This window comes from Mycolicibacterium wolinskyi str. Jessa 2025, assembly GCF_049241375.1.
Lineage (GTDB): Bacteria > Actinomycetota > Actinomycetes > Mycobacteriales > Mycobacteriaceae > Mycobacterium > Mycobacterium wolinskyi.
The window spans coordinates 6175680-6286412 of the sequence record NZ_CP185960.1 but is presented as its reverse complement, the minus strand read 5'-3'; the positions used below and the strand labels follow the sequence as shown (position 1 = coordinate 6286412).

Sequence of the window (110733 nt, the reverse complement as noted above, 5' to 3'; positions counted from 1 at the left end):
GGTGATCTCGACGGCATCGTGGTCGCCCGGGCGGGTTTGGCCCGCATCGGACGGTTGAACGTTGTCACCGAGACGCTCGAGCCGGTGCAGATGTTGCCAGCGCCGGCTCAAGGTGCGCTCGCGGTGGAATGCCGCTCCGGCGACACCGAGTTGGTCGCGGTGCTGTCGGAGCTGGATGACGCCGACACGCGTGCCGCGGTCATCGCCGAACGGGTCCTGCTCGCCGAACTGGAGGCGGGCTGTTCCGCACCGGTGGGCGCGATCGCCGAAGTGGTCGAGTCTATCGATGAGGACGGCAACGTCTTCGAAGAGCTGTCGTTGCGCGGCTGCGCAGCGACGCTGGACGGATCCGACGTGATCCGTGCGTCCGGCATCGGAACTCCGGAGCGGGCCGCTGACCTTGGTGTCTCGGTGGCCGCGGAGCTTTTCGAACTGGGCGCACGCGAGCTGTTGGAAGAGCGTGGGAGTGAGAAATGACCCGGCAGGACACCGTCGGTAGTGCCGACAACGCAGCCCGCGTCGGCGGTGCCGACAACGTAGTGCACGGCGGCGCCGACCATCCGGTCCGGGCGCGAGGCCGCAAGGTGAAGCCCGGTCGCATCACCTTCGTGGGTTCAGGCCCGGGAGACCCGGGACTGCTGACCGCGCGGGCGCAAGCTGTGCTGGCGCACGCCGAGTTGGTGTTCACCGATCCCGACGTCCCCGAAGCGGTGCTGGCCCTCGTCGGCACCGATCTGCCCCCGGCTTCCGGTCCAGCCCCCGCGGCCAAGCCCGCGGGCGGGGCCGACGCCGCCACGCCGGAGGCCGAGCAGCCGGCCGTGATCCCGGGCGGACCCGAGGTGCGGCCCGCCCTCGGCGATCCTGCCGAGGTGGCCAAGACGCTGGCCGGCGAGGCCCGCCACGGTTACGACGTCGTGCGGTTGGTCGCCGGTGACCCGCTGTCGGTCGACGCGGTGATCACCGAGATCGGCGCGCTGGCCAAGACACACCTGAACTTCGAGATCGTGCCCGGTTTGCCCGACACGACGGCGGTGCCGACGTACGCCGGCCTGCCGCTGGGTTCGTCGCACACCGTCGCCGACGTCCGCGGTGACGTCGACTGGGCGGCGCTGGCCGCCGCGCCGGGCCCGCTGATCCTGCACGCGACGGCCTCGCACCTGCCGGACGCCGCGCGCACCCTCATCGAGCACGGTCTGGTGGAAAGCACCCCCGCGGTGGTGACCGCCAACGGCACCACGTGCCAGCAGCGTTCGGTCGAGACCACGCTGAGCGGCCTGATCGACAAGGCCACCCTGGCCGGCAGCGAGCCCGCCGGACCGCTGGCCGGGCCCCTGGTCGTCACGATCGGCAAGACCGTGGCCAACCGCGCCAAGCTCAACTGGTGGGAGAGCCGCGCGCTGTACGGCTGGACCGTCCTGGTGCCGCGCACCAAGGACCAGGCCGGCGAGATGAGCGATCGACTGGTGGGCCACGGCGCACTGCCGATCGAGGTGCCGACCATCGCCGTCGAGCCGCCGCGCAGCCCCGCGCAGATGGAGCGCGCGGTCAAGGGTCTGGTCGACGGCCGGTTCCAGTGGGTGGTGTTCACGTCGACCAACGCCGTTCGCGCGGTGTGGGAGAAGTTCAACGAGTTCGGCCTGGACGCACGTGCGTTCTCCGGGGTCAAGATCGCCTGCGTCGGCCAGGCCACCGCGGACAAGGTGCGCGCGTTCGGGATCAACCCCGAGCTGGTGCCGTCCGGTGAGCAGTCGTCGCTCGGTCTGCTGGACGAATTCCCGCCCTACGACGAGGTTTTCGATCCGGTCAACCGCGTGCTGCTGCCGCGTGCCGACATCGCCACCGAGACGCTGGCCGAGGGTCTACGCGAGCGCGGGTGGGAGATCGAGGATGTCACCGCGTACCGCACCGTGCGGGCGGCCCCGCCGCCGGCGCACACTCGCGAGATGATCAAGACCGGTGGGTTCGACGCGGTCTGCTTCACGTCGAGCTCGACGGTGCGCAACCTCGTCGGCATCGCCGGCAAGCCACACGCTCGTACCATCGTCGCCTGCATCGGCCCGAAAACCGCTGAGACGGCAGCCGAATTCGGGCTGCGGGTCGACGTCCAGCCGGAAACGGCCGCGGTCGGACCGTTGGTCGAGGCGCTCGCCGAGCATGCCGCCCGGCTGCGTGCCGAGGGTGCGTTGCCGCCGCCGCGTAAGAAGAGCCGTCGACGCTAACGCCGAAGATGCGGAGGCTTTACCGTGTCCTATCCGAGACACCGTCCGCGCCGGTTGCGGTCCACTCCGGCGATGCGCCGGCTGGTGGCCCAAACCTCGTTGGAGCCAAGGCATTTGGTTCTGCCGATGTTCGTGGCGGACGGTATCGACGAACCGCGGCCCATCAACTCGATGCCGGGCGTGGTTCAGCACACTCGCGATTCGCTGCGGCGGGCCGCCGCTGACGCGGTCGACTCCGGAGTCGGTGGCCTCATGCTGTTCGGCGTGCCACGCGACGAGGACAAGGACGCCACCGGGTCTGCCGGGGTGGACGCCGACGGCATCCTCAACGTGGCGCTGCGCGACCTCGCGAAAGACCTCGGCGACGCAACGGTGCTGATGGCCGACACGTGCCTGGACGAGTTCACCGATCACGGGCACTGCGGGATCGTCGACGCGCGTGGCCGCGTGGACAACGACGCCACCAATCTTCAGTACGTGAAACTCGCTGTGGCGCAGGCGGAATCGGGCGCGCACGTGGTCGGCCCGAGCGGGATGATGGACGGTCAGGTGGCTGCCATCCGCGACGGACTCGATGCCGCCGGGCACACCGATGTGGCCATCCTGGCCTACGCCGCGAAGTTCGCCTCCGCGTTCTACGGCCCCTTCCGGGAAGCCGTGTCGTCGAGCCTCGTCGGCGATCGTCGCACCTACCAACAGGATCCGGGCAACATCCGCGAAGCGGTCCACGAGGTCGAGCTCGATCTCGACGAGGGGGCCGACATCGTGATGGTCAAACCCGCCATGAGCTATCTGGACGTGGTCCGGGCCGCAGCCGACATATCGCCGGTTCCGGTCGCGGCCTATCAGATCTCGGGCGAGTACTCAATGATCAGTGCCGCCGCGGCCAACGGCTGGATCGACCTCCAGGCGGCCGCGCTCGAATCACTGGTCGGTATCCGGCGGGCCGGGGCCGACATCGTGCTGACGTACTGGGCCGCCGAGGTCGCCGGCTGGCTCGCGTGACCGAACCCGTGACCGAACAACGCAGGGAGCCCGGCGAGCGTCCGGGCCCCCGCCCTGAAGACGTCGACACCGGTTTCTGGTTGTGGGCCGTCGCGCTGCCGCTGCTGGTGATCGGCTATCTGCTCGACGTCGTCACCGGGGCGCGCGGAGATCAGCGGCTGCTCCTGATCGTATTCTCGGTGATGTTCATGGTGGTCCTGGCCTCGATCGTGGGGGCGTTCCTGGTGCTGCTGCGGCAGGGCTATCGGTGGGCGCGGACCTTGTTGACCAGCGGCGGTGCGGTGTCGGTCGTACATGCCGTCAGCAGCCTGCTGTCCGGGGACCGGCCGGCCGCCGTCGCGGTCGCGTATGCCGTCACGGCGATCGTCGGGTCGGTGCTGATCGTCGGTGGGATCTATCTGCTGCACCGTAAGGACGCGAACGGATACTTCACGCGCTGATTCGCTAGGCTTTGCCGACAATGCCGACCTCAACGCCGTCTTCACCGCCGCCGCCACAGCGCTCGCTCGTCACGACCGTCGGGTTCTGCTTCTGGCTGGTCGCCGCGGTGTTGTTGATGGTCGGCGGGATGATCGCGGCGTCGGTTTCGTTGCCCGGTCTCGACACGCTCGTGTTCCGCGGCACCGGTGTGCTGACCGCGCTCGCCGGCATCGGGATGGCATTCCTGGCCGGGCGCAGCCGCAGCGGCGATCCCCGCTTCCGCCGGGCCGCGATCGCGTTGTCGCTCGCGATCGTGGTGATCGTGGCGTTGACGGCACGGTTCGGCGTGGTGCACATCCTCACCCTGTTCGGGGTGATCCTGCTGATCATCGGGACGATCCTGAACGCGCTGCCGAAGCCGAGGAGAGATGTTGACTGAGGCCGAGGGACAGAGCGGAGCGCAAGCGCAGGCGCCCGAGGTGCTGTTCTACGAGCAGGGTGCGAGCTGGGCGTGGCTGCTGGCCGGGCCTGCCGCCGGCATCAGCATGGCGATCCTGCAGCGAACCGGCGGATACGGCCACGACCTGTGGATCCCGTTGGCGTTCCTCGTGCTCGTATCGGGGTTCATCGCGATCCAGATCAAGGCGGCCCGGATACACACCTCGGTCGAGCTCACTGCTCAGACGCTGCGGCAGGGCACCGAACGGATCTCGATCGACGAGATCGTGCGGATCTATCCCGAGGCCACCGGGTCGGAAGCGCTGAAGTGGCAGTCGTTCCGCGCACTCGGCGAACTGACCGGGGTGCCGAGGGGCCGCACCGGGATCGGCCTCAAGCTCACCGGCGACCGCTCGGCCCAGGCCTGGGCGCGCAAGCACCGCCGTCTGCGCGAAGCCCTCAGCGCGCTCGTCGAGGAGCGGACACCGTGAAGCGTCGCGCCGTCATCGAACTCGTGGTCGCGCTCCTGGCGGCCGTCGGCTGCGTGCTGAGCTGGCTGGCGGCCGGCTCCACGATCGAGGTCGCGCCCGTGCTGGCGGGCGAACCGGCCACCACATCGGTCACCTACTACGCGCCGCTTCTGGTGCTGTCGCTGTTGCTGGCGATCGCCGCCGGCGTGCTGGCCGTGCTGGGCATCGCCCGGCTGCGACGCTGAGGATGTTCGACTGGCTGCCCGTCACCCACGGTGAGTCCGGCGCCGGGGTGTTCCGCAGCCCAGACGGCACGCGTTACGCCAAGATGGTCGCCGCGGCCGAGGTCGCTGACCTCGCCGCCGAGCGGGACCGGGTCTCCTGGGCGAACGTGCACGGGATTCCCGCACCGGCCGTGATCGACTGGGGTGTCACCGACGGCGGTGGCGCCTACCTCGTCACCACCGCGGTGGCTGGGGTGCCCGCGGATCGGCTGACCGAAGCGGGGCTGCGCGCCGCGTGGCCGTCGATCGTCGCCGCGGTACGCGCGTTGCACGTCGTTCCGGCCCACGCCTGCCCGTACCGTCGCGGGCTCGACTCGATGCTGGCGCGGGCGCGCCGGGTCGTGGCCGCCGACGCGGTGAACCCCGACTTTCTGCCCGACGAGGACCAGGCCGTTCCCGCGACAGAGCTGCTTGCGCGGGTCGAGCGCGACGCCGCCGTGCGGCGCACGCAGGAGGCGCACGATCTGGTCGTCTGCCACGGGGACCTGTGCCTGCCCAACATCCTCGTGGACGACGCGGCGGTGACCGGCTTCATCGACCTCGGCCGCCTCGGCCGCGCCGACCGGCATGCCGATCTGGCGTTGCTGCTGGCGAACACCGCTGACACGTTCCCCGGGTTCGGTGCCGAAGCGGCCGCGCTTCTGGCCGCGGAGTACCCAGCGCCTATCGACGACGACCGGCTCACGTACTACCTCGACCTCGACCCGTTGACCTGGGGGTGAGTGTCGTCACACTCCTGTTGGTACAAAGTGCAAAATCTGTAACACTGTGTCCATGACTGAACTGGCTGAGCAGCCGCAGCAGCTCGACGCCCTGCCGTTGGGCCCCGAATCCTTGGTGTGGAAGTACTTCGGCGACAACCGCATGTACCTGATCGGGCCGCGCCCCGCGGTGCTGCAGAACATGCTCGCCGAGTTGGGCCAGGGCGTGCTCGACCACTCGACGTTCTTCTCCGACACCGCCGAGCGGCTCAAGCGCACGATCCCGCCCATCTTCCGCACGGTGTACGGCAGTGACGACGACAACGCGGGCACTCAGGTGCGCGATTTCCACCACCACGTCAAAGGCGACATGCCCGACGGCGGCCGCTACCACGCACTGGATCCCGAGACCTACTTCTGGGCCCACGCGACATTCGTCGAGCAGGTGCTCTACTTCGCCGACACCTTCGTCAAGCGCCTGACCGACGCCGAGAAGGAACAGATCTACCTGGAGTCCAAGACGTGGTACCGGCGCTACGGCGTCAGCGACCGCCCGATGCCGGCCACCTACGCCGAGTTCGTGCAGTACTGGGACCGGATGATGGACGAGGTGGCCGTGCCGCACAAGTCCGCACGCTACGGCGTCGGCTACGTGACCAAGGGCTTCCCGTGCCCGAAGGCGGTGCATCCGGCGGTCTGGCGGGTCATCGCGTTCGTGTTCAACCCGGTCGCGGCGTTCCTGACCACCGGCGGCCTGCCGCCCCGCGCCCGCGACCTGCTCGAACTACCGTGGACCGAGCGGCAGGAACGCAACTATCAACGGTTCGCTGCGTTTTGGAGGTCCCGCCCGGTGAACTGGGTGTGGGATCATCTGCCGATGAGCGTGCGCTACAACAAATTCGCGCAAAAGGGCTATGCCAGGGGCTGACACCGCCAGTGAGGCCATCCTCGACGCCGCACTCGTCGAGTTCGAACGGCACGGCTTTCGCCGGGTCGCGCTCGATGACGTCGCGCGACGCGCCGGGGTCAGCCGCACCACGATCTACCGCAGGTTCGCCAACCGCGACGAACTCGTCGGTGCGGTGATCGAGCGCGAGAATGTGGCGCTGTTCGCCGATATCGCCAACGAGCTGAAAGCCGCAGGGCCACAGTCGAACTACTACGTCGAAGCGTTCACGCTGTCGATCCTGCGGTTCCGCAGGCACCGCGTGCTCAACCAGATGATCGGCGACGAACCGGCTCTGGTGATGGAGCTGATGCACCGTCACTACGGCGCGGCGGTCGAGCGCATGGCCGCCGCGCTGCGGGTGATCTTCCCGCCCGGATTCGCCGACAAGATCGGTGAGCAGACCGTCAACGACCTCGCCGACACGATCCTGCGCTATGCGGCGATGGTCCTGCTGCTCCCGAGCGTCCAGCCACTCGACACCGCCGACGACATCCGGGCATTCGCCACCCGGCACTTCCTGCCCAGCCTGCCGGTGTCGCTGCGCGCCGTACCCGCCTGACGGTTTCAGCGCGGCGCGGTGACCACGTCCCAGTCGTCGGGCACGCCGCTGACCTTGACGTCGTGGCCGTACGCGTCGATGTTGACGACGACGTTGCCCAGTCGCAGATCGGTCAACGCCAGGCGCCCCCAGTCCTGGGGCAATGCGGGCGACACTTCGATCTGGCGCTTCGGCACATGCGGATCCAAGCCGAGGAACGCGCGGACGAGCAGCAGCGGGGCAGCGCTGGCCCACGCCTGTGGTGAGCACGACGTGGGGTAGGGCACCGGCGACGGGAATTCCGTCCGCGGGAACCCGCAATACAGCTCGGGCAGCCGACCGCCGAACGCATCGGCGGCATCGAGCAGACCGGCCGCGAGCTGTTCGGCCAATTGCACGGCCCCCGGTACGTGCCGGTAGCGCATGAGCCCGGCGATGGCGATCGCCGTATCGTGCGGCCACACCGAGCCGTTGTGGTAGCTCATCGGGTTGTAGGCGCCCATCGTGGTCGCGAGGGTGCGCAAACCGAACCCCGAATTCATCTCGGTGTCGGACAGCCGGTCGATGATCGCGGCGGCGTGTTCGTCGGTGGCGATGCCGGTCCACAAACAGTGGCCCACATTGCTGGTCAGTGCATCGACCGGCTGCTTTCGGGCATCCAGTGCGATTGCGTACCAGCCCTTGTCGTCCAGCCAGAAGGCGTCGAGGAACTGGCTGCGCAAAGTTCGAGCCCGGTCGCGGAGGCGCTGCGCGATCGCGGCGTCGTCGAAGGCTTCGGCCAGCTCGGCACGTGCCAGCAGCGCCGCGTAGTGATAACCCTGGACTTCGCACAGCGCGATCGGTGGCTCGGCGGTGCGTCCGGTCGCGTCGTTGATGCCGTCGAAGCTGTCCTTCCAGCCTTGGTTGATCAGCCCGCGGTCGGTCGCACGCTGATACTCGATGAACCCGTCGCCGTCGCGGTCGCCGAATCGCGTCGCCCACATCAGCGCCGCATCGGCCGCCGGTAGCAGGGAACGCACGGATCCCTCATCGGCGCCCCATCGCCAGCTCTCGGCCAGCAGCATCACGAACAGCGGTGTCGCGTCGACCGCCCCGTAGTACACGGTCCCACCGAGAACGTCCTCGCTGGCCGGTCCGCGCCGGATTTCGTGCAGTATCCGGCCGGGCTGTTCCTCGGTGATCGGATCGATCCGGCGGCCCTGCACCTCGGCAAGCCGCTGCAGCGTGCCCACCGAAAGCCCGCAGTCCAGCGGCAGCGCCATCCATGCCGTGAGCAGACTGTCCCGGCCGAACAGGGTCATGTACCACGGCGCGCCGGCCGCGACAAACGGTCGGCCGTCGCCGGTCTCGTCGTGGATCAACAACGCCCCGAGGTCACTTTCGGTGCGCCGCAACACCTCTGCGAGGGTGGCGTGGTCGGCTTCGACGTTGGTCGCGGTGTCGCGCCATGCCTCCATCTTCTGAGCGGGCGCACTCGACTCCAGCTGTTCGCCACTGCGGAACCGGCTCTTGACGCTCTGATTGGCCAGCGTCGGCTGCACGACCACGTCGACTTGCCAGCGCTCGTGGGGGCCGACGACGACGCGCCAGGTGAACGAACCGGGCAGCACGGCAGGGTCTCCGGTGGCCGTCACGGTCAACCCGCGGATGTAGTCGGCGCGGTCGTGCAGGACGAGTTCGTCGTTGACGACCGTGAGCTCGGCGCCGCGCACCGGTGCGCGGCCTTCCTTGACGGCGAACAGGTCGGCGAAATCCGCGTCGGCGTGCAGTTCGAGGGTCACGACGGTGCTCTCACCGTCGAGGTTGTGCAACGTGATGGTCTCGCGCATCCCGTCGGCTACCAGCCGCTCCCGGACCACGAGCAGCGTGCTGTCGGCCAGCCCGGCGCGGGGAGCGCGGCGGGAGATGAACTGGGCGGCAAACGCTTCCGGAATCTGAACCGACAGCGGTTCCGGCGGTCGGCCGTCGACACGGAGCTCCCACCGGGACAGCACGCGCGCGTCGCGGAAGAACAGTCCGTGCGAGCAGCCCGCCGTCACGTCGCCGTGCCGATCAGATAGGCAGAAGCTGGCGCCTTCCACCAGAGTCACTGTGTCGCCGTCGAACCCGATGCCGGCGGGCTCGCCGCTGTTGAGTGCGTTGGGAGCGCTCATGCGCTGGCTCGTTCCGGCATTCCGGGCTCGACGAGCTGGCGCAGGGTGATCGGCTGCGGTGCGCCCAGCACCGTGCGGTAGATGCGCTCGTACCCGGATCCGAACTGGCCGACGGCGAAGTGGGCGGCCACATGACGTCTGCAGGCCGCCGGATCCAGCGCCTGTGCCTTGTCGATGGCCGGGGCGAGCTCTTCGGGCCGGTCACACAGCACACCGGTCACGCCGTCGACCACGACCTCGGGCACCGCGCCGCCGCGCAGCGCCACCACCGGCGTGCCGCACGCCATCGCCTCGATCATCACCATGCCGAACGGCTCCTCCCATTGGATCGGGAACAGCAGGCAGCGGGCACCGGCCAGGAGCTTGCGCTTGCTGACGGCGTCGGCTTGTCCGAAGACATGATCGTTCTCGGTGAGCAGCGGCCGTACCTGCTCGTCGAAGTAAGCCTGTTCCGACGGCTCACTGCACTTGCCTGCCAGCACCAGGGGCATGCCGGCCTCATGTGCGGCCTGCAGTGCGAGGTGGGCCCCTTTGTAGGGGGCGTAGCGGCCGAGGAACAACGCGTAGTCGCCTTTGTCGGACCGGAACGGCCAGTCGTCGATCCGCAACGCATTGTGCACGCGCCCAACCCAATTTAGATCGGGAGCCAGCTCGCGTTGCCGATCGCTGATCGCGATCAGGCCGACATCGTCGCCGAGTTCGCGGTAGTAGGGGTAAAGGTCGTCGTCGATCGGGCCATGCACCGTGACGAGGGTGGGCAACCCGAGGTTCCGGTACGCGGGCGTGTTCAACGGGCCTGCGAACGTGTGGTCGTGGATCAGGTCGACGCCGTCGGTCGAAGCGATGTGTTCGATCGCGCGGCGCACTTTGAGTGCATGCATGATCTCGGGATAGGGCTGCCCGAGCCGATCGGCCATGGTCTGGCGCCACAGCGGCTTGAACGACGCCGCGGTGCCGGGCTCACCGGCACCCAGCAGGGTGACGCGGTGGCCGCGTTTGACCAGAGCGTCTGCCAGATCGGCGACGACGGCCTCGGTACCTCCGTAACCCTTGGGTGGAACGTCGAAGTAGGGGGGTGCGACGAGCACGATGCGCAGCGGTTCGATGGCTTCGTTGGAATTGGCGAAGTCGTTGCCGCTCATGGATTTACCTCCTTCACGGTTGTCGCAGCGGCGTTAGCACTCTCATCCGACGAGTGCCAATTATGGCGTGTTTGAGCCGACTGCGCCAACGAGGGGTGCGGCGTGCCTTGGACATGTGTGCGCGGTCGCGCCGCTGTGGTGACCGGCTGCCGGTGCTCTGCTCGACCGCAGGGTGCACAATCACGTCGACGGACACCGAAAGCCAAGGGGCGGAACACCGCTGACGATGCATAGCAGCAGAACGCCACGAGATCACGTGTCGGCAGTGGTTGCCGCGCACGGCGCGCTGGCGTACCAGGTTGCCCAGGCGTCAGCGTTGTTGCGCGCCAATTCCTACGACAAGTACGCCGCGCACCTTGAGGAGCACCGCGCCGAGCTCAACGTGGCGATCGGTGAACTGGCGTTGTGGTTCGACAGTTTCGGCGACTTGCTGCCGATCGACGTCGGCTCGGGTCTCCACGCCGCGACATCCGACGGCGTGGTCGCCGGCGGGTCGTTCGAAACGCAGCTGCACACGGTGCGCGAGAGTCTGAAAGCCGGGCTGCGGCGTCTGCTCGGTGAGGTGGCCGACGCCCGGTCCGGTTTGGCCGGCGCCGGTCTGCCTGCCGGCGAGATCACCGCATATCGCAGGGTGATCCGGTTGTGGGCAGGCGAGGCCATCGATGTGGTCGCCGCCGTTCACCGGCTGGCGCTGGCCGACCACTACATCCGCCGGCTCGGTCTGCTCGCCGGCGGCCGTGCCGGTCGCGAGGGGGTTGACCTACTGCGACGATGGATGCACGAATTGGAGGAAGCCGATCGCGAAGGCGAACTGGAGCTGGCCGCGACCTGCGGGTACGAGCAGTTCGTCGAGCGCTACCGCGCAGAGTCGGCAGGCTGACAGCCACCTTCACCGGGCGTTTCCGAGAAGATCGGGGCGGCCGAGAAGGGATGGCACCCAGAGCTCGGCCGCCCCGGGTTTGCGCGTGTAGCCCACCGATCTGTGCCACCGTCAGTGGCGATATGCGCAGGCTCGAGTCGGCCGATGTCGCATCATGTCGCAAAACTGGGCTCACGCGGGTCGAGATCAGCGGTCATTGCTTCAGGTGCATCACTCCTTGACTCACAGGGAAATTCGAGGTCTGACGAACACGCCGGAGGTGAGCGCTGAGTCGCCCACACCTGCTGTGCGAGTTCTCGCCACCCGGGTCCGTTGCGTGCCCGCGGCGGCCGTGTTGTAACCGGTCGAAGGATCGCGGTGCGGAGACCGGCGCGACGGCGCGGTCGGCGGCTGGCGGGCATCTCCGCGACAACCGCCGGGCCCTTCCCTGAATCCCTCTCGTGCACAAGGCGTTTCCACTCGGCCTCCACGATCGCCGCTGCCTCGTCGAGCACGGCAGAGGGCTGTCGGGTCAAGGCTGCCAACTCGCTCACCTCCTTCCCGGATGCTGTCGAATCCACATGCAGGAGTAGGCGTTTCGCCGCGATGTCGACAGATCTGTGTCTGTCGACATAGTTTTCTTATAGCACTGGATTAAGGTGTGTGCAAGGCCCAACCGAGGGTGTGGGAGAAGAAGGCGACTCAGTGTCCACTGATTCAGGCGAGCGGTCCGCCCGAGGCGTGTACGCCATCTCGGTGGTCGCCGAGTTGACCGGGCTCGACCCCCAAACCCTGCGGCTGTACGAGCGGCGCGGGCTGCTGACTCCGGCACGCACCGGCGGTGGGACCCGTCGTTACAGCGACGATGATCTTGTTCGGCTGCGACGGATCGCCGAACTCGTCGGCGAAGGCGTGAACATCGCCGGAATCGCCCAGATCTTGGTACTCGAACGACGCAACAGCGAACTGGAATCCGACAACGTCCACCTCAGGGCCGAGAACGCCCGGCTGCATGCCGGCCGCACGCGACGCTGAGGTCGGTGCACTGTTTGGTACGTCACATTTCGGGGCAGCCCGATACCCATGGACGCAGAACAGCAGGGCACCGAAGAGAACCGGAGTACCGAGGCCCCGGAAGTCACCGACGAACATCGGCAGAAGGCCAAGAAGATCATGGAAGCGTACGAGGATGACCGTCCTACGACGACGCTGCCGGGCAGTGGGGGGACCGTTTCCGGAACCATGGTCAACGATTGGGTGGACGACGACGGAAAGCCGGTCTACGGCGAAGCGAAGGGCGACGAGTAGCTCGCCCGCTATGGGGTCGGCGCGATCTCGAGAAATGTACGGGCCGGTAGCGGTCCGCCCGGGAACTCGTGGAGGGCACCGCCTCCGGCGAGCGTGCCGAGGTTTATGGGTACGTATCCGAGCGATTCGATGAGTGCGGCGACCACGACGTGCGCGTCGGGGTGGTCGCTGGAATGAAAGAGCAGTTTGCGTCCGCCGGCGAGGCCGGGCCCCTCGCCGTAGCTTTCGGGCGTCATGTGATTGAACGCCTTGATCACTTGGGCGTTGGGGGCGAGGCCGGCCACGACCTCACTTGACGTGAGATCTCCTAGATCGGCTTTCGCGAACGTGGGCGCCTCCAGCGGGTTCGTTGTGTCGACGAGGATGCGGTCGGTCAGATCACCCGCCGCGCGTAGCGCAGAAGGCACCTTGCTCCACGGCACCGACAGGAAGACGACTTCATGATCGGCGGCCTCTTCTACCGTTCCTGCCGTCAATCCGAGAGGAGCCGCGATGGCCGCGAGCGAGTCTGGGCCGCGACTGTTGCTGACCACGACCTCATGTCCTGCTTTGGCCAGCTGTGTTCCGACGGCTTTGGCGATGTCGCCTGCGCCGATGAATCCGATCTTCATGAGGTGCTCTCCTCGGTTGTGGTGTATGCGCGTTCGGTGTCAGAGCGTGTAGCCGCCGTCGACGTTCCAGGTGACCCCGGTGATGAAGCCCGACTCGGGCGAAGCGAGATATGCCACCGCACTGGCGATGTCGCGGGGCCGGCCGTACCGTCCCACCGCGGTCAAGCTGCGCATGTGGTCGGCGAACTCGCCGTCATCGTCCGGGTTCATGTCTGTCGCGGTCGGCCCGGGCTGAATGTTGTTGACGGTGATCCCGCGCGGCCCGAGTTCACGTGCCAGGCCTCGCGTCAGACCCGCGACGGCGGCCTTCGTCATCGAGTAGACCGAGAGGCCGGGGACCGGAACTCGATCAGCGTTGACGCTGCCGATCGTGATGATGCGTGCGTCGGTGGCGAAATGTGGAACCGCGGCTTGAATCGCAGCGAAGACACCGCGCACGTTGACGGCAACCAAACGGTCGAACTCGTCGAGCGGGAACTGCTCGATCGGCGCGCCGTGTGCGACCCCGGCGTTGTTGACGAGAATGTCGAGGCCGCCGAAGCGCTCGGCCGCCTGGCTCAGTGCCGAGGTAATCGCGTCGACGTCGCCGCTGTCGGCCTGCAACGCGATCACGGTCGCCCCGGACGCCGACGCCTCGGTTGCGAGTTTCTCGGCCTGCTCGGCCGAGGAATGGTAGGTGAAAGCCACTGCGGCACCATCGGCGGCGAGGCGGCGCACGATCGCGGCGCCGATACCGCGGGATCCGCCGGTCACCAGTGCCCGGCGGCCGGCCAGCGGCAGGAACTGGCTTGCGGTGGTGGTGGTGCTGGCGATCGTGTCCATCAGGGTCTCCGCTCCTGGAATCCAGTCATTTCGAACCGATTGGTTACTAAGTATGCTGTGGTAAAGCGGGTAATGCAGCGTTTGATTCCAGGATGTGTCGCGCATCACAGGAGGTGTAGGGATGGCGATCGGCCGACCGCTCGGATTCGATCCTGACCACGTGCTCGAGATCGCCATGACGTTGTTCTGGGAGCACGGCTACGACGGCGTCTCGATCAGTGATCTGACCGCGGCAACCGGTATCAACCGGCGCAGTCTGTACGCGACATTCGGCTCGAAGGAACAGTTGTTCTACCGGGCTGTGGACCGATATCTGGCCGGCCCAGGAGGGTTCGTGGCCGCGGCCATGGCCCAACCGACCGCCTGGGACGTCGCGCACGCCATGGCGCACGGTGCCGCCGACGCCTACACCGATCCGGCAAGTCCGCGCGGCTGCCTGCTCGTCCAAGGCGCGCTGGCTTCGGGCGCCGACGCCGCACCAGTGCAGGCAGACCTGGCCGACCGCCGCGCCGCCGGAGTCAAGCTGCTGGCCGAACGGTTTGCGATGGCGCAGCAGGCGGGCGAACTTGCCGGCGCCGACCCGTGGATCATCGCGCGCTGGATCAACGCGGTGTGCCAAGGCATTTCGATCCAGGCGTGCAGTGGCGCGACCCGCGAAGAACTCCATGCCGTCGCTGACCAAGCGCTCAAGGCGTGGCCGGTCGCCTAGGGTGGCAGGCGTGACTCCGTTGGACCAGGCTGCGCCCGCTTTCGTCGACGTGGCCCACGCGATCGTGTGGGCCTCGGTGGCCACCGTCGACGCCGACGGCCGGCCCCGCACCCGCATCCTGCACCCGATCTGGGAGTGGGACGGCACCGATCTGTTCGGCTGGGTCGCGACGGTGCCGAGCCCGGTCAAGCGCGCCCACCTCGCAGTGAATCCGTATGTGTCCGTGAGTTATTGGACGACGAGCCATGACACGTGCTCGGCTGACTGCCTCGTCGAGTGGTACACCGACGACGAAACCTGCACGCAGGTATGGGACAAGTTCGCCAACGGCCCGGCGCCCGTGGGCTACGACCCGCGCATCATTCCGCAGTGGAGCGAAGGGCCGACTTCGCCGGAATTCGCCGCGCTGCGGCTGACGCCGTACCGGTTACGGGTGATGCCGGGAACGGTCATGATGCAGGGTGCCGGCGAGGTGCTGAGCTGGCACAGCTAGACAGCTGATGCGTCCCGCTTCGCGGTCAGGGATGCGGTGGTTCCCCGGTCACGCGGTGGTCGGCGTGATTGAGGCCTTCCCGGACCAGGCGACTGAGGTGGCCGTCGTTGAGTCGGTAGACGATGTGCCTGCCATTGCGGCGGGTCGCGACGAGGCCGGCGAAACGTAGCTTGGCGAGATGCTGGCTGACCGAGGTGCGCGAAGCGCCGGTCGCGGCGGTCAGGGCGGCGACGTCGGCTTCCTCCTGGCTCAACAACCACAGGACGTGCAGCCGGGTGGGGTCGGCGAGCATCCGGAAGATGTCACTTGCCGTCTCCAGACGCAGCTGATCCGGCTCGACGTCATGGCGCAGGCTGGCCGGCGACGGCGGATTCCCGGGTGCCGATCGGGTCATGTGCACCACCTTCTCGCTGCCGTGACGGGGATCCGGTCGGCCGCCAGGTTGAGATCGCTGTCGCTGCGGCGAGTGTAGCCACGCCGGCCAGGACGAGGGCGGCAACGGTCTGGCCCAGCGTGGCGCCGACCCAGCCGGCAATCGGATAGGCCACCAGGAAGCAGGCATGCGACAGGGAGAACTGAGCGGTGAACACGGCTGTCCGGTCGTCGACGGTCGAGCCCCGCCGGAGCAGTCGCGCCGACGGGGTGTTGATCAGCGAGGTCGCTGCACCCAGTGTCATCCACAGCGCGCCGAGCACAATCCATCCGGCCGGCGGCGCGGGCGGCACCGCGATGAACACCGTCGTCGCGCTCAGAGTTGCGGCCGTGACCGTCGCGCCGGCGAGCATGACGGTGCGATCGCTCAACCTGCGGAGGGTTCGGGGCATCGTCAGCGCGACGAGCATGGATCCGGCGCCGTAGCAGGCCAGCATCGCCGCCATGCCGGATTGCGGGCCGTCGAGCAGATCCCCGACGTAGATGACGGTGTTGACCACCACCAGTGCGCCCGCGGCGGCCACCGACATGTTCAGCGCCAACAGTGCGCGTAACTCGGTCGCCGACACCATCACCCGGGCGCCCAGCAGGAGCCGATCGCGTAACCGCTCGGGCCGCGTCGCAGCCGGCATCGGGGGAAGCCGGCTCGCCAGAACGAGGGCCGCCGAGACCGTGAATCCGCCGACGGTTCCGAGGAACAACAAGTGATACGAGGTCACGGCCAACAGTGCGGCGGCCAGTATCGGGCTCAGCAACGCTTCGAGGTCGTACGCGAGCCGCGACATCGACAGCGCCTGGGTGTAATCGTCCTCGTCGATCAGGACCGACGGAATGGCCGACTGGAACGCCGGGGTGAACGTCGCGGAGGCGGCTTGCAGCACGAATATCAGGACATAGACCTGCCATACCGCGTCCACGAACGGCAGCATCAGCGCGACCGAGGCGCGCACGACGTCGGTGGTCACCAGCACGCTCCGGCGCGGGAACCGGTCGGTCAGTGCCGACATCAGGGGCGCCACCGCCACGTAGGCGACCATCTTGATCGCCAACGCCGTGCCGAGCACCGCGCCGGCGCGGCTACCCGCCAAGTCGTAGGCCAGTAGGCCGAGCGCCACCGTCAGCAGGCCCGTTCCGAGCAGTGCGACGACCTGCGCGGCGAACAGCCTGCGGAACACCGCATTCGCCAGCGCGCCGGAGCGAAGCGTCGGCTGGGAGCGGTCTGTCATACCGCTCATTATTGCGTCATGTGCGCACTTGCGCACTTATATGCATCCGCGTGCAGCTGGATTGCGTATGTAACCATGGTTACAATTAATAGGTGGCCAGCGAGAGCAGGCAGTGGGTGCTGCTGAACTACCGGATGCCACGGGAGCCATCGACGCCCCGGATTGCGGTGTGGCGCAAGCTGAAGAAGCTTGGCGTCGCTCAGTTGGCCGACGGATTGGTTGCGCTCCCCGCCGACGCGCGTACCCGTGAGCAGTTGGAATGGCTGGCCGATGAGGTGATCGAGGCCGGTGGACAAGCCGGGGTATGGCTGGCGCACCCGACTATCGTGCGCCAGGAACATGACTTGGCGGCCACACTGGCGGAGGCCAGGGCGGTCGAGTACCGGGCGTTGTCAGCTGCGGCGGCTGAAGCCTCCACACTCAGCCCGTCTGCCCGCGCGGCCGCGTTGCGTCGGCTGCGCACCCAATGGCGGCACGTCACCCGGCGTGACTTCTTCCCTCCGCCTGAACGCGAACAGGCGCGAATTGCTTTGCAAGAGCTGGCCGGTCGGATCGGCGATACTGCGGAGGTGCCGCAATGAGGTGGGCGACGCGTGCAGGGGTGCACATAGACCGGGCCGCGTGCGCGTGGCTGATCCGCCGATTCGTCGATCCAGCGGCCGAGTTCGTGTTCGTCGCAGGTCCAGATGATGTTCCCGACGACGCCACGCCGTTCGATATGCGCGGTGTCGATCTCACCCACCACGGCGGGGACTGCACTTTCGAAACCATCCTTCGCCGTTACGAACTCGACGACCCGGTGCTGTGGCGTATCGCTGAGATCGTGCACGAGGCCGATCTCGACGACGGCCGCTTTGACGCGCCGGAAGCACCCGGGCTGGACACGGTGATGCGCGGACTGTCGATGATCGGGTCCGATGACCAGACTCTGGCCGTAAGCGATGCGGTGTTCGCCGGGCTATATGAGTTTCACCGTCGGGCGTTGATGCTCGGACGGGAGCCGTCATGAACCTCGTCACTCGTGGACTGTCGTCGTGGTGGCGGCGCGCCGCTGGACGAGATGCCCTCGTGCGACGCAGCGATCGGGTCGAGGCATGGATGGCGGCGGTGACTGTCGTGGCGCTGATCTCCGCCGCACTCGTCGGCAGCGCAGTGGGCATCGGCTTGTACAACGCCCGTACCGCCCACCACGCCGCCGTCCAGTCCACATGGCACGTCGTGACTGCTACCGCGATGGATTCCAGCGCCGTGGCACCGGACAGTCGCAGGTTCGCCTGGTCTGCGCCCGCCTGCTGGCCCGCTCTCGGTCGCACGCGCTGTGACACCGTCGACACAGAACGCGCTGTCGCGGCTGGCCAACGGCTGTCAATCTGGACCGACCACAACGGGAATTATGTTCGGATCAGCGACCCGGCGCGTCGTGCCCTACGTGATTGTCTGGTTGCCGGGCTTGCTGTATGGGGTGTGTTGACCACGACGATCCTGGTCGCCGCGGCGATATGCCGTCGCCGACTCGTCGCCATCCGATCGCGGGCCGTCGACGTAGCCCTTATGTCACTGCTCGGCCCGAGTTCCGATATGCCCGACGACAGTCGCTGACAGCATGCTGTCGAACGAACCCACCCTGGGGGCGCCGCTGATCGGGCTGTGCGTCGGTATGGCGATCGCCGCTGCGGTCATCTACCGACTGGCCGGCCTCGGTCGCCGGCCACGGTCCCGTGGGCGACATTTCGCGCCGGGGTGCAACTGGCGGCCGTGGCCGCGATCCTCGCCGCAGCGATCACCCGGCTGTGGTCATCGGTGCTCGTGTTGGCGGTGATGTTCACGGTCGCGAGCCTCACGGCCGCCCGCCTCAGCCAGGCGGCCCGCGGATCAGCCTGGATCGCAATGGCTTTGGCTGCCGGACTGCTCTGCGTGTTGCCCGCGCTGTTGCTGTCCGGTGTGGTGCCTTCGACGGGTGTCGCCGTGGTACCGATCGTCGCGATCGTCCTCGGTGGCACCATGACCGCCGTCGCCGTCGCGGCGCGCCTGGCCCTCGACACCCTCGTCCTACGCGCCGGTGAGGTCGAGGCGGCGCTGAGTCTTGGTATGAGCAACCGGGATTCGCGCCTGGAGGTCATCCGTGGAGCGGCGACCAATGCCTTGCTGCCGAACCTCGATTCGACCCGGACGGTGGGCTTGGTGACGCTTCCCGGGGCATTCGTCGGGGTGTTGCTCAGTACCGGGTCGGCGGCTCAGGCCGGCGCGGTGCAGATCCTCGTCCTCGTGGCGCTGCTGCTTTCACAGAGTTGTGCGGTGGCGATCACCATCGAGCTCATCGCCCGCGGTCGCATTGTGCGAGCGCAGAATCCGTCGCCTCAGGCCGGCCGCCGCCGGATCTTCGGCGTCGGTTCGGTGTGGTCGCGGTGGGGCCACGGCACCAGCATGGGAACCCGCTCCCGGTAGTCGCGGTACTGGCGGCCCATGGCGCCGACCAGATCCCGCTCTTCGAGCTGAATCGCCACCAGGATGTAGGCCGTGCTCACCGCGGCGAAAAGCAGATGGCCGGCCGTCATCGTCGGCGCCGCCCAGAACGCCACGATGAAGCCGAGCATGATCGGGTGGCGAATCAGCCGGTACAGCAGCACAGTTCGGAAGCCGGGCTCACGGTACGGCTCGCCGCGCCAGGCCAGAAACACCTGACGCAACCCGAACAGATCGAAGTGATTGATCATGAACGTCGAGCTGAGCACAGTGGCCCAGCCCAACCAGAACAACGCCCACAGAAGCACCCGGCCCGCAGTGGATTCCACGTCCCACACGACGGCCGGCATCGTCCGCCACTGCCAATACAACAGGAACAGCGCGAGGCTGGCCAACAACACATAGGTGCTGCGTTCGATCGGCTGCGGCACGAACCGGGTCCACCACCGTTTGAAGCCGGGCCTGGCCATCACGCTGTGCTGCAACGCGAACACCGACAGCAACACCAGGTTGACGATCACCGCCTCGACGATCCCGGCCGTGATTCCGGAGTCGACCGTACGCGGCACGAGAAAGCCGCCGAGGAAACCGATCGCATACAGAAACGCAACCAGGAACACCAGGTAGCTCGCGACCCCGTAACCGATGGCGAACAAGCGGTTCATGGCGACCTCCCGGTGGCTCGGCCCATATTCACTCTATGCCTGAAATACGCAGGTGAACAGGGGTTTGTTGACTAGCCAAAATTGCACATGAGCAACGCGTTCGCAGCGCTGAGCCGGCCTACCGCCGAAGCGCCATGCCGCACCGGTCGGCGAACCGCGTCACACGCGCCGCAACAGCACGGCCTGCTCGAACGGCAGGCGGGCAAAGACCTTCTGCGCCTGGCCTTTCACGTGGGCCGCCGCTTCTTCTCTGGTCACCACCCGCGGCTCGGCCAGCCGGATCGTCCTGCCGTGCCTGCGCATCTCGGCTCCGCCGGCAGCGGTGATGTTCTTGAGCCAGTCACGGTTCGGCCCGTAGGTCAACAGGATCGCGACGCCCTCATCGGTGCCGAAGACCGAGAGCGGGGTGCGGTAGCGCGTACCGGATCTGCGCCCGACGTGTTCGAGGATCCCGAACGTGGGGGCCCAGCCCGCCCAGAGCCGCTGGATCGGGTTGGTGACGTGACGGTTGAACCGGGCCAGCCATTGCGGTAGTTGCATGGCCCCCATCATGCGCGAATGAGGGCTGCCCCACCCAGATCCTGCTGAGCTGGCGCTCAGCGCGAAGTTTGTCGACACTATGGCGTATGGGCGATCTCAAGCCGCCGCGGGTCGTGCGTGCGGTGTTCAACCGGACTGCGCTGGTCAGCAAACCGCCGCAGCCAATCCGCGTCCTCGCGCAGACGCCGGTGGCCGAGTGAGACCGGCGACCGACGGCGGTAATGCCGTGGCTCCGGTACCCGACGTCAGCACATTGCCGCTCGCGCCGCGCAACCCGCTGTCGATCCGGCAGCTGGCGAATGCGGTGCGGGACCTCGACACCGGGCAGGAGTTGATCCGTGCCGCGGGCGGGCCCGTCACGCGGGTACAACTCGGGCCCAAGTGGCTCGTGCCGCCGTTGGTGGCGGTGTTCTCGCCTGAGGGCATCCGCGACGTGCTGGGCCGTAACGACGCGTTCGCCGAGCGGTGCATCGTGCACGACGAGGTGCGCCACGCCGCAGGGGACAGCCTCTTCGTGCTGCCCAACGAACAGTGGCGGCCCCGCAAACGTGCGCTGCAGCCGGTGTTCACCAAGCAGAACGTGCGGGCCTTCGGCGGCCACATGTCCGGGGCGGCGCAGACCGCCGTCGACAGCTGGGCGGACGGCGGCGACATCGACCTGGACGCCGAATGTCGCCGGGTGACCATGCAGTCGCTGGGCCGTTCGGTGCTCGGCATCGACCTCAACGAACGCGCCGGCGTCATCGTCGAACATATGCATGTCGCCTCTTCGTATGCCACGGACCGTGCATTGCGCCCGGTCCGGGCGCCGCGGTGGCTGCCCACGCCCGCACGCAAGCGGGCCAGGGCCGCCGTGGCGGCCATGCGAGGTGTCGCGGCGGAGATCCTGCACGCTTGCCGTGTCGATGAGACCCATGACGCGCCGCTGGTGCGGGCGCTGATGGCCGCGACGGACCCGGAGACCGGGCTGGCGATCTCCGACGAGGACATCTGCAACGACCTGTTGATCTTCATGCTGGCCGGTCACGACACGACCGCGACGGCACTCACGTACGCGCTGTGGGCGCTGGGACACCATCAGGAGATCCAGGACCGCGTGGCCGCCGAGGCCGCTGTGCTGGGCGACCGTGAGCTGACCCCGGCCGACGTGCCGAGCCTGCGCTACACCGTGCAGGTGCTCGACGAGGCGTTACGGATGTGCCCGCCGGCTGCCGGTGTGGGCCGGCTGGCGCTTCAGGACATGGCGGTCGGCGGGTACCGCATCGAGGCGGGCAGCCTCGTGGCGCTGGGCATCTACGCGGTGCACCACGACCCCGAGGTGTGGCCGAACCCGCAGGTCTTCGACCCGGACCGGTTCAGCCCGGAGAACTCGCTGGGGCGTGACCGCTGGCATTTCATCCCGTTCGCGGGTGGTTCGCGGTCGTGCATCGGTGAGCATTTCGCCAGGCTGGAGACGACGCTTGCGCTGGCCACCATCATCCGGTCGGTCGAGGTCGTGTCGATAGACGCGGACTTTCCCGTCGACGTGCCGTTCACGACCGTCGCACGGGGTCCGATCAGGGCCCGCGTACGCGCCCGCAAGCCGAACCACTACACCCTGTAGTTGACGAGGTTGCGGCGACTGGGACACTGGTGGCCATGCGTGCACATTCTGCGCAGACCCAGCGCTCGGCCCAACTGTTCGCCGACGCCTGCGCCGTCATTCCCGGTGGAGTGAACTCGCCGGTCCGTGCCTTCAACTCGGTGGGCGGCACTCCGAGGTTCATCACGTCGGCCAACGGCTACTGGCTGACCGATGCCGACGGCAACCGCTACGTCGACCTCGTGTGTTCGTGGGGGCCGATGCTGCTCGGCCACGCCCACCCGGCCGTGGTCGAGGCGGTGCAGAAGGTGGCCGTCGACGGGCTGAGCTTCGGTGCCCCGACGCCGTCGGAGACCGAACTCGCCGCCGAGATCATCGACCGCGTGGCCCCCGTGGAGATGCTGCGACTGGTCAACTCGGGCACCGAGGCCACGATGAGCGCGATCCGGCTGGCCCGCGGCTACACCGGGCGAGCCAAGATCATCAAGTTCTCCGGCTGCTACCACGGCCACAGTGACGCGCTGCTGGCCGACGCCGGCTCGGGTGTTGCGACCCTCGGTCTGCCGTCGTCGCCGGGCGTCACGGGCGCGGCCGCGGCGGACACGATCGTGCTGCCGTACAACAACGTGGCCGCCGTCGAAGAGGTCTTCGGCCGGTTCGGCGACGAAATCGCCTGTGTCATCAGCGAAGCCAGCCCCGGCAACATGGGCACGGTGCCTCCGCTGCCCGGTTTCAACGCCGCGCTGCGCCGCATCACCGCCGAGCACGGGGCGCTGTTGATCCTCGACGAGGTGATGACGGGCTTCCGGGTCAGCCGATCAGGTTGGTACGGGCTCGATCCCGTCGAAGCCGATCTGCTGACGTTCGGCAAGGTCATGAGCGGCGGCCTGCCCGCGGCGGCGTTCGGCGGCAGCGCCGAGGTCATGGGCCGCCTGGCGCCGCTGGGTCCCGTCTACCAGGCGGGCACCCTGTCGGGTAACCCGGTGGCGATGGCCGCCGGGCTCGCGACGTTGCGCAACGCCGACGACGCGGCCTACGCACGGGTCGACACCAATGCCGACCGGTTGGCCGATCTGCTCACCGGCGCGTTGACCGAGGCGAGTGTGGCCCACCGCGTCCAGCGCGCCGGGAACATGCTCAGCGTGTTCTTCACCGACGAGCCGGTCAACGACTTCGCCGCGGCCAAGGCCACCGAAACCTGGCGGTTCCCGGCGTTCTTCCACGCGCTGCTGGAAGCCGGGGTCTACCCGCCGTGCAGCGCCTTCGAAACCTGGTTCGTCTCAGCGGCTTTGGACGACGACGCGTTCTCACGTATCGCCGACGCGCTGCCCGCGGCCGCGCGTGCCGCAGCGGAGGCCACGGCGTGACCGAGAGCGCGGTGCCTGTCAGAACGACAGTGCACGTGATGCGGCACGGCGAGGTGCACAACCCCGAGAAGGTGCTCTACGGCCGGCTGCCCGATTACCACTTGTCCGAGCGCGGGCGTGCGCAGGCGCAGGCCACCGCGGACTGGCTGGCCGACCACGACATCGTCTACGTGGTGGCCTCTCCGCTGGAGCGGGCGCAGGAGACGGCAGCGCCGATCGCCGAAGCCCACGGTCTGTCGATCGACACCGACGACGACCTCATCGAGTCGTGGAACACGTTCGAGGGCAAGCGCGTATCGCCTGGTGACGGTGCCCTGCGTGACCCCCGGAACTGGCCGCTGCTGCGTAATCCGAGCAAGCCGTCGTGGGGTGAGCCGTACGCCGAGATCGCCCCGCGCATGATGGCCGCGCTGCACCGGGCGCGGCTCAAGGCGGCCGGCCACGAAGCCGTGTGTGTGAGCCATCAGCTTCCGGTCGAGACACTGCGGCGCGCGATGATCGGGCGCAAGCTGGCTCATCTGCCGTTGCCGCACAGCCGGTTGTGCAATCTGGCATCCGTCACGTCGTTCACGTTCGACGGCGACCGCCTGATCCGGTGGGGTTACACGGAGCCCTGGGGAATTTGATGCGTGGGTTTGTCGCCCGGGCGTGCATCGGGGTGTTGGCAGCGCTGCTGGCGCTGCTGACCGGATGCTCGACGGGTGACGACGCGGTCGCCCAGGGCGGCACGTTCGAGTTCGTCGCGCCGGGCGGTAAGACCGACATCTTCTACGATCCGCCCGAAAAGCGCGGTCGCCCAGGGGCATTGACGGGCCCGGATCTGCTGGACCCGACGAAGACCATCTCGCTCGACGATTTTGCGGGCAAGGTGGTCGTGATCAATGTGTGGGGACAATGGTGTGGTCCGTGCCGCACCGAGATCACCGAGCTGCAACAGGTCTATGAGGCAACCCGGTCGGCCGGCGTCGCATTCCTGGGAATCGATGTCCGCGACAACAACCGCGAGGCCGCCGTCGATTTCGTCACCGACCGCAAGGTGACATTCCCGTCGATCTACGACCCGCCGATGCGCACCATGATCGCGTTCGGCGGCAAGTACCCGACGACGGTGATCCCGTCGACCGTCGTGCTGGATCGTCAGCACCGCGTCGCGGCGGTGTTCCTGCGCGAGCTGCTGGCCGAGGATCTGCAACCGTTGGTTCTGCGGCTCGCCGCCGAGCCGGCCGAGGCGCCTGCCCCGCAGGAGTCGCAGCCATGACCGGATTCGCCGAGATCGCCGCGGCCGGGCCGGTATTGCTGGCCCTCGCCGTGAGCGTGCTGGCCGGCCTGGTGTCCTTCGCGTCGCCGTGTGTGGTGCCGCTCGTCCCCGGCTACCTGTCGTATCTCGCGGCAGTCGTCGGTGTCGCCGAGGACCAACCCGGCCAGGTGGCCGTCAAGACCGCCCGGCTGCGGGTGGCCGGGGCGGCTGCCCTGTTCGTCGCGGGGTTCACGGTCGTCTTCCTGCTCGGCGCCGTCGCGGTGCTCGGGATGACCACCACGCTGATCGCCAATCAGCTTCTGCTGCAACGCATCGGCGGCATCGTCACGATCGTCATGGGGCTCGTCTTCGTCGGCTTCATCCCGGCGCTGCAACGCCAGGCCCGGTTCACGCCACGGCAATTGTCGACCGTCGCGGGCGCCCCGCTGCTCGGTGCGGTGTTCGCGCTCGGCTGGACGCCGTGCCTCGGCCCCACGCTGACGGGCGTGATCGCGGTCGCCTCGGCGACCGACGGTTCCACCGTCGCGCGTGGTGTGGCGCTGGTGCTGGCCTACTGCCTCGGGCTGGGCATACCGTTCGTGCTGCTGGCGCTGGGCTCGGCCCGCGCCGTGCAGGGGCTGGGCTGGCTGCGCCGCCACACCAGGAACATCCAGATCTTCGGCGGCGTCCTGCTGATCCTCGTCGGCACGGCGCTGGTGACCGGCCTGTGGAACGAGTTCGTGTCCTGGGTGCGCGACGCGTTCGTGTCCGACGTCAGGTTGCCGATATGACCGACGTCTCCCAGCGAACAGACACGCAGGTACCCGAAAAACGGCGCCCCGGGGTACACAAGCGTCTGTTCGCGTTGATCCGGAACACCTGGCGCACGCTCACGTCGATGGGCACCGCGTTGGTGCTGCTGTTCCTGCTCGCCCTCGCGGCCATCCCGGGTGCGCTGCTGCCGCAGCGCAGCCTCAACGAATCCAAGGTCGACGAGTATCTCGCCGCGCATCCGACCATGGGCCCATGGCTGGACCGGCTGCAGGCCTTCGACGTGTTCTCGAGCTTCTGGTTCACCGCGATCTATGTGCTGCTGTTCATCTCGCTCGTCGGCTGCCTGACGCCGCGGCTCATCGAGCACGTCCGCAGCCTGCGGGCCGTTCCGGTCGCGGCGCCGCGCAACCTGCGCCGCCTGCCCAAACACCACGCCGAGCAGGTCGACGGCGACCCGGCAGAGCTCGCGCAGACCATGACACGGCGGCTCAAAGGCTGGCGCACCGTCACCCGCCGACAAGACGAGGTCACCGAAATCTCGGCGGAGAAGGGCTACCTGCGCGAGTTCGGCAACATCGTCTTCCACTTCTCGCTCCTCGGTCTGCTGGTCGCGGTCGCCGCGGGCAAGCTGTTCGGCTACGAGGGCAACGTCATCGTGATCGCCGACGGCGGCCCGGGTTTCTGTACGGCATCGCCGGCCGCGTTCGACTCGTTCCGGGCGGGCAACACCGTCGACGGCACCTCGCTGAACCCGATGTGTTTGCGCGTCAACAACTTCGAAGCGGACTATCTGCCATCCGGCCAGGCGCTGTCGTTCGCCGCCGACATCGACTACCAGGCCGGCGACGATCTGACCAACAACACGTGGCGGCCCTACCGGCTCGAGGTCAACCACCCCCTCCGCATCGGCGGTGACCGGGTCTACCTGCAGGGCCGCGGCTATGCGCCGTCGTTCACCGTCACCTTCCCGGACGGCCAGACCCGCAGCCAGACGATCCAGTGGCGGCCCGAGGAACAGATCACGTTCCTGTCGTCGGGCGTCGTGCGCATCGACCCGCCCGCAGGCACCTACCCCGACCCCGACGAGCGTCGCAGGAACCAGATCGCGATCCAGGGCCTGTTCGCGCCCACCAAGCAACTCGACGGCACCCTGCTGTCGTCTAGCTTCCCGGCCCTCAACGACCCCGCCGTCGCGGTCGACATCTACCGCGGCGACACCGGCCTGGACACCGGCCGCCCGCAGTCCCTGTTCTCCCTCGACCCCCGGCTGATCGGCCAGAACCGGCTCACCAAAGTGGCCCGGGTCAACCTCGAGGAAGGCCAGGAAACCCGGCTCGACGACGGCACGACCGTCCGCTTCGACGAGGCCAAGCCCTTCGTGAACCTGCAGGTGTCCCACGACCCCGCACAGATCTGGGTGCTGGTGTTCGCGCTGTCGATGATGGCCGGGCTGTTGGTGTCGTTGGTGGTGCGCAGACGCCGAGTCTGGGTTCGGATCGAGCCCGGCGGGGCGGGTACCGTGAGCGTCGAGTTCGGCGGGCTGGCCCGCACCGACAACTCCGGATGGGGTGACGAGTTCGAGCGGTTGACCGAGCGGCTCTTGGAGGGCTGTGAGGTGCCGGCCAAGGAGAAGGCGGATCAGTGAATACCGAGCACATCGACATAGGGCTGGCCAGATACTCCGACTGGGCGTTCACCTCGTCGGTTCTGGTTCTGGTGGGCGGCCTGCTACTGCTGGCGGTCGAGTTGGCCTACAGCCGCAGCCGTCGCGTGGAAACGCGTGAACTCGTCGGCGCGACCGTCGGAGCCGACAGTGCCACCCCCGGCGTCGTTCTCGACGAGCCCAAGCGGTCATTCGACGAGCGCATCGGCAAAACCGGCTTGGCGCTGACCTATGTCGGGATCGGCCTGCTGCTCGTGTGCATCGTGTTGCGCGGCCTGGCGACCTCACGCGTGCCGTGGGGCAACATGTACGAGTTCATCAACCTCACGTGCTTCTGCGGGCTGGTCGCGGCCGCCGTGGTGCTGCGCCGCCCGCAGTACCGCACTCTGTGGGTGTTCGTCCTTCTGCCGGTGCTGATCCTGCTGACCGTGTCGGGCCGCTGGCTCTATACGCACGCCGCTCCGGTGATGCCCGCGCTGCAGTCCTACTGGCTGCCGATCCACGTGTCGGTGGTCAGCCTCGGGTCGGGGGTGTTCCTGGTCGCCGGTGTCGCGAGCATCCTGTTCCTCGTCAAGATGTCGCCGCTGGCCGAGCGCGACAACGGCTTCGGCCGGGTCATCCAACGGTTGCCCGACGCCCAGACGCTGGACCGCATCGCGTACCGCACCACGATCTTCGCGTTCCCGGTGTTCGGCTTCGGCGTGATCTTCGGCGCCATCTGGGCCGAGGAAGCGTGGGGACGCTATTGGGGCTGGGACCCCAAGGAGACGGTGTCGTTCATCGCGTGGGTGGTCTACGCCGCCTATCTGCACGCCCGCTCGACCGCGGGCTGGCGTGATCGCAAGGCTGCCTGGATCAATGTCGTGGGCTTCGTCGCGATGGTCTTCAACCTGTTCTTCATCAACCTGGTCACCGTCGGCCTTCATTCGTACGCCGGGGTCGGTTAGGGCTCGGTCCGCGAGGCGTCTGGGCAGGTGCCCCTGTGCCCGCCTGCTAGCGACATAGTCGCGGAAACCGCCTCACCGGCCCCCTGGGCATCGGCAGCCTCACACGTCAAATCCCGTGGCCCCCTTCAGCCTCTGCTGTCGCAGGGACCTCGGCAGTTACGTGCCCGGCTGCGCGCGACATTGTCGCTGTGAAGACCGCGCAACGATTCGTTGCCTCAACTGCGGATGCCCGGATGTTCGAACACGTTTGCGTTCGTAGCGTGATGGCGGTTTCAACACCGGTTGTCCGCCATCGCGCTTCCCAAGGGCGGCGTCGTCACGTTGATCCGGCAGCTATGCAGCGGAACGCGAGCCGCGTTGCCCTGGAAGAATCTGATTCAGCGACATTGTCGCTGCAAGCCGGGCACGCCGAATCGCGTGACCCAAGTGGCCAGAGGGCCGTGAGTGTCCGCTGTTACTCGCGGCGTGATGCCTGAGTGAATTATGTTGCCCAGGAGGCGCTTTCAGCGACTTTGTCGCTGTTAGGCGGGCCGCACGGCACCTGCTTCCTCGTCCGCGCAGGCCTCGCGCACCTGTCGGTACCACGTGGCATCGTGGCCCCATGCCGGACAAATACCTGCTCAGAGGTACCGAATTGCGGTACGTGCTGACCATCCAACTGCTTCAGCATGGGCCTCAATCGGTGGCCGATCTGGTCGAGGCGCTCCGCGAGCAAGGCTTCACCACCAAGGGCAGGCCGTCGAAGACGGTCTCTGACGCTTTGCGGTGGGAGATCGAGCACGGCCGCGTCTACCGGATTCGGTATGGCAAGTACCGGTCGGCGTCGATGCCGCGCTCCACCGAGTACCGGATCGGCAAGCGGGTTCTGGCGCTGCGCGAGTCCGCAGCCCAGCTCAGCGCCAGCAATGCCGATCCGTTCTGGGACGCGCTGGGCGCGTGATGCGGACCGCCCGGAAGTACGTCGGGTGACTGCGCGCCCCGACACGGTGGCGCGCTATGGTCAGGCCCGAGGGTTGTCCGAGCAGAGGGGATTTCGTGTCCGAGTCATCCGAGCACCCGGTGGACGAGTCGACGACCGGACCGGAAACCTCGCCCGCCGAGCCGGCCATCGACGACCAGCCCGTCGCCGAAGCGCCTGCAATCGAACAGCCCGCCGTCCCGTCGGTGTTCGCCCCGGTACCGGGCTTCCGTGGTCAGCAGCGGTTCAGCGATCCCGCCAAGGCCGGTGTCTCGACGCCGTTGCCCGCGGAGTGGACAGCTCCGACACCGCCGCAGGGTATCCCGGTGATCACCCCGCCGCCCGCGCCAACCGCATCACCCGCGCCAACCGCACCACCGGCGTCGCCGATGCCCGCCGCTGGTGACTTCGCCACGCCCTATCGCGACCTCTCCACCACCGCACTGCTGGGTCCGCGCAAGGCTCCGCCGTCGGCCGGCTGGCGGAAATGGCTGTATCTCGCGTCGTTCAAGCAAATCAACGTCGGGGAGAGCCCGAAGGTCACTCACCGCAACAGCCTGATCGCGGAGGTCAGTCAGCCGCTGCAGGGTTGCTACCGAATCGCGCTGCTGTCACTCAAGGGTGGCGTCGGCAAGACGACCATCACCGCGACGCTCGGTGCGACGTTCGCGTCGATTCGCGGCGACCGCGTCGTCGCGGTGGACGCCAACCCGGACCGCGGCACGCTGAGCCAGAAGGTGCCGTTGGAGACCGCCGCCACCGTGCGGCACCTGCTGCGCGACGCCGAAGGTATCGAGCGGTACAGCGACGTCCGCGCATACACGTCGCAGGGGCCGAGCCGTCTGGAGGTACTTGCCTCCGAGAGCGACCCGGCGGTGTCGGAGGCGTTCAGCTCCGAGGATTATCTGCACGCCCTTGAGGTACTGGAGCGGTTCTACAGCCTGGTGCTCACCGACTGTGGCACCGGCTTGATGCATTCGGCGATGTCGGCGGTGCTGTCCAAGGCCGATGTGTTGGTGGTGATCAGCTCGGGGTCGGTCGACGGAGCACGCAGCGCCTCAGCAACTCTCGACTGGCTCGACGCGCACGGACATCAGGACCTCGTGCGTAACTCGATCGCGGTGATCAACGCGGTGCGGCCACGGTCGGGCAAGGTCGATTTGGCGAAGGTCGTGGATCACTTCTCGAGGCGTTGCCGCGCGGTCCGTCTGGTGCCTTTCGACCCGCACCTCGAAGAAGGCGCGGAAATCAGCCTGGATCGGCTCGAGCCCAAGACACGTGAAGCGCTCATCGAGTTGGCCGCCGTTGTGGCCAGCGACTTCGGCGGGGCGCGCCGGTCCGCCGGCCCGCGCGGTTAGGCCGCGCTAGGGCCGCGGGTTGTTGTCGCCGTGCCCGAGCCGCCGCAAGAAGTCGGGGTCGTCGTCGGGACCGATGACGCGCGTGCGCGGCTGGTTGCCCGCAACGCGTGCCAGCCGCCAGCCGACGTAGACCAGGCAGGCCACCGCAAGAATAAGGAGCAGGTACGCCACTCGAAACCTCCTTGCTCCGAATATACGCGTCGTCGGTAGGCTCGGGTGGGTGTCAGCAAGTCGTCCCGCTTCCCGCATGATTGCCGATGTGCTGGCCTACCTGGTGGCCAGGCTCGTACTCGTGGCGGTGCTGGCCGCAGTGATTTTCGGGGTAGGGCAGCTGTTCATCGAGGACTTCCCGCTCGTGGTGGCGTTGTTGTTCGCTCTGGTGATCGCTCTGCCGTTGGGCATCTGGTTGTTCCGGCCGCTGCGCGAGCGGGCCACCGCCTCGATCGCGGTGTTCGACGAACGCAGGCGCAAGGATCGTGAACAACTGCAGGCCCGGTTGCGCGGCGACGAGCCGCCCGCGCAGCAGTGAGAGAGGCGTTCGGCGCGGAATTCGCGGGCGCCGAAGGTTTTCTGAATTCACCGACCTATGGGCTGCCGCCGCAGTTTCTCGTCGACGCGCTCCACCGGTGCATCGCCGACTGGCAAGCCGGAACGATGGACGCCGCGTCGTTCGATGAACCGGTTCGACGCGGGCGGGCCGGCTACGCGGCGCTGGCCGGAGTTCCTGTCGAGTCGGTGACGTTCGCAGGCAACGTGTCGGCCGCGCTGGGACTGGTGGCCGCAGCGGTGCCCGACGGCAGTCGCGTCGCGGTACTCAAAGGGGAATTCACCAGCACCACTTTCCCGTTCGCCGCGCAATCGGCTCGCGGCGTGACCGTCACCGAGCTCGCGCCCGACGAACTCGTCGGCAGCGCCGCCGAATACGACGTGATCGCGGTCAGTCTCGTGCAGTCGGCCACCGGGGCCGTGCTGGATTCGGCGGCATTGCGCGCCGCGGTCACGGGCACCGACACCCTCACTGTGGTCGATGTCACGCAGGCGGTCGGCTGGAAAAACTTGGACATGGCGTGGGCCGACGTCACGGTCGCGGGCGTGTACAAATGGCTGCTCGCCCCGCGCGGTGCGGCATGGATGTCGTTGAGCGACAGAGTCGCGACCCGCATGACTCCGCATGCCGCAAACTGGTACGCGGGTGAAGATCCATGGCAATCCATCTACGGTCTGCCGTTGCGGCTGGCGCCCGACGCCCGCCGGTTCGACGCGTCGCCGGCGTGGTTCCCGATGCTCGGCGCGGGCCTGACGCTGCCGTGGCTGGCTTCGCTGGACCCGGCGGTGCTCGAGTCGCACACAGTGGGCCTGGCGAACCGGCTGCGGGCCGAGATCGGCTTGCCGCAGCATGATTCGGCGATCGTGTCCCTACCTGTGACGGATGCCGCAGAACGCTTGCAGCGCGCCGGTATTCGGGCCGCCGTACGAGCGGGCGCGGTCCGCGTGGGCTTTCACCTGTACAACACCGAAGACGATCTCGAGCGGCTGCTCGACGCGTTGGGGGATAACCGGTAATCGGCATTGGGTGCCAGCGTTGAGGCTTTTGGCCGCGTGGAGCGCGAGGCTGGAGTTGCTCGAATTGAGCTGGCCGACAAAGGAGTAGTGCTGATCATGAGTAACCGGACACGTATTTCGACGGTGCTGGCCCTCGGCGCGGGTGCGCTGGCCATCGCCGTCGCCCCCGCCGCGCAAGCCGCACCGAGCGGGCCGACCTGTACCTCGGCGGTCACCTCGACGCTGTGCCAGTCCAACGGCAACGCGCAGTTCACCGCGACCCCACCGGCCGTCGATTATCAGGCTCAATACCCGTTCTTCGGCGAATACGGTCTGATCTTCCACCACGGTGGCGATCACCGCTGACACCGTGGGGCTAACCACAATTGAGCGGGATCCGGGCGGTGAGCGTGGTGCCGGAGCCGGACGGGCTGGAGATCGTCAGCTGCCCGGACAGCGCTTCGACGCGGTCCTTGAGGCCGATGAGCCCCGATCCGGATCCCGCGGTGGCGCCGCCGATTCCGTCATCGCGGATCGCCAGGTGCAAGGCGTCATCGGTGACGCGGGCAGTGACATCGATGACGGTGGCGCGGGCATGTTTGGCGGCGTTGGTGAGTGCCTCGGCCACGACGTAATAGGCTGCCACACCCACGAACTCGGGTACCGGAGCGCCGAGGTCGAGATGAACGTCGACCGCGACGGGGCAGCGCCGGGCCAGGGATCGGATCGCGGGTCCCAGACCGCCCTTCGACAAGATCGCCGGGTGAATCCCGCGGGAGAACTCCTGCAGTTCGTCGGATAGCGCAGACAGCCCGGCGGCGAGGCGATTGAGTTGTGCCCGCAGTTCGACCTGCTCCGCCGGCACCGATGCCTCGACCGCGCGCAGCGCAAGGCCCAGCGAGATCACCCGCTGTTGGGCCCCGTCGTGCAGGTCGCGCTCGAACCGACGCCGCGCCGCATCGGCGGCATTGACGATCCTGGCGCGCGACGCGGTCAAGGCGGCACGCGTCCGGGCATTTGTCATGGCGGTGCCGACCAGATCGGCGAAGTCACCGACGCGGACCTCGGTGTCGGGTCCGAACGCGGCGGGTTCGGCTGCTCCGACACACAATGCCCCGCCCACCAGCCCGTCGACCATGATCGGGGCGCCTACCGCGGACCGGATGCCGATGTCGCGGATTCGAGCCGCGGTTGCTCCAGTTTGCTTGGCGTAGTCGTCGACGCGGGCCGGCAGCCCGGTCGCGGCGATGACAGCGGGGATGCTGTCGCCGTCGAGCGGCAAGCGTTCTCCGATGGTCAGTTTCGGCACACCGTGGGGATCGCGCGAAGCCAGAACCAGTGCGGACCCGTCACCGGGGTACAGCAGCAGCGAAACGTGATCCATGCGCAGCCCGGCGGCGAGCTCGTCGACCGCGGCCGGGTACACCTCGTCGGGCGCCGCCCCTAGCGCCACCAGGGTCGCGACTCGGCGGAGCGCGGCCTGCTGTTCGGCCAGCGCACTCACTTCGGCGTGGCTGACGGCGATGAGGTGCTGTGCCTCACGGGCGGTGGCTGCCGCGAGGTCGGCTTCGCGTCTGCGCTCCTCGGCCTCGGCGGCACGCAGCCGCGCCTGCCCGACGAGCACGTTCGTCAGCAGCGCCACCGGCACAAAGATCGCGATGGCCGCGATATCGCGCGGGTGCGTCGGAAGCAGCCCTCCGTGGGTCTCCATGTGGAACCGCACGTACACCAGCGCGCTGGCCACCGACGTCGCCAGGGCCAGGCGCAGGCCCCACCCCGCGGACACCACGAGCACGGCGAGCAGGAACACCGCGCCGAACGTGCTTTCGGGCGCCACCCGGCGCAAGAGGTAGACCAGTACCGTCTCGGCCGCGATCAACACCACCGCGACGACAATGCCGACGCTCACCGGCGGAGCCGTCGGACGCAGCACCAGGCCGAGCAGGCGCGTGCCCACAGACCGCCGGCGCGGGCCGGGCGGTGGCGGAACAGCACGGGTGTCACTCATCTGACCTCTATGAACGATTCACACCGGCCGATCATGCCCACTGTCCCGGCAAATTCCGGCTAGCGGTAATGAAACGGCGTCCTGTCACTGACACCCTGGAGACATGAGTGGCTTCCGGAGGCGACGTGCGCTGCCTCATCGTCGATGACAGCGCCAATTTCCGGACCGCCGCAAGCGCCATGCTCGGGCGCGGCGGCGTCGATGTCGTCGGCGCCGCCTCCAACAGCGACGAGGCGTTGCGTATGTGTCGCGAGCTTCAACCCGACGTCGTTCTGGTCGATGTCGCACTCGGCCCGGAGAGCGGATTCGACTTGGCCGACGAGCTCGACGGCAGCGCGCTGCCGACGCCGCCTGCGGTGATCCTGATCTCGACATACGCCGAACAGGATCTGCACGAGATGATCGCGTGCAGCCCGGCCGTCGGATTCGTTCCGAAGTTCGCGCTGTCGGTCGCGGCGATCGAGTACCTGTTGGCGCGGTGTTGACCTGAAGCCCTGCCAGGTTTGTGAATCCTGCTAGGAAACAACGGGTTCGGAGTTGAAGTCGTCTCGAACCCGGCCGGCGTGGTCCGCCGAGACACGTGTTTGTGCGAGAAATGTCGGCCCAAGGCGCCCATTTTGTTCCGCGACGACGTCGATCGGGGCCATGATCGGCACACGACCGGCAGGCGGCGACGGCGCCGCTGATCTGAAGGGGAGCAGAATGGGAAACAACGCCAGCGCATCATTCACCACGCCGACGGCCGCCAAGCTGGGCGTCGCACTTGGCGCAATGGTGTTGGTACTGGCCGGTTGTGGTGGTCAGCGCAGCGACGACAACGGGGCCGCCGCGTCGGAGCCGACATCGTGTGAGGTCACCACGGATGCCCGGCTCAGTATCGCGACCGGCAACACCACGGGCGTCTACTACACCCTCGGCGGCGCCTATGCCGAAGCGATCAGTCAGCAGACCGACGGCAAACTCAAGGCGACCGCAGCCGAGACGTCGGCTTCGCTGCAGAACATTCAGCAACTCGTCGCGGGCACGCATCAGATCGCGTTCTCGCTCGCCGACACTGCCGCCGATGCCGTCAACGGCACGGCGTCCTTCACCGAGAAGCAGCCGATCGCCGCGCTCACCCGCTTGTATCCCAACTACACCCAGGTCATCGCCCGCACCGACGCCGGCATCAACACGATCGCCGACATGCGCGGCAAGCGTGTCTCCACCGGGGCGCCCAACTCGGGCACCGAGGTGATCGCCAATCGCATGCTCGAGGCGGCCGGTCTCAACCCGGCCGGCGACGTCGCCGCGCAGCGCACCGAACTCGGCAAGACCGTCGAGGGCATGAAAGACGGCTCCATCGACGCGATGTTCTGGTCCGGCGGCCTGCCCACCAGTGGCATCACCGACCTGTTCGTCAGCCGCCGCGACCAGGTGAAGTTCATCGACGTCACCGACACGCTGCCCAAGCTTCAGGAGATCAACTCGATCTACGAGCAGGGCGTGATCCCGGCCAGCACCTATCAGACTCCGGCGGACGTGTCGACCGTCGTGGTGCCCAATGTGCTTCTGGTCAAAGACGATATGGACGGCAACACCGCGTGTGTGCTGACCAAGGCGCTGTTCGAGCACAAGGACGATCTGGTCAAGGCCAACAAGGCCGCCGACAACATCGCGCTCGACACCGCTCGTGAGACCAGCCCGGTGCCGTTGCATCCGGGAGCCCAGAAGGCGCTCGACGAGCTCGGTGCGACAAATTGACCGTGGCAGAACGGGATACGCGGGAACCTGACGTCACGGCGTCGGCGGCATACGAGGACGAGAAGCCGGCCCGGCGGTTGACCGGTTGGGTCGGGCACGCCGTGGCCGCGGGCTGCGTGCTGCTCGGACTGTTCGCGGCCGTGCAGGTGTTCTTCCCACTCGCGCAGGGCAACCAGTTCTCGCTGATCGTGTTCCTGGCGGCGGTGCTGCCACTGACGTTGCTGTGTTACCGCTCGGGGGTGCGGCTGCGTCGGCGGTCGCGCGATGACGCGGCACCGCAGGACCAGTCCGACAACCCGACGCCGGTGGACTGGTTGCTTGCCGCGGTGGCGTTGGTGGCCTGCCTGTATCCGGTGTTGCCGTTCGAGATCGCCGGTGCCGGCGGGGGTTTCGATGAGTTCCTGAGCAGGCAGGGCACCCCCGCCGCGCTCGACGTGATTGTCGGGTCGATCGTGTTGCTGCTCGTGCTGGAGGCGTGCCGGCGCACCACCGGGGCCGCACTGCCGATCGTGTGTCTGCTCGCGCTCGCCTACGCCTACTACGGGGGATATCTGCCGCAGGGCGCGGCGATCGCCCACGCAGGCGTCGACTGGGACCAGATCATCAGTGCGTCGTTCATCCAGGCAACCGGCATCTATGGGGTGCCGCTGGACGTCGCGGCCACCTACATCGTGCTGTTCACCATCTACGGTGCGGTGCTCGACGCGTCGGGGGCCAGCAAGTTCTTCATCGACCTGTCGTTCGCCGCGTTCCGCCGATCGCGAGCCGCCCCGGGCCGCACCGTCACGCTGGCCGGGTTTCTCCTGGGCAGTGTGTCCGGGTCGGGCACCGCGACCACCGTCAGCCTCGGCTCGGTGTGCTGGCCGGTGCTGCAGAAGGCCGGCTACCCGAAGGAGAACGCGGGCGGCATGCTGGCCGCCGCGGGCATCGGCGCAATCCTGTCGCCGCCGACCCTCGGCGCGGCGGCGTTCATCATCGCCGAGTACCTCGGGGTGTCCTACCTGACCGTGCTGCTGTGGGCCGTGGTGCCGACGATCCTCTACTACCTCGGCATCCTGCTCGCCGTCGAGATCGACGCGCGGCGCTACGGTACGCGCGATGTCGAGGTCAGTGCCGCATCGAGCCTGCGTCTACTCGGCAGATTCGGTTACCACCTGATCTCGCTCGTGCTGATCGTGGTGTTCCTCGCGATGGACATCTCGGCGGTCCGTGCCGTCGTGTACGCGACGCTGATCCAGATCGTGTTGTCGTATCTGGATCGCGAACACCGGCTCACCCCGGCCCGGCTGTACACGGCGCTGGCGACGGGGGTGCGGGGCGTGCTCTCGGTCGCGGCCGTGTGCGCTGCCGCCGGCGTCATCGCGGCGATGATCACGCGCACCGGCCTCGGCCTGCAGCTGAACTCGATCCTCGTCAACACCGCCCGATTCATCAGTGAAAACCCAACGACGGTACTGATTTTCACGGCCCTGTTCGCCGCCGTTGCGGTGTCGATCCTCGGTCTGGCCGTGCCGGTGACGGCGTCGTTCGTCATCAGCTGGGTCATCGTCGGCCCGGCGCTGCAGGATCTCGGTGTCGCCGCGCCCGCCGCGGCGATGTTCGTCTTCTATTTCGCGGTGCTGTCCGAGGTGACGCCGCCGACCGCGCTCGCCGCCGTCGCGGCATCGGCGATCACCGGCGGCCGGGTGATCGCCACGATGATGCAGACCTGGAAGTACACGCTGCCCGCGTTCTTGGTGCCGTTCGCGTTCGTGCTGACCGACAACGGTGAGGGGCTACTCGGGTTGCGGTCGTTCGGTGACATGGTGTGGACCGGGGCGGTCGCCGCGCTGGCCGTTGCCGCGCTCGCGGTGTTGACGGGCGGGTGGATGATCCGGCAGGCCGGGTGGCCCGAGCGGATCCTGTGTGCGCCGGCGGCGGCGCTGCTGCTCTACCTGCATCCGGTGACGATCGCAGTGGGAGCGGGGCTCCTGGTCGTGGCGCTGATCCTGCACCTCGTGTTGCGGCGTGCTAGCGCGCTTCCAGATACGTGATCACCGCGCGCACCCGGCGGTGATCGTCGGCCTCTTCGTTCAGATTCAGCTTGGTCAGGATGCTGCGGACATGCTTTTCCACGGTGCCCTCGGTGACCCACAGGCGGCGCGCGATGCCGGCGTTCGACCGGCCCTCGGCCATCAGCACCAGCACTTCGTGCTCGCGGGCGCTCAGCGCGGCCAACGGGTCGTCGCGGCGCCGGGCCGACACGAGCTCGGACACCAGGGCCGGGTCCACCACCGACGCGCCCTTGGCGATCCGCTCGAGGGTCTCCACGAAATCGCCGACGTCGGTGACGCGTGTCTTGAGCAGGTAGCCGATGCCGTGGCCGCTGGCGAGCAGTTCGGTCGCGTGCTCGACTTCGACGTGGGCCGAGAGCACCAGGATTCCGGTGTCGGGCGACTCGGTGCGGATGACCTTGGCCGCGTCGAGGCCCTCAGTGGTGTGCGTGGGGGGCATCCGGATGTCCACGACCGCGAGTTGCGGTGCATGATCACGCACCAGCGCAAGCAGTTCCGTCGCGTCGGCCGCCTGCCCGACGACCTCGAACCCAGATCGGTCGAGCAGGCTGGCAAGCCCTTCACGCAGAAGTACGTCGTCGTCGGCAACGACGACTCGCAGCGCACTCATCACGGTCCTTCCCGCGCCGGTTCGCCCGGTTTATCCCAGGCCGACCCATCATTCCGCATCTGCGTAAAAAACGGCGAGTGAGGGCGGTTGGGTCGGTGCAGCAGGCTCCGTTCCCTCGCGAGCAGACGCGTGGGTACCCGAAAAACGTCGTCTGCGGGTACCCACGCGTCTGCTCGGCAGGGCGACTGATCATCCGCTGTCAAGGTTTCTTGACACGCGAGGTACGTTGACAACGTGAGTGAAATCGATGCACTGATCACCGACGGGGTCAGCAGCTCGGATCCCGCCGTCGGATTACGCGCGGTGCGGGCGCTGCAGCGGTTGCAGGAGCGGTTGGAGGCCATCCACGTCGCGAATGCCCGCGAACAGGGCTGGAGCTGGCAGGCGATCGCCGATGCGCTCGAGGTCAGCCGCCAGGCCGTGCATCAGAAACACAACCGGAGGAAGTGACATGTTCGAACGGTTCAGCCGGCACGCCCGTGTCGCCGTGGTGCTGGCGCAAGAGGAGGCCCGCGAGCTCGCGGCCAACGACATCCGGCCCGAGCACATCCTGGTCGGCGTGCTGCAGAGCTCAGGTCGCGAATTGTCGGCATTGCTGGCCGGATTCGGGCTCACGGCCGATGTCGTGCGCGGGAAGTTGGTCGCCGCCGACGCACCCGGTGACGAGTCCTTCGATGCCGACGCGGAGGCGCTGCGCTCGATCGGGATCGACCTGCGGGCGGTGCGCGACAACATCAATCAGACGTTCGGGGCCGATGCGTTCGACAATGCGCTGCGCCGGTCCGGGCGCCGCAGTCGCCGTCGCGGGCACATCCCGTTCACCAAGCCCGCCAAGAAAGTTCTTGAGCTCGCGCTCCGGGAAGCGTTGGTGCACAAGGACAATGTCATCGGATGCGAGCACATCCTGCTCGGCATTCTCCGCGGCGGAGACGATTACACCGTCAGCCTGGTGACCGAACACGTCAGCGCGGAGGATTTGCGTGCCGGCATCGTCGATCTGCTCGACAAGGCTGCCTAGTTACTTTCCCGGCGAGCAGACGCGTGGGTACCCCGAAACCTTGTATTTCGGGTACCCACGCGTCTGCTCGCGAGGTGTTAACTTGCTCGTGCCCGGTCCAGCTGTTGCATGACGCCTCGTACCAGCTCTTCTGGATGTCGGCGAATGTCGTCGACCACGGCTGGAATAGTGGTCCAGCCACATTCCTGTAGCCGCGCGGTCTTGAGCCGGTCATGTTTGAATGCGAGCGGGTCGGCGTGCCATTCCACGCTGTCGTACTCCGCCGCGACTTTCGCGTCCGGCCAAGCGAAATCGACCCGCCAACGTCTGCCGCCGCGATCGATGATCTCGTACTGCAGTTCCGGCATCGGCACGCTCCAGTCGATGAACACCAGGCGCATTTCACTCTCCATCGGGGACTCCGCCCTGCCATCAGCATGAGGCAGCAGATCACGCGCTGCGACAATGCCTCTGCGCCCTTTCTGCTCACGGATCGCGTCATCCAATTCAGCGGCGGTGCAGGCGCCGACGCGCAATGCTGCGTCCAACGTTGCCAGTGCGCGCGGCCTCGGCAGCGCACGTGCGACCTCTACAGCTGTCCACGCCGGTGAGGTCGCGAGCCGGCCTGCCACGCGTTGCAACGGTGCTTCGACGCGCTGATGCACCATCAGGCGCTCGTCCGGTCGGATCCGGACGCCCGGGTCGAGGATGTGAAGGCGCTCGTCTCGCTCGGTGTCGAAACCATAGAGTGCTGCCGCCGTGCCCATGCAGGCCACGATCGAAGTCGACGTCAGCAGGTCCAATGCCGCGAGTCGCTCGAACGAGCCGGGCGGCTGCTGTGCATAGACGCCGCGGCAGACCTTGAACAAGGTTGCTGACCGTACCCGCGACGCGAGGACCTTGCGGGTCATGACCGCCCTCAACTGCGCCGTGGTCGCCACCCCGCCGTTGGCGGCGAATATCTCGTCGAGCAACACGAGTTCGATGGTGGCGTGCCGACCCGCCGGAAAATAAGTAGGCAATCGCAATCTGTGGATAACTGCTGAAACTCACTCCGCCAGCAGACGCGTCAGTACCCCAAAACGGTGGATTTCGGGTACCCGCGCGTCTGCTCGCGCTAGAAGCCGCCAGCCACCCCGAGTGCCACACCCACCGCAACGGCCCACACCAACATCGTCAGCCCGGTGTCGCGCAGCACGGGAATCAGCGCCGCGCCGCCGAGGCCCGTGCGCACCGGCCGGATCGCCCGCAGCGCAAGAGGCAGAGCCAGCAGGCCGACTGCACACCACGGGGTCGCGGCGATCAGCACCAACGTCAGCACGAAGGCAATTGCCATCAGCACCTGGAACAACACCCTGGTGCGGGCGTCGCCGAGGCGTACCGCGAGCGTGATCTTGCCGGATTGCGCGTCGGTGGGGATGTCGCGCAGGTTGTTGGCCACGAGGACCGCCGACGACAGCGAACCCATGACCACCGCGGCCACCACGCCGACCCAGTCGATGCGCAGCGCCTGCGTGTACTGCGTACCCAGTACCGCGACCAGGCCGAAGAAGATGAACACCGCGACCTCGCCGAGACCCAGATACCCGTAGGGCTTCTTGCCTCCGGTGTACAACCAGGCTCCCGCGATGCACACCGCCCCGACGACGATCAGCCATGGCGCGCTCACCGCGGCCAGCACGAGGCCGGCCACGGCGCCGACGCCCAGGCTCAGTAGCGCGGCGGTCAACACCGCGCGCGGTGACGCCAACCGCGAGCCGACCAGCCGCAACGGCCCCGACCGCACGTCGTCGGTGCCGCGGATGCCGTCGGAGTAGTCGTTGGCGTAGTTGACGCCGACGATCAATGCCAGCGCGACCACCAGTGCCAGCAACGCCTTCCACCACACCGCCGCGCCCAGCCAGGCGGCCGCGCCGGTCCCGGCTATCACCGGCGATATCGCGTTGGGCAATGTGCGTGGACGGGCTCCCTCGATCCACTGCGCGAAACTGGCCACGCCGCCATCGTATGAGCCGGGGTATGAGCCGACCTACACTGAGCCTCATGAAGGACCAGCTCAGCAAGACCGAGATCGGTAAAGATGTGCTGCAGGAGTCCGTCGAGGCGGTGGCCTCGACGGTGGGGGAGGTCGCCACGATCATCACCACCGCGGTGAAGGACGTGGCGTCGGCAATCGGTGGTCTGGCGACGGATGTCTTCGAAATCCGGGACAGCGCCCGAAAAGCCCGTGAGGCGCAACTCGAGGACGAGACCGAATAACGCTGCATGCTCGGAGTCATCGGCGGTAGCGGTTTCTATTCGTTCTTCGGGTCCGACGCCAGGACCATCAACCTCGACACCCCCTACGGCGTACCGAGCGCACCGGTCACCGTCGGCACGGTGGGCGAGCACGAGGTGGCGTTTCTGCCTCGACACGGGGTGAAGCACGAGTACTCACCGCACACCGTGCCTTACCGCGCCAACATGTGGGCGTTGCGTGCGCTCGGGGTGCGGCGGATCTTCGGCCCGTGCGCGGTCGGCAGTCTGACCGCCGAGCTCGGCCCGGGCGCGATGGTGGTGCCCGACCAACTCGTCGACCGCACCAGGGGCCGCAGCGACACGTATTTCGACTCCGGGGGCATCCACGTCGGGTTCGCCGATCCGTACTGCCCGTCGTTGCGCGCTGCCGCGGCCGGGCTGCCCGATGTCGTCGACGGCGGCACGATGGTGGTGATCCAGGGGCCGCGGTTCTCCACCCGCGCGGAGAGCCGCTGGTTCGCGAGCCAGGGCTTCACGTTGGTGAACATGACCGGATATCCCGAGGCTGTTCTCGCTCGCGAACTCGAGATGTGTTATGCATCAATCGCTTTGGTCACCGATCTGGATGCGGGTATCGAGGCCGGTTCGGGTGTGACGACTGTCGATGTGTTCGCCGAGTTCGAACGCAACATGGTGCCGTTCAAGAAGCTCGTGCACGAGGCGCTGGAGGCGGTCGAGGTCGAGCGCACGTGCACGCACTGCCTGGCCCACGACGGTGTGAAGCTGCCGTTCGAGTTGCCGTGAGAGTTCTGCTGACGGGTGCGGCCGGGTTCATCGGAACCCGTATCGCCGCCGCGCTGCGGACCGCCGGGCATGAGGTGATCGCGGTCGACGCGATGCTGGCCGCGGCTCATCGTGCCGGCACCGAGCCGCCCGACGATTGTCAGGTGGTCGACATCCGCGACGCCACCGCGCTGGCCCCGCTGCTGGAGGGCGTCGATGTCGTGTGCCACCAGGCCGCGGTGGTGGGCGCCGGGGTGAATGCGGCCGACGCGCCGTCCTACGCCAGCCACAATGACTTCGGCACCGCAGTGCTGCTCGCCGAGATGTTCGAAACCGGTTGCGCGCGACTGGTGTTGGCGTCGTCGATGGTCGTCTACGGGCAGGGCGGCTACGACTGCCCCGAGCACGGCCCGGTCGAACCACTGCCGCGGTCACGCACGGATCTGGACAACGGCGTGTTCGAACATCGTTGCCCCGTCGGCGGGGAACCGTTGCGGTGGCGGCTGGTCGGCGAGGACGCCCCGCTGCGCCCGCGCAGTCTCTACGCGGCGAGCAAGACCGCGCAGGAACACTACGCGCTGGCCTGGTCGGATGCCGCCCGCGCATCGGTCGTCGCGTTGCGTTACCACAACGTGTACGGCCCGGGGATGCCGCGCGACACGCCGTATTCGGGGGTGGCCGCGATCTTCCGATCGGAGCTGGAATCCGGCGACGTGCCAAGGGTTTTCGAAGACGGCGGGCAGATGCGTGATTTCGTCCACGTCGACGACGTCGCGGCGGCGAACGTTGCCGCGGTCGAGGCCACCATGGACGGGTTCAACGCGTTCAACGTGTGCTCGGGCCGGCCGATCTCGATCATGGAGGTGGCCACACAACTGTGTGAGGTGCGTGGCGCGCCCGCACCCGTCGTCACCGGCCAGTACCGCACCGGCGACGTCCGCCACATCGTGGCCGATCCGGCACGCGCCGCCGAAGTCCTCGGCTTCCGGGCCGCAGTGGATCCCCGTGACGGGCTGACGGAGTTCGCGTTCGCCCCGCTGCGCGGTTAGCGCCGAGTGAACAGCACGCCGCGGGTGGAGGAATGTTTCTCCACCGCTCCGTTCTCGCGCACTCGAGTGACGACGGCGCGGGTAGGCAATGAGTATGGACCTCAAGCGATTCAGCGTCGCGACCTTCAACCTGTTCAATCTGCAGGATGCGGGCAAGGAGATGCACCACGGCGCCGTATGGACCGACGAGCAGTTCAAGAAGAAGGCGTGGTGGACGGCGTGGCAGCTGGAAACGCTGGACCCCGACATCGTCGGCTTGCAGGAACTCTGGAGCAAAACGGCGCTGGAGAAGGTGCTGGCCGCCGGTAGCGGCGTGTTGAAAGACCGCTACGACGTGCTGGCCAAACCGGCGACCGGCAAGAAGATCGTCTGTGCCGCGCTGGTGCGCAAGGGATTGCTCAAGGGCGAACCCCGTTGGGAGGACAAGTTTCCCGACGCGGTGAAGCTACAGTCCTCCGACGACGCGAACGATCCGCAGGCCCCACGCATCAACGTGACCATCAACCGGTTCTCCCGGCCGGTGCTGAACTTTCAGGTCCAGCTGCGCGACGACGAACCGGCCACCGAAATCTATGTCGTGCATCTGAAGTCCAAGTTGCCGACGGCGATCAGCGGTGAAGCCTGGTTCGATGCCGACCCGGACGTCTACCGCCCTCACCAGACCGTATTGGGGCAGGCGATCTCGACCATTCGCCGGACGGCGGAAGCCACCGCGGTGCGGGTGATGCTCACGTCTGTCATGAAGGACTCCACGACTCCGGTGATCGTGCTGGGCGACATCAATGACGGCCAGCACAGCAATACCGCGAACATCCTGACCGAACAGCCCCGGTATCTCGTGGGCGAGGCAGTCGGCGGCGCGGACGTCGGCCTCTACACCGCCCAGACGTTGCAGGAGTACCGCGACACCCGCGACGTCTACTACACGCACGTGCACCAGGATCTGCGTGAATCGCTCGACCACGTCCTCGTCAGCGAGCAGTTCTACGACAACAGCCGCAAGCGCCGCTGGTTGTTCGACGGTCTGGTGATCAACAACGATCACCTCAACTTCGACAATCAGAAGGATGTCGGCACCGGAGATCACGGCGTGGTGAAGGTAAGTTTCAAGCATGACCCCGCCTGAGGTGCGGCCGCGGGGCTGATGCGCCGGTGGCTCGCGGTCGTCGCTATCGTCGCGCTCGTGACGACTGGCCTGCTCGCCGTGCTGTTTTCCGCGCAGCGGTGGTTCATCTACTTCCCGTCGCCCGGCCCGGTCCCGTCCGCCGCGACGGTGTTGCCGGGCGGCCAGGATGTCGAGCTGACCACCGCCGACGGAAAACGATTGGGAGCCTGGTACCTCCCGGGCCCGGCGCGGTCGGCGGTGCTGGTGTTCAACGGCAATGGCGGCGACCGGTCGATGCGCGCGCCATTGGCCGTCGCCCTCAACCGGATGGGGCTTTCGGTGCTGCTGTTCGACTATCGCGGCTACGGCGGCAACCCGGGCCGCCCGACCGAGGACGGGCTGGCCGCCGACGCGCGGGCCGCGCACGAATGGTTGACGGCCCAGCCGGGTGTCGACCGAGTCGCCTACTTCGGTGAATCTCTGGGCGCGGCGGTGGCGCTCGGGCTTGCGGTCGAAAAGCCGCCGACCGCGTTGGTGTTGCGATCGCCGTTCACCTCGCTCGGCGATGTCGCAGCAGTCCACTACCGATGGCTGCCGGTGCGGCGCCTTCTGCTGGACCGCTATCCGTCGATCGAGCGGATCCCGTCACTGGCGGCACCGCTGCTGGTCATCGCCGGCGATCACGATGACATCGTGCCGACCGCGCTGAGCAGGCAGCTGTACGAGGCTGCGCCCCAACCCAAGCGTTGGGTCCTGGTGCCGGGAGCCGGTCACAACGACCCCGAGTTGCTCGACGGGCACCGGATGGTAGGTGAGATCGAGCGGTTCTTGTCGGCGTCGGGTTTGAACTAGATCCGCCGACGCCGAAGGCGTATCCGCACCTATCGGTCCAGGCGGATCTCAGTCTGGTACTTCCGGCCTGTATGCGGCTCGTCAGGGTGCCACATTGCCGTCGACTTCGTTCAGTGACTCGTCGCGAGTCTCCGGTGCCCATGCCCAGCAGGTGAATCCACCGATCGCCAGGACGACGACACATCCGATGAGCGCGACATTGACGTTGTACTGCGCGACGACGATCGGCAACAGGAAGGTGCTGACTGCTGACCCGATCCGACTGGCCGCAACGGCGATCCCGACCCCGGACGCCCGCAGATCGGTGGGAAACAGCTCTGGCGGATAGACGAACTCCAGGTTCACTGCGGCGGCGAGTACGAGTGCGAAAAGGGCGAACAGGGCGACCTTCACCGCGGAGTTGGTGTCAGAAAAAATGACGAGCGCGGCCAGTAGACCGGCACCCACGAAGAATGTTCCGATCAAGAACGAACGCCGTGTGATCCGATCGATCACCAGAAGTCCAAGAACCGCGCCGACGAGCAGGAAGATGTTGTAGGCGGCGCCTGCACCCAGTTTGCTCGTAACCCCGAGCGACTCCATCACCTGAGGCGAGAACGTCCCGAGTGCGAAGAATGGGATGACTTGGCAGATATAGAACAAGGCTCCCACCATGGTGCGCTTGCGGTACTTCGGCGTGAACAGGGCGCTGATATTTCGTCGCGGTGGATTCGGCTCGATCGCGGGTGGGCGAACATTGGCACCGAGATGGCGCGAGACGACGGCGGCGGCCTCCGCGGTGCGCCCGTGCTGGGTGAGCCACAGGGGAGATTCGGGGACGCCGAGTCGGAAGCCGAGGATAAGCAGTGCGGGCACTGCGCTTGCGGCGAGCATGTATCGCCAGGATTCGCCTTCGATATTCGTCAGCAGGAAGCCGACGAGGTAAGCGGCGACGTAACCGCCGGCCCAGGCGACTGCGAGCAGGCTCATCAGTCTGCCGCGAAAACGGCGGGGGGCGTGCTCGGTGACGAGGGACTTGCTGACCACGTAGTCGGCGCCGAGCACCACGCCGATCAGCAAGCGCAGAGCCAACAGTTGGGACGGTGACTCGATGAAGAACTGGACTGCCGACAATGCCGCGAAGACGAGCATGTCCCAGGCAAAGATATGCCGGCGCCCGAGGCGGTCCGCGATCGGACCGGTGACAACGGCGCCGAGAAACAGGCCGGCCAGGGTCGCGGCGCCGAGGAGGCCGATCCACAAGGGCGTCAATCCCAGGGCGCCGGTGGCCGAAGTGATGACGATCCCGATGATGCCGAGGATGAAACCGTCGCTGAATTGTCCGCCGGTGCCTGCGATCGTCACGCGGATCTGGAAACGGGTGAGTGGCGCATCCTCGTAGTCGACAAGCCGAACCGTTTGTGCCGCAACGTCAGACATGTCGATCTCCATTCAGTCCGCTGGTGGAGAGGTCGTTGTTGCGGTACCGGAGCGTCGCGGCGTCATACCCCCTGGCTGCGGCGAGTGTCACCCAACTGTCGAGGGCGGCGGATAGGTTTTCTTCTCGGCGTTGGCCGTCCCAACTGATTCCGCTGATGCAGCGGCGAGCGAAAGTTGTTGCCGCGGCTGCAAGGTCATCGAAGATGGTGATGAGAGCGTCGATGATCACCGGCTCCATCACGTTGAGCTCGAGTTCACCTGCAGCGACGGCGAATTCCACCGTGTGGGCCGCACCGCGGATGCGATAACTGAGTTGCATCACGTACTCCGGGATCGCCGGGTTGACTTTCGCCGGCATGATCGACGAACCAGCCTGCACCGCAGGGATGTTCAGATCGCCCAGTCCACCCGCCGGGCCGGACGAGAGCAACCGGATGTCGGCGGCTACCTTGGCCATCGTCAGCCCGGCACGGGCCCCGGCGGCGGCCACCGCTGCATACGGGTCCAGGTGCGCGAGGGCGTCGAAGGGATCCACGGCCGGCTCCAGCTGCCGGCCGGTGAGGGAGACGAGTTCGCCGATGGCGAGTTCCCGATAGCCGTCGGGCGCGCCCACGCCCGTTCCGATCGCGGTCGCCCCCAGCGGTACGGAACTCATGGCTGCGGTTGCCGAGCGAAGGTCCTCGCAGGTGCGGCGGATCGCCGCGGCTTGTGCCCGGTGTGATTGGCCGGCGGTCAGGGTGACCGCGTCTCGCAGGCATGTGCGTCCCAGGTGGGGGGTGACATCGAATTCGGCGGCCTTGTCATCCAGGGCGCGCGCCAGCTCGTCGAGCGCCTGCACAGGGTGCTCGACCAGGTCGAGCACCGTCAAAGCCATCGCTGTGGGATATGTGTCGTTGGTGGATTGGGATGCGTTGACGTGGTCGTTCGGATGCACTTCCGTACCGGCCAGCTGGCTGGCACGGGCTGCGATGACCTCGTTGACGTTCATATTTGTCGTCGTGCCACCGCCGCCGAGAAGCAGCGCCGACGGGAACTGGTCCGCATGATGCCCGGCGGCGACTTCCTCGCAGGCTGCGACGATGCCGTCACGTTGCGCGGAGGCCAGTACGCCGAGGGAGTGGTTCGCCTGTGCGGCGGCGAGTTTCACCAGGGCATAGTTGCGCACGAACGCCAGCACGTCGCCGAACGTGCGGCCCGGCGCAGTGAAATTCGCCAGTGCCAGAATCGTCTGCTGCCCGTACAGCGGTTGATCCGCCTTCGGTGTCTGGTCGGTTGACGGCATTGAGTTCGACTCCTCCCGAGTGACGCGGCCCACAATCGCTGTGGCCTGTGCGGGACGACGTTATGCAGCCAAGGCACTGCTGCATACAATCCGTGCTATGGCAGCAACACTGAGACTTGGTTATCTGCGGTATTTCACGCTTGGGGTCAGAATGGTGTTGTTGTGAGAGCAACAGGTGTTTACTCGTATGAGTGACTCGGGCCCGGAGAGAGTGGCGGCCCTGATACGCGCGTTCGGTCACGGTGACGGACCCAACGTCGAGCACACCGTCAGTGACCTCGCCCGCGCTGTCGGACGTGAACGCAGTCAGGTCTCGCGGATGCTCAAAGCACTCGAAAGGGGCGGGCTTGTCGAGCAGAACGCAGAGTCGAAGGCCTACCGACTGGGCTGGGCGCTGCTGGTCCTCGCCGCGGGCGCGGGAGACACGCCTCTGCTGCGGGCCGCCCGGCCAGTCCTGCAGACGCTGGTCGCACGGACCAGCGAAGTGGCGCTGCTATCCGTGCAGCAAGGCAACAGATCGCTGACGGTCTTGCGGGAAGAGTCGCACCAGTCGCTCCGGGCAGGGGGATGGGTCGGACGCAGTTCGCCGATGCACTGCTCTGCTTCAGGACGGGCGTTGTTGTTCGACAGCGACGACGCCTTGGTGGCCGACCTCACCGCCGACGATCTCACGAGTCCGATCTCCACGCGCGAAGCGCCGAAGGATCTCGACGAGCTGCTCGAAAGGCTGCGCATCGAGCGTGGCCGGGGCTATGCGGTCGCCAGCGAAGAGCTTGAGATCGGGCTCACCTCGGTGAGCACCCCGGTCCGCGACCCCAACGACACACTGGTTGCCGTCATCAATGTTTCTGGCCCGACCTCCCGGCTCATTCACCGGGTGGACGACATCGCCAAGCTCCTGCTCACGGCGAGTGTGGCGATCAAGCGAAACCTTGAATCCACGCGGCCGCCGGTTCCGCGACGACGTCGATAAAAAACCGAATACGTACTCGCGTCTCGATGAACGAATACGGTCGATACTGACGGGGTGAAACCCGCGATCTGTGAGCAGTTCGGTATCGACTTTCCGCTCTTCGCCTTCAGCCATTGCCGTGATGTGGTGGCCGCGGTGACGAATGCCGGTGGCTTCGGTGTCCTCGGCGCCACCGCCTACACCCCCGAACAACTCGACCGGGAGTTGTCCTGGATCGACGAGCAGGTCGGTGGCAAGCCGTACGGCGCCGACATCATCGTGCCGGCGAAGTTCGAAGGCAAAGGGGAGAACCTGTCTCGCGGTGAGCTCGTCGACCGGATTCCCGCCGAGTACCGCGAGTTCGTCACCCAACTGCTCGTCGACCACGGCATCGAACCGGAGGCCAAGCAGCGGACGGGTGGGTCGATGCTGTCCGGTGACACCGGCGCCGAACTGTTGCAGGTGGCGATGAGCCATCCGATCAAGCTGATCGCCAACGCACTCGGGGTGCCGCCGGATTACATGATCGAAGCCGGTCGTGAGCACGGGGTTCCGGTCGCGGCCCTCGTGGGTGCGCGTGAGCACGCCGTCAAACAGGTGCAGGCCGGTGTCGACCTCATCATCGCGCAGGGCACCGAGGCCGGTGGGCACTGCGGCGAGGTGACGACGATTGTGCTGATCCCCGAAGTGATCGAGGCCATCGACGGCGCGGTGCCGGTCCTGGCTGCGGGCGGCATCGTCACCGGCAGGCAGATGGCGGCAGCGGTGGCGCTGGGCGCTGCCGGGGCGTGGACCGGATCGGTGTGGCTGACCACCGAGGAGGCCGAAACCGCGCCGCACACCGTGCAGAAGATGCTGGCCGCCACGTCCCGCGACACCGTGCGTTCGGCCGGGCGCACCGGAAAACCTGCGCGCCAGCTCGTTTCGGAATGGACCGACGCCTGGCTGCCGAATCAGGGCGGGCGTCAACCGTTGCCGCTGCCGCTGCAGAACATGTTGGCCGAACCGGTGATCCGGCGCGTCGACGTGCTTGCCGCACAAGGGCATCCGGGAGCTCAGGCGCTGGCCACCTACTTCGTCGGCCAGGGCGTGGGTCTGATGAACAAGGTCAAGCCGGCTCGTGAGGTCGTGCGCGAGTTCATCGAGGACTACCTGGCCGCGACCGAACGGCTGAGCAACTCGCTGCCGGACTGACGCGCGCGGTCTGTGAGCGCGACGCGCACGCTAGGCCGCCAAGGGCAGCCGCACCTCGAACCGCGCACCGGTGTCGAGATTGCGGGCCGACAGTGATCCGCCGTGTGCGTGTACCAGGCCCGCGGCGATCGCCAGACCCAGGCCCGACCCGCTGGGCAGCGATGAATCCGCGCGTGGCACACGGCCGTTCGACCCGCGGTAGGCCACATCGAAAACCCGTGGCAGGTCGGCCTCGTCGATGCCGACACCGGTGTCGTCGACCCGGGCCCATGCCGTGCCGTCATCGGATCCCACGGTCAGGGTGACACTGCCGCCCTCCGGAGTGTGTGCGATGGCATTGGCCACGAGATTCGACAGCACGCGAACCAGGGCGCGGTCGCTGCCGAAGACGTGGACCGCGCTGTCGGGCAGCCCGGCGGTCAACTGAACGCCCGCGCGCTGTGCCGGTATCCGGTGGGCGGCCAACACATCGTCGACCACCTCGTCGAGGGCCACTTGCTCGCGTGTGGGCTGGACCGCGCCGGCGTTGATCTTCGACATCTCGAACAGGTCGTCGACCATTTCGGACAGCCGGATCGATTCCTGTTCAATGTGTTTCGCTTGGACGCGGACCTCGTCGTCGGTGACGACGCCGTCGGCGATGGCCTCGGACACCGCACGGATGCCGGCGAGCGGCGTGCGCAGATCATGGCTGACGAACGCGACCAGTCGGCGCCGCGACTGTTCGGCGGCTCGTTCCGAATCGCGGATCTCCTGCTCCCACACCGTGCGCCGGGCCTGATAGCGGGCCAGCATGACGGCCGCGGGGATCGTCACCACCGACACGATCACGAGCACTACGGCGATCCGCTCGAAGTTCTCGGTGATCATGAAGCCGCTGGCGCCGATGACACCGGCGAACGTCGCCAGCGTCGGGATCAACACGAGCGCCACCATGCTGACGGCAAGCGACCAGGTCCGCGCCAGCCGGATGATGATCGCCCCGGCCACGACCACCGGAACCGAACACGCCAGCGCCCACCCGACGATCTCCCAGAAGTCGGTCACGAGCTGCTCCACAGATAGCCCCGGCCCCACACCGTCTGCACCCGGTGGTGGTCGCCGAGCTTGGCGCGCAGCCGTTTGACGTGGACGGTGACGGTGGACAGATCGCCGAAGTCCCACCGCCACACGCGCTTGAGCAGGTCTTCGCGGGTGAACACGGTGTCGGTGTGCGTCAGGAAGAACACCAGCAGATCGAACTCGCGGTTGGTCAGGTTGATCGCTTGCCCGCCCACGGTGACCGAGCGGGCCGCCGTCGACACGTTGAGCTCGCCCACCGCGAGTTCCATTGGCACAGGCGCGGTCGAACCCGTCGTCCGGCGCAGCACCGACCGAACCCGCAACGCCAGCTCACGCGGGCTGAACGGTTTGGTCAGATAGTCGTCGGCACCGGCTTCGAGGCCGGCGATGCGGTCGTCCTCCTCGCCGAGTGCGGTCAGCAGGATCACCGGCATGCTGTAGTCGCCGTGCCTGCGGAGTTCGCGGCACAGCGACAGCCCGTCCGACCCGGGCATCATCACGTCGAGCACTGCGACGTCGATGCGCTCGCTACCGAGTAACCGCAACGCCTCGGTCCCGTCCTCGGCGATCGAGACGTCCAGGCCGTCACGCTCCAGGTACCGGCGCACGACATCGCGCACGACGGTGTCGTCGTCGGCGATCAGCACGCGGGTCATAACCATCGAGGCTAGCCGCGCGGGGCCGCTACCAGCGCCGGTGTCACGGTTTCGTCACCGCTTGCCCATGGTGCCCGACGCCGGTTGCGGCTTACGGTCGCTGACATGGCCCGCCAACCGGCCCAGGTGACCGTCGTGCTGCCCTGCCTCGACGAGGAGCAGTCCCTTCCCGGGGTGTTGGCCGCCATACCCAGCGGGTATCAGGCTCTCGTGGTCGACAACAACAGCATCGACGACACCGCGGCCGTGGCCCGGCGACACGGTGCTGCAGTGGTGTCCGAACCCCGGCCCGGCTACGGATCGGCGGTGCACGCCGGCGTGGTCGCGGCGACGACGCCGATCGTGGCGGTCCTCGACGCCGACGGATCGCTCGACCCGGGTGAGTTGCCCGCGTTGGTCGCCGAACTCGACCGCGGTGCGGACCTGGTGATCGGCCGCCGCCGGGCGGTGCGTGGCCTGCGCTGGCCCTGGCATGCCCGGCTCGGAACGGCCGCGGTCTGCTGGCGCCTGCGGCAGCGGTACCACCTGCCGGTCCACGACATCGCGCCGATGCGGGTGGCCCGCCGCGATGCGCTGCTGAGCCTCGGCGTGACCGATCGTAGGTCGGGGTATCCGCTGGAGTTGCTGGTGCGAGCAGCGCAAGCGCGGTGGCGGGTGGTCGAACGGGATGTCGCATACGGTCCCCGCACCGGCGGCAAGTCGAAGGTGAGCGGTTCGATACGCGGCAGTCTCATTGCCGCGCTGGATTTTTGGCGGGCGATATGACTCTGCCGGTCACCATTCTGGTCGTCGCGAAGGCCCCGGTTCCCGGGGTGGCCAAGACCAGGTTGGCGGCGGGCGTCGGTGCCGAGGCGGCCGCCGACATCGCGGCGGCCGCGCTGCTCGACACGCTCGACGCGGTGGCGCGTGCCCCGGTATCGCGGCGCGTGGTGGCGTTGACCGGAGATCTGGGACAGGCTCGCCGGGAAGACGAGATCAAAAGGCGGTTGGACGATTTCATCGTCGTGGCGCAACGCGGCGACGGCTTCGCCGAGCGGTTGGTCCATGCCCATGAGGACGCCGCATGCCACGGAGTCCCCGTGCTGCAGATCGGTATGGACACCCCGCAGATCAGCGCCGGGCTGCTCGCCGACTGTGCCCAGGCGTTGATGGATACCGATGCGGTACTCGGTATGGCGTTCGACGGCGGGTGGTGGGTCCTGGGTGTGCACGAGGCGACGACGGCGGCGTGCCTCGGGACGGTGCCGATGTCGCGTCCGGATACCGGCGCTGTAACGCTCGCCGCGTTACGCGGCACTGGGATAGCCGTGAACCTTGTCACCGAACTCGCAGACGTCGACACGCTCGCGGATATCGACGTGGTGCGTAACGCCTGCGCGCCGGACAGCCGATTCTCCTGCGCCACCCGTGCGGCAGGGGTGTGACGTGCACGGCCACCTCTACGACCAGGCGCTCGACGGCGAGCAGTGCTGGATACGCCACGACGACGGCCGGGTGCAACGGTTGCCCGTACACCGCTGGCTGGGCGGGGCACACACCGATCTCCACTTCGACCGCGTCATCGTTAACCTGTGCACCGGCCCGACCATCGACTTGGGTTGCGGCCCAGGGCGTCTGGTCGCCGATCTGGTGCGGCGCGGAGTACCTGCCCTGGGCGTCGACCAGTCGGCCGCCGCCGTCGCGATGGCCCGCAGCAGCGGCGCTCCGGTGCTGTGCCGCGACCTGTTCGGGCCGCTGCCGGGAACCGGGCGCTGGCACACCGCGCTGCTCGCGGACGGCAATATCGGGTTGGGCGGCGATCCGTGGCGCGTACTGCAACGGGCGGGTGAGCTGCTGCGCCGCGGCGGCGAATGCCTGGCCGAATTCGACCCGGCGACAACCGGAATCGAGTCCTGCTGGGTGCGGTTGGAGACCGTCCGGTCCGTCGGGCCGTGGTTCCGGTGGGCTTCGGTGGGGCTGGACTGTGCGGCCCGCATCGCGGCCGACGTGGGCCTGGTGCTCGGAGCCGTCCACCCGATCGGCGACCGTGTCATCGCGAGCCTGGTGGCGCGGTGACCACGCTGCGTGGCACCGCGGTCACCGCCCGGGTCGGCGTCGCATTGGGTGTCGCGGTGGCCGTGTGTTTCGTGACCGGGCTCATCAGCCACTTCATCCAACATCCACAACCATGGTTCTACTGGCCAACCCGCCCGGTCGGGCTGTACCGCTTCACACAAGGCCTGCATGTCATCTCGGGCATCGCGGCCATCCCGCTCATCGTGGTCAAGCTGTGGTCGGTGTGGCCCAAGCTGTTCGAACGCCCACTGATCGGCGGACCGGTTCGGCAACTCGAGCGGGCATCCATCCTCGTGCTGGTGGGTTCGATGCTGTTTCAGCTGTCGACCGGCCTGCTGAACACCGCGCAGTGGTACGCGTTCGAATTCTTCTTCACCACCAGTCATTACGCGATGGCCTACGTGGCCGCAGGTGCCGTCCTGGTACACATCGCGGTCAAACTTCCGGTGATCCGACGCGCCCTCGGGGAACCGCTCGACGAGGGACCCACCGCTCAACTCACCGGCCCCACGAGGCGCACCGTGCTGCGTGGCACCTGGCTGGCGGTGACGCTCGCGACCGTGGTGACCGCCGGCCAGACGATTCCGCTGCTGCGCCGCGTTTCCGTACTCGCGCCGCGTTCCGGCCAAGGGCCCCAGGGTGTCCCGGTGAACCGTTCGGCAGCCGCCGCCGGCGTCGTACGCAGCGCCCGCTCAGCGCAGTACCGGCTGACCGTCACCAACGGTCCGGTGAAACGCGAGTTCACCGTCGATGACCTCCGCGCGATGCCGCAGGCCACACATCGGTTGCCGATCGCGTGCGTGGAAGGGTGGAGTGCGGACGCCGAATGGACCGGCGTCGCGCTGGCCGATCTCGTCGCCGCGGTAGGGGGTTCATCCGACAGCGACGTCCGGATGATCTCCCTCGAGCCACCGGGACCGTACTCCCGCACGACGCTTCCTGCCCGTCATGCCCGCGATGCGCAGACGCTGATTGCGTTGCGGCTCAACGGTGAGACCCTCGACCTCGACCACGGCTACCCGTGCCGGCTCATCGCCCCGACCCGGCCCGGCGTGTTACAGACCAAATGGCTGTCGCGAATCGAGGTGGTGGGGTGATCGTGACGCGGATTGTGCTGGGCCTGGCCGGCATCGCCGTCGCCGGTTACGGTGCAGTGCTGCTGTGGGACAACCCGCCCGTGATCATCACGCGGATCCTGGTGTGGGCGGTGGTCGGCGTGGCGGTGCACGATCTGGTGTTCGCTCCGGTATGTGCTGCGCTCGGACTGGCCGGCCGACGCCTACTGCCGGTCGGTTGGCAGTCCCCGGTCGCGGTGGCCGGATTGTGCAGTGTGGTGCTTGTGCTCTTGGCCATCCCCGTGTACGGCAAGCCTGGTCTGCGCCCGGACAATCCGACGGTGCTCGATCGTGACTACCCACTCGGGCTGTGGATCTCGCTGGCAGTGGTCTGGCTGTGCGTGCCCGCTTACTACGCGGCGACGCGCCGGTTACCAGTTCGTCAGGATAACGTGGTTGAGCACGAGCGCGCCGATGACGTTGAGCGACAACCACCCGCGGTGTGACCGCGGTGGCAGCAGCGCCCCCGCGGCGGTGAGCCACACGGTGAAGGGAAGCCAAATCCGTTCGGTTTCCGCCTTGCTGAGCATGCTGAGATCGGCGAACGCAATGGCCAGCAACGCGCCGATCAGCAACACCACCAGACCCGACCGCCGGCGGATCGCTGTGACGTCGAAAACCCGGCCGATACCGGCCACACTGCCAAGGCCGACGGCACACACCACCGAGGCCAGGTTCGCCCACGACCAGTATTGGAATGGCCGGTCGTTGGCGATGCCCTGCCAGTAGCGTTCCTGGACCAGGGTGTAGCCGTCGTACCACCAGAAGCCTGCGACGACGAACACGGCCACGACCGCGAGTGCGGCGAGGACGGCCGGGATGAGTACGCGGAGCGCTGCCCGCAAATTGGCGGCGGTCACGAGCACTGCGAGCGCGGGCAGTGCCATGAGCACCAGGCCGTAATTGAGGAATATGCCCCAGCCGAGCAGCAGCCCGGATCCGACGGCGGTCAGCGTCGTCCACCGCGTCGAACCACTGACGGCGAGCGCCAACAGGGCAATACCCCAGGCGGCCACCCCGGCGAAGTAGCCGTCGGCCGACACCGCGATCCAGATCGCCGTCGGTGCCACCGCGACGAACGGCGCGGCCAGTCTCGCGGTGTGTTCGTCGGCCAGCGCGCGGACGGCCACGATGATCGCCGCCGCCGCGCTGGAACCGACCAGCAGACACAACAATCCGGCCCAGGCCCCACCGCCCAGCCCGATCCGGTCGAGCCAGACGAACGTCAGCAGCGCGCCCGGAGGGTGACCCGATACATGGGTTATCCACGAATCCGGCTGGAAATCCAGGATTCTGCTGGAGAACGTCCGTACCGCCTCGGGTATGTCGGTGACCGTCGGCACCTGCCGCAGGTACTCGTGCCGAGCCGTCAGCCGGCGAATCCCCGCTGCCAGCCGTCGATCATCGCGAGCGAGAACGCCCAGGCACACGATGTCGCCCACGTCGCCAATGTCAAAGTCCGCCATGGCAACCGCTGTGCCACCGTCTGTCCCCACCACACCGTTGCCGCGCCGATGAGGACGGCCGGGACGGTACCCCAGCCGACATGTGTGTTCCACCATCCGAAGATGGGTGCGGTGTCGGCGAAACTGTAGATCTGGCCGGGTGTGCTGTTGATCAACGGCGTGACGATGCCGAGATCGAGGTGGGGCACCACGAACGCCGCGACCACCAGCGTCCCCCCGACGGCTACCGCCACCGTCTCCCGGCGCCCGATCTGCATGGGTTCCACCATATGGGTCGGGCGTGTGGGTGACCCTGACGTTTCGGTGACGGTTGTGGTGGGCACAATGTCGGGCGTGGATGCCGAGCAACTGTTCTGCGGTACGACCCTGGCCCGTCGTATCGAACGTGCTGAGGCACAACTCATCGTCGCAGCCACGGAGGCCGCCAAAGGCCGTGGCGGGGAGGGCCTGGTGCTGCCGGTGGCCGGCGGCTTCGCGTGTTTCGCCGACGCCGGATCGCCGATGAACAAGGTGGTCGGGCTCGGGTTCGACGGGGTGCCGGACGAAGCGGTGCTCGGCGAGATCGAGCGCGCACTGGCCGGCCGGGGCGCGGCAACCCAGGTCGAGCTGTCCAACCTCGCGGACCCGGAAGTCGCCGGACTGCTGACCGGGCGCGGCTATCGGCTCGCCGGTTTCGAAAACGTACTCGGCCGGCCGGTCGGTGCGGAGGACCTTCCGGCCCCCGCCGGCGTCGAGGTCCGGCGCGCCGCCGATGTCGCGGCCTGGGTCGACGTGGTGGTCGACGGCTTCGCGCATCCGGACGCCGAGGGGGTGCCGAGCCATGAGGAGTTTCCCCGCGACGTCATCGAGCGGGCCGAACTCGACATGGAAAAGGCCGGAGCGGCACCGTATATCGCGGTCGTCGACGGGACGGTGGCCGGTGGCGGCGCCGTGCGGTTCACCGACGGCATCGCCCAGTTGTGCGGTGCCGCAACCGCACCGGCCTATCGTCGGCGCGGTGTGCAAACCGCCCTCCTGGCGGCGCGGCTCGCGGATGCTGCCGCCGCGGGCTGCGACATCGCCGTCGTCACCACAGCGCCCGGTTCGAAGTCACAGCAGAACGTGCAGCGGCGCGGGTTCCAATTGCTCTACACCCGAGCGATTCTGGTGAAGGCGGTATAGACAGCCGCTCAGTACAGCATTTTCCGCAAGCTGTCCTCGGTGTAGTAGGCGTCCAGTTCGGCCTGGCTCAGGTCGGGCTTGAAAGCCTTGGCCAGTTGTGCGACCGACGGGACGGCCGTTGGATTCCAGGTCTCTGGCTTCCAGGTGTCCGACCGCAGAAAAGCCTTGGCGCAGTGCCAGAACACCTCTTCGACGGCGATCTCCAACGCCAGGATCGGCCGCTTGTCGCCGACCGCCATGGCGTCGAAATAGTCTGCATCGGAGAGGATCCGCGCGGTCCCGTTGATGCGCAGCGTGTCGCCGCGGCCCGGGATGACGAACACCGTGCCGACGTGCGGACGTTGCAGCACGTTGAGATAGCCGTCGACGCGCTTGTTGCCCGGCCGTTCGGGGATGGCGATCGTGGTGTCGTCGATCACGTGGGCGAAACCGGGCGGGTCGCCCTTGGGGGAGACGTCGACGCGTCCGTGGTCGTCAGTGGTGGCGATGAAGCACAGCGGGGAAGCCGCAAGCCAGTCCTGCTGTACCGCGGAGAGTTGCTTGGTGACCTTGTTGGCAACGTACTTGTTGGGGTGCCCGACGATGGCACGCAGCTCTTCCACGGTTTTCACTTCACGGCCCATGCCTCCATGATGCCTGTCCCCGCAAGGAAATTGTCGGGTGCGGTTACCGGCTCACCGGGACGCTCAGGTCGGCCAGTAGCCGGCGGACGCGTTTCTCGATGTCGTCACGGATCGGCCGCACGGATTCGAGGCCCTGGCCGGCCGGATCGGGAAGTTCCCAGTTCTCGTAGCGCTTGCCGGGGTAGACCGGGCAGGCGTCGCCGCAACCCATCGTGACGACGACGTCGGCGGCCTGGACGATTTCGTCGGTCCACGGCTTGGGGTACTCGCCGGTGATGTCGATGCCGACCTCGTGCATGGCGGCGATCGCGGCAGGATTGATCTCGTTGCCGGGCTCGGAGCCGCCGGACCCGGCGACCGCGTTGTCGCCGGCCAGGTGAGTGAAGAATCCGAGGGCCATCTGGGAGCGGCCGGCGTTGTGCGTGCACAGGAACAGCACGGTGGGTTTGCGGCCGTCAGTCATCTTGATCACTCCGTTCTGGGGGCGGTGCGGCGTCGCCGCAACGCCAAGGACACATACACGAGGGCAACGAGGACCGGTACCTCGATGAGGGGGCCGACGACACCGGCCAGGGCTTGGCCGGAGGTGGCGCCGTAGGTCGCGATCGCCACCGCGATCGCGAGTTCGAAATTGTTCCCCGCGGCTGTGAACGCGAGCGTCGTGGTGCGTTCGTACCCCAGGTCGAGCACGGTGCCGAGCAGGTAACCCCCGCCCCACATGAGCGCGAAGTAGGCGAGCAGGGGCAGCGCGATGCGCGCCACGTCCCACGGGTGGCCGGTGATCTGATCTCCTTGCAGGGCAAAGAGAATCACGATGGTGAAAAGCAGGCCGTAGAGGGCCCACGGCCCGATCCGGGGCAGGAACCTGGACTCGTACCACTCGCGGCCCTTGGTCTTCTCCCCGATGCGGCGCGACAGGTAGCCGGCGACCAGTGGGATGCCCAGGAAGATCAGCACGGACTTGGCGATCTGCCACGGGGAGGTTTCGATGGTCGTCTGCTCGAGGTCCAGCCAGCCGGGCAGCACCGAGAGGTAGAACCAGCCGAGGACGGCGAACATGGCGACCTGAAAAATCGAGTTGAGTGCGACGAGCACGGCGGCGGCTTCGCGATCCCCGCACGCCAGGTCGTTCCAGATGATGACCATCGCGATGCAGCGGGCCAAGCCGACGATGATCAGACCCGTGCGGTACTCGGGCAGGTCGGGCAGCAGCAGCCAGGCCAGTGCGAACATCAGGGCTGGGCCCAGTACCCAGTTCAGCACCAGCGACGACAGCAGTAATCTGCGGTCACCGGTGACGGTGTCGAGGCGGTCGTACCGCACCTTCGCCAGCACCGGGTACATCATGATGAGCAGTCCCAGCGCGATCGGCAGCGAGATACCGTCGATCTCAATGCTTTCCAGCGCGGTGTTCAGTCCAGGGATCCAGCGGCCCAACAGCAGGCCGATGACCATCGCCGCGCCGATCCACACGGGCAGGAAGCGGTCGAGGGTGGACAGCTTGCCGACGACCGCGGGCGCGGCTGTGGCGGTGTCGGTCACGCCGGTACCTCGGCGGGCCCGCCGCAGCACGCCGCGCCGTCGGCTGAGTCGTCGAGCAGTGAAGGGCTCGTGCCGAAGGTCTCGGAGTCGGCGAGCACGGTGTAGACCTCCCATTTCTCGCCGGCCGGGCCCGTCACCCACACCTTGTCCTGGGTGGCGAAGCAACACGTGGTGCCGATCTCCTCGTCGGTGAACAGCCCTTCGTCGGTCAGCCGGGCGATCTCGGCGTGCACCTGCTCGCTGGACTCGACTTCGACGCCGAGGTGGTTGATCGTGCCGCCGTTGCCGGGGTTCTCGAGCAGCACCAGCTTCAACGGTGGCTCGGCGACGGCGAAGTTGGCGTAGCCCGGCTTCACCTTGTTCGGGGTCGTGTTGAACAGCTTGGAGTAGAAGGCGATTGCCTCGTCGAGGTCATCGACATTGAGGGCGAGCTGGACGCGGGACATAGCGGACCTCCGGGCTGATGAGACATATATCGAATTCGGTGCCGAGCTCAGACTGCCACCTTTTTGATATATGTCAAGACTGCTGGCAGGATGGGTTCATGCCGAAAGCGTTGCCCGTGATCGACATGTCCGCCCCGGTGTGTTGCGCGCCGGTCGCGGCGGGCCCGATCAGCGATGAGGACGCCCTTCACGTCGCGATGCGGCTGAAGGCGATCGCCGATCCGGTTCGGGTGAAGATCATGTCCTACCTGTTCAGTTCGGCCGCCGCGGAGGAGACCAGCGGCGACCTGGCGGTGGTGCTCGGCCTGAGTGAATCGACCGTCAGCCACCACCTCGGCCAGCTCCGCAAGGCCGGGCTGGTCATCTCGGATCGCCGCGGCATGAACGTCTTCCACCGGGCACGGCCCGACGCCTTGCGAGCGCTGTGCGTGGTGCTCGACCCGAATTGCTGCACTTAGCCGAATCGTGTGGTGAGCGCGCGGCGGTCGATCTTGCCGATGCCCCGGCGGGGAAGCTCGTCGACGACGTGGATCTCGCGTGGTGCGGCCGTGGCGTCCAGGGTGTGTGCGACGTGGGCTCGTAGGTCTGCGAGCTCGGGGGGTTCGGTGCCTGCGGTCAACACCAGCGCGGCGACGACGCGCTGCCCCAACCGCTCGTCGGCCACGCCGAACACCGCACATTCCGCGATCGCGGGGTGGGTGACCAGAGCCGATTCCACCAGCTGCGGAAGGACCGTGAGACCGCCCGTGCTGATTGCGTCGTCGACGCGGCCCAGTACGCGCAACACCCCTGAATCATCCACGGCACCAAGGTCATCGGTACGAAACCAGCCCGGCTCGGCGAATGGGTCGGGGGTGACGGGGTTGCGGTAACCCTTGGCGATCGTCGCACCGCCCAGCACGATCCGGGAATCCTCCAACCGCACGGCGACGCCCTCGAGCGGCACGCCGTCGTACACGCAGCCGCCCGCGGTCTCACTCATCCCGTAGGTGCGCACCACCGTCACCCCGGCGGCCGCGGCGCGCTCGGCCACACCGGCGGGCATCGGCCCTCCGCCGATCAGCACCGCATCGAGTTCGGCCAATGCCGCGCAGGCCGCCGGGTCGCGCAGGGCCTTGTCGAGCTGCACCGCGACCAATGAGGCGTACCGGCGCCCGGTTCCCAATGCCGCTACCGCCGAGGGCAATTCGGCGGGGTCGAATGCGGGGGAGACGGTGACGGGACTGCTGCCCGCGACGACGCTGCGCACCAGGACCTGAAGCCCCGCCACGTGGTAGGCGGGTAGCGCCAGCAGCCATCGGCCCGGCCCGCCGAGGCGCCGGTGGGTGGCTTCGGCGCTCGCGATCAACGCCCCGCGCGTGAGCAGCGCCCCTTTGGGCGCGCCGGTGGTACCCGACGTCGACACCACCACGGCGACATCGTCGTCGATCGGCTCATCGATGCGTAAAGCCGTTGTCAACAGCGAAGTTTGACGTTCGTCGTCGGCGGGAACCGGAAGGATCGCCGATCCGCGGCCGGCGAGCAGATCGGCGAGGTCGGGCAACAGCGAGTCGCCCGTGACGGGGACCGGGCGCAGGAGGGCTATCGCTGGCCTCCGGCCTGGCTCTCGCCCTCGTCGGGGCGCGGATCGTCCAGCGGCCAGCCTTGCGCGGCCAGGCGCTCGCGCACCCGCTCGATGTCCTCGTCGCGGGGAAGCTCATCGGTGATCTCGGTGATCAGCACACCGATGTCGATGTGGTCGAACTGCCCGCGATCGATGAGGTCCTGTGCGACGGCTTTCACTTCGTCATTGGTGAGACGCCGGGTCAGCAGGGCGAGCAACGGCACCCGGTCGGGGCCGGGTACGCCTTCCGGGTAGCCGGCATTGAGCCAGGCCGCAATTTTGGCCAGAAATGCGTTCACTCGAAAACTCCTGGTGTAGAAGCGCGGGGAGCGGTCATATCGATGTGCCTGGAGCACCGGAGACTGCATAGATCGTAATGCCCGCCGCGAGTGGGGCTCACAGCCAACTCCCAGGCTTTAGCCGTGGCCGCGCACAACTCGGGCGAACATGCGAAATCAGATGGATGAACACTGGATGAACTCATGCCCTGGTCAGCTAAAGCGCCTGGTCAGAAGCCTCATTTAGACAAGCTTCCGGCTAGTCAAAAATGCATCGATGGCCCCAAAATTAGCGCCATGAGCGCAGAGCTGATCATTCTGGTGTTGCTGATAGCAACAGCATTGGCCTTCGATTTCACCAACGGCTTTCACGACACCGGAAACGCGATGGCGACGTCGATCGCCACCGGTGCGCTGAAGCCCAAGACCGCCGTGATCCTGGCGGGCATCCTCAATCTCGTCGGCGCCTTCCTCTCGGTCGAGGTCGCGGTGACGGTGACCACGTCGGTCCTCAAGATCCAGGACAGCAAGACGGGGTCGCTCGTATCCGGCATCGATGCCTCCACGGGCCTGACGATCATCTTCGCCGGCCTGATCGGCGGCATCCTCTGGAACCTGCTGACCTGGCTCTTCGGCATCCCGTCCAGCTCGTCGCACGCGCTCTTCGGCGGGCTGATCGGCGCGGGCCTGGCCGCGATCGGTCTCGCCGGCGTCAACTGGTCGGGTGTCGTCCAGAAGGTCCTCATCCCGGCGGTCGCCGCGCCGTTCATCGCCTGCCTGGTGGCGGCGTGCGGCACCTGGCTGGTCTACCGCATCACCCGCAACGTGCTGAAGAAGCGTCGTGAGGAAGGCTTCCGCTGGGGCCAGATCGCCACCGCCTCACTGGTCGCGCTGTCGCACGGCACCAACGACGCACAGAAGACCATGGGCGTCATCGCGCTCGCGCTCATCACCACCGGCCACCTGACCGGTGACGTGAAGGAGAACGGCCTGCCGTTCTGGATCATCGCGTCCTGCGCGTTGGCCATCGGCCTCGGCACCTACATCGGCGGCTGGCGCGTCATCCGCACCCTGGGCAAGGGCCTGGTCGAGATCGAGTCCCCGCAGGGCCTCGCCGCCGAGGCCTCCTCGGCCGCGATCATCCTGAGCTCCAGCGCCGCCGGTATGGCGCTGTCGACTACCCACGTCGCCACCGGTTCGATCCTGGGCAGCGGTGTCGGGAAGCCCGGCGCCGAGGTGCGCTGGGCCGTGGCCGGGCGCATGGCGATGGCCTGGCTGATCACACTGCCCGCCGCCGGCCTCGTCGGTGCGCTGTCGTTCTGGCTGTCCCACGGCGTCGAGTCGATCACCGGTGCCGCGCTCGCCGGCGACGGTCTGATCTTCCTGATCCTGGTCGGACTCTCGTTCTACATGTGGTGGCGCGCCCAGCAGCAGAAGGTCGACCACAAGAACGTCAACGCCGATTGGGACGACACCACCAACTCGGTCGTGCCCGCAGATGTCCGCGAGGCCACCAAGGCCGACAAAGCCGCCGTCTAGATCACCCCGACATAAGGAATCACTGATGATCTATCTGGAATCCATCTTCAAGGTTCTCGTGGTCGGCCTGATCCTCGGCGCCGGGCTGCCCGCGGTGTTCGCCCTCGGGCTCGTGGCCTACTCCAACGGGGCCGGCGGCACCCATGAGGACGGCACGGTTCAGGCGGCCAACCCGGCGCTCAAGGTGCTCGGTCTGGTGCTGTTCGCGTCGGTCGCCGCAGTCATCGTGATCGCGATCCTGTGGATCACCAAGGCCACGATCATGCACCACTTCGGATTCAACCCCGTCCCGTTCCTTCCGGGTAAGTGAGCTGATGCCATGACCGAGAGCTACATGGACAACGTGCTGGCGTGGCTGCACAAGGGTTACCCCGAGGGTGTGCCGCCGAAGGACTACTTCGCGCTGTTGGCGCTGCTGAAGCGCTCGCTGTCCGAGGACGACGTCGTGCAGGCCGCCCAGGCGATCCTGCGGTCCAACGACGGTGATACCCCGGTGACCGACGGCGAGATCCGCGACGCCGTGCACAAGATCATCGAGAAAGAACCGAATCCCGAAGAGATCCACCAGGTCGCGTCGCGGCTGGCCTCGGTCGGCTGGCCGCTGGCCACCCCGGTGCGCTGACCACACTTTTCCGTTGAATCCCGGCCCGCAAGGGCCGGGATTTTTTTGTGCCGGCACGCCGCGACGCTGATCAATCCGTGGCCGCCGACCGGTGTGTGCTGGCCGACTCGGTCGCGGCGCCGTGATCCAGTTCACCAGAAGGCTAAGCATTGTCTAGCTATGTAGTCAAGATCAGTTAGCCGTTCGGCTTGTCTCAAGTGGGCCGCTTGTATAACTTGAGTGCGATTGATGGCTGACGGCGGCAGTGCGGGAGGAAGCGGCGATGCAATTGCTCAAGCGGGTGTGGTTGCCCCTGGTTGCCGTGGCGGTGATCGGCGTAGCGGGGTTTGCCGTCGATCGTGTCCGCGGCGTGTTCGCATCTGATCCGCCGTTGACCACACCGGTGGAGTTCGCGAACGATCCGGAACCGTTTGATCCAAAAGTGTTGACGTACGAGATCTTTGGTCCGGAAGGGGCTGCCGTGGATGTGAACTATGTGGATCTGGAGGGCGAGCCGCAGCGAGTCGACAGCGCCATCCTGCCGTGGTCCATCACGTTGCAGACCACCGAGCCGTCGGCTGCGGCCAACATCGTGGCACAGGGCAAGACCGACTTTCTGGGGTGCCGGGTGATCGTCGATGGTGAGGTCAAGGACGAGCGCAGCGCCACCGGTACCAATGTCCAGACCTTCTGCATCGTGAAGTCCGCATGAGCGCGCACGCGGACGCGCCCACCGGGCCCATCACCACCAACGCGCCGCACGAGGGCGCACACTTCGGACGGATCGCCCGCGTACTTCGCAGGCTTTCCATTCCGATCATCCTGATCTGGGTGGCCATCGCCGCGTTCCTGAACATCGCGGTGCCGCAGCTCGAGACGGTCGGCGAGATGCGGTCGGTGTCGATGAGCCCGAAGGAGGCGCCCGCCGTCATCGCCACCGAGCGCATCGGTCAGGTGTTCGACGAGTACAAGTCCAACAGCTCGGCGATGATCGTCCTGGAAGGGCAGGAGAAGCTGGGCGACGACGCCCGCCGCTACTACTCCGAGCTGATCGAGAAGCTGCGGGCCGACACCAAGCATGTCGAGCATGTGCAGGACCTCTGGAGCGATCCGCTGACCGCGTCCGGTGTGCAGAGTGGCGACGGCAAGGCCGTCTACGTCTCGGCCAACCTGGCGGGCAATCAGGGCGAGTCGCTGTCGCTGGAATCGGTCGAAGCCGTCAAGCACATGGTGGAGAGCATCCCCGCGCCCGCCGGTGTCGAGGTCTACGTCACCGGATCCGCGCCGATGACGGCCGAGCAGACCGAGGCCAGCCACGGCAGCATGCGGTTGGTGGAGGCGCTGACCTTCCTGGTCATCATCATCATGTTGCTCGTCATCTTCCGGTCGATCATGACGACAGTGCTGATCCTGTTGATGGTGGTGGTCAGCCTGATGACGGTCCGTGGTGCGGTGGCATTCCTGGGCTACTACAACGTCATCGGCCTCTCGACCTTCGCGACCGGGCTGTTGGTCACGTTGGCGATCGCCATCGCCGTCGACTACGCGATCTTCTTCGTCGGCCGTTACCAGGAGGCTCGCGGTAGCGGCGAGGATCGAGAGTCGGCCTACTACACCATGTTCGGTGGCACCGCCCATGTGATCGTCGGGTCCGGCCTGACCATCGCGGGCGCCACCTTCTGTCTGAGCTTCACCCGGTTGCCGTACTTCCAGACACTCGGTGTGCCGCTTGCCATCGGCATGCTGGTGCTCATCGTCACCGCGATGACGTTCGGTCCTGCCATCGTCACGATCGCAGGCCGGTTCCTCGACCCCAAGCGCTCCATGCGCGTGCGTGGTTGGCGCTCGGTGGGTACCGCGGTGGTCCGATGGCCGGGCCCGATCCTTATCACCACCATCGCGGTCTCGCTCATCGGACTGCTGGCGCTGCCCGGTTACAAGACCAGCTACAACGATCGTCTGTACCTGCCCGACGACATCAGTTCCAATCAGGGCTACGCGGCGGCCGAGCGGCACTTCTCGCCGTCGCGGTTGAACCCGGAGATGCTGATGATCGAAAGTGACCGGGATCTAAGGAATCCGGCGGACTTCCTGGTCATCGAGAAGATCGCCAAGGCCGTTTTCCAGGTCGACGGCATCGCCCGGGTGCAGACCATCACGCGGCCCGACGGTGCGCCGATCGAGAACACGACGATCCCGTACATGATCAGTCAGCAGAGCACCCTGCAGCGGCTGAACGAGAAGTACAACACGGACCGCACCGCCGATATGACCAAACAGGTCGCGGACATGCAGAAGACCATCGACAACATGGATCGGATGCAGGCGATCACCGAGCAGATGGCCGACACCACCAGCCAGATGGTGGCGTCCATGGACGGCATGGTGGCCAACATCGAGGAATTGCGCGACAACATCGCCAATTTCGACGATTTCTTCCGGCCGATCCGAAACTACCTCTACTGGGAACCGCACTGCTTCAACATCCCGATGTGTTGGTCGCTGCGGTCGGTCTTCGACGTCATCGACGGCATGGACGTGATGACCACGGACATGAACGAGATGATGCCGCAGATGCATCGGCTCAACGAGTTGATGCCGCAGATGATCGCGATCATGCCCGAGATGAAGCAGACCATGGTGAGCATGCGGGAGATGATGCTGACCATGCAGCAGACCCAGCAGGGTATGCAGGAGCAGCAGCGCATCATGGCCGAGACCTCGACCGAGATGGGCAAGGCCTTCAACGAGGCGATGAACGACGACTCGTTCTACCTTCCGGCCGAAGCGTTCGAGAACCCGGATTTCGCAAAGGGTCTGGAACAGTTCCTCTCCCCGGACGGGCACGCGGTGCGGTTCATCATCAACCATGAGGGTGATCCGATGTCCGCCGACGGCATCGATCGGATCGACGCGATCAAGACGGCCGCCAAGAACGCGATCAAAGGCACGCCGTTCGAGGGCTCGACCATCTACCTCGGTGGTACCGCGGCCACATTCAAGGACATGGCCGACGGGACGAGGTACGACCTTTTGATCGCCGGGATCGCCGCGATCTGCTTGATCTTCCTGATCATGCTGCTGTTGACCCGCGCGATCGTCGCCGCGGCGGTGATCGTCGGCACGGTGGTGCTCTCGCTCGGAGCGTCGTTCGGCGTTTCGGTGCTGCTGTGGCAGCACATACTGGGCATCGAGTTGCACTGGATGGTGCTGCCGATGGCGGTGATCATCCTGTTGGCCGTCGGTGCGGACTACAACCTGCTGGTCGTCTCGCGGCTCAAGGAGGAGATACGTGCCGGGCTGAACACCGGCATGATCCGGGCGATGGGCGGCAGCGGTTCGACGGTGACCGCCGCGGGCATGGTCTTCGCCTTCACGATGATGGTGATGGCGGTCAGCGACCTCACGATCATGGGCCAGGTCGGTACCACGATCGGTCTGGGCCTGCTGTTCGACACCCTGGTGATCCGCTCGTTCATGACGCCGTCGATCGCCGCGCTGCTCGGCAGGTGGTTCTGGTGGCCGCAGCGGGTGCGGTCCCGGCCGAAACCGCAGTCGTGGCCCCGGATTCAACGTCACCCACAGGAGTCTCTGGTCTGATGACGATCTCTTCGATGAAGCGCGGAGCAATCGCGGCGGCCGCAGCCGCGGCGGCGGTGGCCGCCGTCGCGGTGGGGCCGATGGGCGTCGCGGCCGCCGATGCCACCGACGAGTACCCGATCCCGAGCAACATGCTCAGGACCACCTGCACCGTCGACCAGTACATGGCCGCGGTACGCGACACCAATCCGGTGTACTACGAGCGCTACATGATCGACTACAAGAACAAGCCTGCCGCCGATCAGCAGGGCGCCCGCGATCGCATCTACTGGTTCTTCTCCTTGGACTACGCAGGCCGCCGCCAGTACTCGGAGAACATGGCCACCAACGCCTTTTACGAGCAGATGTCGTGGCGCTGGCCGAACTGGGCGAAGCTGTTCTTCAACAACAAGGGCGTCGTCGCGCACGGCACCAAGAACTGCGCGACCTACCCGGCCGCCGATCCGACCGTCTGGACCTGGTAGCACTCACTCGAAATACGAAGTGGTGCGCAACAATTGCTGTGCCACCTCCAGTAGCGTCCGGAGCAGGTCTTCGTCGCTGACGTCCCGGAGTCTCTTGTCGGTCACGGCGGCATAGATGCCGTTGGTGACCATGGAGATGACGACTCTGCCCGTATGCCCGTGTGCCCCGCCGAGCAGCAGGTCGATGAAGCGCTGGGTCGTCTCGGCGAGGTCCTCGCGTGACTGGATCAGGCTCTCCAGCGCCGGGTCGCCGGTGAGCACCGCGGCCAGCCTGCGGTGCCGCACGCTCAGCTCGATGAGGCCGGTGATGCTGATCTCCCGGCGGGTGGCCGGGTCGGGGACGGCGTCGGCGATCGCCACCACGCGCGCGAGGTCGTCGAACATCGGTTGCGCCGCGGCAGCCACGATGTCTTCCTTGGAATGGAATTGGTAGTAGACCGACGCTTTGCCGACGCCGATGCTGTCGGCGATCATCTGCAGCGTGGTGCCGCTGACACCGTGTTCACCGAACAGTGTCAGCGCGGCCTCCAGTACCCGCGTGCGCGCCGTGCCGCGGCCCAGTACCGATTTCGCCACGACGGTCTTCCCGTCAGTCCCTGACGTCGCGGCGCAACGGATGCGTGGCGGGCACCTGCACGAAGATCAGCGTGACGCCGTCGGGGTCGATCACGTGCATCTCGTGCAAACCCCACGGCTCTTGCGTCGCGGCCCGCGCGATCGGCACACCTCGGCTCTCGAGTTCGGCCTGTGTGGCATACACGTCACGCACCTGCAGCCACAACGCGCCCGGGAAGGAGCCGGATTTGGTGGGGCTGTGGTGGCCTGCGATCTCGATGAGCGATTGGCCGGCGTAAAACACCGTGCCCGCACCGTATTCGCGGGCGATGGCCAGGCCGATCCCGTCGCGGTAGAACTCCAGCGATTTCGGGTAGTCGACCGGCCGGATCAGCATCCGGCTGGCCAGTATCTCCATAGCTGCCTGTCTACCATCGCGCACCGTCCGGCCGGGGTCGCGACACGGATCAGTCCTGGCGGCCCGGCATCCGGCGGGCCCGGTCGCTGGCCCGGAGGCCGATGGCGAATGCGGCCTGATCGTCGAAATTGAGCGGGTTGCGTCCGGTGATCTCGTGGATGCGCGACAGCCGGTGCCGCACGGTGTTGGTATGCAGAAAAAGCTCACGGGCCGTATCGATCAGTGAGCCGTTGGTGGCGAGGAAGACCCGCAAGGTGCGGACGTGCTGAGTGCCGCGGTCGTGATCGATCTGGTCCAGCGGATCGATGAGCTGATGCTTGAACGGGGCGAGCCGATTGAGCGGCAGTCCTTCCAGCAGACTGTCGAACGTGCTCAGCTGATCGGGCCCGATGCTGCCGCCGTGTTGTTGGGCCAGATCGAGCGCGATGCGGGCCTGCGTGATGGCCGAGCCGAGGTCGGCCAGCGGCGCGGTGGCCGAATGCCCCGACGGTAGCGACAGCTCGGCGGCGATCGCGGTCAGGCCATCGGTCTCGTCGGTCAGCACCAGGCAGACCTCCGGCGCATCGCCCACGAGCGCGGTCGGAAACGCCATCGACAGCAGGGCGCCCGCACCGGCAGGCCACGCCGAGCACGCCACCTCGCGGGCCGAGAGGCCGGGCCAGTCCAGCAGTTGGCTGAGTGCGTCGGGGAGCAGCATGCGTCGCTCGACCAACGACAGCAGCTGGCCGACACGTTCGCGGGCCAGGGCCGATTCGATGTCACGTTCACCCTGTGCGGCCTGCGCGAACCGGGCGATGACCTCCAGCAGCGCCTTCTCCGGCGGCTCACCGCTACCGACCCACACCAACGTGCCGAGGCCGTCGACCGCTACCGCGGTGGCGCCGGCTTGAGGCTCACCATCGGGTTCGAGCAGGAAGTAACAGCCCAGCACCTGACCGGCCCGGTCCAGCAGCTGGCGCACCGACTCACGCCGACGTTGCGACGAAAGCAGCTCGGGCACAAGGGTGTTGGTCGCCCGCGCGACGGCGATCTCGCCGCCGACCTGGAAGTCGGCGACATACCGGCTGACGGTCGCGAACGGCACGTTCGGTGGGGCGATGAGCAGCGGCAGATGCTGGCGGGCGCACGCGGCGATCAGCGCGTCGGGAACCGTGTCGTGGACATCGCCGACGCCGAAACACAGCCCGCCGACGTCGGCCCGCCCCAGTGCCTCCACGAACGCCTGGCAGTCCTGCGGTGTCTGGAGGCTGATGCCCACCGTGCACACCAACTCGCCGCCGCGCAGATATCGCGTCGGATCGCGCAACTCGGTGGTGTGCGCCCAGCTGACCGGCCGGTCGAGGTCACCGGTGCCGGTCTCGGGGGCGAGCAATCCCAGATTCGATTCGAGCAGATCACGCAGCGTCGGCGCGACGTCGCTGCGGTCCGACATGGACCGAGCGTAACGCCGTCGTCACGTGTGTGCCCCGGTCCGTTGTTCGATCCTCCAATGGCGGGGTTCGGCGATGGTGCGTTCGCAGCGTCTTCGCTCCAAACGCTTGGCGGGCGCGCGGTGCCGGCGTGATAGTTCCTCCAACCGAATCAAGGGAGCACCCGATGTCCTCACCCGACGGCTCGCAGGTTCTGCGCCGCGAATTCTCGCTCTGGTCGGCGTTCGCGTTCGCATTTGCGTTCATCTCTCCGATCGTCGCGCTCTACGCGATCTTCGGCCTCGCACTGGCCGCCGCGGGCCCCAGCTTCTGGTGGGGCTTTGCCCTGGTGTTCGCCGGCCAGCTGCTGGTGGCGCTCGTGTTCGCGATGCTGGTGTCGCGCTGGCCGCTCGAGGGTTCGATCTATCAGTGGTCGCGGCGCCTGCTCGGCACGTCCTACGGGTGGTTCGCCGGCTGGACTTACATGTGGACCTTGGTGATCGCGATGGCGACCGTCGCGCTCGGCGCCGCGGGGTTCGTCGCCAATATCGCCGGCGTCGAGTCACCGTCGGGTGGCTTGCGGGCCGTCATCGCGCTCGTGATCCTCATCGGCGGGACGGCGATCAACCTCGTCGGGCGCGGTGCACTCAAGGCGTTCATGACCGCCAGCATCGTGGCCGAGGTCATCGGTTCGATCGGCCTGGGCACCTGGCTGCTGCTGTTCCACCGGCAGAACTCGCTGTCGGTGTTGTTCGACGGCGGCGGGCCTGATATCGACATGTGGACGTACCTGAGCGGACCGTTCCTGATCGCGGTGGCGTTCATCGGGTTCTCGTTCGTGGGCTTCGAAAGCGCGGGGGCCATCGCCGAGGAAGTTCACGAACCGCGGCGCGACCTTCCCAAGGCCGTGCTGTTCTCACTGGCGTTCATCGCGCTCGTGGTGGCGTACTCGAGCCTGGCGATCATCCTCGCCATCCCCGACCTCGACGCGGTCGTGTCCGGCTCGGTTGCCGACCCGGTGTACGAAACCCTCACTGCCGCACTGGGACACGGAATAGCCAAGCCGGTCGAGGTGCTGTTCGTGATCGGCTTCCTCGCCAGCTTCCTGGCGCTGCAGACGTCGGCCTCGCGAGTGATCTGGGCGTACGCCCGTGACGGTGCACTGCCGGCGTCGGCCGCGCTGGCCAGGCTGCGCGGCACGGCCCGCATCCCCGTCGTCGCCATCCTGGTCACCACCGTCATCGGCGGCGCGCTCTTCCTGCTCAGCATCGTCGCAGGCGACATCTACTCGCTGATGGTCAACTTCACCTCCGGTGGTTTCTACCTGGCGTTCCTGTTCCCGCTGATCGGCTTCGTCGTGGTCGTGCTGCGCCGCGGCTGGACGGACGGAGCCTTCTCGCTCGGACGGGCGACCGTTCCCGTTGCCGTCGTGGCGGCGGTGTGGGCGGTTCTGCAGATGCTCAACATCTCCTGGCCGCGTGCGGTTTACGAGCAGCGGTATCTGGACTGGTCCGTGTGGATCGCCGTGGCGGTGCTGTTCGTCGTCGGGTTGGCGATCCTGCTGACCGTGCGGCACCGGATCGTCAGTGCCGCCGTGATCGACGACATCGAGGCGGCCGACGAACACGCCGACATCACGGTGGCCGGTCGATGAGTACGGCACCGGTCGCGGTCGTCACGGGCGGCGCCAGCGGTATCGGCGCGGCCGTCGTCGGCGCGCTGCAGCGTCGTGGGTACCGGGTCGGGGCGCTCGACCTCAGCGGCCAGGCGTCCGCAGAACATGTTATCCGGGTGGATGTCTCGGATGGGGCCGCGGTCGCAGGCGCGGTGGCGGAGATCCGCCGCGAGCTCGGCCCGATCGCGGCACTCGTGACCTCGGCCGGCCATTACGAGATGGCTCCGGTCTCGGACATCACCGCACCGGCGTGGCACCGCATGCTGCGCGTGCACGTCGGCGGGCTGTTCAACACCGCCAGGGCATGTCTGCCCGACATGCTCGAACGCCGATCCGGCGCGGTGGTCGCGGTGACCAGTGAACTCGCGGTCGGCGGCGGTGACCAGGCCGCGCACTACGCCGCCGCGAAAGGCGCGATCATCGGGCTGGTCCGCAGCCTGGCCGGTGAGGTTGCCGGCCGCGGGGTCCGCGTGAACGCCGTGGCGCCCGGGCCGACCGACACACCCCTGCTGGCCGCCGATTCACCGTGGCGCGCCGACGAATATCTCGTGACGCTGCCGCTGCGACGGCTGACGTCACCGGCCGAGGTGGCGCGCTGCGTGGAGTATCTGGTGTGTGATGCCACGTTCTCGGTCGGCGACGTCGTCAATGTGAACTCGGGAGCGGTGATATGACCTCACTTCACGGCCGCGTCGCGCTCGTGACCGGCGCCGCGCAGGGGATGGGCGCCGCGCATGCCCGCCGCCTGGCCGCCGCGGGAGCGACGGTGGCGGTCAACGACATTCGCGGCGGCGCTGAGCTCGACGCACTTGCCGCCGAGATCGGCGGCATGACCGCGATCGGCGACGTGTCCGACCCGGATGCGTGCGCGCGCATCGTCGACGGTGTGGCCGCGGCAGCCGGGCGCCTGGACATCCTCGTCGCCAACCACGCCTACATGACGATGGCTCCGCTGCTCGAGCACGACGAGCGGGACTGGTGGCGGGTCATCGACACGAATCTCGGCGGCACGTTCCAGTTGATCCAGGCCGTCCTGCCCCATATGCGACGGCTGGGCCAGGGGCGCATCGTGGTGATCGCGAGCGAATGGGGTGTCACGGGCTGGCCGGAGGCAACGGCATACGCGGCGTCGAAAGCGGGGCTGATCTCGCTGGTGAAGGCGTTGGGTCGCGAGCTCGCGCCGGAACGGATCATCGTCAACGCGGTGGCTCCTGGTGTCACCGACACGCCTCAGCTTCAGGTCGATGCCGACGCCGCGGGGGTCGACCTCGCGACCGTGCAGCAGCAGTATGCGAAGTCGATCCCGCTGGGCCGCATCGGATCTCCCGATGAGATCGCCGCAGCCGTGGAGCTGCTGTCCGACTTCGACTTGGAAGCCGTTGTCGGTCAGGTCATCTCCTGCAACGGCGGCTCGACCCGGGCGCGGGCATGACGCGATGACGAAAGGGGATCAGGTGGAAAGCCAGCCGTATGCGCGGTCGGCGACGGGCAATGTCGGACAGGTCGATGCGCAAGCGGTTCCGCGGTACGCGGGGATCGCGACGTTCGCGCGGTTGCCGCAGCGCCATGAGGTCGAGCACTACGACATCGCGGTCGTGGGGGTGCCGTTCGACAGCGGCGTCACCTACCGCCCGGGTGCCCGGTTCGGCCCCGCCGCGATCCGGCAGGCGTCGCGTCTGCTCAAGCCGTACCACCCGGCGCTCGACGTCAGTCCGTTCGCCTCGGCCCAGGTTGTCGATGCCGGTGACATTGCCGCGAATCCGTTCGATATCGGTGTGGCGGTCGACGAGGTGCGGGAAGGCATCGCCGGCCTGGTGACCACACCGGAGAAGCGAGTGGTCGCGCTCGGCGGTGACCACACCATCGCGCTGCCCGCGTTGCAGGCCATGCACCGGGTGCACGGTCCGGTCGCGCTCGTGCATTTCGACGCCCATCTCGACACCTGGGGCCCCTACTTCGGAGCGCCGTGCACGCACGGCACGCCGTTTCGCCTTGCCGCAGAACAGGGTCTGCTCGTCAAAGACCACTCCGCGCACATCGGGATTCGCGGGTCGCTCTACGACCGGGCCGATCTGCTCGACGACGAGTCGCTCGGTTTCACCATCGTGCACTGCCGCGATATCGACCGTATCGGCGTCGACGGGGTCATCGACCGCATCCGGCAGCGGGTCGGTGAGCATCCGGTCTACGTGTCGATCGACATCGACGTGCTCGACCCGGCGTTCGCCCCGGGCACCGGGACTCCCGAGATCGGCGGTATGACGAGCCGCGAGCTGGTCGCGGTGCTGCGCGCCATGCGCGGCCTGCGGATCGTGGGCGCCGACGTCGTCGAGGTGGCGCCGGCCTACGACAACGCCGAAACCACCGCCGTCGCCGCGGCCAATCTGGCCTACGAGCTGATTACCCTGATGGCCGATGATGTCTGAATTCACCTGGCCTAACGGTAAAGCGGCGGCCGCCGCGTTCACCTTCGACGTGGACGCCGAGTCGGCGGTGCTGTGGGGTAACGATGCCGTCGCGGCCCGCATGAGCGTGGTGTCGCATCAGGCGTACGGACCGCTCGTGGGTGTGCCGCGCATCCTCGATCTGCTGGAGCGCCATCAGATCGCCGCGACGTTCTTCGTGCCGGGCCACACCGCACACCGCTATCCCGAGGCGGTGCGCAGCATCGTGTCCGCCGGACACGAGGTCGCCCACCACGGCTATCTTCACGAACCGCCCGCGCAGCTGACGCTCGAAGAAGAGGTCGAGGCGCTTGACCGCGGCCTTCGAGCACTGGCCGAGGTCGCGGGTGTGGTACCTACCGGATACCGCGCACCCATGTGGGAATTGTCCTGGCACACCCCGGCTTTGCTCGCCGAGCGCGGCTTTCTCTACGACTCCAGCCTCATGGACTCCGACCATCCCTACGAGCTCGCCGTCGGCGACGGCTCGTTGGTCGAGATCCCCATCCAGTGGGCCCTCGACGACTGGGAGCAGTACTGCTACCTGCCCGACATCTCCGGGTCCGGGCTGATCGAAAGCCCCCGCAAGGCACGCGAGCTCTGGCAGCTCGAGTTCGACGCGCTACGGCGGGCCGGCGCGTGCTGGGTGCTGACCAACCATCCCTTCCTGTCCGGAAGAGCCTCGCGCGCAGCTGAACTCGACAGCCTCATGCGCTATGTGCTCGACCACACCGACGTGTGGACGACCAATCTCGGCGCGATCGCCGAGCACGTCCGCACCCTCAAGCTGGCGCCGCGAACGATCACCCGCCCCTAAACAGGTTGGACGCGTTGGCGTTTCATGACCGCGTCGACGACACCCGGCAGCACGCTGTTGATGGCCTTGGCCGTCACCGCCATCCGCGGGGCGATCTGCACGGGCCGGGTGCGGGCGGCGGTCACCATCCAGTCGGCGGCCTCATCGGCCGACAGCCCGGGCAAGCCGTCGTAGGCGCGCGTGGGTGCGATCATCGGGGTCTTCACCAACGGGTAGTAGAGCGTCGTGGAGTGCACGCCCACCGCGGCCCACTCGGTTTCGATGACCCGGCTGACCGCGGACAGCGCGGCCTTCGACGCGTTGTACACCGAGAACAGCGGAGACGATTCGTTCATCACGCCCCAGGTCGAGACGTTGATGATGTGGCCGTCTCTGCGCTCGCGCATGCGGGGCGCCAGACCACGGATCAACCGCAACGGTGCGTAGTAGTTCAGCGTCATGGTGCGCTCGACGTCGTGCCAGCGTTCCAGCGATTCGGCCAGCGGGCGCCGGATCGAGCGGCCGGCATTGTTGATGAGGATGTCGACCCCGCCGAGGTCCTGCTCCACGTCGGCGACGAGCGCATCGACGGCGTCGAGGTCGGACAGGTCGACGGCGCGCGCGCGGGCATCTCCGCCCTTGGCGGTGATGCGGTCGACGAGCGCGTCGAGCAGTTCCTGACGCCGCGCGACCGCGATCACCGTGGCGCCGCGGGCGGCGAACTTCTCGGCCGCGGCCTCACCGATGCCCGACGACGCGCCGGTCAGTAGGATTCGCTTGCCTGCGAGTTGGATGTCGTCGCGGCCCTGCAGACGCTCGGTCAACGGGGGACGCATGCTGGTCAGCAACACCTGGTCGGCCAGCGCGCGCAGCGGGTTCTTGCTCATGTGGTGAGTTTAGGTTGCCTTCCTTTCCCCCGGCGAGCAGACGCGGGGGTACCGCTCACACGCCGTTTGCGGGTACCGCCGCGTCTGCTCGCGGCGATGAATTCGCCCCGTCAGGGCAGTCTCTACCGGTATGACGATCACCGGCACGCTCGACCCGCGCTTCAGCGAAGCGACCCAGCCCACCGAATGGCCCGCTGCCGCCGAGGCGCTCACCACAGCGGGCCTGTACTGGCTCACCACCGTCCGCGCCGACGGCAGGCCACACGTGACGCCACTGGTCGGGGTCTGGGTCGACGACACCTTCGTGTTCTGCACCGGGCCCGGCGAGCAGAAGGCACGCAATCTGCGCAGCGGCGCAGCCGTCGTCGTCACGACCGGGGCCAACACCTGGGACGCCGGGCTCGACGTCGTCGTCGAAGGATCGGCAGGCCGGGTCACCGGACGGGAGAAACTGACCGCGCTGGCCGACGCCTATCGCGCAAAATACGGCGACGACTGGGACTTCGACTGTGACGACGAGGTTTTCGACCCCGAGGGCGAGGCGGCCATCGTGTATCGGGTGACGCCCGACAAGGTGCTGGCGTTCGCGAAGTCACCGCACGGCCAGACCCGGTTCCGCCTCTGAGTGATTTGTGCACCTGCCGTAACGCCCGCCGTTACGGCAGGTGCACAAATCTCCTCAGAAGTAGCGCGGGAAACTGCTCCAGTCCGGATCGCGCTTTTCCAGGAACGCGTCGCGGCCTTCGACGGCCTCGTCGGTCATGTACGCCAAACGCGTTGCCTCACCGGCGAATACCTGCTGGCCCACCAGTCCGTCGTCGATGAGGTTGAACGAGAACTTCAGCATTCGAATGGCCTGCGGTGATTTGCCGTTGATCTCGTCGGCCCACTGTAGGCCGGCCTTCTCCAGGTCGGCATGGTCGACGACCTCGTTGACCGCGCCCATCTGATACATCGTCTCGGCGTCGTAGGCGCGACCGAGAAAGAAGATCTCCCGCGCGAACTTCTGGCCGGTCTGGCGCGCCAGGTACGCGCTGCCGAAGCCGCCGTCGAAACTGCCGACATCGGCGTCGGTCTGCTTGAAGCGTGCATGCTCGCGGCTGGCGAGGGTCAGGTCGCACGTCACGTGCAGGCTGTGCCCGCCGCCGGCCGCCCACCCGTTGACCAGGCAGATCACGACCTTGGGCATGAACCGGATGAGCCGTTGCACCTCGAGGATGTGCAACCGCCCGGCGCGGGCGGGGTCGACCGTTTCGGCGGTTTCCCCGGCGGCGTACTGGTAGCCGGTGCGCCCGCGGATGCGCTGATCGCCGCCCGAGCAGAACGCCCAGCCGCCGTCCTTCGGTGACGGGCCGTTACCGGTCAGCAGGACCACGCCGACATCGGGGGACATGCGGGCGTGATCGAGCACGCGGTACAGCTCGTCGACCGTGTGCGGCCGAAAAGCGTTCCGTACCTCGGGCCGGTCGAAGGCCACCCGCACCGTCGGCTTCTTCGCACCGTCGGCGATGTGGCGGTGGTAGGTGATGTCAGTCAGATCGTCGAAGCCGGGCACCGGCTCCCAAACCGTGGGGTCGAACGGGTTGCTGCTCACCTGCTCGACTGTAGAGCGGCGACGGGACGACGTTTCATCGGCACCGTTGGCGGGTATGAAACGGGCCGCGATGGTGCGTATCGCGCGCCACCAGACGAGAAGAGGGGTCACGTTGACCAGATGCGGCAAGTCAGCAGGCGTGTTGTTCTCGGGATTGGTCGCGGGCGTCCTGCTCGCCGGCTGCTCCCCTGCGGTCACGGGCGGTGACACCACCTGCGAGGACTTCCTCGGCCAAGACGAGAAGACGCAGAACGATGCGGTGGCCAAGATGCTGAAGGACGAGAAGGGCACCGACGCCGCGCAGCTCGAGATCACCGGGACGCGGCTGTCGGTGCAGACCTTCTGTCAGACGGCGGGCAAGCAGGAAAGCAAGATCAAGGAGGCGCCGCACCTATAGGCGCAGCTACACCGCATCGAGCCGGAACACCGGGCAGCGGCCGGCGAGGGCTTCGAACTCGTCCGGATGCGGCCCGGTGACCAGCCCGGCGTTCTTCATGAAGCCGACGCCGGTGGGGACCAGGATGGGGAATTCACGCAGGAGCGGCCGTGCCTGCTCAGCGGGGATTTCGACCATCCTGACCCGCTGGGCGCGGCGACCCTGGTGCACCGTCGCCTCACCGGCGGCGCGCACGTTGGCTGTCCAGTCAGCGCCCGGCAGCCCGCCGACGACATAGCGTTTTCCGTCGACGGTCATCGGCGTCACGGGGGTCGACCGTGGCTTACCCGACTTGCGGCCCGGCACCGTCAGGACCATCGGTCCCTTGTCACCGCCGACGCCGAGCTTGTTCAGTCCGATCATCACCTTGTTGACGTACTTGAGCCACCACGGTGGCCGGATACGGTCGGCAGCCATGCGGTCAGCCTAGGCCGGGATTCCTGAGGTTGTCAGGGCCGTCAGCAGTCCGTCGGGCCGCTCGGCGGTCGGCAGTGGGTCCACCAGGGCGAACCGGCAACCGACAGCCTTCGCGCCGCCGTCGGCCTCCTCGCTGTCACCGACCATGAGTGCGTTCGGTGCGGCGACCCCGAGCCGGTCAAGCGCCGTGGTGAAGATCGCGGCGTTGGGTTTGACCGCGCCGATTTCGAACGACAGGACGAACTCGTCGACATCGTCCTTGGCGCCGATCGCGGCGAACGCGGGCCGGATGTCGAATGCGATGTTGGACACAACGGCGATCTTGATGCCTTGTCGCTTAAGGGTTTTCAGCACCGTCGCGGTGTCGGGGTAGGCGGTCCAGCTGTCCGGGTCGATCACCCGTTCATACAGTTCTACGGCGTGGTGATCGGCGAGCCCGGATTCCCGCAACACGTGCAGGTAGGCCTCGCGATGCAGGTGTGGCGCCAGATCGCGGTTGACCCAGGCGTGGTATTGCTCGTCGCTCATCTGCACCGAGCGTCCGGTCGGCGCGGTGAGCCGTCGCATCAGCTCAGCCTGTACATGCCCGTCGACTTCGCGTTCGTCGACGGCGATCCCCGCGAACCAGCTCTCGTCCTCTTCAAGGCGGAACAACGTCCCCGAGAAGTCGAACAACACTGCCTTGATCATGACAACCATGTTACGAACACGCGCCAGTGTTTCCGGGTTGGCTGCGTAAAGCGCACTGTTCCAATCAGATTCGGGCGCTCGACGGTGAACCGGGCGAAAAAGCCGTGTGGGGCATGTCACGTAGGGCGTAACGGCGCGGAAACAGCCCCTGAACGTTATCGACCCTCGGTCGTAGTCGACTACGTATACGCAGGCTTTTACGTGGGAGGAGAGCGACGACATGACGATGGCGGCCATCGAGCCAAGGGACTTCGCCGCGATTGCCGCTGACATGGCTTCCACCGACACGGGTGTGCGCGTCCGCGGCGCCGTCGACTTCCTGCGGATGGAGGCGCGCTTCGACACGTTCCTGCTCGCCTACCGGACGCCCGGTTCGAAAGGGTTCAGCCTGGTCAAATCCGTCGGATATTCCGATGCCGTCGCCGGGTATCTGACCTCGGACATCCAGGCCAAACCGGAGTTCTCCCGGCAGTTCGCCGATCACACGCGAGTGTGGGACTGGGTCGACGTGCCCGAGTTCGCCGACTCGTACAGCGGCGCGAAGGTCCTGCGCCCCGAGGGCTTCAGCAACGGCTTTCTGATGGTCTTGCACGATGGGGCCGGCGACGTGGTCGGAATGTGCCAGGCCAACATGGAGCGCCCCGAGTTCACCGTGCGCAGCCGAGACCTGGTCGAGAAGGTGCGGCCGCTGTTCACCAAGTACGTGGCTCGGGTGCGGGCGAGGGCGCACGCCCGCCTGACACCCCGGGAACAGGAGATCCTCGCACTGCTGCGCGGCGGGCTGTCGAACGCGGAGATCAGCGATCGGCTCTATTTGTCGCCGCGGACGGTCAGCACCCACGTCGAGCGCGTGCTGCGCAAGCTCGGCGTGGCCAACCGCGTGGCGGCCGCCGTGCAGGCCACCGAGCTCGAGCTCGTCAGTCCCGAACGAGCCCTGACCGCGGTGCCGCCGCCCCTCGGCATGGCCGGCTTCTAGCCGGTTCCCTCAGTCCGGACGGTCCGACGGGACCGTCCGGGCCTTTGGCGTGCGTTCGTAATGCACTGCATACCTAAGGGTTTGGCGACAATTACGTCGGATGACGTATTCCGCCGAGGCCGTCGCAGTCCTTACCGTTGACATCGAACTCGTTGGGTACCACTGCTCGCCGTGGTGCAGTACGTATTCCGACGGCCTTTCTGCCCACGCCCGGAGGATCCACGGATGACGGACGAGCCGCAACGACGCATGCGGCGCTTGGCTTTACGGTTACTGGCAGTTGGTGTCAGCGCAATCGTCGGTGTCGCCGCACTGGTCGGCTGTTCACGCGGACCGGTTCACACGGGCAACGTGTTCGTGATCGCGATCGAGTCGGAGGCCGACATACTCGATCCGCAGGTGGCCGGCGGCTGGGTGACGTGGCGGATCAATCGCCAGATATTCGAACCACTGGTCGACGAGGATCTGAGCATCCCGTCCGAGCAGGCGACGGTTCCGCCGTTGCGGCCTGGTCTCGCCGAATCCTGGGATATCTCGGCTGACGGTCTCGAATACACCTTCCACATCCGCCGCGGGGTCAAGTTCCACGACGGCACACCACTCGATGCGCAAGCGGTCGAATACAACATCCGCCGGATGTGGGACAAGAACGCCCCGATGTACTCGGCCCGGGCGGCCGGCCAGACCAGCTTCGTCTGGAAGTTCGTCGAGTCGGTCAAGACAGTCGACGAGCACACCGTCAAAGTACGCCTGACGCAACCGTTCTCGGAGTTTCTCCGGATGCTCGCCCAGGGCGGCAACGGCTCGACGGCGATCATGAGCCCGACCGCACTGCAGACCTACGGTGACGATATCGCCGACCATCCGGTGGGCACCGGGCCGTTCAAGTTCAAAGAACGCATCCGCGGTGAACGAATCGACCTCGTACGCAACGACGACTACTGGGGCACCGTCCCGGCGATCGACGGCGTGGTGTTCCGGCCGTTGCCCGACCCGTCGGCGCGGACCGCGGCACTGCGGTCCGGCGACGTCGACATGATCGCGGTGCCGAACCCCGACAGCATCGACAACCTCGTCAACGAGGGCTATCAGCTCTCGGAGGGCACACCGCCGCACACGTGGTATCTGTCGTTCAACATGAAGGACCGTTACACCTCGATTCCCGAGGTGCGCGAGGCGATCAACCTCGCGGTCGATCGCGAAGGCATGGCACGAGATCTGTTGCGCGGCTCGGTGAATCCGGCATACGGCGTGCAGGCCCTGTCGGCCGGCGGCTACGTCGAGCGCAGGGACGCCTACGAACGCAATCTCGACCAGGCCCGCAAGCTGCTCGCATCGGTGGGCCTCGCCGACGGGTTCGAGACCACGCTGATCACCTCGACCGACGGTTCCGGCCAGATCATGCCGGCGCAGATGGCTGAGTTCATCCAGCAGAATCTCGCCGAGATCGGCATCAACCTGCACATCCAAACCCAGGAGTGGATCTCGTACCTGGGTGTGTGGGCGCGGGGTATGCAGGACGGGGTCGGCATGGCCCAGATGTCGTGGGGCATGACCAGCCCGTACTGGCTCTACATCGTGACGTCTTCGGAACTGCAGGCGCCCAACGGACCCAACGTCGGCTACTACGCCAACCCCGAACTCGACACGGCGATGCACAACGCGATCACCGCGCTCGATCCAGATGAAGCCGACCGGTGGTGGCGTCAGGCCAACAACATCGTGAGCGACGACGCCGCGCTGGTTCCCATCGTCAACGACAAGGCCCCGTATGTCCTCGCCCCTTACGTCTCGGGATTCGTCTCGGCGAGCGAGGAGTGGTACGACCTGACTTCCGTACGGCTGGAACAGTGAGGCGCGAACAATGACCGGAGTGATCGGAAGTCGGCTGCTGTCAACGGTTCTCGTACTGTTCGGCGTCAGCTTGATCGTATTCCTGCTGCTGCAACTGGTTCCCGGCGATCCGGCCGTGACCATCCTGGGTTCGGGTGCGACGGCAGAGGCAGTGGCGGCACTGCGAACCGAGCTCGGGCTGGACCGGTCGTTGCCGGTGCAGTTCTTCGACTACCTCGGCGGGTTGCTGCACGGCGACCTGGGCCGGTCGCTGACCGTCAACGCGCCCGTCACCGACATCATGGTGCCCCGGTTCGCGAACACGATGATCCTCACGGTGGCCGCCCTGGTGCTGTGCATCGTGGTGGCGGTGCCGCTCGGGGTGATCGCGGCGCACAAGCAGTACAGCATCTTCGACCGTGCCTCGATGGTCATCTCACTGGCCGGTGCGAGCGTGCCGGTGTACTGGTTCGGCCTGCTGCTGATCGGCGTCTTCGCGATCACCCTCGGTTGGCTGCCGACCTCGGGCATGTACAACCCGCGTTTCCCTGGGGGGCTGGGAGATCTGCTGGCCCATTTGATCCTCCCAGCGATCGCGGCCGCACTCGTGCCGCTCGCGGTGATCGCCAGGATGACGCGCAGCGTGATGATCGACATCCTGCAGCAGGACTACATCCGCACGTTGCGCGCCTCCGGCCTGTCGACCACGTCGGTGCTGTGGCGGCACGCCCTGCGTAACGCCTTGCCGCCGATCGTCAACATCATCGGCCTTCAGGTGGGCTATCTGCTCGGCGGTGTGGTGTTCGTCGAAGTCGTGTTCGGCTGGCCTGGTCTCGGTCAGCAGCTCTACACCTCGATCACCCAGCGCGACATCCCGGTGGTGCAGGCCGGTGTGCTGTTCATCGCGCTGGCCTTCGTGATCATCAACCTCATCGCCGACGGCGCGGTCGGCCTGCTCGATCCGCGTACCAGAAGAAAGGTCGGAGCATGAACGCCCTTGCCGCGGCCGCCGGTCGCCGCGCATTTCCGAGAGTCCGCCGCACCTCGGCGGGCGGCCATGCGCCGGTCGAGTCGGATACGCCGAAACCCCAGTGGCGCTTGGCCGTCCGCGCCTTCAGCCGCGACAAGATGGCCGTGGTGTCGCTGGTCGTCCTCGTGCTTGTGGCGCTCGCGTCGATCTTCGCGCCGCTGCTCACGCCGTACAGCCCCACCGCGGGAGACCCCGTCGACCGGCTCGCCGGTATCGGCACAGAGGGGCATCTGCTCGGACTCGACGGTCAGGGCCGCGACATCTGGACCCGCCTGCTCTACGGCGGTCGCAACTCGTTGATGGTGGCCGTGGTGCCCATTCTCGTGGTGTTTCCGCTGGCCCTGATGATCGGGTTGTTCGCCGGGTTCAAACGCAGCAAGGCGGGCGAGGTTCTGATGCGCGTTCTCGACGTGTTGTTCGCGTTTCCCCTCGTCCTGCTGGCGATTGCGCTGTCGGCGGTGCTTGGCGCCGGCCTGGGCAACGTGATGCTCGCGATCGGGATCACCCTCATCCCGTACATGGCCCGTGTTGCCTACACCGCAACCGTCCAGGAAGCGTCGAAGGACTACATTGAGGCGGCCCGGGCCTACGGCGCGAATCCGCTGCTGCTGATGTCCCGCGAACTGATGCCCAACGTCGTGGTGCAGCTGCTCGTGTACGCAACCACGTTGTGCGGCTTGATGATCGTCGTGGCATCCGGCCTGAGTTTTCTCGGCGTCGGTGTCATCCCGCCGACGCCCGACTGGGGCATCATGACCGCCGACGGCAAGAACGTCCTGCTCGAGGGCATCTATCACGTCGCCACCATCCCCGGCCTCGTCATCCTCGTCGTCTCGCTGGCGTTCAACCTCATCGGCGACGGCATCCGTGACGCGCTCGATCCGCGAAAGCAGACCAGCTGATGATTAATTCGCTCGACGTCAAGAAGTTGTCGGTCGACTTCCACACCGACAACGGTGTGGTGCATGCGGTGAAGAACGCTGACATCAGTGTGCGCGAAGGCGGAATCCTCGGTCTGGTAGGAGAATCGGGCTCGGGAAAGTCGGTCACCTCGCTGGCCGTGCTGAGGCTGCTGGGCACCACGCGAGCGCGGATCACCGGTGGCGAGATCCTGTTCCGCGGTGAGAACCTGCTCGACAAGACCGACAAGGAGATGCGTGCCATCCGGGGTTCGCATATCGGGATGGTGTCGCAGAACGCGTTGTCGGCGCTCGATCCGTCGTTCACGATCGGCTCGCAGCTGGTCGAGGTCATCCGGCTGCACCAGGGTGTGGACAAGGCGACCGCTCGCGCGAAAGCGCTTGAGGCGCTGGAGCTCGTGGCACTGCCGGACCCGAAACGCCGGATGAAGGCCTATCCCCATGAACTGTCGGGTGGCCAGCGTCAGCGCGTGGTGATCGCGATCGCGCTGGCATGCCGGCCCGAGCTGTTGCTGGCCGACGAACCGACGACCGCACTGGACGCGACCGTGCAGAAGCAGATTCTGGATCTGCTGGTCACGATCAACCGCGAACTGGGCACGTCGATCTTGTTGGTGACCCATGACTTCGGTGTTGTCGCCCACGTGTGCACCGACGTCACCGTGATGCGCCGCGGTGACGTGCTGGAGTCGGGGACGGCCGACCAGGTCCTCAACAACCCGCAGCATCCCTACACGCAGGGGCTCATGCGCGCGGTGCCCAGGCTGCACCTCGACGACCAGACCCGCGCGATACCGCGCGCGGACCGCCGCCTGTTCGAGTTCCACGGCGACACGACCAAGGAGACAGCAGATGTCGCATAGGGAGGCCCTGATCTCGGTCACCGACCTGAGGAAGGTGTTCGCCGTCCGCGGCGAGGACGGCAAGCGCGGTGAATTCGTCGCGGTCGATTCGGTGAGCTTCGACATCCAGCGCGGCGAGACCTTCGGCTTGATCGGCGAATCCGGCTCGGGCAAGACGACGACGGGACGGATGGTGCTCGGACTGGAGAAGCCGACGTCGGGTTCGGTCACGTTCGACGGCAACGAGCTGGTCGGACTGTCGGACCTGGACATGCGGCGCTACCGCCGCCACATCCAGATCGTGTTCCAGGATTCCGGTTCGGCCTTCAACCCGAGGCGCAGCGTGGGTTCGCAGATCGCATACCCGCTCAAGCTCTTTCGCACGTGTTCGCCATCGGAGGCACGCACGAAGGTACTCGAACTGCTCGACCGGGTCGGCATGCTGCCGTCCCACTACGACCGCTACATCCACGAGTTCTCGGGCGGACAGCGCCAACGCCTCGGCATCGCCAGGGCGCTGATCACCGATCCGGATTTCGTCGTCCTCGACGAGCCGACGGCCGCACTCGACGTGTCGGTGCAGGCGCAGATACTCAACCTGCTCAAGGATCTGCAGCGGGAACGCAAACTCACGATGCTGTTGATCACCCACAATCTCGCGCTCGTCGAGCACATGTGTGAACACGCCGGGGTGCTCGACCACGGCAAGCTGGTCGAAGTGGGGCCCGTCGATCGACTGCTCACCGCACCGGCCACCGACATCACCCGCAAGCTCGTCGACGCCGTGCTCGAGCCCGAACTCGCCGGAGCCGCCCGATGACCGAATCGCTTGTCAGCCCGACCATCCCGCAGCTGCGGGCCCTCATCGACAGCGGAGACCTCGCCCCAGTCGGGCTGGTCCGCAGCGCCCTGGCGCGGATATCGCAGGTGGAGGACAAGATCCAGGCCTTCGCCGCGATATTCGCCGACGAGGCGCTCGCGGTCGCCCAGCAGCCTCAACCCGACGGGCCACCGGGACAGGCACCGCTGTGGGGCATACCCGTCGTGGTGAAAGACATCTACGACGTCGCGGGCTACCGAACCGGCAACGGATCGCTCGGCGCACCGGACCACCTGGCGGTCCGCGATTCCGAGGCCGTCCGGCGCCTGCGCGCCGCGGGCGCCATCATCCTCGGCAAGAGCACAACGCACGAATACGCCTACGGGGTCAACACTCCGCCGACCCGCAACCCGTGGTCGCTCGACCGGATCCCCGGCGGGTCCAGCGGCGGGACCGGCGCGGCGATCGCGGCAGGTATCACCACGGCGGGGCTCGGCACCGACACCGGTGGCTCGATCCGGATCCCGGCGGCGCTGTGCGGCGTCACCGGACACAAACCGACATTCGGTCTGGTGAGCCGCAGCGGGGTCAGCGCGTTGAGCTCCACCCTGGACCACACCGGCCCGCTCGGACGGACCGTCGACGACACGGTGGCACTGCTGGAGGCGATCGCCGGCCACGACCCCGCCGATCCGTACAGCTCGACCGCGCCCGTCGGCGACCTCCGCTCCGAATACGATCGCGGGCTGGACGGTCTGACCGTGGGCGTGGCGGAGAAGTACTTCTGTGATCGGCTGGCTCCCGATGTGGCCGCGGTGTTCGACGACGCGGTGCGGACCATCGAGGGTGCCGGCGCCACCATCAAGTCGGTCGAGTTCACCGACGTCGAATTGTGCCCTGGCGTGGTCGATGTGGTGTGCGGGGTCGAGGCCGCGGCCTGGCACGCGATGCAACTGGGAATGCAGCCGGACAAGTTCGGTTCAGACGTGCGCGACGCGCTGCGGGTCGGCGCGGCGTACACCGGCGTCGAGTACGTGGAGGCACTGCGTGCCCGCGCCGCGGTGATCGCGGGCATGGACGCGCTGTTCGGCTCGGGCACGGACCTGTTGATCTCGCCGACGATCGCGATGACCGCACCGCCATACGGGTCGACTCAGGTCGAACTCGGCGGCCGGACGGTGTCGGTCCTCGCCGGCATCAACGCGCTGACCGTGCCGGCCAACGTGACGGGCATGCCCGCGCTCACCGTGCCGGCCGGCTTCGGAAGCGACGGTCTGCCCGTCGGTCTTCAGCTCATGGGACCGCGCGGCGCGGACGCGACCGTGCTCGGTGCCGGACGAGCCTTCGAGGCACTCGTCGACTGTGTGGCAAGAACCCCCGCATTGTGAAACAACCGCAAGGAGATGTCATGGCCAACAACGATTTCAGTCCGTCGCAAGAACAAGTGTCGGCGGCGTTCGAGTTCGCCGGGGTGACCGTCCCCGCTGATCGTGTCGCAGCCAACTACGAAACCTATTCATCGACACTGGCGCTGATCCGCAAGGCCTCGGCACCGGGGCTGGGTGAGACGGTCCCCGCTGTCGGCTTCAAAGCGCACTGGGACTGACCGGCCAACGCGAGAGAGGACACCGAAAACCACCATGGAACTCTACGAACTTCCGTTGATCGAGGTCGCCGAGAAGATCCGCACCAAGGAGGTCTCACCGGTCGAGGTCGCCCAGTCGGCGCTGGCCCGACTCGAAGCGGTCGAGCCGACCCTCACCGCATTCGTCACCGTCACACCCGAACTCGCGCTCGAGCAGGCCAAGCTCGCGGAGAAAGAGATCGGCGACGGTCACTATCGTGGCCCGCTGCACGGTATCCCGCTCGGGGTCAAGGATCTCTACGACACGGCCGGCGTCAAGACCACCTCGAGCTCGGCCCAGCGGGCCGATTACGTACCGGACGCCGATTCGGCGTCGGTCGCCAAGCTGTACGACGCGGGAATGGTCCTGATCGGCAAGACCCACACCCACGAATTCGCCTATGGTGCAACCACACCCACGACCGGAAACCCGTGGGCACCCGAGCGGACGCCCGGTGGATCCAGCGGTGGCTCCGGCGCGGCCGTCGGTGCGGGCGTCGTGCACGTCGCGCTCGGCAGCGACACCGGCGGCTCGATCCGGATCCCGGCGGCCCTGTGCGGCACCGTCGGGCTCAAGCCGACGTTCGGCCGCGCATCACGGGTCGGCGTCGCGTCCTTGTCGTGGTCTCTGGACCACGTCGGACCGCTGAGCCGCAACGTGATCGATTCGGCCCTCGTGATGGCCGCGATGTCGGGCTTCGACCGTCGCGATCCCGGCACGGCGAACGTGCCGGTGCCTGACATGGTGACCGGCATCGACGCGGGCGTGGCAGGCAAGAAGATCGGCATTCCCGTCAACTACTACACCGACCAGGTGGCGCCGGAGGCGGCCGAGGCCGCGCGAACGGCAGCGGCCGAATTCGAGGCGCTCGGCGCCGAGCTGATCGAGGTCGAGATCCCGATGGCCGAGCACATCGTCCCGACCGAGTGGGCCATCATGATGCCGGAGGCGACCGCCTATCACCTGGATTACCTGCGCAATTCACCCGACAAGTACACCGACGAGGTGCGCATTCTGCTGGAGACGGGGGCGGCCCAGCCCGCCACCGACTACGTCAACGCGTTGCGCCTGCGCACCCTGATCCAGGCCGCGTGGAAGGACATGTTCTCCTCGATCGACGTGTTGTTGGCGCCCACCGTCGTCGCACCTGCGACACTGCGGTCAGACCCGTTCGTCCAGTGGGCCGACGGGTCCGTCGAGGCGGCCACCGCTGCCTACGTGCGCCTATCGGCACCGGCGAACGTGACCGGCCTGCCGTCGTTGTCGGTTCCCGCCGGGTTCAATGCCGACGGGCTGCCACTGGGCGTTCAGATCCTCGGAAAGCCGTTCGCCGAGCCCGAGATCCTGCAGTTCGGCTACGCGCTGGAGCAGAGCACCGACGTCGTCGGCAAGATCGCGCCCGTGCTTGCCGAGGTGGCGTGACGGTCGTGGCCGACGGCCCACGGATTCTCGACGGCATCGTCGGTTGGGCAACCGACGATGCCGTCGCAGGCCGGTTACACGAGCTGCGGCATCATCAGGCGGTCGAGTACGTGCATCTCGATGCGCACGACCTCGACCGCAGGCGGCTGCGGGTGACCTCGGACGCCGGCACGGACTACGCCGTGATCCTTACGCGAGACAGCACACTCGGTGACGGCGCGGTCCTGCTGCTCGAGGCGGATCGGGCGGTGGTCGTGCGGGCGGGTGCGCCGCAGACCCTGACCCTGCGCGCCAACGACCTCGCAGCCGCACTCCGGCTGGGTTTTCTTGCCGGCCATCTACATTGGAAAGTCGACCAGCACGACGACACCCTGGTGGTTCATGCGGAAGGGCCCCGATCCGACTACACCGCCCGCATCGCCGAACTGCTGGCTACCGGCCGCGTCGAGGTGCTATGACCGACCTCGGCCAGCTGCTGGCCGGAATTCGGTTCGGCGACAGCGCCTTTCCGTCCGGCGGGTTCGCGTTCTCCTCCGGTCTCGAGGGCTCGCATCGCGACGGGCTCGTATGCGACGAGGGCGATGTGACGGCGTTCGCCGCCGAACAGCTCAGCGGCAGGTGGCATTCGTGCGACCGCGTGTTGATGCGGCTGGCCTGGCCGCAGCCTGATCCGCAGGGTACCGACGAACTCGCCGAGGCGCTCGCGTCGATGTCGGTGCTACGGCAAGCGTCCCGCCGGGCCGGTGCGGCCACTCTGGCGACGTTTCAGGCGGTGGTCGACCATGGTGTCACCGACTACCGCACGCGCGTGCTCGCCGGTTCCGCGCCCGGGCACCTGCCGGTCGCGCAGGCCGTGTGCTTTCGCGCCGCGGGTCTGAGCCTCGACACCGCCGAGGCGGTTTCCGCGTGGCAGGTGGTGTCGGGAATCACCAGCGCCGCCTTGCGTCTCGGCATCTGCGGGCACCTCGGCGCGCAGCGCGCGCTGACCGCGTTGAGCCCGGCGCTGCTCGACGTACTGCGCCGTGAGCCGCCCGACGAGCCCGCCGCGTTCACCGCATTCGCCGACATCGCGGCCCAGCGCCGCGGAGACGGTGTGCGGTTGTTCGCGAGCTGATCTCGAACCGAAGGAGAGTATGTGAACCTGACGCCCACCGAGCTCGAGCGCCTGACGATCTTCACCGCGGCCGAGCTCGCCAGACGTAACCTGCGCGAGGGGATTCCGCTGAGCCACCCGGAAGCGGTGGCGTTCCTGACCGACGAGGCGATGCTCGCCGCGCGCAAGAACATGGCCTACGACGAGGTGATCGATCACGTCACGGGTCTTCTGGACGCCGACCAGTGTGAGCCCGGCGTGCCGGACATGGTGCGCATCGTGATGCTGGACGCGCCGTTTGCCGACGGTACCAAGCTGGTCACCCTCATCGATCCGATCGCGGCCCGAGGGGGCGACGCCCGACCGGGCGAGATCATTGTGGGCGACGAGCCGATCGAGCTGTTCCGCGGCGCTCAGCGGGTCACGCTGACCGTCGTCAATCGCGGCGACCGCGATATCCAGGTCCGCAGCCAGTCGCATTTCTGCGAGGCCAATGCCGCTCTGGAGTTCGACCGTCGCGCGGCGTGGGGCCACAAGCTGGCCGTGGCTTCCGGAGCCGGGGTGCGGTTCGAGCCGGGTATTCCGGTCGAGGTGACGTTGGTGCCGATCGCGGGGGACCGGATCATTCATGGGTTCTCCGGCTCGGCCAACGGACCGTTGGACGCCGATGGTGCGTTGGAGGCGGCGCTGTGACGAGTATCGATCGCCACGCATACGCCCGCATGTTCGGGCCGACCAAGGGTGACCGCATCCGGCTGGCGGACTCCGAGCTGTTCGTCGAAGTCGAGCACGACCACACGGTGCCCGGGTTCGAATTGCTCAGTGGGGCAGGCAAGTCCGTACGCGACGGCGAGGGCTATCGACCGTCGTCGAAACACTCGGACGGCGCCCTCGACTACGTCATCATGAACGCGGTCGTGATCGACGCGATCACCGGAATCACCAAGTGCGACATCGGTATCCGGGACGGCAGGATCGTGGGGCTCGGCAAGGCGGGCAATCCCGACACCATGCCCGGCATCACCCCTGGCCTTGTTGTCGGTACCAGCACGACACCGATCCCGGCGGAGGGGATGATCGTCACCGCAGGCGCGATCGAGACGCACGCCCACCTGATCTCACCGCAACAGACCGAGCACGCGCTGTCCACGGGAACCACCACACTCATCGGCGGATCCCTCGGCCCTTCGTTCGAGGTGGCGACCGGTGGCCCGCGCAACCTCGGGCTGTTCCTCAAGGCCGGCGACTACACCCCGATGAACTATGTGCCGTTCGGACGCGGCTCCTCGGATCCGGCGGCGGTGCTCGAGATGGTGGCGGCCGGGGCTGGGGCGGTCAAGATCCACGAGGACTTCGGGGCATCACCGGCCATCGTCGACAAGACCTTGCAGGCAGCCGATTCCGCTGATTTCGCGGTGCACCTGCACACCGACTCGATCAACGAGTTCGGTTTCTCCGAGACGACGATGTCGACCATCGGCGAGCGGACGATTCACCTCTACCACGTCGAGGGTGCGGGCGGCGGGCATGCGCCGGACCTGATCCGCTGCGTGGGCTACGACAACGTCATCCCCGGCACGACCAATCCGACCAATCCCTACACGCTGGGCGGTCTGGATGAGGGCGTGCCGATGACGATGGTCGCGCATCTGATGAACTGGGAAGCGCCCGAGGACATCGCGTTCGCCGAAGCCAGGATCCGGCCGCAGACCATGATGGCCGAGGATCTCCTGCACGACATGGGCGCGATCTCGATATTCGGCAGCGACACCCAGGGTATGGGCCGGGTCGCCGAGAACATCGCCAACTGCTGGCAGCTCGCCGCGGTGATGAAGCAGCGCGTCGGGCGCCTGCCCGAGGAGACGACCGCCGCCGCCGACAACGAACGCGTCAAGCGATACATCGCCAAACTCACCATCAATCCGGCGATTTCGGTCGGTGCCGACGCCCACATCGGTTCGGTCGAGGCAGGCAAGGTCGCCGATCTGGTGATCTGGGATCCCGCCTTCTTCGGTGTGAAACCCCGGGTGGTGCTCAAGCATGGTTTCATCGCGTGGGCGGCGCTCGGCGACGCGGCGGGCTCGATATCGTCATCGGAACCGATCATTCAACGTCCCAACTGGGGTGCGCTCGGCGACGCGGCCGCCGGGTTGGGATTCGTGTTCATGTCCTCGCTCGCGGTCGACGCCGGTGTGCCGGAACGGCTGGGCCTGCGCAAGAACGTGTTGCCGATCAAATCAGTTCGCGGATTGCGGAAGAAAGACATGGTGCGCAACGACGCCCTGCCGCATGTCGAGGTCGACCCCCGCACGTTCGAGGTGCGCGCCGACGGGCAGCTGCTCATCACCGAACCCGCTGTGAACCTGCCGTTTTCGAGAAAGTACATGCTGCGATGACAACTGCGCTCAAGGCCGCCCGAATCGGTATCGGCGGCCCCGTCGGGTCCGGTAAGACCGCGCTCGTCGAGGCCCTGCTCGCCGGGTTCGCCCAGCGTGGCCGGTCGGTCTCGGTCATCACCAACGATCTGGTGACCGTGGAGGACGCCGAACGCATCCGCCGCTCGGGGCTGATCGACCCGAGGCGCGTGCGGGCCGTCGAGGCCGGCGGCTGCCCGCATACGGTGATCCGGGAGGACCCGTCGCTGAACATGGCCGCGGCCGACGCGCTTGAAGCCGAATTCCCGGACACCGAGATGATCCTGCTCGAGTCGGGTGGGGACAATCTGGCGTCGACCTTCTCGCGTGACCTCGTCGACTACTGGCTCTTCGTGATCGACGTCGCCGGTGGCGACGACATCCCGCGCAAACGCGGCCCCGGCGTGCTGCGCTGCGATCTGCTCGTCATCAACAAGGTCGACCTGGCCCCGCACGTCGGCGTCGACCTGGCTTTGATGTGCAAGGAGGCCGACGAAGTTCGCTGCGGCAGACCGGTTGTCGCGATCAGCGCGCGCGGCGGCGAGGGTGTCGACGTGGTGATGAACGTGCTTGAGCGGGACGTGTTGTTCGTGTGACCACGGCTCTTGATCTGGTCTTCGCCCGCGTCGGCGGCCGGACCGTGCTGACCAGGCGGCGCTACCGCTGGCCGCTGCTGATCGGGCGGGTGTTCGACGAGCCCGCACAGCCCGGCATGGGTTCGGTGACCGTCCAGAACGCCGCGGGCACGATCATTCCCGGTGACGTGGTCCGGCAACGCATCAGCGTCGTCGATGCCGGGTGGGCGGTGGTGCGGGGTCAAGGCGCCACCGTGGTCAGTGGCGTGCCCGGCCGTGGCGAGGCGGTCGAGGATGTCTGCGTCCGGGTGGGCGCAGGCAGCAGACTGCTGCTCGATCCGCCACCGCGCATCCTCACCGCGCATGCCCGCTACCGCCAGCGCACGCAGGTCTGTGTCGAGCCCGGCGGGCAGGCCGTGTTCAGCGATGCCGTTGTGCTGCACCCCGCTCTGACCGATGACGTCTTCGGCAGCTATGCGTCACGGGTGGCGATCACGGCGGCGGACGGCGCGCTACTCGCCCTCGACGCGCAGGTGCTCGCCACGATGCCCCTGGTGCGTCGTGCCCCCACCGCGTTCGGCACGGTCTACATCGTCGGAGCGGGTCTCGACACCGCGATGACGGCCCGGACCCCGGCACTCGAATCGATCGCGGACCTCGGCCGTGTGTATGTGGGCGTCACCGACCTGCCCGATTCGGCCGGGTGGGCCGTGCGGATCGCCGCGTCGGACGGCGGTGCGCTGCGCACGGCCATCGGCGCGGTCATCGGGCTCGTGACGCCTTGTCCAGCAGAACTTCTCGTTCCCGTTCGTTGTCCGTCATCGACGCTGCCCGGCTGAACTCGGCGGCCGCCTCATCGGGTCGGCCCAGCCGCGACAGCAGCTCACCGCGCACGCTCGGCAGCAAGTACGAGTCGTCGAGGCCGTCCAGCCCGTCAACGATGGCCAATGCCTCGGCAGGTCCCGAACTCATCGCCACCGCCACCGCACGGTTGAGTTGCACGACCGGCGACGGCGCGATCTGCAGCAGCGCGTCGTAGAGCGCCACGATGCGGTTCCAGTCCGTGTCGGCGGCAGTCGGTGCGACGGCATGGCATTCGGCGAGTGCGGCCTGCAGCGCGTATGGCCCCCATCCCGAACCTCGTTGCTGCCGTGCCGTATTCGCTCGTTCAAGAGCCGCGACGCCGCGCCCGATCTGGGCCCGGTCCCAGCGGGCCCGGTTCTGGTCCTCCAGCAGGATCGGCCTGCCATCGGCGTCGGTGCGGGCACCGAACCGCGACGACTGAAACTCCATGAGCGCCAACAATCCGTGGACTTCGGGTTCGTCGGGAACGAGTGCGGCCAGCACCCGGCCCAGCCGCAACGCCTCTGTGCAGAGCTCGTCACGAACCCAGCGGTGCCCGAACGACGCCGAATAGCCCTCGTTGAAGATCAGGTAGATGACCGCGAGCACCGCGGTGAGTCGCCGCGGGTACTCCTCGCGGGGCGGAACCTCGAACGGCGCGTTGGCCGCCGACAGGGCCTTCTTCGCCCGAGTGATACGGGCGGCCATCGTGGCCTTCGACGTGAGAAACGCCCGGGCGATCTCCTCGGTGCTGAGCCCGCCGACCATCCGCAGGGTCAGCGCGATTTGCGCCTCACGTGACAGCACCGGGTGGGCGGCGATGAAGATGAGCCGTAGCACGTCGTCATCGATGCGGTCTGGATCCCACGCCTCGTCGACGTGATCGGCGAGTTCGCGGGCAAGCTCGCCGTACTTGGCGTCGAGGTTCTCCTGGCGGCGCCAGTGGTCGATGGCCTTGCGCTTGGCGACCGTGGTGAGCCATGCCCCGGCGTTACGCGGCACACCGGTCTGCGGCCATTGCGTCAACGCGTCGACCAGCGCCTCCTGCGCGAGATCCTCGGCGAACCCCACGTCGCCGACCACGCGCGTCATCGTCGCGACGATCTTTGCGGCTTCCATACGCCAGACCGCGTCGAGGGTCTCGCGCATGTCCGTCACCGTTTCCGCCACGCCGCCATTGTGCCGACTGTCACGCGAGAGTGGCACTCGAGTTCGGGAGCCACTCTCGCGTGACAAGGGCGCTAACCGGCGCGTCGTGGATAGCCGCCCAACCCGCGGGGCTCGTTGATGATCCACGTCAGCGCGTAGTGCGTGACGGCGGCGACGGCGAAGGCCGGAAGCGACGCCGTGGTGTAGCGGAACAGCCCGGCCGGTTCGTAGCTCACCGGGTTGAGGAGCAGAACGTAGGTGAGCGCACCGGCGGCGACGGCCAGCACGGCCGCGACGTTGATGCCCTTCCAGTATGTGTAGGCCGACGTCCCGATCGGCTCGTAGAGGTCTTTCACGCTGAGCCGGCGCCCGCGCAGCACGAAGTAGTCGACGAGCTGGACCGCGCACAGCGGCGCCAGGAGGATCGCGCCCCACGACAGGAAACGTCCGTAGTTCTCGTAGACCACGGCCGGGAAGAACACCAGCACGGCGGCGGGCCCGAGGATCACGACTCCGAGCAGCGGCCACGCCGCCTTGCGCAGCAACGCCCCGCCGCCGCCCTTCAGCGCCACCATCGAGGCGTAGCCCTGCGAGAGGATGGCCGTCACGTTGGCCAGGCACACGATCGCCAGCGCGATGACGCCGAGTACGACGCCCGCGAGCGGGATCAGCCACTGCGTGGGCTCTTCCACCTGCAGCGACAACGCCGCGAGCACACCGACCGCCGCAGCGGCGACGGAGGCGGCGAATACGCCGACCCAGTTCGGCCAGAACGCCGCCCGGGAGGTCTTGGTGAGGCGGGCGAGGTTGCCCAGGTTCGGCCACCACGCGAAGCCGCCGGCCAGGTTGAGCTCAACGGCCAGCATGAAGCTCAGGTGCGGATCGTCGCTGACACCGCCGAGTGGGGCCAGTTGGGTGAGCTCCGACCACGAATGGCGCCAGAAGATGACGACGATGATGCCCACCACGATCACCACGAGCAGCGGTGCGATCGCCCGGCATACCGCCTCGACGGATACCGGCCCGCGAGCCAGGATCAGCCACGACACGATGATGGCGCTCAACCCGAGTAGCCCTGCGGCAACGCCGGTTTGGGGAAGTGCGACGCCGAACACGTTGTTGATGACGGTGACCAGGCCGTGGGCGAACATGATCGCAAGCACTGCCGACCACGCGGCCGCGAGCAACGTCGAGACCGCCACCATCACGATGCGCGCACCGCGCTCACCGAACGTGCTTCTGATGCCCACGAACTGTTCGATTCCGTATTTGACCGACGGCATGCACGGGGCAAGGGCGACCAGCAGCACGCTGATGCCGTAACCGATGATCATCGCCGCGATCGCCTGTTTGACCCCGACGTAATAGGCGACCGCGGCACCCTGCAGGAACGCCCATGTCGCCACCGCCAGCCCGACGTTGACCGACGAATGCTGCCAGAAGTTCCAGATCCGCTCCGCAGGCAGCAGCGGAAGGTCGGTCACCGTCGCGTCGAACCGCCCCTGCGGCTCGACGGCTGTGGTGCGCACGGTCGCGTCCACTTGCTCGGCGCCGGCCATCAGTACGCCCACCAAACCAACGCGACCGTGACGATGCTGAGTATCAGCACGACGGCAACGAAATCCCGGAGCGGCAGATCGTCTACCAAATAGGAACTACCGCAGTCTGATTCGAGTAGATCGAGACGACTTTGGAGCTCGCTCTCAAGCGCGAGAGGGTCCACCGAGTGACCTCATTTCTGATTGGCGGGCCAGATTAAAAGAGTGTGTGGCGGGGGTCACGCGTTGTCAAGGCCGGACCGTTCGAAATCAATAGTTGACTGACGGGCCAATTAAGTTAAGCTCGACCACCATGGTGACTCAGGGCACAAGCGGCGCGCCGCCGCCACGCGATCTCCCATCGGAAGCGACTGTCGTGGTCGTCGGCGCCGGATACGCGGGACTGTCAGCCGCGCTGACGCTGCACGATCACGGTGTCGACGTGGTGGTCCTTGAGGGCTCCGACCGCGTCGGTGGACGCGTGCATTCCGAGGTTCGCGAGGACGGGCTCATCGTGGACCACGGCGGCCAGTGGGTGGGGCCGACGCAGCAGAATCTGCTTGCGCTCGCGGAACGTTTCGGCTGCCCGACGTTTCCGACGTTCGACGACGGAAACCATCTCGAGCTGTGGGTGGACGGCGTCTGCCGGCCCTTCCGGGGCTCCGGCCCGGCCGATGGCGCGGGCGTGGCGGCCTACGACGAGGCGACGGCGCTCATCGACGACATGGCACGGACCATCGACGTCGAAAATCCGGCAGCGTGCGCGCATCTGGAGGAGTGGGACAGCCAAACGGTGCACTCGTTCTTCTCGGCCGCCGTGGCCGACGAGGATGCGCGTCGCCGCTTGGACCTGTCGGTGCAGGGGGTGTGGTCCACCGAACCGCGCGACATCTCGCTGTTCCACTTCCTGTTCTACGTCGCCGCCGCCGGCGGCTATGAGCAACTCATGGAGACCGAAGGATGCGCGCAGGAACTGCGCTTCTCCGGCGGTGCGCAATCGGTCGCGCTGGCGATCGCCGCCCACCTGGGCGACCGTGTTCACCTCGACGCGCCCGTCCGGAGTATCGCCTGTTCCGACGACGGTGCCGAACTGACGACGGACCGGGGCTCGATCAAGGCGTCGTGGGTGATCGTGGCAACCCCGCCTGCGGCAACCGTGCGCATCGCATTCGATCCCGCGCTTCCGCTGTCACGAAACCGGTGGATCGAGCGCAGCCCGATGGGCGAGGTCGCCAAAATCCATGTCCTCTACGACAATCCGTTCTGGCGTGAGCAGGGCTTGTCAGGCCAGGCCACCGTGTACGGCGAGCATGCGGTAGGTGTCGTCTTCGACAACTCGCCGTCGAACGCTGATCGCGGCGTGCTCGTGTGCTTCGTCTACGGCGACCATATGCGTCGATGGGCAGCGCTACCCGCCGGTGAGCGAAAGGCCCAGGTTCTGGCCACGTTGGCAACGATCTTCGGTGATCGGGCGGCGTCGCCGACGGGCTACACCGAGAAGGTCTGGCCACTCGATCCGTGGGTGTTCGGCGGCTATGCCGCCAATCCGGCGCCCGGAGTGTGGTTCGAGCACGGTTCAGACGGTTGGCGCCGGCCATGCGGTCCCATCCACTGGGCGGGCACCGAGACGGCATCGGTGTGGAACGGCTACATCGACGGCGCGATCTCGTCCGGGTACCGCGCGGCGGGCGAAGTTACCCACGCCCTCTCGGGACGCACGAATCAGGTTTCATCCCAATGCAACTGATCCAGCAACGGGCCGCATCCGGCCTGGACGTGTTCCGCGATCCCGCGTCGGTCGCCGTGGTGGGCGCCTCCGGCGATCCCGCCAAGTGGGGATACTGGCTCGCGTCCGGGGCGCTGCGTGGCAAGCACCGCAGGCGTGTCCACCTGGTCAACCACCGCGCGACCGAGATTCTCGGCGAGCCGTGCCGGGCCGCGCTCGGTGATCTGCCCGAGGTTCCCGAACTGGTCGCACTGTGCGTGCCGGCAGCTCACGTCGCCGACGTGGTCGACGAAGGCCTGCGCCTCGGGGTTCGGGGATTCCTCGGCATCACCGCGGGCGTTCCCGACGAACCGGCACTCGTGCAGCGCATCACTTCGCACGGCGCGCGGCTGCTCGGCACCAACAGCCTCGGCATCTTCGACGCCTCGACCGATCTGCAGCTGATGTGGGGCAGCCCGACACCGGGACCCCTGGCGGTCGTCTCGCAGAGCGGACAACTCGGCTCCGAACTCGCCGAGTTGGGCCGACGGCATGGTGTCGGCATATCCCGGTTCGTGTCGATCGGTAACCAATCCGACGTCACCGCAACCGAACTCCTGGCCGACCTCGTCGACGACGACGCCACCCGAGCCGTAGCGGTGTACCTGGAGAGTTTCTCCGGCGGGCAGGCACTCTTCGATGCCCTCGCGCGCCTGACGTCAGCCGGCAAGCCAACGGTCCTGCTGACCGTTGGAGCGAGCAGTGCCAGCACCCGGCTGGCCCGTTCGCACACCGGATCGCTCACCTCTCCGCAGGACATCGTCGATGCCGCCTGCCGCAGGGCAGCCGTCATCCGCGCCAACACGCCGGGCGAGGTCATCGACATCGTCCGTACCGCCCTGTCGGCGCCGCGGCCGAGCGGCCGCAGGGTCGCCATCATCGGCGACAGCGGCGGGCAGAGCGGTATCGCCGCCGACGTCGCCGCCGCGGCCGGGCTCGACGTGGTGGCGTTCTCCGACACTCTGGCCGAAGGGCTCTCCGGCCGGCTGCCCGCGGGAGCGGCGTGCAGCAACCCCGTCGATCTCGCCGGTGCCGGCGAAGCGGACCTCGACACGTACGCCGCCATCGCCCGCACCGTCGTCGAGTCCGGTGAGGTCGACGGTGTCGTCCTGACCGGTTACTTCGGTTGCTACGGTCGCGACATCCCGTCGCTCGCGCAAGCCGAGACGGCCGTCGCGCAACGCATCGGTGATCTCGCGCATGGCGGCGGTCTGCCGGTCGTCGCCCACACCATGGGCGAGGGCACCGCGACGGCGGATGCGCTGTGGCGCAGCGGTGTTCCGGCGTTCGGCCGTATCGAATCGGCTGTGCGTGGCATGTCCGCGCTCGCCACTCTGGACCGGCGGGATGTCGTCCGGTCAGGCGGCGTGGTCAGCAACGCTGAACTCACGCCAGGGTATTGGGGCGCCCGTGCGTTGCTCGCCGAGGTGGGTGTGGAGTTTCCGGCAGCACAGGTCGTGCACAGCCGCGAAGATGTGATCGTCGCTGCCCGACGGCTGTCGGCGCCATTCGTGCTGAAGGTGGGCTGGCTCGACCACAAGAGCGAGGTCGGCGGTGTCGTCACGAACCTCACTGACGCAGCGCAACTGACCCGCACCTTCGACGACATGCGCCATCGCCTCGGCCCCGGGGACTACCTCGTGGAGGAACAGGACATGCGTCCCGACGCCGTCGAGATTCTCGTCGGGGCGCGCCGCGATCCGGCGCTCGGCGCTGTCGTGGTGGTGGGTGCCGGCGGCACCGAGACCGAGCTGCTTCGTGATGTCGCGGTGGAGATGGCGCCGGTGTCGCCCGCCGAGGTCATCGTGATGCTCGATCGATTGCGTTGTGCCCCACTGCTGAAAGGGTGGCGCGGCAGACCGCCGGTCGACACCGAGGCGTTCGCCGAACTCGTGGCGACGGTGTCGCAACTGATCGTCGAGCGACCCGACATCGACGAGATCGAACTGAACCCAGTGCGGGTGACGCCCACCGGACCCCTCGCCGTGGACGGACTCGCCGTGAGACGCAACGACGTTGCGGCGCAGAGGAGTAACCCATGACTGTCATCGACACCGCGACCGAGTTCACCGATCGCGTCGCGCTGGTGACCGGCGGTGGATCGGGCATCGGACAGGCCATCGCGGTCCGGTGGGCGGCCGCCGGCGGTACCGTCGCCGTGCTCGGGCGGCGCGCGGATGCCCTAGGTGACACCGTCCGCAAGGTCGCCGACCTCGGTGGCCGCGCCGAGGCGATCAGCTGCGATGTGCGTGACCACGAGAGCGTGTCGCGTGCGGTCGACGGTCTCGTCGAACGACTGGGACGCATCGATGCGTTGGTGAACAACGCCGCAGGCAACTTCATCGCCCGGGCCGAAGACCTGTCGCCCAATGGGTGGAAGGCCGTCACCGACATCGTGCTCAACGGCACGTTCTACTGCACCAACGCGGTTGGGCGGCACATGCTCGCCGCGGGTCGCGGCGCCGTCGTCAACGTGGTGGCCAGCTATGCCTGGCACGGTCATCCCGGCACGGTGCACAGTGCGGCGGCCAAGGGCGGCGTCGTCGCGATGACACGCACGCTGGCCGTGGAATGGGGTGCCCGCGGCGTCCGGCTCAACTGTATTGCCCCCGGTCCCACGGAGACCGACGGCGCGGGCGCCGCGCTGTGGCCGACACCGGCGGCCCGCCAGGGCGTTCTGGCCAGTGTGCCTGCGGCGCGGTTCGCCACGCCGCAGGAGATCGCCGAATCGGCGGCATTCCTGCTGAGCGACCGCGCTGCCTACGTCACCGGCGACGTGCTGGTGGCCGACGGCGGCCAATGGCTCGGCAAAGCGATCTACACCGACAACCGCGGCTGACCGCCGCCACCATCCCACCGAACCATCAGGAGACCCGAATGACCATCAGCACCACCAACATTCCGGCCTGGCCGCTCACCGACGAGCAGCGCCAGATCATCGCGCTGTGCCGGGATTTCGCCGCCAGGGAAATTCGGCCCCGCGGCCGCGAGGTGGACGAGGCCGACACCGTGACCCCCGTCGACATCTTCGAAAAGGCTGCGGCGGTGGGCATCACCGACTTCATGATCGCCGAGGAGTTCGGCGGCGGCGGATTCACCGATGTGTTCACGCAGTGCCTGGTGCAGGAGGAGCTGTGCTGGGGCGACCCGGGCATCGGCAACCTCGTGTGCTCGAACGGCTTCTTCTCCGACCCGATCATGGTGCTGGGCACCGATGAGCAGAAGAAGCGGTGGCTCACCCCGCTCACCGGGCCGAAGAGCCCCATGACCGCGCTCGCCACGACCGAACCCGACTCGGGCTCGGATGCGGCGTCGATCTCCACGACGGCCACCCGCGTGCCCGGCGGCTATCGGCTCTCGGGACAGAAGGCGTGGATCTCGAACGCCGGGGCGGCCGAGTTCTATGTCGTGTTCGCCAAGACCGATCCCGCCAAGCGTTCGGCCGGCGTCTCGGCGTTCCTGTTGCGCAAGGACACCGAGGGCATGACGTTCGGTGAGCCGATGAAAAAGATGGGGCAGCGCGCGATCGTGTGCCGCGAGATCTTCTTCGACGGCGCCTTCGTCCCTGAGGAGGACCGGCTCGGCGACGAGGGTCAGGGCTTCTACGGGCTGATGGGCACCTTCGACATCTCGCGGGTGGTGCTTGGGGCGGCGGCAGTCGGAGCGGCCCGGGCCGCATACGAGTACGCACTCGAATACGCGCGCACGCGAAGGCAGTTCGGTGTTCCGATCATCGAGCATCAAGCGGTTGCCTTCCGGCTCGCCGACATGGCGACCCGCATCGAGGCCGCCAGGCTGCTGGTGCACCACGCCGCCCGCGTCATCGACAGCGGCGCGTCCGCCCGCGGTCTGGCCGCGATGGCCAAGCTGACCGCCTCCGAGACGGCGATGTTCGTCACGCACGCCGCCGTGCAGACCTTGGGCGGTTGGGGATACTCCCGCGAGTACCCCGTCGAGCAGTGGATGCGCGACGTCAAACTCGAAGAGATCGAGGAAGGCACCTCCGACATCATGAAGCTCGTGATATCCCGCAACCTCTGACATCGGAGTTCACAGGGGCGGCGTTGTTAATCGACTGGACAGTTAAACGACTTGTATGATCGCGGTTCGGCTGAGCAGCGTTGAGCGATCCGGAGGAGTCCGTTATGCCGCGTCCGAGTGTCGAGGCTGAGCGGCGGCCGCAGATTCTTGCGGCCGCCTGCGAAGTCATTGCGACAGTGGGAGTTCCAGATCTGCGGTTGACGGATGTGGCAGCCGCCGCCGGGGTGAGCTCGGGCACCGTGCATTACTACTTCGACACCAAGAAAGACGTCATCAACGCCGCTTTCGAGTTCAACCTCGCGGAATCGCTGCGCCGGCGACAGGAGCTGCTGAACTCCACGAAGGGCAGTTTGGCGAAGCTGAACGACCTGGTGGAGTCGTATCTGCCCAAAGACGAGCAATCACAGCGGGCGTGGAAGGTATGGCTCGCGTTGTGGGCCGAAGCCACGCGCGACCAGGTGCTGCAGGACGTCAACCAGAAGCTGTACGGGCAGTGGCGCGAAGTCGTGGCCGACGTCATCCGCGCCGCTCAGGAGGAGGGGACGGCCCGGCCCGGCAACGCAGTGTCGTTGGCCAACATGCTGATTGGCATGCTCGACGGCCTGGCGGTCCAAATCCTGCTCGGCTCGGCCGACGTCACCCTGGCCTCAGCACGCAAGACCATCAAGGCCTTCATCCGAGACGTCATCGCACAGTAGTCGCCCGCTACACGCGGATCTCAGGGTCTCAATGGCACTAAGGCCAGTGCCGTGATATCACCCGCGATATCGCATTCCGGACTCATATGTGCCAACACTCCGGGGTGCTGGTGTGGCCAATGTGACAAACGTGAGCATCACCCGATCGCGCGGGCAGCACCCTCCCAGAACTGTGCGCGCACTGCCTTCTTGTCGGGCTTGCCGAGTGCGGTCACCGGAACGGAGTCGACGACGATCACCTGCTTGGGCGATTGCACGGAACCCTTGCGCTCCTTGACCGCGGCCTGGATCTCGGCCGTCACCCGGGCAACCGCATCCTCGCTGGAGTCGGCGTCGGGCCGCAGCACGATCACGGCGGTGACGGCTTCGCCCCACTTTTCGTCGGGGGTGCCGATGACGCACACCTGCGCGACGGAAGGATGCTCGGCCACAACGTCTTCCACCTCACGCGGGAACACGTTGAAGCCGCCGGTGACGATCATGTCCTTGGCGCGGTCGACGATGAACCAGTAGCCGTCCTCGTCCTCGCGCGCCATGTCGCCGGTGCGCAGCCAGCCGTCCTTGAAGGTCTCGGCGGTGGCCTCGGGCAGTTTCCAGTAGCCACCCGCCAGCAGCGGCCCGGACACACAGATCTCGCCGACCTCGCCGCGGGGCACCGGGTTGCCTTCCGGATCGAGCAGCGCGGTGCGCGCGAACAGCGTCGGCCGCCCACATGAGGTCAGCCGCTTCTCGTCGTGGTCCTTCTTGCCGAGATACGAGATCACCATCGGCGCCTCGGACTGGCCGTAGTACTGCGCGAAGATCGGCCCGAACCGCTTGAGCGCCTCGGCCAGCCGCACGGGGTTCATCGCCGAGGCGCCGTAGTACACCGTCTCCAGCGACGACAGGTCACGGGTGTGGGAATCCGGGTGGTCCATGAGCGCATAGATCATCGACGGCACCAGCATGGTCGCGGTGATGCGACGTTCCTCGATCACGCGCAGCACCTCGGCCGGATCGAACTTGGGCAGCACGATCATCTCGCCGCCCTTGACGATGGTCGGCACGAAGAACGCCGCGCCGGCGTGCGACAGCGGTGTGCACATCAGGAAGCGTGGATTCTCCGGCCACTCCCATTCCGCGAGCTGGATCGTGGTCATCGTGGTGATGGACCGGACCGTGCCCATCACGCCCTTGGGCTTGCCCGTGGTGCCGCCCGTGTAGGTCAAACCGCCGATGTGGTCGGGCGGCAGCTCGGCGGCCTGCAACGGCTGCGGCGAGTACTTGGCGGCCTCGGCGACCAGGTCGACCCCCACGCCCTCGAGCGCCGCGGGCACCGGGCCGATCGTCAGGATCTGCCGCAGCGACGGCACCTTCTCCAACAGGCCCAGCGCACGATCGACGAAGGCGGGCGTCGGATCGATGATCAGCGTCGTGACCTCGGCGTCGGACAACACGTAAGCGTGGTCGTCGAGCGAGCCGAGAGGGTGTAGTGCGGTGCGCCGGTAACCCTGCGTCTGGCCGGCGCCGATGATCATCAGCACCTCGGGCCGGTTCAGCGACAGCAGGCCGACGCCCTCGCCCGTGCCTGCCCCCAGCGCCTCGAACGCCTGGATGTACTGGCTGATGCGCTCGGCGAGCTGCCCGCCGGTCAGCGTCGTCTCGCCCAGAAACAGCACGGGCTTGTCCTTGTTGCGCTTGAGCGCACCCACCGTGAGGTGGCCGGAATGGATCGGATGGTGCAGCAGATCATCACGCATGCCCATCAGATTAGAACGTGTTCCAGAAATGCTGCAGGGGATCCCCTCATGTGTGCGCGGGCAAGTACCCCGCCTGACGGAAGTCAGGTAGTGGACTACTCGCGTTTTGGCAGGCAGACCTGCCTAGCGTCGTATCCAGTTCATCGACCACCCGCAGGAGTCACACCATGGCCCGCCATCCCGGCACCTACACGACGATCACTCCGTCGTACGCGCTGCTGTGCGTGGCTTTCGGTGCGCTCGCGGCGGCCGCATACGTCGTCGCCGCGCCCGACTCCATGCCGGCTCTGACCGGCGCGCAGTGCGCGCACTACCACTCGGATTTCGACGAACGCCGTGCCCTGCTACCAGCCGATTCAGCCGATGACTGGACGCACCCGCAGGCGGTCGACATTCCGCAACTCGGCGGACGGTGCCATCTGTAGAGGGCGGGGGGCGGCCAGTCCCCGGCGGGTTAGGGACCGCCGGGGACTGCGCCGATATCGCCGGCGTCAGCGACCGGCGGCCTTGCGTGCCTCAGCGGCGACCTTCTCCGCGAGGTCGGCCCGCCACTGGATCTCCTTCTGAATCCACTCGTTGTCCTGGGGAAACTCCTCGGTCTCGCTCACGCGGCGCACCTCGAGCTTCACCCCGGTGCCGAGCGGGCACTTGCGCGCCCACTGCTTGGCCTCTTCCTTCGAGGACACGTCGAGCATCCAGAACCCGTTGAACAACTCCTTGGCCTCGGTGTACGGGCCGTCGGTGATCACCGGCGGATCGGAGTTGAAGTCGACGACGAAGCCCTCCTCGGGATCGGTCAATCCCTCTCCGGCCAGCAGCACCCCGGCCTTGACGAGCTCCTCGTTGAATCGACCCATATCGGCGATGATCTGGTCGAAGTCGATCTCCTGCTCGGCCATCGCGGCCTCGGCCTCGGGGGTGGACCGCATGATCAGCATGTAGCGCGACATTGTGTGTCTCCTTCTGGTGTCGGGAAGGGGCGCGTCCATTCTTGTTCAGGTTGCCCCTCGCAAGTACGTCGAACGAGACCCCCGCGAAATCGACACGACTCCCAAAACTTTTTTGGAACGCATCCGTCCGGTCCGGCCGGCGACACGGATTTCCGGCGACACGCCCAGGCCGACGCCACCACGCCATAGCATCCGGGCATGGCCTCAAGTGATTCTGCGCCTCCGCCCCGAGGTGCCGATCTGGTTCTCTTCGGAACCGTCCTCACCGTCGACTCCGCGCAACCCACCGCAGAGGCGCTCGCCATCGCCGGTGGCCGGATCGTCGCGGTCGGTGGCCGTGCCGACGTTGAAGAATGGGTCGGGGCCGGCACCGAGGTGCGCTCGGTCGACGGCTGCATCATGCCGGGTTTCGTTGAGGCACATGGGCATCCGCTGATGGAAGCGGTTGCGGTGTCGGACCGGATCGTCGACATCCGGCCCGTCACGCTAGGCACGGCCGACGCCGTCCTCGAGGCCATCCACGCCGAGGTGGCGTCCAGGGGCGCGGCCGGTGCGTATCTCAACGGCTGGGACCCGTTGCTGCAGCCGGGGTTACCCGAGCCGACACTGGCCTGGCTCGACAGCGTCGCACCTGACACCCCGTTGGTGATCACCCACAACTCCGGTCACAAGGCGTATTTCAACAGCGCTGCGGCCAAAGTCGCCGGGCTCGACCGCGACACCCCGGACCCGAAGGGCGCCAAGTACGGACGTGACGCCGACGGCGAACTCGACGGCACCGCCGAGGAGACCGCCGCGGTGTTCCCGCTGCTGGGCGAGGCCATCTCGATCAGCGACTATCCCGCGATGCTGCGGGCCGAATGCGCCCGGCTCAACCGGGCCGGGCTGACGACGTGCTCGGAGATGGCGTTCGACCCGATGTTCCGGCCACTGCTCGACCAGATGCACGATCACCTGACCGTGCGGTTGCGGACCTACGAGATGTCGACCGCAGCCCTGCACACCGACGCCGAACCGTTCGAGGGCGACGACATCGTCCGGCAGGTCGGCATGAAGATCTGGGTCGACGGTTCGCCCTGGATCGGCAACATCGACCTGACGTTTCCCTACCTCGACACCGACGCCACGCGGACCATCGGCGTCGTGCCCGGGTCCTGCGGGCACGCCAACTACACCCGCGAACAGCTCGCCGAGATCGTCGGCACCTTCTATCCGCAAGGCTGGCAGATGGCCTGCCACGTACAGGGCGACGCCGGCGTCGACACGATCCTCGACGTCTACGAAGAGGCGTTGCGAGCACACCCACGCGACGATCACCGGCTGCGGCTCGAACACGTCGGCGCCATCACGCCCGAGCAGCTGCAGCGCGCCCACGATCTCGGTGTCACGTGCAGTCTGTTCGTCGATCAGATCCACTACTGGGGCGACATCATCGTCGACGGACTGTTCGGACCCGAACGCGGCGAACAGTGGATGCCCGCCGGATCGGCCGTCGCAACCGGGATGCGGATCTCACTGCACAACGATCCGCCCGTCACCCCGGAGGAACCGCTGCGCAACATCAGCGTCGCCGTCACGCGCGCCGCCCCGAGCGGGCGCGTGCTGGCGCCCGAGCAGCGGCTGACGGTCGAGCAGGCGATCCGGGCGCAGACCATCGACGCGGCGTGGCAGTTGTTCGCCGACAACGTGATCGGGTCGATCGAGGTCGGCAAGTACGCCGACCTTGTCCTGCTGTCGGACGACCCACGCAATGTGGCCCCCGAGACCATCGCCGACCTCGAAATACACGCCACTTTCCTCGCGGGCAGGCAGGTTTATCCGAAAGCCGGTTGACGGCCCGGGTGCCGTGGCACGCTCTGGGCATGTCCGGCCCAACACCGACTTCATCCAGGTGTACGGGCTCACGGAGGTGTGCGGCGTGATCAGCCTGCTCGGCCCAGAAGACCACCGCGGCGCCGACGAGGAGCGTTTGATGAGCGCGGGCACGGTGATCCCCGAAGCCCGCGTGCGGGTGGTCGACCCGGACACCCGCCAGGATGTCCCCATTGGAAAACAGGGCGAATTGTGGTTCTGCACACCGCAATTGATGAAGGGCTATCTCAATCGTCCGGATGCCACGGCCGAGGCGATCACACCCGATGGCTGGTTCCGGACGGGCGACATCGGCCGGATCGATGAAGACGGCTACATCTTCGTCGAGGACCGGCTCAAGGACATGATCATCTCCGGCGGCGAGAACATCTACTCGATCGAAGTCGAACGCGTGCTGGCCGAACACCCTGCGGTCACCGAGGTCGCGGTCATCGGCGTGCCCGACGAGAAGTGGGGTGAGGCGGTGAAAGCCGTTGTCGCTCTTGACCACGACGTGCCCGAGAAGGAATTGATCGCGTTCGCCAGGGAGCGGCTGGCCGGCTACAAGTGCCCCAAGTCGGTGGACATCGTCGATGCGTTGCCGCGCAATCCCACCGGCAAGATCGTCAAGAAAGACCTCCGCAAGCCGTACTGGGAGGGCCGCGACCGCGCCACCGTGTAGGAACCGAGTGTGCGGTTTTCTACCTTTTCCGTCCCGAGCGGAGTAGGTTCGCCCCATACGTGTGCGCGAAGAGGTGGGGTGCGGACATGGCGGATGCGCATGGAGTGCATAGGTTTTCCCGCGGGACGGTGATTCTGACCGCCCTGATGGTCGCGGTGACGGTCGGACTGCTCGGGCCGCCGCAGAAAGCAGAGGCCTGGTCGCGAGCCGGTCTGCCGGTCGAGATGCTCTCCGTGCCGTCGGGGTCGATGGGCCGCGACATCAAGGTGCAGTTCCAGGGCGGCGGGCCGCGCGCGGTCTACCTGCTGGACGGCCTGCGTGCGCGTGAGGATTTCAACGGCTGGGACATCGAAACTCCGGCGTTCGAGTGGTTCTACCAATCGGGTCTGTCGGTGGTCATGCCGGTCGGTGGCATGTCGAGCTTCTACACCGACTGGTATCAGCCCGCCGCGGGCAACGGCGGGGTGTGGACCTACAAGTGGGAGACGTTCCTGACCAGCGAGCTTCCGCAATGGCTTGCCGCCAACAAGGATGTGTCCACGTCCGGCAACGCGGTGGTCGGCCTGTCCATGTCGGGCAATTCGGCGATGATCCTTGCCGCCTACTACCCGGGGCAGTTCATCTACGCGGGTTCGCTGTCGGCGTTCCTCAATCCGTCCGCCGGCCCGTGGCCCGGGCTCATCGGCCTTGCGATGGGCGACTCCGGCGGCTTCAGCCCCAATGCCATGTGGGGTCCGCCGGGTGATCCGGCCTGGGCGCGCAACGATCCGACCGTGCAAGTGGGCAGGCTCGTCGCGAACAACACGCGCATCTGGGTCTACTGCGGGTCGGGGACGCCAGGCGAGTTGGGCGGCGGGGATCTTCCGGCGACCTTCCTCGAAGGCACCGCGTTGCAGAGCAATTTGAACTTCCGCGACCAGTACATCGCGGCGGGCGGCAACAACGCGGTGTTCAATTTCCCGCCGACCGGAACCCACACGTGGAGTTACTGGGGTGCGCAACTGCAGGCGATGAAACCCGACATTCAGCGGGTGCTGGGTGCCGGTTAGGCATCATTGACTGCGTGCCCGCGCTCGACGATGTCCTGGACCGTCTGCACGTCGTCGCGCTGCCGATGCGCGTGCGCTTCCGCGGCATCACTGTGCGTGAAGTGGCGCTGATCGACGGGCCGGCCGGCTGGGGAGAATTCGGGGCCTTCCCCGAATACGAGGCGCCCGAGGCGTCGGCATGGCTGGCCGCCGCCATCGAGGCCGCCTATCGACCGGCGCCCGAAGCCCGTCGCGACCGCATTCCGATCAACGCGACCGTGCCCGCGGTCGAGCCCGAGCAGGTGCCTGCGGTGCTGGCCCGGTTTCCCGGGGCCGGGACGGCCAAAGTGAAGGTGGCCGAACCGGGGCAGACGCTGGCCGATGACGTCGCGCGCGTCAACGCTGTCCGCGAGCACGTTCCGGTGGTCCGGGTCGACGCGAACGGTGGGTGGAGCGTTTCGCAGGCCATCTCGGCGGCTGAGGCTCTCACCGCCGACGGCGAGCTGGAATATCTGGAGCAGCCGTGCGCCACGGTCGAAGAATTGGCGGAGTTGCGGGCCCACGTAAAGGTTCCGATCGCCGCCGACGAATCGATTCGCAAGGCCGACGATCCACTGCGCGTGGTCGCGCTGGGGGCCGCCGACGTGGCCGTGCTGAAGGTCGCGCCGTTGGGCGGGGTGGCGCGCATGCTCGACATCGCGGCCCAGATCGATATGCCGATCGTGGTGTCGAGCGCACTCGATTCGGCCGTCGGGATCGGCCGGGGGTTGTTGGCCGCCGCGGCGTTGCCGGAGCTACGGCATGCGTGTGGGCTGGGAACCGGTGGACTGTTCGTCGAAGATGTTGCCGAGCCCCGGGTTCCAGTCGACGGATGCTTGACCGTTTCCGCCGTGGTGCCTGATCCGGCGCGGTTGTCGACGCTTGCGGCGCCCGCGCCGCGGCGGCAGTGGTGGATCGAGCGGGTGCGATCGTGTTACCCGCTGATTTGCGCGTAGTGGCCCGGTGAATCACGCGTCACTTCGGCACCTGGGAGGTCCGGCAGGTATGGGTCAGAAGAGCGATATCGCCGGTGATAACTAATACAAGTCACTCAGTGACACCGGCGGACGGCCCGCGAGCTTCTGAATCACCCACTGGTTCAACGACACTCCTTGTTCGCTGGCTTCGACGGTGAGTCGAGCGTGCAGCATCGGCGAGGCGCGGACC

At 67.2% G+C, this 110733-nt stretch carries 119 protein-coding genes and 4 pseudogenes (2 of these 123 running past the window's edge); 88 read left to right on the top strand and 35 right to left on the bottom strand.

What is annotated here, in order from left to right; genetic code table 11:
- The 10 genes from hemC to ACOI2T_RS31145 all read left to right on the top strand — a co-directional run.
- A protein-coding gene (hemC, locus tag ACOI2T_RS31190) for a hydroxymethylbilane synthase (protein ID WP_409502335.1) crosses the window boundary here: on the top strand, nt 1-477 show its 3' end. 489 nt of this gene lie to the left of the window's left edge; 477 of the gene's 966 nt are visible here — the last part of the coding sequence; its start codon lies beyond the left edge, outside the window; the stop codon is at nt 475-477.
- Nucleotides 474-2219, top strand: a complete 1746-nt coding sequence (locus ACOI2T_RS31185) for a bifunctional uroporphyrinogen-III C-methyltransferase/uroporphyrinogen-III synthase (RefSeq protein WP_409502334.1) — start codon at nt 474-476, stop codon at nt 2217-2219. Before hemC ends, ACOI2T_RS31185 begins: the two co-directional genes overlap by 4 nt.
- Nucleotides 2220-2291: 72 nt before the next feature.
- A complete protein-coding gene (hemB, locus tag ACOI2T_RS31180; protein WP_409502380.1) occupies nt 2292-3224 on the top strand; it encodes a porphobilinogen synthase in 933 nt (310 codons plus the stop codon).
- Nucleotides 3221-3664, top strand: coding sequence for a hypothetical protein (locus ACOI2T_RS31175; protein ID WP_067849153.1), 444 nt, complete (start codon nt 3221-3223; stop codon nt 3662-3664). The genes hemB and ACOI2T_RS31175 overlap by 4 nt, the downstream gene beginning before the upstream one ends.
- 20 nt (nt 3665-3684) lie before the next feature.
- On the top strand, nt 3685-4083 hold the full coding sequence (locus tag ACOI2T_RS31170) for a hypothetical protein (protein WP_409502333.1): 399 nt from the start codon (nt 3685-3687) through the stop codon (nt 4081-4083).
- A complete protein-coding gene (locus ACOI2T_RS31165) occupies nt 4073-4573 on the top strand; it encodes a transport-regulating membrane protein Mce1N (protein WP_409502332.1) in 501 nt (166 codons plus the stop codon). Before ACOI2T_RS31170 ends, ACOI2T_RS31165 begins: the two co-directional genes overlap by 11 nt.
- Complete coding sequence (locus tag ACOI2T_RS31160) at nt 4570-4797, top strand: hypothetical protein (protein ID WP_067849144.1); 228 nt, start codon at nt 4570-4572, stop codon at nt 4795-4797. Before ACOI2T_RS31165 ends, ACOI2T_RS31160 begins: the two co-directional genes overlap by 4 nt.
- A gap of 2 nt (nt 4798-4799) precedes the next feature.
- Nucleotides 4800-5558 (top strand): APH(3'') family aminoglycoside O-phosphotransferase, encoded by a 759-nt coding sequence (locus tag ACOI2T_RS31155; RefSeq protein ID WP_409502331.1) that lies wholly within the window; start codon nt 4800-4802, stop codon nt 5556-5558.
- 52 nt (nt 5559-5610) lie between these two features.
- Entirely contained in the window at nt 5611-6465 is an 855-nt protein-coding gene (locus ACOI2T_RS31150) for an oxygenase MpaB family protein (RefSeq protein WP_067849139.1), read from the top strand.
- The gene (locus ACOI2T_RS31145; protein ID WP_085147590.1) at nt 6452-7045 is read left to right on the top strand and encodes a TetR/AcrR family transcriptional regulator; all 594 of its coding nucleotides are present in this window, start codon (nt 6452-6454) and stop codon (nt 7043-7045) included. The genes ACOI2T_RS31150 and ACOI2T_RS31145 overlap by 14 nt, the downstream gene beginning before the upstream one ends.
- Before the next feature lie 5 nt (nt 7046-7050).
- Here the strand turns inward: ACOI2T_RS31145 and ACOI2T_RS31140 are convergent, their stop codons facing one another.
- Together ACOI2T_RS31140 and ACOI2T_RS31135 are read right to left on the bottom strand one after the other, a co-directional pair.
- Nucleotides 7051-9177: an amylo-alpha-1,6-glucosidase gene (locus ACOI2T_RS31140; RefSeq protein ID WP_409502330.1), complete on the bottom strand. Its 2127-nt coding sequence runs from the start codon at nt 9175-9177 to the stop codon at nt 7051-7053.
- Nucleotides 9174-10319, bottom strand: coding sequence for a glycosyltransferase family 4 protein (locus ACOI2T_RS31135; protein WP_409502329.1), 1146 nt, complete (start codon nt 10317-10319; stop codon nt 9174-9176). The genes ACOI2T_RS31140 and ACOI2T_RS31135 overlap by 4 nt, the downstream gene beginning before the upstream one ends.
- A 256-nt stretch (nt 10320-10575) precedes the next feature.
- On the opposite strand from ACOI2T_RS31135, the gene ACOI2T_RS31130 reads away from it, so the two are divergent.
- The 3 genes from ACOI2T_RS31130 (at nt 10576) to ACOI2T_RS31120 (ending at nt 12486) form a co-directional block, all read left to right on the top strand.
- On the top strand, nt 10576-11199 hold the full coding sequence (locus ACOI2T_RS31130) for a hypothetical protein (RefSeq protein ID WP_409502328.1): 624 nt from the start codon (nt 10576-10578) through the stop codon (nt 11197-11199).
- Between the two features lie 684 nt (nt 11200-11883).
- A complete protein-coding gene (locus ACOI2T_RS31125; RefSeq protein WP_409502327.1) occupies nt 11884-12213 on the top strand; it encodes a MerR family transcriptional regulator in 330 nt (109 codons plus the stop codon).
- 48 nt (nt 12214-12261) lie between these two features.
- Nucleotides 12262-12486 (top strand): hypothetical protein, encoded by a 225-nt coding sequence (locus tag ACOI2T_RS31120; protein WP_409502326.1) that lies wholly within the window; start codon nt 12262-12264, stop codon nt 12484-12486.
- Between the two features lie 8 nt (nt 12487-12494).
- On the opposite strand, the gene ACOI2T_RS31115 is transcribed toward ACOI2T_RS31120, so the two are convergent.
- Together ACOI2T_RS31115 and ACOI2T_RS31110 are read right to left on the bottom strand one after the other, a co-directional pair.
- Nucleotides 12495-13097, bottom strand: coding sequence for an NADPH-dependent F420 reductase (locus ACOI2T_RS31115; RefSeq protein ID WP_409502325.1), 603 nt, complete (start codon nt 13095-13097; stop codon nt 12495-12497).
- Nucleotides 13098-13136: 39 nt separating this feature from the next.
- On the bottom strand, nt 13137-13919 hold the full coding sequence (locus ACOI2T_RS31110) for a 3-oxoacyl-ACP reductase family protein (RefSeq protein ID WP_409502324.1): 783 nt from the start codon (nt 13917-13919) through the stop codon (nt 13137-13139).
- Nucleotides 13920-14040: 121 nt separating this feature from the next.
- On the opposite strand from ACOI2T_RS31110, the gene ACOI2T_RS31105 reads away from it, so the two are divergent.
- A complete protein-coding gene (locus ACOI2T_RS31105) occupies nt 14041-14628 on the top strand; it encodes a TetR/AcrR family transcriptional regulator (RefSeq protein ID WP_409502323.1) in 588 nt (195 codons plus the stop codon).
- 10 nt (nt 14629-14638) lie between these two features.
- Nucleotides 14639-15121 (top strand): pyridoxamine 5'-phosphate oxidase family protein, encoded by a 483-nt coding sequence (locus ACOI2T_RS31100; RefSeq protein ID WP_409502322.1) that lies wholly within the window; start codon nt 14639-14641, stop codon nt 15119-15121.
- A 25-nt stretch (nt 15122-15146) separates the two neighbouring features.
- Here the strand turns inward: ACOI2T_RS31100 and ACOI2T_RS31095 are convergent, their stop codons facing one another.
- Both ACOI2T_RS31095 and ACOI2T_RS31090 read right to left on the bottom strand, forming a co-directional pair.
- On the bottom strand, nt 15147-15515 hold the full coding sequence (locus ACOI2T_RS31095) for an ArsR/SmtB family transcription factor (RefSeq protein ID WP_409502321.1): 369 nt from the start codon (nt 15513-15515) through the stop codon (nt 15147-15149).
- A complete protein-coding gene (locus ACOI2T_RS31090; RefSeq protein ID WP_409502320.1) occupies nt 15463-16779 on the bottom strand; it encodes an MFS transporter in 1317 nt (438 codons plus the stop codon). Before ACOI2T_RS31090 ends, ACOI2T_RS31095 begins: the two co-directional genes overlap by 53 nt.
- Nucleotides 16780-16871: 92 nt before the next feature.
- Between ACOI2T_RS31090 and ACOI2T_RS31085 the strand changes: the two genes are divergently transcribed.
- The 4 genes and pseudogenes from ACOI2T_RS31085 to ACOI2T_RS31070 all read left to right on the top strand — a co-directional run bounded on the left by ACOI2T_RS31085 (nt 16872) and on the right by ACOI2T_RS31070 (nt 19224).
- The gene (locus ACOI2T_RS31085; protein ID WP_409502319.1) at nt 16872-17360 is read left to right on the top strand and encodes a Chromate resistance protein ChrB; all 489 of its coding nucleotides are present in this window, start codon (nt 16872-16874) and stop codon (nt 17358-17360) included.
- Nucleotides 17357-17788 carry a chromate resistance protein ChrB domain-containing protein gene (locus ACOI2T_RS31080; RefSeq protein ID WP_085147578.1) on the top strand — a complete coding sequence of 144 codons (432 nt, stop codon included), beginning with the start codon at nt 17357-17359 and terminating at the stop codon, nt 17786-17788. Before ACOI2T_RS31085 ends, ACOI2T_RS31080 begins: the two co-directional genes overlap by 4 nt.
- Nucleotides 17785-18378 carry an Rv1733c family protein gene (locus ACOI2T_RS31075; RefSeq protein WP_409502318.1) on the top strand — a complete coding sequence of 198 codons (594 nt, stop codon included), beginning with the start codon at nt 17785-17787 and terminating at the stop codon, nt 18376-18378. Before ACOI2T_RS31080 ends, ACOI2T_RS31075 begins: the two co-directional genes overlap by 4 nt.
- 4 nt (nt 18379-18382) lie before the next feature.
- A pseudogene (locus tag ACOI2T_RS31070) lies at nt 18383-19224 on the top strand (ABC transporter permease).
- Here ACOI2T_RS31070 and mddA read toward each other — a convergent pair.
- Together mddA and ACOI2T_RS31060 are read right to left on the bottom strand one after the other, a co-directional pair.
- Nucleotides 19137-19907, bottom strand: coding sequence for a methanethiol S-methyltransferase (gene mddA / locus ACOI2T_RS31065; RefSeq protein ID WP_409502317.1), 771 nt, complete (start codon nt 19905-19907; stop codon nt 19137-19139). The pseudogene ACOI2T_RS31070 and the gene mddA overlap by 88 nt on opposite strands.
- Before the next feature lie 159 nt (nt 19908-20066).
- Nucleotides 20067-20447: a nitroreductase family deazaflavin-dependent oxidoreductase gene (locus ACOI2T_RS31060; RefSeq protein WP_409502316.1), complete on the bottom strand. Its 381-nt coding sequence runs from the start codon at nt 20445-20447 to the stop codon at nt 20067-20069.
- Between the two features lie 196 nt (nt 20448-20643).
- On the opposite strand from ACOI2T_RS31060, the gene ACOI2T_RS31055 reads away from it, so the two are divergent.
- The 9 genes from ACOI2T_RS31055 (at nt 20644) to ACOI2T_RS31015 (ending at nt 30333) form a co-directional block, all read left to right on the top strand.
- Nucleotides 20644-22050, top strand: a complete 1407-nt coding sequence (locus ACOI2T_RS31055; protein ID WP_409502315.1) for a cytochrome P450 — start codon at nt 20644-20646, stop codon at nt 22048-22050.
- A gap of 35 nt (nt 22051-22085) precedes the next feature.
- Nucleotides 22086-23396, top strand: a complete 1311-nt coding sequence (gene hemL, locus ACOI2T_RS31050; RefSeq protein ID WP_409502314.1) for a glutamate-1-semialdehyde 2,1-aminomutase — start codon at nt 22086-22088, stop codon at nt 23394-23396.
- 38 nt (nt 23397-23434) lie between these two features.
- The gene (locus ACOI2T_RS31045; RefSeq protein WP_409502379.1) at nt 23435-24022 is read left to right on the top strand and encodes a histidine phosphatase family protein; all 588 of its coding nucleotides are present in this window, start codon (nt 23435-23437) and stop codon (nt 24020-24022) included.
- Nucleotides 24022-24654 carry a TlpA disulfide reductase family protein gene (locus ACOI2T_RS31040; RefSeq protein WP_409502313.1) on the top strand — a complete coding sequence of 211 codons (633 nt, stop codon included), beginning with the start codon at nt 24022-24024 and terminating at the stop codon, nt 24652-24654. Before ACOI2T_RS31045 ends, ACOI2T_RS31040 begins: the two co-directional genes overlap by 1 nt.
- Nucleotides 24651-25424 (top strand): cytochrome c biogenesis CcdA family protein, encoded by a 774-nt coding sequence (locus ACOI2T_RS31035; protein WP_409502312.1) that lies wholly within the window; start codon nt 24651-24653, stop codon nt 25422-25424. The genes ACOI2T_RS31040 and ACOI2T_RS31035 overlap by 4 nt, the downstream gene beginning before the upstream one ends.
- The gene (gene resB / locus ACOI2T_RS31030; protein WP_409502311.1) at nt 25421-27052 is read left to right on the top strand and encodes a cytochrome c biogenesis protein ResB; all 1632 of its coding nucleotides are present in this window, start codon (nt 25421-25423) and stop codon (nt 27050-27052) included. Before ACOI2T_RS31035 ends, resB begins: the two co-directional genes overlap by 4 nt.
- Nucleotides 27049-28017 (top strand): c-type cytochrome biogenesis protein CcsB, encoded by a 969-nt coding sequence (ccsB, locus tag ACOI2T_RS31025; protein ID WP_067849068.1) that lies wholly within the window; start codon nt 27049-27051, stop codon nt 28015-28017. The genes resB and ccsB overlap by 4 nt, the downstream gene beginning before the upstream one ends.
- Nucleotides 28018-28618: 601 nt before the next feature.
- The gene (locus ACOI2T_RS31020; RefSeq protein WP_409502310.1) at nt 28619-28957 is read left to right on the top strand and encodes a hypothetical protein; all 339 of its coding nucleotides are present in this window, start codon (nt 28619-28621) and stop codon (nt 28955-28957) included.
- Nucleotides 28958-29052: 95 nt separating this feature from the next.
- A complete protein-coding gene (locus tag ACOI2T_RS31015) occupies nt 29053-30333 on the top strand; it encodes a MinD/ParA family ATP-binding protein (protein WP_409502309.1) in 1281 nt (426 codons plus the stop codon).
- Between the two features lie 6 nt (nt 30334-30339).
- Here ACOI2T_RS31015 and ACOI2T_RS31010 read toward each other — a convergent pair whose 3' ends face one another.
- Entirely contained in the window at nt 30340-30504 is a 165-nt protein-coding gene (locus tag ACOI2T_RS31010) for a hypothetical protein (RefSeq protein ID WP_110883654.1), read from the bottom strand.
- Nucleotides 30505-30580: 76 nt separating this feature from the next.
- Here ACOI2T_RS31010 and ACOI2T_RS31005 point away from each other — a divergent pair, with 76 nt between their 5' ends.
- The 3 genes from ACOI2T_RS31005 (at nt 30581) to ACOI2T_RS30995 (ending at nt 32241) form a co-directional block, all read left to right on the top strand.
- Nucleotides 30581-30862: a DUF4229 domain-containing protein gene (locus ACOI2T_RS31005; protein ID WP_085147551.1), complete on the top strand. Its 282-nt coding sequence runs from the start codon at nt 30581-30583 to the stop codon at nt 30860-30862.
- Nucleotides 30859-31896 carry an aminotransferase class V-fold PLP-dependent enzyme gene (locus ACOI2T_RS31000; protein ID WP_409502308.1) on the top strand — a complete coding sequence of 346 codons (1038 nt, stop codon included), beginning with the start codon at nt 30859-30861 and terminating at the stop codon, nt 31894-31896. The genes ACOI2T_RS31005 and ACOI2T_RS31000 overlap by 4 nt, the downstream gene beginning before the upstream one ends.
- Nucleotides 31897-31992: 96 nt before the next feature.
- A complete protein-coding gene (locus tag ACOI2T_RS30995) occupies nt 31993-32241 on the top strand; it encodes a keratin associated protein (protein WP_085147813.1) in 249 nt (82 codons plus the stop codon).
- A gap of 10 nt (nt 32242-32251) precedes the next feature.
- On the opposite strand, the gene ACOI2T_RS30990 is transcribed toward ACOI2T_RS30995, so the two are convergent.
- A complete protein-coding gene (locus ACOI2T_RS30990) occupies nt 32252-33883 on the bottom strand; it encodes a GAF domain-containing sensor histidine kinase (RefSeq protein WP_409502307.1) in 1632 nt (543 codons plus the stop codon).
- Between the two features lie 125 nt (nt 33884-34008).
- On the opposite strand from ACOI2T_RS30990, the gene ACOI2T_RS30985 reads away from it, so the two are divergent.
- The 3 genes from ACOI2T_RS30985 (at nt 34009) to ACOI2T_RS30975 (ending at nt 37659) form a co-directional block, all read left to right on the top strand.
- The gene (locus ACOI2T_RS30985; RefSeq protein ID WP_067849054.1) at nt 34009-34368 is read left to right on the top strand and encodes a LytR/AlgR family response regulator transcription factor; all 360 of its coding nucleotides are present in this window, start codon (nt 34009-34011) and stop codon (nt 34366-34368) included.
- Nucleotides 34369-34585: 217 nt separating this feature from the next.
- Nucleotides 34586-35626: a TAXI family TRAP transporter solute-binding subunit gene (locus tag ACOI2T_RS30980; RefSeq protein ID WP_409502306.1), complete on the top strand. Its 1041-nt coding sequence runs from the start codon at nt 34586-34588 to the stop codon at nt 35624-35626.
- Nucleotides 35623-37659 carry a TRAP transporter permease gene (locus tag ACOI2T_RS30975; RefSeq protein WP_409502305.1) on the top strand — a complete coding sequence of 679 codons (2037 nt, stop codon included), beginning with the start codon at nt 35623-35625 and terminating at the stop codon, nt 37657-37659. Before ACOI2T_RS30980 ends, ACOI2T_RS30975 begins: the two co-directional genes overlap by 4 nt.
- Here ACOI2T_RS30975 and ACOI2T_RS30970 read toward each other — a convergent pair.
- A complete protein-coding gene (locus ACOI2T_RS30970; RefSeq protein WP_067849049.1) occupies nt 37637-38290 on the bottom strand; it encodes a response regulator in 654 nt (217 codons plus the stop codon). The two genes, ACOI2T_RS30975 and ACOI2T_RS30970, sit on opposite strands and share 23 nt — an antisense overlap.
- Nucleotides 38291-38524: 234 nt before the next feature.
- On the opposite strand from ACOI2T_RS30970, the gene ACOI2T_RS30965 reads away from it, so the two are divergent.
- Both ACOI2T_RS30965 and ACOI2T_RS30960 read left to right on the top strand, forming a co-directional pair.
- Nucleotides 38525-38740 carry a helix-turn-helix domain-containing protein gene (locus ACOI2T_RS30965; RefSeq protein WP_067849046.1) on the top strand — a complete coding sequence of 72 codons (216 nt, stop codon included), beginning with the start codon at nt 38525-38527 and terminating at the stop codon, nt 38738-38740.
- Between the two features lies 1 nt (nt 38741).
- Complete coding sequence (locus tag ACOI2T_RS30960) at nt 38742-39308, top strand: Clp protease N-terminal domain-containing protein (RefSeq protein WP_085147543.1); 567 nt, start codon at nt 38742-38744, stop codon at nt 39306-39308.
- Nucleotides 39309-39385: 77 nt separating this feature from the next.
- On the opposite strand, the gene ACOI2T_RS30955 is transcribed toward ACOI2T_RS30960, so the two are convergent.
- Together ACOI2T_RS30955 and ACOI2T_RS30950 are read right to left on the bottom strand one after the other, a co-directional pair.
- Complete coding sequence (locus ACOI2T_RS30955; RefSeq protein WP_409502378.1) at nt 39386-40198, bottom strand: type IV toxin-antitoxin system AbiEi family antitoxin; 813 nt, start codon at nt 40196-40198, stop codon at nt 39386-39388.
- A 206-nt stretch (nt 40199-40404) separates the two neighbouring features.
- Nucleotides 40405-41283 carry a 1,4-dihydroxy-2-naphthoate polyprenyltransferase gene (locus tag ACOI2T_RS30950; protein WP_067849039.1) on the bottom strand — a complete coding sequence of 293 codons (879 nt, stop codon included), beginning with the start codon at nt 41281-41283 and terminating at the stop codon, nt 40405-40407.
- 47 nt (nt 41284-41330) lie between these two features.
- On the opposite strand from ACOI2T_RS30950, the gene ACOI2T_RS30945 reads away from it, so the two are divergent.
- The 5 genes from ACOI2T_RS30945 (at nt 41331) to ACOI2T_RS30925 (ending at nt 45314) form a co-directional block, all read left to right on the top strand.
- Nucleotides 41331-41546 (top strand): hypothetical protein, encoded by a 216-nt coding sequence (locus tag ACOI2T_RS30945; RefSeq protein ID WP_067849036.1) that lies wholly within the window; start codon nt 41331-41333, stop codon nt 41544-41546.
- 6 nt (nt 41547-41552) lie between these two features.
- Nucleotides 41553-42329 carry an S-methyl-5'-thioadenosine phosphorylase gene (locus tag ACOI2T_RS30940; RefSeq protein ID WP_067849034.1) on the top strand — a complete coding sequence of 259 codons (777 nt, stop codon included), beginning with the start codon at nt 41553-41555 and terminating at the stop codon, nt 42327-42329.
- Nucleotides 42326-43357, top strand: coding sequence for an NAD-dependent epimerase/dehydratase family protein (locus tag ACOI2T_RS30935; RefSeq protein ID WP_409502304.1), 1032 nt, complete (start codon nt 42326-42328; stop codon nt 43355-43357). The genes ACOI2T_RS30940 and ACOI2T_RS30935 overlap by 4 nt, the downstream gene beginning before the upstream one ends.
- 94 nt (nt 43358-43451) lie before the next feature.
- The gene (locus tag ACOI2T_RS30930; RefSeq protein ID WP_409502303.1) at nt 43452-44483 is read left to right on the top strand and encodes an endonuclease/exonuclease/phosphatase family protein; all 1032 of its coding nucleotides are present in this window, start codon (nt 43452-43454) and stop codon (nt 44481-44483) included.
- Between the two features lie 18 nt (nt 44484-44501).
- Nucleotides 44502-45314, top strand: a complete 813-nt coding sequence (locus tag ACOI2T_RS30925) for an alpha/beta hydrolase (RefSeq protein WP_409502302.1) — start codon at nt 44502-44504, stop codon at nt 45312-45314.
- A gap of 81 nt (nt 45315-45395) precedes the next feature.
- On the opposite strand, the gene ACOI2T_RS30920 is transcribed toward ACOI2T_RS30925, so the two are convergent.
- A complete protein-coding gene (locus ACOI2T_RS30920) occupies nt 45396-46733 on the bottom strand; it encodes an MFS transporter (protein WP_067849558.1) in 1338 nt (445 codons plus the stop codon).
- Nucleotides 46726-48015, bottom strand: a complete 1290-nt coding sequence (locus tag ACOI2T_RS30915) for a lyase family protein (RefSeq protein WP_409502301.1) — start codon at nt 48013-48015, stop codon at nt 46726-46728. Before ACOI2T_RS30915 ends, ACOI2T_RS30920 begins: the two co-directional genes overlap by 8 nt.
- A gap of 187 nt (nt 48016-48202) precedes the next feature.
- Here ACOI2T_RS30915 and ACOI2T_RS30910 point away from each other — a divergent pair, with 187 nt between their 5' ends.
- Complete coding sequence (locus tag ACOI2T_RS30910; RefSeq protein WP_409502300.1) at nt 48203-48988, top strand: IclR family transcriptional regulator; 786 nt, start codon at nt 48203-48205, stop codon at nt 48986-48988.
- A gap of 54 nt (nt 48989-49042) precedes the next feature.
- Complete coding sequence (locus ACOI2T_RS30905; protein WP_409502299.1) at nt 49043-50161, top strand: NAD(P)H-dependent flavin oxidoreductase; 1119 nt, start codon at nt 49043-49045, stop codon at nt 50159-50161.
- Nucleotides 50162-50191: 30 nt separating this feature from the next.
- Here the strand turns inward: ACOI2T_RS30905 and ACOI2T_RS30900 are convergent, their stop codons facing one another.
- Together ACOI2T_RS30900 and ACOI2T_RS30895 are read right to left on the bottom strand one after the other, a co-directional pair.
- Complete coding sequence (locus ACOI2T_RS30900; RefSeq protein ID WP_409502298.1) at nt 50192-51208, bottom strand: sensor histidine kinase; 1017 nt, start codon at nt 51206-51208, stop codon at nt 50192-50194.
- Nucleotides 51205-51879 (bottom strand): response regulator transcription factor, encoded by a 675-nt coding sequence (locus ACOI2T_RS30895; RefSeq protein ID WP_409502297.1) that lies wholly within the window; start codon nt 51877-51879, stop codon nt 51205-51207. The genes ACOI2T_RS30900 and ACOI2T_RS30895 overlap by 4 nt, the downstream gene beginning before the upstream one ends.
- A 105-nt stretch (nt 51880-51984) precedes the next feature.
- On the opposite strand from ACOI2T_RS30895, the gene ACOI2T_RS30890 reads away from it, so the two are divergent.
- From ACOI2T_RS30890 to ACOI2T_RS30870, 5 genes are read left to right on the top strand one after another with little or no spacing between them, the layout of a single operon-like run.
- Entirely contained in the window at nt 51985-52644 is a 660-nt protein-coding gene (locus ACOI2T_RS30890; protein ID WP_409502296.1) for a glycosyltransferase family 2 protein, read from the top strand.
- Nucleotides 52641-53303 (top strand): TIGR04282 family arsenosugar biosynthesis glycosyltransferase, encoded by a 663-nt coding sequence (locus ACOI2T_RS30885; protein ID WP_409502295.1) that lies wholly within the window; start codon nt 52641-52643, stop codon nt 53301-53303. The genes ACOI2T_RS30890 and ACOI2T_RS30885 overlap by 4 nt, the downstream gene beginning before the upstream one ends.
- A 1-nt stretch (nt 53304) precedes the next feature.
- Nucleotides 53305-53934, top strand: a complete 630-nt coding sequence (locus ACOI2T_RS30880; RefSeq protein ID WP_409502294.1) for a class I SAM-dependent methyltransferase — start codon at nt 53305-53307, stop codon at nt 53932-53934.
- Nucleotides 53935-53939: 5 nt separating this feature from the next.
- On the top strand, nt 53940-55031 hold the full coding sequence (locus tag ACOI2T_RS30875) for a molybdopterin-dependent oxidoreductase (protein ID WP_409502377.1): 1092 nt from the start codon (nt 53940-53942) through the stop codon (nt 55029-55031).
- Nucleotides 55032-55033: 2 nt separating this feature from the next.
- Nucleotides 55034-55495, top strand: a complete 462-nt coding sequence (locus tag ACOI2T_RS30870) for a hypothetical protein (RefSeq protein WP_409502293.1) — start codon at nt 55034-55036, stop codon at nt 55493-55495.
- On the opposite strand, the pseudogene ACOI2T_RS30865 reads toward ACOI2T_RS30870, so the two are convergent.
- A pseudogene (locus tag ACOI2T_RS30865) lies at nt 55421-56772 on the bottom strand (hypothetical protein). The gene ACOI2T_RS30870 and the pseudogene ACOI2T_RS30865 sit on opposite strands and share 75 nt — an antisense overlap.
- A 76-nt stretch (nt 56773-56848) precedes the next feature.
- Between ACOI2T_RS30865 and ACOI2T_RS30860 the strand changes: the two are divergent.
- The gene (locus tag ACOI2T_RS30860; RefSeq protein ID WP_409502291.1) at nt 56849-57676 is read left to right on the top strand and encodes a GNAT family N-acetyltransferase; all 828 of its coding nucleotides are present in this window, start codon (nt 56849-56851) and stop codon (nt 57674-57676) included.
- Between the two features lie 8 nt (nt 57677-57684).
- On the opposite strand, the gene ACOI2T_RS30855 is transcribed toward ACOI2T_RS30860, so the two are convergent.
- The 3 genes and pseudogenes from ACOI2T_RS30855 to ACOI2T_RS30845 form a co-directional block, all read right to left on the bottom strand.
- Nucleotides 57685-58299 carry a pyridoxamine 5'-phosphate oxidase family protein gene (locus ACOI2T_RS30855; RefSeq protein WP_409502290.1) on the bottom strand — a complete coding sequence of 205 codons (615 nt, stop codon included), beginning with the start codon at nt 58297-58299 and terminating at the stop codon, nt 57685-57687.
- Nucleotides 58300-58342: 43 nt separating this feature from the next.
- A pseudogene (arsB, locus tag ACOI2T_RS30850) lies at nt 58343-59841 on the bottom strand (ACR3 family arsenite efflux transporter).
- Nucleotides 59838-60287, bottom strand: coding sequence for an ArsI/CadI family heavy metal resistance metalloenzyme (locus tag ACOI2T_RS30845; protein WP_409502289.1), 450 nt, complete (start codon nt 60285-60287; stop codon nt 59838-59840). Before ACOI2T_RS30845 ends, arsB begins: the two are co-directional and overlap by 4 nt.
- A gap of 98 nt (nt 60288-60385) precedes the next feature.
- On the opposite strand from ACOI2T_RS30845, the gene ACOI2T_RS30840 reads away from it, so the two are divergent.
- On the top strand, nt 60386-60745 hold the full coding sequence (locus tag ACOI2T_RS30840; RefSeq protein WP_409502288.1) for an Rv2640c family ArsR-like transcriptional regulator: 360 nt from the start codon (nt 60386-60388) through the stop codon (nt 60743-60745).
- Here ACOI2T_RS30840 and menE read toward each other — a convergent pair.
- The gene (gene menE / locus ACOI2T_RS30835; protein WP_409502376.1) at nt 60742-61833 is read right to left on the bottom strand and encodes an o-succinylbenzoate--CoA ligase; all 1092 of its coding nucleotides are present in this window, start codon (nt 61831-61833) and stop codon (nt 60742-60744) included. The genes ACOI2T_RS30840 and menE overlap by 4 nt on opposite strands.
- 35 nt (nt 61834-61868) lie before the next feature.
- Entirely contained in the window at nt 61869-62189 is a 321-nt protein-coding gene (locus tag ACOI2T_RS30830) for a DUF3349 domain-containing protein (protein WP_085147484.1), read from the bottom strand.
- A 276-nt stretch (nt 62190-62465) separates the two neighbouring features.
- On the opposite strand from ACOI2T_RS30830, the gene ACOI2T_RS30825 reads away from it, so the two are divergent.
- The 6 genes from ACOI2T_RS30825 to ACOI2T_RS30800 all read left to right on the top strand — a co-directional run bounded on the left by ACOI2T_RS30825 (nt 62466) and on the right by ACOI2T_RS30800 (nt 68372).
- On the top strand, nt 62466-63707 hold the full coding sequence (locus tag ACOI2T_RS30825; protein WP_085147482.1) for an inorganic phosphate transporter: 1242 nt from the start codon (nt 62466-62468) through the stop codon (nt 63705-63707).
- Nucleotides 63708-63732: 25 nt separating this feature from the next.
- Nucleotides 63733-64017: a hypothetical protein gene (locus ACOI2T_RS30820; RefSeq protein WP_409502287.1), complete on the top strand. Its 285-nt coding sequence runs from the start codon at nt 63733-63735 to the stop codon at nt 64015-64017.
- Nucleotides 64018-64026: 9 nt separating this feature from the next.
- Nucleotides 64027-64329, top strand: a complete 303-nt coding sequence (locus ACOI2T_RS30815; RefSeq protein WP_409502286.1) for a DUF3349 domain-containing protein — start codon at nt 64027-64029, stop codon at nt 64327-64329.
- Nucleotides 64330-64591: 262 nt separating this feature from the next.
- Nucleotides 64592-65020, top strand: a complete 429-nt coding sequence (locus ACOI2T_RS30810) for an MmpS family transport accessory protein (protein WP_409502285.1) — start codon at nt 64592-64594, stop codon at nt 65018-65020.
- Nucleotides 65017-67908 carry an MMPL/RND family transporter gene (locus ACOI2T_RS30805; RefSeq protein WP_409502284.1) on the top strand — a complete coding sequence of 964 codons (2892 nt, stop codon included), beginning with the start codon at nt 65017-65019 and terminating at the stop codon, nt 67906-67908. Before ACOI2T_RS30810 ends, ACOI2T_RS30805 begins: the two co-directional genes overlap by 4 nt.
- Before the next feature lie 14 nt (nt 67909-67922).
- Complete coding sequence (locus tag ACOI2T_RS30800) at nt 67923-68372, top strand: DUF5078 domain-containing protein (RefSeq protein ID WP_409502283.1); 450 nt, start codon at nt 67923-67925, stop codon at nt 68370-68372.
- Nucleotides 68373-68375: 3 nt separating this feature from the next.
- Here ACOI2T_RS30800 and ACOI2T_RS30795 read toward each other — a convergent pair whose 3' ends face one another.
- From ACOI2T_RS30795 to ACOI2T_RS30785, 3 genes are read right to left on the bottom strand one after another with little or no spacing between them, the layout of a single operon-like run.
- Nucleotides 68376-68948 (bottom strand): TetR/AcrR family transcriptional regulator, encoded by a 573-nt coding sequence (locus ACOI2T_RS30795; RefSeq protein ID WP_409502282.1) that lies wholly within the window; start codon nt 68946-68948, stop codon nt 68376-68378.
- Nucleotides 68949-68961: 13 nt separating this feature from the next.
- Nucleotides 68962-69345: a VOC family protein gene (locus tag ACOI2T_RS30790; RefSeq protein WP_409502281.1), complete on the bottom strand. Its 384-nt coding sequence runs from the start codon at nt 69343-69345 to the stop codon at nt 68962-68964.
- Between the two features lie 49 nt (nt 69346-69394).
- Nucleotides 69395-70777, bottom strand: a complete 1383-nt coding sequence (locus ACOI2T_RS30785; RefSeq protein WP_409502280.1) for a PucR family transcriptional regulator — start codon at nt 70775-70777, stop codon at nt 69395-69397.
- Between the two features lie 164 nt (nt 70778-70941).
- Here ACOI2T_RS30785 and ACOI2T_RS30780 point away from each other — a divergent pair, with 164 nt between their 5' ends.
- From ACOI2T_RS30780 to ACOI2T_RS30760, 5 genes are read left to right on the top strand one after another with little or no spacing between them, the layout of a single operon-like run.
- A complete protein-coding gene (locus ACOI2T_RS30780; protein ID WP_409502279.1) occupies nt 70942-72408 on the top strand; it encodes an amino acid permease in 1467 nt (488 codons plus the stop codon).
- Nucleotides 72405-73103 (top strand): SDR family NAD(P)-dependent oxidoreductase, encoded by a 699-nt coding sequence (locus ACOI2T_RS30775; protein WP_409502278.1) that lies wholly within the window; start codon nt 72405-72407, stop codon nt 73101-73103. Before ACOI2T_RS30780 ends, ACOI2T_RS30775 begins: the two co-directional genes overlap by 4 nt.
- Nucleotides 73100-73861 carry an SDR family NAD(P)-dependent oxidoreductase gene (locus tag ACOI2T_RS30770; protein ID WP_409502277.1) on the top strand — a complete coding sequence of 254 codons (762 nt, stop codon included), beginning with the start codon at nt 73100-73102 and terminating at the stop codon, nt 73859-73861. Before ACOI2T_RS30775 ends, ACOI2T_RS30770 begins: the two co-directional genes overlap by 4 nt.
- Nucleotides 73862-73865: 4 nt before the next feature.
- Nucleotides 73866-74855 carry an agmatinase gene (speB, locus tag ACOI2T_RS30765; RefSeq protein ID WP_198538859.1) on the top strand — a complete coding sequence of 330 codons (990 nt, stop codon included), beginning with the start codon at nt 73866-73868 and terminating at the stop codon, nt 74853-74855.
- Nucleotides 74848-75690: a polysaccharide deacetylase family protein gene (locus ACOI2T_RS30760; RefSeq protein ID WP_409502375.1), complete on the top strand. Its 843-nt coding sequence runs from the start codon at nt 74848-74850 to the stop codon at nt 75688-75690. The genes speB and ACOI2T_RS30760 overlap by 8 nt, the downstream gene beginning before the upstream one ends.
- On the opposite strand, the gene ACOI2T_RS30755 is transcribed toward ACOI2T_RS30760, so the two are convergent.
- Complete coding sequence (locus ACOI2T_RS30755; protein WP_409502276.1) at nt 75687-76556, bottom strand: SDR family oxidoreductase; 870 nt, start codon at nt 76554-76556, stop codon at nt 75687-75689. The genes ACOI2T_RS30760 and ACOI2T_RS30755 overlap by 4 nt on opposite strands.
- 130 nt (nt 76557-76686) lie before the next feature.
- Between ACOI2T_RS30755 and ACOI2T_RS30750 the strand changes: the two genes are divergently transcribed.
- Nucleotides 76687-77181: a pyridoxamine 5'-phosphate oxidase family protein gene (locus tag ACOI2T_RS30750; RefSeq protein ID WP_409502275.1), complete on the top strand. Its 495-nt coding sequence runs from the start codon at nt 76687-76689 to the stop codon at nt 77179-77181.
- Between the two features lie 54 nt (nt 77182-77235).
- Here ACOI2T_RS30750 and ACOI2T_RS30745 read toward each other — a convergent pair whose 3' ends face one another.
- Nucleotides 77236-78150 carry a 1,4-dihydroxy-2-naphthoyl-CoA synthase gene (locus tag ACOI2T_RS30745; RefSeq protein ID WP_409502274.1) on the bottom strand — a complete coding sequence of 305 codons (915 nt, stop codon included), beginning with the start codon at nt 78148-78150 and terminating at the stop codon, nt 77236-77238.
- Between the two features lie 70 nt (nt 78151-78220).
- Between ACOI2T_RS30745 and ACOI2T_RS30740 the strand changes: the two genes are divergently transcribed.
- Nucleotides 78221-78547: a hypothetical protein gene (locus tag ACOI2T_RS30740; RefSeq protein ID WP_084357069.1), complete on the top strand. Its 327-nt coding sequence runs from the start codon at nt 78221-78223 to the stop codon at nt 78545-78547.
- Nucleotides 78548-78553: 6 nt separating this feature from the next.
- Here the strand turns inward: ACOI2T_RS30740 and ACOI2T_RS30735 are convergent, their stop codons facing one another.
- Both ACOI2T_RS30735 and ACOI2T_RS30730 read right to left on the bottom strand, forming a co-directional pair.
- On the bottom strand, nt 78554-79003 hold the full coding sequence (locus ACOI2T_RS30735; protein ID WP_409502273.1) for a nitroreductase family deazaflavin-dependent oxidoreductase: 450 nt from the start codon (nt 79001-79003) through the stop codon (nt 78554-78556).
- Nucleotides 79004-79012: 9 nt separating this feature from the next.
- Nucleotides 79013-79702: an HAD family hydrolase gene (locus ACOI2T_RS30730; protein ID WP_409502272.1), complete on the bottom strand. Its 690-nt coding sequence runs from the start codon at nt 79700-79702 to the stop codon at nt 79013-79015.
- A gap of 211 nt (nt 79703-79913) precedes the next feature.
- On the opposite strand from ACOI2T_RS30730, the gene ACOI2T_RS30725 reads away from it, so the two are divergent.
- The 15 genes from ACOI2T_RS30725 (at nt 79914) to ACOI2T_RS30655 (ending at nt 94082) form a co-directional block, all read left to right on the top strand.
- Complete coding sequence (locus ACOI2T_RS30725; RefSeq protein WP_409502271.1) at nt 79914-80669, top strand: helix-turn-helix domain-containing protein; 756 nt, start codon at nt 79914-79916, stop codon at nt 80667-80669.
- A gap of 225 nt (nt 80670-80894) precedes the next feature.
- Nucleotides 80895-82523, top strand: coding sequence for an ABC transporter substrate-binding protein (locus tag ACOI2T_RS30720; RefSeq protein WP_409502270.1), 1629 nt, complete (start codon nt 80895-80897; stop codon nt 82521-82523).
- A 10-nt stretch (nt 82524-82533) separates the two neighbouring features.
- A complete protein-coding gene (locus tag ACOI2T_RS30715) occupies nt 82534-83493 on the top strand; it encodes an ABC transporter permease (protein ID WP_067859802.1) in 960 nt (319 codons plus the stop codon).
- Nucleotides 83490-84434, top strand: coding sequence for an ABC transporter permease (locus ACOI2T_RS30710; protein ID WP_085147455.1), 945 nt, complete (start codon nt 83490-83492; stop codon nt 84432-84434). Before ACOI2T_RS30715 ends, ACOI2T_RS30710 begins: the two co-directional genes overlap by 4 nt.
- On the top strand, nt 84434-85315 hold the full coding sequence (locus ACOI2T_RS30705) for an ABC transporter ATP-binding protein (protein WP_409502269.1): 882 nt from the start codon (nt 84434-84436) through the stop codon (nt 85313-85315). The genes ACOI2T_RS30710 and ACOI2T_RS30705 overlap by 1 nt, the downstream gene beginning before the upstream one ends.
- Nucleotides 85305-86114, top strand: coding sequence for an ATP-binding cassette domain-containing protein (locus tag ACOI2T_RS30700; RefSeq protein ID WP_409502268.1), 810 nt, complete (start codon nt 85305-85307; stop codon nt 86112-86114). Before ACOI2T_RS30705 ends, ACOI2T_RS30700 begins: the two co-directional genes overlap by 11 nt.
- Nucleotides 86111-87502: an amidase gene (locus ACOI2T_RS30695; RefSeq protein WP_409502267.1), complete on the top strand. Its 1392-nt coding sequence runs from the start codon at nt 86111-86113 to the stop codon at nt 87500-87502. The genes ACOI2T_RS30700 and ACOI2T_RS30695 overlap by 4 nt, the downstream gene beginning before the upstream one ends.
- 20 nt (nt 87503-87522) lie before the next feature.
- Entirely contained in the window at nt 87523-87720 is a 198-nt protein-coding gene (locus ACOI2T_RS30690; protein WP_067859861.1) for a hypothetical protein, read from the top strand.
- 34 nt (nt 87721-87754) lie between these two features.
- Nucleotides 87755-89161 carry an amidase gene (locus ACOI2T_RS30685; protein ID WP_409502266.1) on the top strand — a complete coding sequence of 469 codons (1407 nt, stop codon included), beginning with the start codon at nt 87755-87757 and terminating at the stop codon, nt 89159-89161.
- The gene (gene ureE / locus ACOI2T_RS30680) at nt 89158-89619 is read left to right on the top strand and encodes an urease accessory protein UreE (protein ID WP_409502265.1); all 462 of its coding nucleotides are present in this window, start codon (nt 89158-89160) and stop codon (nt 89617-89619) included. Before ACOI2T_RS30685 ends, ureE begins: the two co-directional genes overlap by 4 nt.
- A complete protein-coding gene (locus tag ACOI2T_RS30675; RefSeq protein ID WP_409502264.1) occupies nt 89616-90275 on the top strand; it encodes an urease accessory protein UreF in 660 nt (219 codons plus the stop codon). The genes ureE and ACOI2T_RS30675 overlap by 4 nt, the downstream gene beginning before the upstream one ends.
- 21 nt (nt 90276-90296) lie before the next feature.
- A complete protein-coding gene (gene ureB, locus ACOI2T_RS30670) occupies nt 90297-90947 on the top strand; it encodes an urease subunit beta (protein WP_409502263.1) in 651 nt (216 codons plus the stop codon).
- Nucleotides 90944-92650 carry an urease subunit alpha gene (gene ureC / locus ACOI2T_RS30665; protein WP_409502262.1) on the top strand — a complete coding sequence of 569 codons (1707 nt, stop codon included), beginning with the start codon at nt 90944-90946 and terminating at the stop codon, nt 92648-92650. The genes ureB and ureC overlap by 4 nt, the downstream gene beginning before the upstream one ends.
- A complete protein-coding gene (ureG, locus tag ACOI2T_RS30660) occupies nt 92647-93264 on the top strand; it encodes an urease accessory protein UreG (RefSeq protein WP_409502261.1) in 618 nt (205 codons plus the stop codon). The genes ureC and ureG overlap by 4 nt, the downstream gene beginning before the upstream one ends.
- Entirely contained in the window at nt 93261-94082 is an 822-nt protein-coding gene (locus tag ACOI2T_RS30655; RefSeq protein ID WP_409502260.1) for an urease accessory protein UreD, read from the top strand. The genes ureG and ACOI2T_RS30655 overlap by 4 nt, the downstream gene beginning before the upstream one ends.
- Here the strand turns inward: ACOI2T_RS30655 and ACOI2T_RS30650 are convergent.
- Nucleotides 94006-95235 (bottom strand): RNA polymerase sigma factor, encoded by a 1230-nt coding sequence (locus ACOI2T_RS30650; RefSeq protein ID WP_409502374.1) that lies wholly within the window; start codon nt 95233-95235, stop codon nt 94006-94008. The two genes, ACOI2T_RS30655 and ACOI2T_RS30650, sit on opposite strands and share 77 nt — an antisense overlap.
- 92 nt (nt 95236-95327) lie before the next feature.
- Complete coding sequence (locus ACOI2T_RS30645) at nt 95328-96806, bottom strand: cytosine permease (protein WP_409502259.1); 1479 nt, start codon at nt 96804-96806, stop codon at nt 95328-95330.
- 280 nt (nt 96807-97086) lie between these two features.
- Here ACOI2T_RS30645 and ACOI2T_RS30640 point away from each other — a divergent pair, with 280 nt between their 5' ends.
- The 5 genes from ACOI2T_RS30640 to ACOI2T_RS30620 all read left to right on the top strand — a co-directional run bounded on the left by ACOI2T_RS30640 (nt 97087) and on the right by ACOI2T_RS30620 (nt 103277).
- Complete coding sequence (locus ACOI2T_RS30640; RefSeq protein ID WP_409502258.1) at nt 97087-98520, top strand: flavin monoamine oxidase family protein; 1434 nt, start codon at nt 97087-97089, stop codon at nt 98518-98520.
- Complete coding sequence (locus ACOI2T_RS30635; protein WP_409502257.1) at nt 98511-100580, top strand: acetate--CoA ligase family protein; 2070 nt, start codon at nt 98511-98513, stop codon at nt 100578-100580. Before ACOI2T_RS30640 ends, ACOI2T_RS30635 begins: the two co-directional genes overlap by 10 nt.
- The gene (locus ACOI2T_RS30630; RefSeq protein ID WP_409502256.1) at nt 100577-101377 is read left to right on the top strand and encodes an SDR family oxidoreductase; all 801 of its coding nucleotides are present in this window, start codon (nt 100577-100579) and stop codon (nt 101375-101377) included. Before ACOI2T_RS30635 ends, ACOI2T_RS30630 begins: the two co-directional genes overlap by 4 nt.
- 38 nt (nt 101378-101415) lie before the next feature.
- A complete protein-coding gene (locus tag ACOI2T_RS30625) occupies nt 101416-102579 on the top strand; it encodes an acyl-CoA dehydrogenase family protein (RefSeq protein WP_409502255.1) in 1164 nt (387 codons plus the stop codon).
- 104 nt (nt 102580-102683) lie between these two features.
- Nucleotides 102684-103277, top strand: coding sequence for a TetR/AcrR family transcriptional regulator (locus ACOI2T_RS30620; RefSeq protein ID WP_409502254.1), 594 nt, complete (start codon nt 102684-102686; stop codon nt 103275-103277).
- A 137-nt stretch (nt 103278-103414) separates the two neighbouring features.
- Here the strand turns inward: ACOI2T_RS30620 and fadD8 are convergent, their stop codons facing one another.
- Nucleotides 103415-105016 (bottom strand): fatty-acid--CoA ligase FadD8, encoded by a 1602-nt coding sequence (gene fadD8, locus ACOI2T_RS30615; protein ID WP_409502253.1) that lies wholly within the window; start codon nt 105014-105016, stop codon nt 103415-103417.
- Nucleotides 105017-105183: 167 nt separating this feature from the next.
- On the opposite strand from fadD8, the gene ACOI2T_RS30610 reads away from it, so the two are divergent.
- Nucleotides 105184-105441, top strand: coding sequence for a hypothetical protein (locus ACOI2T_RS30610; RefSeq protein ID WP_067859098.1), 258 nt, complete (start codon nt 105184-105186; stop codon nt 105439-105441).
- A 66-nt stretch (nt 105442-105507) separates the two neighbouring features.
- Here ACOI2T_RS30610 and ACOI2T_RS30605 read toward each other — a convergent pair whose 3' ends face one another.
- Nucleotides 105508-105966 carry a YciI family protein gene (locus ACOI2T_RS30605; protein WP_085147435.1) on the bottom strand — a complete coding sequence of 153 codons (459 nt, stop codon included), beginning with the start codon at nt 105964-105966 and terminating at the stop codon, nt 105508-105510.
- A 198-nt stretch (nt 105967-106164) separates the two neighbouring features.
- Between ACOI2T_RS30605 and ACOI2T_RS30600 the strand changes: the two genes are divergently transcribed.
- The 4 genes and pseudogenes from ACOI2T_RS30600 to ACOI2T_RS30585 all read left to right on the top strand — a co-directional run bounded on the left by ACOI2T_RS30600 (nt 106165) and on the right by ACOI2T_RS30585 (nt 110522).
- Complete coding sequence (locus ACOI2T_RS30600) at nt 106165-107799, top strand: amidohydrolase (protein ID WP_409502252.1); 1635 nt, start codon at nt 106165-106167, stop codon at nt 107797-107799.
- Nucleotides 107800-107836: 37 nt separating this feature from the next.
- Nucleotides 107837-108499 (top strand): annotated as a pseudogene (locus tag ACOI2T_RS30595) (AMP-binding enzyme); the annotation flags it as partial.
- Nucleotides 108500-108645: 146 nt separating this feature from the next.
- On the top strand, nt 108646-109548 hold the full coding sequence (locus tag ACOI2T_RS30590; protein ID WP_234791053.1) for an esterase family protein: 903 nt from the start codon (nt 108646-108648) through the stop codon (nt 109546-109548).
- 2 nt (nt 109549-109550) lie between these two features.
- Nucleotides 109551-110522 (top strand): o-succinylbenzoate synthase, encoded by a 972-nt coding sequence (locus tag ACOI2T_RS30585; protein ID WP_409502373.1) that lies wholly within the window; start codon nt 109551-109553, stop codon nt 110520-110522.
- Nucleotides 110523-110603: 81 nt separating this feature from the next.
- Here the strand turns inward: ACOI2T_RS30585 and ACOI2T_RS30580 are convergent, their stop codons facing one another.
- Nucleotides 110604-110733 carry the final stretch of a type II toxin-antitoxin system HicB family antitoxin gene (locus ACOI2T_RS30580; protein WP_409502251.1) on the bottom strand. The gene runs 218 nt beyond the window's last position, so the window shows 130 of its 348 coding nt (coding positions 219-348); the start codon falls outside the window, past its right edge — the gene reads right to left on this strand; the stop codon is at nt 110604-110606.

Coding starts and splice junctions, on each gene's coding strand:
- ACOI2T_RS30590 (WP_234791053.1), top strand. CDS start 108,646: ATGGTCGCGGTGACGGTCGGACTGCTCGGGCCGCCGCAGAAAGCAGAG.
- ACOI2T_RS31035 (WP_409502312.1), top strand. CDS start 24,651: ATGACCGGATTCGCCGAGATCGCCGCGGCCGGGCCGGTATTGCTGGCC.
- ACOI2T_RS30735 (WP_409502273.1), bottom strand. CDS start 79,003: ATGGCTGCCGACCGTATCCGGCCACCGTGGTGGCTCAAGTACGTCAAC.
- ACOI2T_RS30940 (WP_067849034.1), top strand. CDS start 41,553: ATGCTCGGAGTCATCGGCGGTAGCGGTTTCTATTCGTTCTTCGGGTCC.
- ACOI2T_RS30775 (WP_409502278.1), top strand. CDS start 72,405: ATGAGTACGGCACCGGTCGCGGTCGTCACGGGCGGCGCCAGCGGTATC.
- ACOI2T_RS31165 (WP_409502332.1), top strand. CDS start 4,073: ATGTTGACTGAGGCCGAGGGACAGAGCGGAGCGCAAGCGCAGGCGCCC.
- ACOI2T_RS30995 (WP_085147813.1), top strand. CDS start 31,993: ATGAGTAACCGGACACGTATTTCGACGGTGCTGGCCCTCGGCGCGGGT.
- ACOI2T_RS30820 (WP_409502287.1), top strand. CDS start 63,733: ATGATCTATCTGGAATCCATCTTCAAGGTTCTCGTGGTCGGCCTGATC.
- ACOI2T_RS30605 (WP_085147435.1), bottom strand. CDS start 105,966: ATGTCGCGCTACATGCTGATCATGCGGTCCACCCCCGAGGCCGAGGCC.
- ACOI2T_RS31095 (WP_409502321.1), bottom strand. CDS start 15,515: ATGACCCGATCGGCACCCGGGAATCCGCCGTCGCCGGCCAGCCTGCGC.
- ACOI2T_RS30650 (WP_409502374.1), bottom strand. CDS start 95,235: ATGCGCGAGACCCTCGACGCGGTCTGGCGTATGGAAGCCGCAAAGATC.
- ACOI2T_RS30960 (WP_085147543.1), top strand. CDS start 38,742: ATGTTCGAACGGTTCAGCCGGCACGCCCGTGTCGCCGTGGTGCTGGCG.
- ACOI2T_RS31170 (WP_409502333.1), top strand. CDS start 3,685: ATGCCGACCTCAACGCCGTCTTCACCGCCGCCGCCACAGCGCTCGCTC.
- ACOI2T_RS30600 (WP_409502252.1), top strand. CDS start 106,165: ATGGCCTCAAGTGATTCTGCGCCTCCGCCCCGAGGTGCCGATCTGGTT.
- ACOI2T_RS31150 (WP_067849139.1), top strand. CDS start 5,611: ATGACTGAACTGGCTGAGCAGCCGCAGCAGCTCGACGCCCTGCCGTTG.
- ACOI2T_RS30610 (WP_067859098.1), top strand. CDS start 105,184: ATGGCCCGCCATCCCGGCACCTACACGACGATCACTCCGTCGTACGCG.
- ACOI2T_RS30685 (WP_409502266.1), top strand. CDS start 87,755: ATGGAACTCTACGAACTTCCGTTGATCGAGGTCGCCGAGAAGATCCGC.
- ACOI2T_RS30770 (WP_409502277.1), top strand. CDS start 73,100: ATGACCTCACTTCACGGCCGCGTCGCGCTCGTGACCGGCGCCGCGCAG.
- ACOI2T_RS31005 (WP_085147551.1), top strand. CDS start 30,581: ATGATTGCCGATGTGCTGGCCTACCTGGTGGCCAGGCTCGTACTCGTG.
- ACOI2T_RS30640 (WP_409502258.1), top strand. CDS start 97,087: ATGGTGACTCAGGGCACAAGCGGCGCGCCGCCGCCACGCGATCTCCCA.
- ACOI2T_RS31075 (WP_409502318.1), top strand. CDS start 17,785: ATGAACCTCGTCACTCGTGGACTGTCGTCGTGGTGGCGGCGCGCCGCT.
- ACOI2T_RS31020 (WP_409502310.1), top strand. CDS start 28,619: ATGCCGGACAAATACCTGCTCAGAGGTACCGAATTGCGGTACGTGCTG.
- ACOI2T_RS30755 (WP_409502276.1), bottom strand. CDS start 76,556: ATGAGCAAGAACCCGCTGCGCGCGCTGGCCGACCAGGTGTTGCTGACC.
- ACOI2T_RS31060 (WP_409502316.1), bottom strand. CDS start 20,447: ATGCAACTACCGCAATGGCTGGCCCGGTTCAACCGTCACGTCACCAAC.
- ACOI2T_RS30855 (WP_409502290.1), bottom strand. CDS start 58,299: ATGGGCCGTGAAGTGAAAACCGTGGAAGAGCTGCGTGCCATCGTCGGG.
- ACOI2T_RS31080 (WP_085147578.1), top strand. CDS start 17,357: ATGAGGTGGGCGACGCGTGCAGGGGTGCACATAGACCGGGCCGCGTGC.
- ACOI2T_RS30785 (WP_409502280.1), bottom strand. CDS start 70,777: ATGTCGGACCGCAGCGACGTCGCGCCGACGCTGCGTGATCTGCTCGAA.
- ACOI2T_RS30780 (WP_409502279.1), top strand. CDS start 70,942: ATGTCCTCACCCGACGGCTCGCAGGTTCTGCGCCGCGAATTCTCGCTC.
- ACOI2T_RS31040 (WP_409502313.1), top strand. CDS start 24,022: ATGCGTGGGTTTGTCGCCCGGGCGTGCATCGGGGTGTTGGCAGCGCTG.
- ACOI2T_RS31155 (WP_409502331.1), top strand. CDS start 4,800: ATGTTCGACTGGCTGCCCGTCACCCACGGTGAGTCCGGCGCCGGGGTG.
- ACOI2T_RS31045 (WP_409502379.1), top strand. CDS start 23,435: ATGCGGCACGGCGAGGTGCACAACCCCGAGAAGGTGCTCTACGGCCGG.
- ACOI2T_RS31105 (WP_409502323.1), top strand. CDS start 14,041: ATGGCGATCGGCCGACCGCTCGGATTCGATCCTGACCACGTGCTCGAG.
- ACOI2T_RS30815 (WP_409502286.1), top strand. CDS start 64,027: ATGACCGAGAGCTACATGGACAACGTGCTGGCGTGGCTGCACAAGGGT.
- ACOI2T_RS31140 (WP_409502330.1), bottom strand. CDS start 9,177: ATGAGCGCTCCCAACGCACTCAACAGCGGCGAGCCCGCCGGCATCGGG.
- ACOI2T_RS30825 (WP_085147482.1), top strand. CDS start 62,466: ATGAGCGCAGAGCTGATCATTCTGGTGTTGCTGATAGCAACAGCATTG.
- ACOI2T_RS31120 (WP_409502326.1), top strand. CDS start 12,262: ATGGACGCAGAACAGCAGGGCACCGAAGAGAACCGGAGTACCGAGGCC.
- speB (WP_198538859.1), top strand. CDS start 73,866: ATGACGAAAGGGGATCAGGTGGAAAGCCAGCCGTATGCGCGGTCGGCG.
- ACOI2T_RS30970 (WP_067849049.1), bottom strand. CDS start 38,290: ATGAGTGCGCTGCGAGTCGTCGTTGCCGACGACGACGTACTTCTGCGT.
- ACOI2T_RS30730 (WP_409502272.1), bottom strand. CDS start 79,702: ATGGTTGTCATGATCAAGGCAGTGTTGTTCGACTTCTCGGGGACGTTG.
- ACOI2T_RS30890 (WP_409502296.1), top strand. CDS start 51,985: ATGGCCCGCCAACCGGCCCAGGTGACCGTCGTGCTGCCCTGCCTCGAC.
- ureG (WP_409502261.1), top strand. CDS start 92,647: ATGACAACTGCGCTCAAGGCCGCCCGAATCGGTATCGGCGGCCCCGTC.
- ACOI2T_RS30800 (WP_409502283.1), top strand. CDS start 67,923: ATGAAGCGCGGAGCAATCGCGGCGGCCGCAGCCGCGGCGGCGGTGGCC.
- ACOI2T_RS31110 (WP_409502324.1), bottom strand. CDS start 13,919: ATGGACACGATCGCCAGCACCACCACCACCGCAAGCCAGTTCCTGCCG.
- ACOI2T_RS31115 (WP_409502325.1), bottom strand. CDS start 13,097: ATGAAGATCGGATTCATCGGCGCAGGCGACATCGCCAAAGCCGTCGGA.
- ACOI2T_RS30750 (WP_409502275.1), top strand. CDS start 76,687: ATGACGATCACCGGCACGCTCGACCCGCGCTTCAGCGAAGCGACCCAG.
- resB (WP_409502311.1), top strand. CDS start 25,421: ATGACCGACGTCTCCCAGCGAACAGACACGCAGGTACCCGAAAAACGG.
- ACOI2T_RS30625 (WP_409502255.1), top strand. CDS start 101,416: ATGACCATCAGCACCACCAACATTCCGGCCTGGCCGCTCACCGACGAG.
- ACOI2T_RS30700 (WP_409502268.1), top strand. CDS start 85,305: ATGTCGCATAGGGAGGCCCTGATCTCGGTCACCGACCTGAGGAAGGTG.
- ACOI2T_RS30810 (WP_409502285.1), top strand. CDS start 64,592: ATGCAATTGCTCAAGCGGGTGTGGTTGCCCCTGGTTGCCGTGGCGGTG.
- ACOI2T_RS30930 (WP_409502303.1), top strand. CDS start 43,452: ATGGACCTCAAGCGATTCAGCGTCGCGACCTTCAACCTGTTCAATCTG.
- ACOI2T_RS30630 (WP_409502256.1), top strand. CDS start 100,577: ATGACTGTCATCGACACCGCGACCGAGTTCACCGATCGCGTCGCGCTG.
- ACOI2T_RS30705 (WP_409502269.1), top strand. CDS start 84,434: ATGATTAATTCGCTCGACGTCAAGAAGTTGTCGGTCGACTTCCACACC.
- ACOI2T_RS30980 (WP_409502306.1), top strand. CDS start 34,586: ATGGGAAACAACGCCAGCGCATCATTCACCACGCCGACGGCCGCCAAG.
- ACOI2T_RS30695 (WP_409502267.1), top strand. CDS start 86,111: ATGACCGAATCGCTTGTCAGCCCGACCATCCCGCAGCTGCGGGCCCTC.
- hemL (WP_409502314.1), top strand. CDS start 22,086: ATGCGTGCACATTCTGCGCAGACCCAGCGCTCGGCCCAACTGTTCGCC.
- ACOI2T_RS30920 (WP_067849558.1), bottom strand. CDS start 46,733: ATGTCTGACGTTGCGGCACAAACGGTTCGGCTTGTCGACTACGAGGAT.
- ACOI2T_RS30845 (WP_409502289.1), bottom strand. CDS start 60,287: ATGTCCCGCGTCCAGCTCGCCCTCAATGTCGATGACCTCGACGAGGCA.
- mddA (WP_409502317.1), bottom strand. CDS start 19,907: ATGAACCGCTTGTTCGCCATCGGTTACGGGGTCGCGAGCTACCTGGTG.
- ACOI2T_RS30675 (WP_409502264.1), top strand. CDS start 89,616: ATGACCGACCTCGGCCAGCTGCTGGCCGGAATTCGGTTCGGCGACAGC.
- ACOI2T_RS30840 (WP_409502288.1), top strand. CDS start 60,386: ATGCCGAAAGCGTTGCCCGTGATCGACATGTCCGCCCCGGTGTGTTGC.
- ACOI2T_RS31090 (WP_409502320.1), bottom strand. CDS start 16,779: ATGACAGACCGCTCCCAGCCGACGCTTCGCTCCGGCGCGCTGGCGAAT.
- ACOI2T_RS30945 (WP_067849036.1), top strand. CDS start 41,331: ATGAAGGACCAGCTCAGCAAGACCGAGATCGGTAAAGATGTGCTGCAG.
- ACOI2T_RS30710 (WP_085147455.1), top strand. CDS start 83,490: ATGAACGCCCTTGCCGCGGCCGCCGGTCGCCGCGCATTTCCGAGAGTC.
- ACOI2T_RS31185 (WP_409502334.1), top strand. CDS start 474: ATGACCCGGCAGGACACCGTCGGTAGTGCCGACAACGCAGCCCGCGTC.
- ACOI2T_RS30725 (WP_409502271.1), top strand. CDS start 79,914: ATGACGATGGCGGCCATCGAGCCAAGGGACTTCGCCGCGATTGCCGCT.
- ACOI2T_RS30910 (WP_409502300.1), top strand. CDS start 48,203: ATGAGTGACTCGGGCCCGGAGAGAGTGGCGGCCCTGATACGCGCGTTC.
- fadD8 (WP_409502253.1), bottom strand. CDS start 105,016: ATGCGTGATGATCTGCTGCACCATCCGATCCATTCCGGCCACCTCACG.
- ACOI2T_RS30915 (WP_409502301.1), bottom strand. CDS start 48,015: ATGCCGTCAACCGACCAGACACCGAAGGCGGATCAACCGCTGTACGGG.
- ACOI2T_RS30620 (WP_409502254.1), top strand. CDS start 102,684: ATGCCGCGTCCGAGTGTCGAGGCTGAGCGGCGGCCGCAGATTCTTGCG.
- ACOI2T_RS30955 (WP_409502378.1), bottom strand. CDS start 40,198: ATGACCCGCAAGGTCCTCGCGTCGCGGGTACGGTCAGCAACCTTGTTC.
- hemB (WP_409502380.1), top strand. CDS start 2,292: ATGCGCCGGCTGGTGGCCCAAACCTCGTTGGAGCCAAGGCATTTGGTT.
- ACOI2T_RS30740 (WP_084357069.1), top strand. CDS start 78,221: ATGGTGCGTATCGCGCGCCACCAGACGAGAAGAGGGGTCACGTTGACC.
- ACOI2T_RS30990 (WP_409502307.1), bottom strand. CDS start 33,883: ATGAGTGACACCCGTGCTGTTCCGCCACCGCCCGGCCCGCGCCGGCGG.
- ACOI2T_RS31135 (WP_409502329.1), bottom strand. CDS start 10,319: ATGAGCGGCAACGACTTCGCCAATTCCAACGAAGCCATCGAACCGCTG.
- ACOI2T_RS30805 (WP_409502284.1), top strand. CDS start 65,017: ATGAGCGCGCACGCGGACGCGCCCACCGGGCCCATCACCACCAACGCG.
- ACOI2T_RS30720 (WP_409502270.1), top strand. CDS start 80,895: ATGACGGACGAGCCGCAACGACGCATGCGGCGCTTGGCTTTACGGTTA.
- ACOI2T_RS30885 (WP_409502295.1), top strand. CDS start 52,641: ATGACTCTGCCGGTCACCATTCTGGTCGTCGCGAAGGCCCCGGTTCCC.
- ACOI2T_RS30715 (WP_067859802.1), top strand. CDS start 82,534: ATGACCGGAGTGATCGGAAGTCGGCTGCTGTCAACGGTTCTCGTACTG.
- ACOI2T_RS30925 (WP_409502302.1), top strand. CDS start 44,502: ATGCGCCGGTGGCTCGCGGTCGTCGCTATCGTCGCGCTCGTGACGACT.
- ACOI2T_RS30760 (WP_409502375.1), top strand. CDS start 74,848: ATGTCTGAATTCACCTGGCCTAACGGTAAAGCGGCGGCCGCCGCGTTC.
- ACOI2T_RS30790 (WP_409502281.1), bottom strand. CDS start 69,345: ATGGAGATACTGGCCAGCCGGATGCTGATCCGGCCGGTCGACTACCCG.
- ACOI2T_RS30635 (WP_409502257.1), top strand. CDS start 98,511: ATGCAACTGATCCAGCAACGGGCCGCATCCGGCCTGGACGTGTTCCGC.
- ACOI2T_RS30690 (WP_067859861.1), top strand. CDS start 87,523: ATGGCCAACAACGATTTCAGTCCGTCGCAAGAACAAGTGTCGGCGGCG.
- ACOI2T_RS30895 (WP_409502297.1), bottom strand. CDS start 51,879: ATGACCCGCGTGCTGATCGCCGACGACGACACCGTCGTGCGCGATGTC.
- ACOI2T_RS31145 (WP_085147590.1), top strand. CDS start 6,452: ATGCCAGGGGCTGACACCGCCAGTGAGGCCATCCTCGACGCCGCACTC.